Annotated in this window: 113 protein-coding genes and 2 tRNA genes (1 of these 115 only partly in view); 55 read left to right on the forward strand and 60 right to left on the reverse strand. The window is 59.0% G+C overall.

The window, feature by feature from the left end:
• Both HNQ50_RS21925 and HNQ50_RS10000 read left to right on the forward strand, forming a co-directional pair.
• Nucleotides 1–275, forward strand: a 275-nt coding sequence (locus HNQ50_RS21925) for a hypothetical protein (protein ID WP_221303128.1), incomplete at its 5' end; no start/stop codon positions are given.
• A gap of 88 nt (nt 276–363) precedes the next feature.
• Entirely contained in the window at nt 364–1335 is a 972-nt protein-coding gene (locus tag HNQ50_RS10000; RefSeq protein ID WP_184100195.1) for a LysR substrate-binding domain-containing protein, read from the forward strand.
• On the opposite strand, the gene uraD is transcribed toward HNQ50_RS10000, so the two are convergent.
• Nucleotides 1332–1856: a 2-oxo-4-hydroxy-4-carboxy-5-ureidoimidazoline decarboxylase gene (uraD, locus tag HNQ50_RS10005; protein ID WP_184100198.1), complete on the reverse strand. Its 525-nt coding sequence runs from the start codon at nt 1854–1856 to the stop codon at nt 1332–1334. The two genes, HNQ50_RS10000 and uraD, sit on opposite strands and share 4 nt — an antisense overlap.
• A 213-nt stretch (nt 1857–2069) precedes the next feature.
• Here uraD and uraH point away from each other — a divergent pair, with 213 nt between their 5' ends.
• On the forward strand, nt 2070–2423 hold the full coding sequence (gene uraH, locus HNQ50_RS10010; protein WP_184100208.1) for a hydroxyisourate hydrolase: 354 nt from the start codon (nt 2070–2072) through the stop codon (nt 2421–2423).
• 6 nt (nt 2424–2429) lie between these two features.
• On the forward strand, nt 2430–3617 hold the full coding sequence (locus HNQ50_RS10015; protein ID WP_184100210.1) for a urate hydroxylase PuuD: 1188 nt from the start codon (nt 2430–2432) through the stop codon (nt 3615–3617).
• 19 nt (nt 3618–3636) lie between these two features.
• Here the strand turns inward: HNQ50_RS10015 and HNQ50_RS10020 are convergent, their stop codons facing one another.
• Nucleotides 3637–4023 (reverse strand): MAPEG family protein, encoded by a 387-nt coding sequence (locus HNQ50_RS10020; RefSeq protein WP_184100212.1) that lies wholly within the window; start codon nt 4021–4023, stop codon nt 3637–3639.
• A 159-nt stretch (nt 4024–4182) separates the two neighbouring features.
• On the opposite strand from HNQ50_RS10020, the gene HNQ50_RS10025 reads away from it, so the two are divergent.
• A complete protein-coding gene (locus HNQ50_RS10025; protein WP_184100214.1) occupies nt 4183–4683 on the forward strand; it encodes a GFA family protein in 501 nt (166 codons plus the stop codon).
• Nucleotides 4684–4705: 22 nt separating this feature from the next.
• Here the strand turns inward: HNQ50_RS10025 and guaD are convergent, their stop codons facing one another.
• From guaD to xdhA, 7 genes are read right to left on the reverse strand one after another with little or no spacing between them, the layout of a single operon-like run.
• Nucleotides 4706–6025, reverse strand: coding sequence for a guanine deaminase (gene guaD, locus HNQ50_RS10030; protein ID WP_184100216.1), 1320 nt, complete (start codon nt 6023–6025; stop codon nt 4706–4708).
• A 57-nt stretch (nt 6026–6082) separates the two neighbouring features.
• A complete protein-coding gene (locus HNQ50_RS10035) occupies nt 6083–7009 on the reverse strand; it encodes an ABC transporter permease (protein WP_184100218.1) in 927 nt (308 codons plus the stop codon).
• Nucleotides 7006–8079, reverse strand: a complete 1074-nt coding sequence (locus HNQ50_RS10040; protein ID WP_184100220.1) for an ABC transporter permease — start codon at nt 8077–8079, stop codon at nt 7006–7008. The genes HNQ50_RS10035 and HNQ50_RS10040 overlap by 4 nt, the downstream gene beginning before the upstream one ends.
• Entirely contained in the window at nt 8066–9604 is a 1539-nt protein-coding gene (locus tag HNQ50_RS10045) for an ABC transporter ATP-binding protein (RefSeq protein ID WP_184100222.1), read from the reverse strand. Before HNQ50_RS10045 ends, HNQ50_RS10040 begins: the two co-directional genes overlap by 14 nt.
• Complete coding sequence (gene xdhC / locus HNQ50_RS10050; protein WP_184100224.1) at nt 9604–10635, reverse strand: xanthine dehydrogenase accessory protein XdhC; 1032 nt, start codon at nt 10633–10635, stop codon at nt 9604–9606. The genes HNQ50_RS10045 and xdhC overlap by 1 nt, the downstream gene beginning before the upstream one ends.
• Nucleotides 10632–12971: a xanthine dehydrogenase molybdopterin binding subunit gene (xdhB, locus tag HNQ50_RS10055; protein WP_184100226.1), complete on the reverse strand. Its 2340-nt coding sequence runs from the start codon at nt 12969–12971 to the stop codon at nt 10632–10634. The genes xdhC and xdhB overlap by 4 nt, the downstream gene beginning before the upstream one ends.
• Nucleotides 12968–14431 (reverse strand): xanthine dehydrogenase small subunit, encoded by a 1464-nt coding sequence (gene xdhA / locus HNQ50_RS10060; RefSeq protein WP_184100228.1) that lies wholly within the window; start codon nt 14429–14431, stop codon nt 12968–12970. The genes xdhB and xdhA overlap by 4 nt, the downstream gene beginning before the upstream one ends.
• 818 nt (nt 14432–15249) lie before the next feature.
• On the opposite strand from xdhA, the gene HNQ50_RS10065 reads away from it, so the two are divergent.
• The 5 genes from HNQ50_RS10065 to HNQ50_RS10085 all read left to right on the forward strand — a co-directional run bounded on the left by HNQ50_RS10065 (nt 15250) and on the right by HNQ50_RS10085 (nt 20881).
• Nucleotides 15250–16326, forward strand: a complete 1077-nt coding sequence (locus HNQ50_RS10065; protein WP_221303129.1) for a BMP family ABC transporter substrate-binding protein — start codon at nt 15250–15252, stop codon at nt 16324–16326.
• Nucleotides 16327–16509: 183 nt separating this feature from the next.
• Complete coding sequence (locus HNQ50_RS10070) at nt 16510–17685, forward strand: GGDEF domain-containing protein (RefSeq protein ID WP_184100232.1); 1176 nt, start codon at nt 16510–16512, stop codon at nt 17683–17685.
• Between the two features lie 48 nt (nt 17686–17733).
• On the forward strand, nt 17734–18438 hold the full coding sequence (gene hutC, locus HNQ50_RS10075; RefSeq protein ID WP_184100234.1) for a histidine utilization transcriptional repressor HutC: 705 nt from the start codon (nt 17734–17736) through the stop codon (nt 18436–18438).
• Nucleotides 18439–18531: 93 nt separating this feature from the next.
• Entirely contained in the window at nt 18532–20535 is a 2004-nt protein-coding gene (locus HNQ50_RS10080; RefSeq protein ID WP_184100236.1) for a UvrD-helicase domain-containing protein, read from the forward strand.
• A 139-nt stretch (nt 20536–20674) separates the two neighbouring features.
• Entirely contained in the window at nt 20675–20881 is a 207-nt protein-coding gene (locus HNQ50_RS10085; protein ID WP_184100238.1) for a hypothetical protein, read from the forward strand.
• A gap of 61 nt (nt 20882–20942) precedes the next feature.
• Here the strand turns inward: HNQ50_RS10085 and rlmD are convergent, their stop codons facing one another.
• The 3 genes from rlmD to HNQ50_RS10100 form a co-directional block, all read right to left on the reverse strand.
• Nucleotides 20943–22244 (reverse strand): 23S rRNA (uracil(1939)-C(5))-methyltransferase RlmD, encoded by a 1302-nt coding sequence (gene rlmD, locus HNQ50_RS10090; RefSeq protein ID WP_184100247.1) that lies wholly within the window; start codon nt 22242–22244, stop codon nt 20943–20945.
• A gap of 150 nt (nt 22245–22394) precedes the next feature.
• Nucleotides 22395–22874: an LEA/WHy family protein gene (locus tag HNQ50_RS10095; protein ID WP_184100249.1), complete on the reverse strand. Its 480-nt coding sequence runs from the start codon at nt 22872–22874 to the stop codon at nt 22395–22397.
• Nucleotides 22875–22878: 4 nt separating this feature from the next.
• Nucleotides 22879–23286, reverse strand: a complete 408-nt coding sequence (locus HNQ50_RS10100) for an acyl-CoA thioesterase (protein ID WP_184100251.1) — start codon at nt 23284–23286, stop codon at nt 22879–22881.
• Nucleotides 23287–23485: 199 nt separating this feature from the next.
• On the opposite strand from HNQ50_RS10100, the gene HNQ50_RS10105 reads away from it, so the two are divergent.
• From HNQ50_RS10105 to HNQ50_RS10125, 5 genes are all read left to right on the forward strand, one after another.
• On the forward strand, nt 23486–25729 hold the full coding sequence (locus tag HNQ50_RS10105) for an AsmA family protein (protein WP_184100253.1): 2244 nt from the start codon (nt 23486–23488) through the stop codon (nt 25727–25729).
• Between the two features lie 8 nt (nt 25730–25737).
• Nucleotides 25738–26775 (forward strand): A/G-specific adenine glycosylase, encoded by a 1038-nt coding sequence (mutY, locus tag HNQ50_RS10110; RefSeq protein ID WP_184100255.1) that lies wholly within the window; start codon nt 25738–25740, stop codon nt 26773–26775.
• Between the two features lie 185 nt (nt 26776–26960).
• Nucleotides 26961–27617, forward strand: a complete 657-nt coding sequence (locus HNQ50_RS10115) for an FAD-dependent oxidoreductase (RefSeq protein ID WP_184100257.1) — start codon at nt 26961–26963, stop codon at nt 27615–27617.
• A gap of 137 nt (nt 27618–27754) precedes the next feature.
• Entirely contained in the window at nt 27755–28984 is a 1230-nt protein-coding gene (gene argJ, locus HNQ50_RS10120) for a bifunctional glutamate N-acetyltransferase/amino-acid acetyltransferase ArgJ (RefSeq protein WP_184100260.1), read from the forward strand.
• Nucleotides 28985–29190: 206 nt separating this feature from the next.
• The gene (locus tag HNQ50_RS10125; RefSeq protein ID WP_184100262.1) at nt 29191–30804 is read left to right on the forward strand and encodes an arylsulfatase; all 1614 of its coding nucleotides are present in this window, start codon (nt 29191–29193) and stop codon (nt 30802–30804) included.
• A 1-nt stretch (nt 30805) separates the two neighbouring features.
• Here the strand turns inward: HNQ50_RS10125 and dapA are convergent, their stop codons facing one another.
• Both dapA and HNQ50_RS22335 read right to left on the reverse strand, forming a co-directional pair.
• Entirely contained in the window at nt 30806–31750 is a 945-nt protein-coding gene (gene dapA / locus HNQ50_RS10130; RefSeq protein ID WP_246428673.1) for a 4-hydroxy-tetrahydrodipicolinate synthase, read from the reverse strand.
• A 131-nt stretch (nt 31751–31881) separates the two neighbouring features.
• Complete coding sequence (locus HNQ50_RS22335) at nt 31882–32004, reverse strand: hypothetical protein (protein ID WP_281386177.1); 123 nt, start codon at nt 32002–32004, stop codon at nt 31882–31884.
• A 308-nt stretch (nt 32005–32312) separates the two neighbouring features.
• On the opposite strand from HNQ50_RS22335, the gene HNQ50_RS10135 reads away from it, so the two are divergent.
• Nucleotides 32313–33179 carry an ATP-binding protein gene (locus HNQ50_RS10135; RefSeq protein WP_184100264.1) on the forward strand — a complete coding sequence of 289 codons (867 nt, stop codon included), beginning with the start codon at nt 32313–32315 and terminating at the stop codon, nt 33177–33179.
• A 19-nt stretch (nt 33180–33198) separates the two neighbouring features.
• Here the strand turns inward: HNQ50_RS10135 and HNQ50_RS10140 are convergent, their stop codons facing one another.
• The gene (locus HNQ50_RS10140) at nt 33199–33642 is read right to left on the reverse strand and encodes a hypothetical protein (RefSeq protein WP_184100266.1); all 444 of its coding nucleotides are present in this window, start codon (nt 33640–33642) and stop codon (nt 33199–33201) included.
• Between the two features lie 114 nt (nt 33643–33756).
• On the opposite strand from HNQ50_RS10140, the gene HNQ50_RS10145 reads away from it, so the two are divergent.
• The 5 genes from HNQ50_RS10145 to HNQ50_RS10165 all read left to right on the forward strand — a co-directional run bounded on the left by HNQ50_RS10145 (nt 33757) and on the right by HNQ50_RS10165 (nt 37290).
• Complete coding sequence (locus tag HNQ50_RS10145; RefSeq protein ID WP_184100268.1) at nt 33757–34707, forward strand: Nudix family hydrolase; 951 nt, start codon at nt 33757–33759, stop codon at nt 34705–34707.
• Nucleotides 34704–35132: a hypothetical protein gene (locus HNQ50_RS10150; protein WP_184100270.1), complete on the forward strand. Its 429-nt coding sequence runs from the start codon at nt 34704–34706 to the stop codon at nt 35130–35132. The genes HNQ50_RS10145 and HNQ50_RS10150 overlap by 4 nt, the downstream gene beginning before the upstream one ends.
• A gap of 53 nt (nt 35133–35185) precedes the next feature.
• The gene (locus HNQ50_RS10155) at nt 35186–35656 is read left to right on the forward strand and encodes a DUF4124 domain-containing protein (protein WP_184100272.1); all 471 of its coding nucleotides are present in this window, start codon (nt 35186–35188) and stop codon (nt 35654–35656) included.
• Between the two features lie 81 nt (nt 35657–35737).
• Nucleotides 35738–36508, forward strand: coding sequence for an exodeoxyribonuclease III (xth, locus tag HNQ50_RS10160; protein WP_184100274.1), 771 nt, complete (start codon nt 35738–35740; stop codon nt 36506–36508).
• A gap of 110 nt (nt 36509–36618) precedes the next feature.
• Nucleotides 36619–37290, forward strand: coding sequence for a Crp/Fnr family transcriptional regulator (locus tag HNQ50_RS10165; RefSeq protein WP_184100276.1), 672 nt, complete (start codon nt 36619–36621; stop codon nt 37288–37290).
• A 74-nt stretch (nt 37291–37364) separates the two neighbouring features.
• On the opposite strand, the gene HNQ50_RS10170 is transcribed toward HNQ50_RS10165, so the two are convergent.
• The 3 genes from HNQ50_RS10170 to coaD form a co-directional block, all read right to left on the reverse strand.
• On the reverse strand, nt 37365–37973 hold the full coding sequence (locus HNQ50_RS10170; RefSeq protein ID WP_308419152.1) for a lytic transglycosylase domain-containing protein: 609 nt from the start codon (nt 37971–37973) through the stop codon (nt 37365–37367).
• 112 nt (nt 37974–38085) lie between these two features.
• Nucleotides 38086–39021, reverse strand: coding sequence for a class I SAM-dependent methyltransferase (locus HNQ50_RS10175; RefSeq protein WP_184100278.1), 936 nt, complete (start codon nt 39019–39021; stop codon nt 38086–38088).
• A 128-nt stretch (nt 39022–39149) separates the two neighbouring features.
• Complete coding sequence (gene coaD / locus HNQ50_RS10180; protein ID WP_184100280.1) at nt 39150–39647, reverse strand: pantetheine-phosphate adenylyltransferase; 498 nt, start codon at nt 39645–39647, stop codon at nt 39150–39152.
• 128 nt (nt 39648–39775) lie between these two features.
• On the opposite strand from coaD, the gene HNQ50_RS10185 reads away from it, so the two are divergent.
• Entirely contained in the window at nt 39776–40900 is a 1125-nt protein-coding gene (locus HNQ50_RS10185; RefSeq protein WP_184100282.1) for an ABC transporter substrate-binding protein, read from the forward strand.
• 182 nt (nt 40901–41082) lie between these two features.
• Complete coding sequence (locus HNQ50_RS10190; protein WP_184100284.1) at nt 41083–41502, forward strand: hypothetical protein; 420 nt, start codon at nt 41083–41085, stop codon at nt 41500–41502.
• An 83-nt stretch (nt 41503–41585) separates the two neighbouring features.
• Here the strand turns inward: HNQ50_RS10190 and HNQ50_RS10195 are convergent, their stop codons facing one another.
• Both HNQ50_RS10195 and gltB read right to left on the reverse strand, forming a co-directional pair.
• Nucleotides 41586–43052, reverse strand: coding sequence for a glutamate synthase subunit beta (locus HNQ50_RS10195; RefSeq protein ID WP_184100286.1), 1467 nt, complete (start codon nt 43050–43052; stop codon nt 41586–41588).
• Nucleotides 43052–47692, reverse strand: coding sequence for a glutamate synthase large subunit (gltB, locus tag HNQ50_RS10200; RefSeq protein ID WP_184100288.1), 4641 nt, complete (start codon nt 47690–47692; stop codon nt 43052–43054). The genes HNQ50_RS10195 and gltB overlap by 1 nt, the downstream gene beginning before the upstream one ends.
• Before the next feature lie 521 nt (nt 47693–48213).
• Here gltB and HNQ50_RS10205 point away from each other — a divergent pair.
• Both HNQ50_RS10205 and feoB read left to right on the forward strand, forming a co-directional pair.
• Nucleotides 48214–48456: a FeoA family protein gene (locus HNQ50_RS10205; protein WP_184100290.1), complete on the forward strand. Its 243-nt coding sequence runs from the start codon at nt 48214–48216 to the stop codon at nt 48454–48456.
• A gap of 2 nt (nt 48457–48458) precedes the next feature.
• Nucleotides 48459–50225 carry a ferrous iron transport protein B gene (feoB, locus tag HNQ50_RS10210; RefSeq protein WP_184100292.1) on the forward strand — a complete coding sequence of 589 codons (1767 nt, stop codon included), beginning with the start codon at nt 48459–48461 and terminating at the stop codon, nt 50223–50225.
• Nucleotides 50226–50364: 139 nt separating this feature from the next.
• On the opposite strand, the gene HNQ50_RS10215 is transcribed toward feoB, so the two are convergent.
• Nucleotides 50365–50790: a hypothetical protein gene (locus HNQ50_RS10215; protein ID WP_184100294.1), complete on the reverse strand. Its 426-nt coding sequence runs from the start codon at nt 50788–50790 to the stop codon at nt 50365–50367.
• A gap of 52 nt (nt 50791–50842) precedes the next feature.
• On the reverse strand, nt 50843–51868 hold the full coding sequence (gene gntR, locus HNQ50_RS10220) for an HTH-type transcriptional regulator GntR (protein ID WP_184100296.1): 1026 nt from the start codon (nt 51866–51868) through the stop codon (nt 50843–50845).
• A 245-nt stretch (nt 51869–52113) separates the two neighbouring features.
• Here gntR and HNQ50_RS10225 point away from each other — a divergent pair, with 245 nt between their 5' ends.
• From HNQ50_RS10225 to prfA, 4 genes are all read left to right on the forward strand, one after another.
• Nucleotides 52114–53355, forward strand: coding sequence for an ABC transporter substrate-binding protein (locus HNQ50_RS10225; protein WP_184100298.1), 1242 nt, complete (start codon nt 52114–52116; stop codon nt 53353–53355).
• Between the two features lie 776 nt (nt 53356–54131).
• Complete coding sequence (hemA, locus tag HNQ50_RS10230) at nt 54132–55385, forward strand: glutamyl-tRNA reductase (RefSeq protein ID WP_184100300.1); 1254 nt, start codon at nt 54132–54134, stop codon at nt 55383–55385.
• A gap of 3 nt (nt 55386–55388) precedes the next feature.
• The gene (locus HNQ50_RS10235) at nt 55389–55862 is read left to right on the forward strand and encodes a GNAT family N-acetyltransferase (protein ID WP_246428674.1); all 474 of its coding nucleotides are present in this window, start codon (nt 55389–55391) and stop codon (nt 55860–55862) included.
• A complete protein-coding gene (gene prfA, locus HNQ50_RS10240) occupies nt 55859–56935 on the forward strand; it encodes a peptide chain release factor 1 (protein ID WP_184100302.1) in 1077 nt (358 codons plus the stop codon). Before HNQ50_RS10235 ends, prfA begins: the two co-directional genes overlap by 4 nt.
• 68 nt (nt 56936–57003) lie before the next feature.
• Here prfA and HNQ50_RS10245 read toward each other — a convergent pair whose 3' ends face one another.
• Nucleotides 57004–57462, reverse strand: a complete 459-nt coding sequence (locus tag HNQ50_RS10245) for a GntR family transcriptional regulator (RefSeq protein WP_184100304.1) — start codon at nt 57460–57462, stop codon at nt 57004–57006.
• 269 nt (nt 57463–57731) lie between these two features.
• On the opposite strand from HNQ50_RS10245, the gene HNQ50_RS10250 reads away from it, so the two are divergent.
• The 5 genes from HNQ50_RS10250 to HNQ50_RS10270 all read left to right on the forward strand — a co-directional run bounded on the left by HNQ50_RS10250 (nt 57732) and on the right by HNQ50_RS10270 (nt 62535).
• Nucleotides 57732–59588: a ribonuclease catalytic domain-containing protein gene (locus HNQ50_RS10250; RefSeq protein ID WP_184100306.1), complete on the forward strand. Its 1857-nt coding sequence runs from the start codon at nt 57732–57734 to the stop codon at nt 59586–59588.
• Nucleotides 59589–59718: 130 nt separating this feature from the next.
• Nucleotides 59719–60276, forward strand: coding sequence for a hypothetical protein (locus tag HNQ50_RS10255; RefSeq protein ID WP_184100309.1), 558 nt, complete (start codon nt 59719–59721; stop codon nt 60274–60276).
• A 104-nt stretch (nt 60277–60380) separates the two neighbouring features.
• Nucleotides 60381–60758, forward strand: coding sequence for an aspartate 1-decarboxylase (gene panD, locus HNQ50_RS10260; protein ID WP_184100318.1), 378 nt, complete (start codon nt 60381–60383; stop codon nt 60756–60758).
• 108 nt (nt 60759–60866) lie between these two features.
• Complete coding sequence (gene hemF, locus HNQ50_RS10265) at nt 60867–61766, forward strand: oxygen-dependent coproporphyrinogen oxidase (protein WP_184100320.1); 900 nt, start codon at nt 60867–60869, stop codon at nt 61764–61766.
• Between the two features lie 490 nt (nt 61767–62256).
• On the forward strand, nt 62257–62535 hold the full coding sequence (locus HNQ50_RS10270) for a hypothetical protein (RefSeq protein ID WP_184100322.1): 279 nt from the start codon (nt 62257–62259) through the stop codon (nt 62533–62535).
• Nucleotides 62536–62843: 308 nt separating this feature from the next.
• On the opposite strand, the gene purD is transcribed toward HNQ50_RS10270, so the two are convergent.
• The 5 genes from purD to dusB all read right to left on the reverse strand — a co-directional run bounded on the left by purD (nt 62844) and on the right by dusB (nt 68220).
• Entirely contained in the window at nt 62844–64118 is a 1275-nt protein-coding gene (gene purD / locus HNQ50_RS10275) for a phosphoribosylamine--glycine ligase (RefSeq protein WP_184100324.1), read from the reverse strand.
• A gap of 13 nt (nt 64119–64131) precedes the next feature.
• A complete protein-coding gene (locus HNQ50_RS10280) occupies nt 64132–64692 on the reverse strand; it encodes a hypothetical protein (protein ID WP_184100326.1) in 561 nt (186 codons plus the stop codon).
• 358 nt (nt 64693–65050) lie between these two features.
• Nucleotides 65051–66613 (reverse strand): bifunctional phosphoribosylaminoimidazolecarboxamide formyltransferase/IMP cyclohydrolase, encoded by a 1563-nt coding sequence (purH, locus tag HNQ50_RS10285; RefSeq protein WP_184100328.1) that lies wholly within the window; start codon nt 66611–66613, stop codon nt 65051–65053.
• 228 nt (nt 66614–66841) lie between these two features.
• Nucleotides 66842–67105: a DNA-binding transcriptional regulator Fis gene (gene fis, locus HNQ50_RS10290; protein ID WP_184100330.1), complete on the reverse strand. Its 264-nt coding sequence runs from the start codon at nt 67103–67105 to the stop codon at nt 66842–66844.
• 77 nt (nt 67106–67182) lie between these two features.
• Complete coding sequence (dusB, locus tag HNQ50_RS10295) at nt 67183–68220, reverse strand: tRNA dihydrouridine synthase DusB (RefSeq protein WP_184100332.1); 1038 nt, start codon at nt 68218–68220, stop codon at nt 67183–67185.
• Nucleotides 68221–68537: 317 nt separating this feature from the next.
• Here dusB and HNQ50_RS10300 point away from each other — a divergent pair, with 317 nt between their 5' ends.
• The 8 genes from HNQ50_RS10300 to HNQ50_RS10335 all read left to right on the forward strand — a co-directional run bounded on the left by HNQ50_RS10300 (nt 68538) and on the right by HNQ50_RS10335 (nt 77274).
• On the forward strand, nt 68538–69731 hold the full coding sequence (locus HNQ50_RS10300) for a hypothetical protein (protein WP_184100334.1): 1194 nt from the start codon (nt 68538–68540) through the stop codon (nt 69729–69731).
• A 310-nt stretch (nt 69732–70041) separates the two neighbouring features.
• Nucleotides 70042–71103: a histidinol-phosphate transaminase gene (hisC, locus tag HNQ50_RS10305; RefSeq protein WP_184100336.1), complete on the forward strand. Its 1062-nt coding sequence runs from the start codon at nt 70042–70044 to the stop codon at nt 71101–71103.
• Between the two features lie 191 nt (nt 71104–71294).
• Nucleotides 71295–71864, forward strand: a complete 570-nt coding sequence (locus tag HNQ50_RS10310; protein ID WP_184100338.1) for a LemA family protein — start codon at nt 71295–71297, stop codon at nt 71862–71864.
• A gap of 30 nt (nt 71865–71894) precedes the next feature.
• Nucleotides 71895–72872 carry a hypothetical protein gene (locus tag HNQ50_RS10315; RefSeq protein WP_184100340.1) on the forward strand — a complete coding sequence of 326 codons (978 nt, stop codon included), beginning with the start codon at nt 71895–71897 and terminating at the stop codon, nt 72870–72872.
• 68 nt (nt 72873–72940) lie between these two features.
• Complete coding sequence (locus HNQ50_RS10320; RefSeq protein WP_184100342.1) at nt 72941–74539, forward strand: NAD+ synthase; 1599 nt, start codon at nt 72941–72943, stop codon at nt 74537–74539.
• Between the two features lie 71 nt (nt 74540–74610).
• Nucleotides 74611–75141 carry an RBBP9/YdeN family alpha/beta hydrolase gene (locus HNQ50_RS10325; protein WP_184100344.1) on the forward strand — a complete coding sequence of 177 codons (531 nt, stop codon included), beginning with the start codon at nt 74611–74613 and terminating at the stop codon, nt 75139–75141.
• Between the two features lie 186 nt (nt 75142–75327).
• Complete coding sequence (locus tag HNQ50_RS10330; protein WP_184100346.1) at nt 75328–76500, forward strand: outer membrane protein assembly factor BamB family protein; 1173 nt, start codon at nt 75328–75330, stop codon at nt 76498–76500.
• Between the two features lie 129 nt (nt 76501–76629).
• Nucleotides 76630–77274 carry a LysE family translocator gene (locus tag HNQ50_RS10335; protein ID WP_184100348.1) on the forward strand — a complete coding sequence of 215 codons (645 nt, stop codon included), beginning with the start codon at nt 76630–76632 and terminating at the stop codon, nt 77272–77274.
• A gap of 147 nt (nt 77275–77421) precedes the next feature.
• On the opposite strand, the gene HNQ50_RS10340 is transcribed toward HNQ50_RS10335, so the two are convergent.
• Together HNQ50_RS10340 and HNQ50_RS10345 are read right to left on the reverse strand one after the other, a co-directional pair.
• Complete coding sequence (locus HNQ50_RS10340) at nt 77422–78960, reverse strand: MFS transporter (RefSeq protein WP_308419153.1); 1539 nt, start codon at nt 78958–78960, stop codon at nt 77422–77424.
• A complete protein-coding gene (locus tag HNQ50_RS10345; protein ID WP_184100350.1) occupies nt 78957–79448 on the reverse strand; it encodes a MarR family winged helix-turn-helix transcriptional regulator in 492 nt (163 codons plus the stop codon). Before HNQ50_RS10345 ends, HNQ50_RS10340 begins: the two co-directional genes overlap by 4 nt.
• Nucleotides 79449–79676: 228 nt before the next feature.
• On the opposite strand from HNQ50_RS10345, the gene HNQ50_RS10350 reads away from it, so the two are divergent.
• Complete coding sequence (locus HNQ50_RS10350; RefSeq protein WP_184100352.1) at nt 79677–81461, forward strand: GGDEF domain-containing protein; 1785 nt, start codon at nt 79677–79679, stop codon at nt 81459–81461.
• Nucleotides 81462–81898: 437 nt separating this feature from the next.
• Here HNQ50_RS10350 and HNQ50_RS10355 read toward each other — a convergent pair whose 3' ends face one another.
• Both HNQ50_RS10355 and HNQ50_RS10360 read right to left on the reverse strand, forming a co-directional pair.
• Nucleotides 81899–83023 carry a KPHS_23130 family T6SS system protein gene (locus tag HNQ50_RS10355; protein WP_184100354.1) on the reverse strand — a complete coding sequence of 375 codons (1125 nt, stop codon included), beginning with the start codon at nt 83021–83023 and terminating at the stop codon, nt 81899–81901.
• A 370-nt stretch (nt 83024–83393) separates the two neighbouring features.
• A complete protein-coding gene (locus HNQ50_RS10360) occupies nt 83394–84668 on the reverse strand; it encodes an O-acetylhomoserine aminocarboxypropyltransferase/cysteine synthase family protein (RefSeq protein WP_184100356.1) in 1275 nt (424 codons plus the stop codon).
• 184 nt (nt 84669–84852) lie between these two features.
• On the opposite strand from HNQ50_RS10360, the gene mutL reads away from it, so the two are divergent.
• The 5 genes from mutL to HNQ50_RS10385 are packed head-to-tail and all read left to right on the forward strand — an operon-like array spanning nt 84853 to nt 89412.
• Complete coding sequence (mutL, locus tag HNQ50_RS10365) at nt 84853–86748, forward strand: DNA mismatch repair endonuclease MutL (RefSeq protein ID WP_184100358.1); 1896 nt, start codon at nt 84853–84855, stop codon at nt 86746–86748.
• A gap of 11 nt (nt 86749–86759) precedes the next feature.
• Nucleotides 86760–87533: a hypothetical protein gene (locus HNQ50_RS10370; protein WP_184100360.1), complete on the forward strand. Its 774-nt coding sequence runs from the start codon at nt 86760–86762 to the stop codon at nt 87531–87533.
• Nucleotides 87530–88492 (forward strand): tRNA (adenosine(37)-N6)-dimethylallyltransferase MiaA, encoded by a 963-nt coding sequence (miaA, locus tag HNQ50_RS10375; RefSeq protein WP_184100362.1) that lies wholly within the window; start codon nt 87530–87532, stop codon nt 88490–88492. The genes HNQ50_RS10370 and miaA overlap by 4 nt, the downstream gene beginning before the upstream one ends.
• Complete coding sequence (locus tag HNQ50_RS10380; protein WP_184100364.1) at nt 88489–88935, forward strand: GNAT family N-acetyltransferase; 447 nt, start codon at nt 88489–88491, stop codon at nt 88933–88935. The genes miaA and HNQ50_RS10380 overlap by 4 nt, the downstream gene beginning before the upstream one ends.
• Before the next feature lie 6 nt (nt 88936–88941).
• A complete protein-coding gene (locus HNQ50_RS10385; protein ID WP_184100366.1) occupies nt 88942–89412 on the forward strand; it encodes an NUDIX hydrolase in 471 nt (156 codons plus the stop codon).
• Nucleotides 89413–89483: 71 nt separating this feature from the next.
• On the opposite strand, the gene HNQ50_RS10390 is transcribed toward HNQ50_RS10385, so the two are convergent.
• From HNQ50_RS10390 to HNQ50_RS10400, 3 genes are all read right to left on the reverse strand, one after another.
• A complete protein-coding gene (locus HNQ50_RS10390) occupies nt 89484–89984 on the reverse strand; it encodes an SRPBCC family protein (RefSeq protein ID WP_184100368.1) in 501 nt (166 codons plus the stop codon).
• Complete coding sequence (locus HNQ50_RS10395) at nt 89962–90318, reverse strand: ArsR/SmtB family transcription factor (protein ID WP_184100370.1); 357 nt, start codon at nt 90316–90318, stop codon at nt 89962–89964. Before HNQ50_RS10395 ends, HNQ50_RS10390 begins: the two co-directional genes overlap by 23 nt.
• Nucleotides 90319–90475: 157 nt before the next feature.
• Nucleotides 90476–91723, reverse strand: a complete 1248-nt coding sequence (locus HNQ50_RS10400; RefSeq protein ID WP_308419154.1) for a 6-phosphofructokinase — start codon at nt 91721–91723, stop codon at nt 90476–90478.
• Nucleotides 91724–92154: 431 nt separating this feature from the next.
• Here HNQ50_RS10400 and HNQ50_RS10405 point away from each other — a divergent pair, with 431 nt between their 5' ends.
• From HNQ50_RS10405 to HNQ50_RS10420, 4 genes are all read left to right on the forward strand, one after another.
• Entirely contained in the window at nt 92155–93582 is a 1428-nt protein-coding gene (locus HNQ50_RS10405; protein ID WP_184100375.1) for a circularly permuted type 2 ATP-grasp protein, read from the forward strand.
• A gap of 15 nt (nt 93583–93597) precedes the next feature.
• Nucleotides 93598–94530, forward strand: coding sequence for an alpha-E domain-containing protein (locus HNQ50_RS10410; protein WP_221303130.1), 933 nt, complete (start codon nt 93598–93600; stop codon nt 94528–94530).
• A 3-nt stretch (nt 94531–94533) separates the two neighbouring features.
• Complete coding sequence (locus tag HNQ50_RS10415; RefSeq protein WP_184100377.1) at nt 94534–95388, forward strand: transglutaminase family protein; 855 nt, start codon at nt 94534–94536, stop codon at nt 95386–95388.
• A 93-nt stretch (nt 95389–95481) separates the two neighbouring features.
• Nucleotides 95482–96228, forward strand: a complete 747-nt coding sequence (locus tag HNQ50_RS10420; RefSeq protein WP_184100379.1) for a proteasome-type protease — start codon at nt 95482–95484, stop codon at nt 96226–96228.
• Nucleotides 96229–96526: 298 nt separating this feature from the next.
• Here HNQ50_RS10420 and HNQ50_RS10425 read toward each other — a convergent pair whose 3' ends face one another.
• Nucleotides 96527–97300 (reverse strand): alpha/beta hydrolase, encoded by a 774-nt coding sequence (locus HNQ50_RS10425; protein ID WP_184100381.1) that lies wholly within the window; start codon nt 97298–97300, stop codon nt 96527–96529.
• Between the two features lie 139 nt (nt 97301–97439).
• Between HNQ50_RS10425 and prmB the strand changes: the two genes are divergently transcribed.
• On the forward strand, nt 97440–98348 hold the full coding sequence (prmB, locus tag HNQ50_RS10430) for a 50S ribosomal protein L3 N(5)-glutamine methyltransferase (RefSeq protein ID WP_184100383.1): 909 nt from the start codon (nt 97440–97442) through the stop codon (nt 98346–98348).
• Here prmB and HNQ50_RS10435 read toward each other — a convergent pair.
• The 4 genes from HNQ50_RS10435 to HNQ50_RS10450 all read right to left on the reverse strand — a co-directional run bounded on the left by HNQ50_RS10435 (nt 98342) and on the right by HNQ50_RS10450 (nt 102674).
• Nucleotides 98342–99148 (reverse strand): class II glutamine amidotransferase, encoded by an 807-nt coding sequence (locus HNQ50_RS10435; RefSeq protein ID WP_184100385.1) that lies wholly within the window; start codon nt 99146–99148, stop codon nt 98342–98344. The two genes, prmB and HNQ50_RS10435, sit on opposite strands and share 7 nt — an antisense overlap.
• Before the next feature lie 188 nt (nt 99149–99336).
• A complete protein-coding gene (gene fabI / locus HNQ50_RS10440; protein ID WP_184100387.1) occupies nt 99337–100119 on the reverse strand; it encodes an enoyl-ACP reductase FabI in 783 nt (260 codons plus the stop codon).
• Nucleotides 100120–100221: 102 nt separating this feature from the next.
• Nucleotides 100222–101235: a CAF17-like 4Fe-4S cluster assembly/insertion protein YgfZ gene (gene ygfZ / locus HNQ50_RS10445; protein WP_184100389.1), complete on the reverse strand. Its 1014-nt coding sequence runs from the start codon at nt 101233–101235 to the stop codon at nt 100222–100224.
• Nucleotides 101236–101360: 125 nt separating this feature from the next.
• Nucleotides 101361–102674, reverse strand: a complete 1314-nt coding sequence (locus HNQ50_RS10450; RefSeq protein ID WP_184100391.1) for an AsmA family protein — start codon at nt 102672–102674, stop codon at nt 101361–101363.
• A gap of 74 nt (nt 102675–102748) precedes the next feature.
• Between HNQ50_RS10450 and HNQ50_RS10455 the strand changes: the two genes are divergently transcribed.
• Together HNQ50_RS10455 and HNQ50_RS10460 are read left to right on the forward strand one after the other, a co-directional pair.
• Nucleotides 102749–102824: transfer RNA gene (locus tag HNQ50_RS10455), tRNA-Asn, on the forward strand.
• A gap of 391 nt (nt 102825–103215) precedes the next feature.
• Nucleotides 103216–103291 (forward strand) — tRNA-Asn (locus tag HNQ50_RS10460).
• 218 nt (nt 103292–103509) lie between these two features.
• Here the strand turns inward: HNQ50_RS10460 and rplQ are convergent.
• From rplQ to rplP, 20 genes are all read right to left on the reverse strand, one after another.
• Nucleotides 103510–103896: a 50S ribosomal protein L17 gene (gene rplQ, locus HNQ50_RS10465; protein WP_184100393.1), complete on the reverse strand. Its 387-nt coding sequence runs from the start codon at nt 103894–103896 to the stop codon at nt 103510–103512.
• A gap of 25 nt (nt 103897–103921) precedes the next feature.
• Nucleotides 103922–104905: a DNA-directed RNA polymerase subunit alpha gene (locus tag HNQ50_RS10470; RefSeq protein WP_184100395.1), complete on the reverse strand. Its 984-nt coding sequence runs from the start codon at nt 104903–104905 to the stop codon at nt 103922–103924.
• Nucleotides 104906–104941: 36 nt separating this feature from the next.
• The gene (gene rpsD, locus HNQ50_RS10475; RefSeq protein WP_184100405.1) at nt 104942–105562 is read right to left on the reverse strand and encodes a 30S ribosomal protein S4; all 621 of its coding nucleotides are present in this window, start codon (nt 105560–105562) and stop codon (nt 104942–104944) included.
• 15 nt (nt 105563–105577) lie between these two features.
• On the reverse strand, nt 105578–105970 hold the full coding sequence (rpsK, locus tag HNQ50_RS10480) for a 30S ribosomal protein S11 (protein ID WP_053939957.1): 393 nt from the start codon (nt 105968–105970) through the stop codon (nt 105578–105580).
• A gap of 23 nt (nt 105971–105993) precedes the next feature.
• Nucleotides 105994–106356 carry a 30S ribosomal protein S13 gene (rpsM, locus tag HNQ50_RS10485; RefSeq protein WP_184100408.1) on the reverse strand — a complete coding sequence of 121 codons (363 nt, stop codon included), beginning with the start codon at nt 106354–106356 and terminating at the stop codon, nt 105994–105996.
• A 59-nt stretch (nt 106357–106415) separates the two neighbouring features.
• Nucleotides 106416–106529, reverse strand: a complete 114-nt coding sequence (gene rpmJ / locus HNQ50_RS10490; RefSeq protein WP_018748524.1) for a 50S ribosomal protein L36 — start codon at nt 106527–106529, stop codon at nt 106416–106418.
• A gap of 279 nt (nt 106530–106808) precedes the next feature.
• Nucleotides 106809–108113, reverse strand: a complete 1305-nt coding sequence (gene secY, locus HNQ50_RS10495; protein WP_184100410.1) for a preprotein translocase subunit SecY — start codon at nt 108111–108113, stop codon at nt 106809–106811.
• An 18-nt stretch (nt 108114–108131) separates the two neighbouring features.
• Complete coding sequence (gene rplO / locus HNQ50_RS10500) at nt 108132–108566, reverse strand: 50S ribosomal protein L15 (protein ID WP_184101297.1); 435 nt, start codon at nt 108564–108566, stop codon at nt 108132–108134.
• A gap of 12 nt (nt 108567–108578) precedes the next feature.
• Entirely contained in the window at nt 108579–108764 is a 186-nt protein-coding gene (gene rpmD / locus HNQ50_RS10505; protein ID WP_184100412.1) for a 50S ribosomal protein L30, read from the reverse strand.
• Nucleotides 108761–109276, reverse strand: coding sequence for a 30S ribosomal protein S5 (gene rpsE / locus HNQ50_RS10510; protein ID WP_184100414.1), 516 nt, complete (start codon nt 109274–109276; stop codon nt 108761–108763). The genes rpmD and rpsE overlap by 4 nt, the downstream gene beginning before the upstream one ends.
• 19 nt (nt 109277–109295) lie before the next feature.
• Nucleotides 109296–109649: a 50S ribosomal protein L18 gene (gene rplR, locus HNQ50_RS10515; RefSeq protein ID WP_184100416.1), complete on the reverse strand. Its 354-nt coding sequence runs from the start codon at nt 109647–109649 to the stop codon at nt 109296–109298.
• A gap of 13 nt (nt 109650–109662) precedes the next feature.
• A complete protein-coding gene (gene rplF, locus HNQ50_RS10520; protein WP_184100418.1) occupies nt 109663–110196 on the reverse strand; it encodes a 50S ribosomal protein L6 in 534 nt (177 codons plus the stop codon).
• Between the two features lie 12 nt (nt 110197–110208).
• Complete coding sequence (gene rpsH, locus HNQ50_RS10525; protein ID WP_184100420.1) at nt 110209–110601, reverse strand: 30S ribosomal protein S8; 393 nt, start codon at nt 110599–110601, stop codon at nt 110209–110211.
• Nucleotides 110602–110620: 19 nt separating this feature from the next.
• Nucleotides 110621–110926, reverse strand: a complete 306-nt coding sequence (gene rpsN, locus HNQ50_RS10530) for a 30S ribosomal protein S14 (RefSeq protein ID WP_184100428.1) — start codon at nt 110924–110926, stop codon at nt 110621–110623.
• 10 nt (nt 110927–110936) lie between these two features.
• Nucleotides 110937–111476, reverse strand: a complete 540-nt coding sequence (rplE, locus tag HNQ50_RS10535; RefSeq protein WP_184100430.1) for a 50S ribosomal protein L5 — start codon at nt 111474–111476, stop codon at nt 110937–110939.
• Nucleotides 111477–111487: 11 nt separating this feature from the next.
• A complete protein-coding gene (gene rplX / locus HNQ50_RS10540; protein WP_184100432.1) occupies nt 111488–111808 on the reverse strand; it encodes a 50S ribosomal protein L24 in 321 nt (106 codons plus the stop codon).
• Nucleotides 111809–111819: 11 nt separating this feature from the next.
• Nucleotides 111820–112188 (reverse strand): 50S ribosomal protein L14, encoded by a 369-nt coding sequence (rplN, locus tag HNQ50_RS10545; protein WP_184100434.1) that lies wholly within the window; start codon nt 112186–112188, stop codon nt 111820–111822.
• A gap of 236 nt (nt 112189–112424) precedes the next feature.
• Nucleotides 112425–112688 carry a 30S ribosomal protein S17 gene (gene rpsQ / locus HNQ50_RS10550; protein ID WP_184100436.1) on the reverse strand — a complete coding sequence of 88 codons (264 nt, stop codon included), beginning with the start codon at nt 112686–112688 and terminating at the stop codon, nt 112425–112427.
• 1 nt (nt 112689) lies between these two features.
• The gene (gene rpmC, locus HNQ50_RS10555; RefSeq protein ID WP_184101299.1) at nt 112690–112878 is read right to left on the reverse strand and encodes a 50S ribosomal protein L29; all 189 of its coding nucleotides are present in this window, start codon (nt 112876–112878) and stop codon (nt 112690–112692) included.
• Nucleotides 112878–113238: the 3' portion of a 50S ribosomal protein L16 gene (gene rplP / locus HNQ50_RS10560; protein WP_184100438.1), read on the reverse strand. 56 nt of this gene lie beyond the right edge of the window; only the last 361 of its 417 coding nucleotides appear in the window; its start codon lies beyond the right edge, outside the window — the gene reads right to left on this strand; the stop codon is at nt 112878–112880. Before rplP ends, rpmC begins: the two co-directional genes overlap by 1 nt.

Below are 113238 nucleotides of genomic sequence, written 5' to 3' on the forward strand. Positions count from 1 at the left end.
TAAACTCTTTCGTTTTCGCCGTTTCGCTGTTGTGTCTGCAGCGGAGAAACCGAACTATACGGACCATCCCCGGACCCGTCAACACCTTCCTGCAATATTTCCTGCTGTATCGCAACAAACCCCTGTTTCCAAAGCAATCTTTTGTGACAAAAAGGTTTCGCAGCCGGTTTGAGCCGCATTTCTTCCCACTTTTATCTGGTTTTCTGCACCAACGCGGCTCCTTTGCACTGCTTTGGCCCGGTCTTGCACATTCCTGGCGCTATATATCTATATGAACCTGGGAAACCAGCCGGCTCCGGGTCCAATGATCGGCTGGAACGGCGTTTGCTTTTATGGAGTCATCCAACGGGCAAGGAGTCAGTCATGGCCGGGCAATCTTCGTGGGAATCCATTGATGTGCATTTGCTGCGCGTGCTGCATGCGCTGTTGACCGAGTGCAGTGTGTCTAACGCAGCACGCCGGCTTAATCAGTCTCAGCCGGCGGTGAGTACTGCGTTGCGGCGCTTGCGGGACATGCTGGGCGATCAGTTGCTGGTCCGCAGCCGCAATGGCATGACGCCGACCGAGCGCGGTATGGCTTTGCTGGAGCCGGTGAAGATCGCTCTGCAGCAGATCGAGACGATTGCCATGCAACAGGTGAACTTCGAGCCTGGCTTGTCCCGTCGCATCTTTAATATTGCAACGCCGGATTATCTGAACGCTGCATTGATTGGGCAGATCGTGGCCCGCTTGCGCAAGCTGGCGCCGCAGTCGCAGGTGGCGTTTCATTCACTGGGGCAGGATTACGATTATGTACGGGCTCTGGAGAACGGTGATCTGGATGCGGTGATTGGTAACTGGCCACAACCGCCCGAGCATCTGCGCATGCTGCCTTTGTTTGAAGACGAGGTCGTTTGTCTAATGCGGGAGGGCCACCCACTGGCCGGCCGCAAACTCAGCATTGCTGAATATGTAGAAGCCGAGCATCTGGTGCCGAACCCCTATGCGGTGGGCCAGCGGGGGGTGATTGATTTACATCTGGCGCGTGAGCGGCTCAAGCGCAATGTAGTGGCCTACGTGCCCTACTTTAATCTGGTGCCTTATCTATTACTGCAGACCGAGATGATTTTCTCTGGCCCGCGCATGTTTGCCGAGTATTTCTGTGAGCACATGCCGTTGGCGATGTCGCAAGCGCCGATCGAATTTCCGCGCATGCAGTTCTATATGTTGTGGCATGACCGCAGCCACCACGGCGATGAGTGTCGCTGGTTCCGTGAGCAGGTGGTCACGGTGGCGCGCAGCTATGGCGTAACCATGCATGAAGCGCGGGCGCGGCAACTGGCGGCAGCGGCTTAGTCTGGCGGCATCAACTTACGGGTCAGCCGCAGCGCGGCAATGCGATCGATCTGCTCCAGCGCTTCGGCCTTTTCCGCCGGCAAGTCCTGCGTCATGCGTTGTTCCATACGGGCAATGATGGCGGCGCGGTCCAGCCCGTGTACCGCAATGACAAACGGAAAACCGAATTTGTGCTGCCAGGCGCTGTTGAGGCGCTGGATTTGCGCGAATTCTTGCGGCGAACATTGATCCAGCCCGGCACCATGCTGTTCCGAAGTGGAGTGCGCCGTGAGCTCACCGCGCACAGCCGCGCGACCGGCCAGTTCCGGGTGGGCACGGATCAGCGCCAGTTGTTGTGCAGGCGTGGCGCTGCGCATGGTGTGACTGAGCGCGGCCAGCAAGTCATCGATACTGGCAAAGGGACGGGCAGCCCATGCGCCTTGCGCCACCCACGGCGAGTGCTCATACAAGTCTCCCAGCGCAGCGACAAAGTCTGGCTGTGACAGGCCGGACAAGCCGGCAAGCGTGTAGACGATGGGCATCGGAGCTCCGGTTCAATAACAAGGTCTTGTCTAAACTGTAAAAGATGCCTGGCCGCATCAACAAGGCGAGCGCTTTTATAGAGTACTTGCGGCCCTGCATATGACCTTGTGGCTATCTGGCGGGTGGCATAGTCGTTATGCGCCGCCCTCTGTCTCGCACCTGGCAGCGCCGCTTCTATAATCGAGATATCCCCCTCGCACCCTGGCAGGCCTATGGGCAAGCTTTCTGTTCATGTTCTGGATACCGCGCATGGCCGGCCTGCGGGTGGTATGCGTTTGCGTTTGTTGCGCATGACGCCCGGCGGTGCGCAAAGTGCCTTTGAAGGCCACACCAATGCGGATGGCCGGCTGGATCAGCCCTTGCTCAGTGGCGATCTTTTCACGGCTGGCGTGTATGAGCTGCAGTTTGACGTCGCCGCCTACTTCAGACAGCAGCATATTGTGCTGCCAGACCCGCCTTTTCTGGATGTGGTCATCCTGCGCTTTGGCATTGCCAATCCAGACGAGGGCTATCACGTGCCGTTGCTGGTCTCGCCGTGGAGTTACTCCACTTACCGCGGGAGCTAGGCACAGATGGATTCCGGCTACCTGATTGAGTGCGCCTCACTGCTGCTGCGCTGGATGCACGTCATCTTTGCCATTGCCTGGGTTGGGTCTTCTTTTTATTTTATCTGGCTGGATAACAGTCTGAAGCCCCCGGTTGACGCGGCCTTGATCGAAAAAGGCGTGGGCGGCGAGTTGTGGGCCGTGCATGGTGGCGGTTTCTACAATCCGCAAAAGTATCTGTTGGCCCCGCCCACACTGCCCCATGAGCTGCACTGGTTCAAATGGGAGTCTTATTCGACGTGGCTTTCCGGCTTTTTCTTGATGGGCGCGCTGTACTACTCCCAGGCTGGCGTTTATATGATCGATGCCGGCAGTGCGATCCAGCAACCGGGCGTGGCCGTCATGACTGGGATCGCCACGCTGGTCATTGGCTGGCTGGTGTATGACGGCTTATGCCGCTTGTTGTTCAACCACAGCCAGTTGCTGTTTGGGGCGATCTATTACGGATTTGTGGTGATGGTGGGGTTTGTGCTGTGCCATTTGCTCTCTGGCCGCGCGGCGTTTTTGCACGTCGGGGCCATGATTGCCACGACCATGAGCGCCAATGTGTTTTTCTGGATTATTCCCGGACAGAAGAAAATGGTGGCCGCCCTGCGCACCGGGCAAACGCCGGAGCCGATTCATGGCAAGCGTGGCAAACAGCGCAGCGCGCACAACAATTATCTGGTGCTGCCGGTTATCTTTTGCATGCTGAGCAACCACTACCCGTTTATCTATAGCGGCCCACAAGCAGCGCTGACCCTGGCGACACTGTTGCTGGCTGCTGCACTCACCCGCCATTTTTTCAACCTGCGCCACAAAGGTATATATAAGTGGCAATACCCGGCTGCCGGGCTGGCCTTGCTGGTGACCGTCCTGGTTACCCATGCCCCGCAAGCCCAGCCGGTGGTGAGCGCGCCGCGTTTGACTACCCTGGCCGATATCCGCCCGATCATTGATACACGCTGCCTTGCGTGTCATTCAGAAAAACCAACCAAAATGCCGACCGCTCCCAACGGCATCAAGTTTGATCAGGACGACGCCGTGCGCCTCAACGCACCAAAAATTTATCAGCAGGTCGTACAACTCAAGGCCATGCCCTTGGGCAATCTGACCGGCATGACCGAGGCCGAGCGCGGTCAGATCAGCCAGTGGTTCAAGGATGGCGCCAAATAAACGCAGCGCTCGGCGGAGCTCAGAACAGGGCGATCAGCACCATTAAAAGCCCGATCATCGACACCACCCACACCAGCGAGCGCACCCAGCGCACACCAAACGCATACAGTGGCAGATAGGCCACACGGGCCCAGAAATACAAAGCACACCCCAGCGCGGTCTGGGTGGACTCCCGCGCCAGCACATGGGCCAGCAAGACTGCCGCCGCAAAGAAAGGCCAGGTTTCCATATAATTGCGCTGCGCCCGCGCCAGCCGGCCAGCCAGCCCCTGTTGGGGCTGTCCTTCATCGCGCGGGCCGGCCGTCCAGGCGGGCCCTTTGGTTTGCGAAATCACCAGCGCGTAGGCCATGACATACACCAGCCCCAGCACAATGCTCCAGACCAGCCAGTGCAACTCCAGATTCATTTGCATTCCTTTTGTTGGATCTTTTGTAGATAAACAGCCGTCAGATCAATCTGCCAGACCGATGGGCACTGCGCCTGACCATGGCGCGGCAACCCAGGCGCCATACTGTAGCCAGGTGGCCCTGGCCACCTCCGGTAAAGGATAGAAAAGGACATCGTCATGTTGCTAGAAGGTTCCTGCCAATGCGGCGCAGTGAGTTTCAGCGTCGAGTGCCCTCACCCGCTGCCCTATCAGCGCTGTTATTGCAGTATTTGCCGCAAAACCCAGGGCGGTGGCGGCTATGCCATTAACCTGGGAGCGCTGGCCGATACGCTCAAGGTCAGCGGGCGCGAACATATCCGCATGTACCACGCGAAAGTCCGCAATCCCGAAGACGCCCGCGCGCACATCAGTAGCGCAGAACGGCATTTTTGCGGCGAGTGCGGCACGGCGCTCTGGGTTTACGATGCCGAATGGCCTGATTTGATCCACCCGTTTGCTTCCGCCATGGATACACCGTTGCCGCAAACACCGGAAACCGTGCATATGATGCTGGAATTCAAGCCGGACTGGGTGGTGGTGGATTTTCAGCCGCAAGATCAGCGCTATATGCGCTATTCCCGCGAATCCATTGCCGAATTTCATGAGCGCGTGGGTGGCGTGTCACCCCCTGCAGACTAGCGCTCACATCCTGCGGGGCCGTTTACAGGACCCGCTGCCCCATGATGTAGGTCGCGGCAACACAGCGTTCATCTCCCAGGGTGGTCAGTGCAAACAGACGCTCGGCCAGCGTCCGTGTGCGTGCCATGCGAAACCCCAGTTCTGGCGTGGCGTCCAGCTTGAGGACGATGAAGTCCCCTTCCCGCCCTGGCGCAAAATTGCCGATGAACTCATCCAGATAAAGCGCCCGCGCGCCGCCCAGCGTGGCCAGATACCAGCCGCGCAAAGGGGACAACGGCTGATGCCGTGCTTGCGAGACTTTGTAGGCCTCCGCCAGGGTGCGGATCATGTTCAGCGACGTGCCACCGCCGACATCGGTCGCCAGGCCAACCCGCACTCCTGCCGCCGTCGTGCCGTGGTAATCGAACAAACCGCTGCCCAGAAACAGATTGGAAGTGGGGCAAAAAGCGGCAGCGGTCCCGCTGGCAGCCATGGCAGCTTGCTCCCGCGCGGTCAGGTGGATGCAATGGCCATAAATGGTCCGCGGGCCGGTCAAGCCAAAGTGTTCGTATACGCCCAGATAATCTTGCTGTTGCGGGAACAGTTCCGCCACCCAGGCGACTTCTTTGTCGTTCTCTGCCAGGTGTGATTGCACATGCAGGTCTGGTCTTGAACGATACAACTCACCCGCAATGGTCAATTGTTCTGGCGTGGATGTCGGCGCGAAGCGCGGCGTGATCGTGTAACGCAAGCGCCCTTTGCCGTGCCAGCGGCTGATCAGGTCTGCGCTTTGCTGGCCGGACTGTTCGGCAGTGTCCCGAACTTCTGGCGGGCAGTATCTGTCCATCATGGCTTTGCCGCAGAGCATGCGCAGGCCACGGCGATCGGCTTCTGCCATGAAGGCATCGACCGATTGGGGGTGCACGCTGCCGAACACCGACGCGGTGGTGGTGCCATGCGCCAGCAGGCGATCGATCACAAACTTTGCGGTGACCCGTGCCACGTCCGGATCGGCAAAAGCAGCTTCTGCGGGAAAGGTATAGTCGTTGAGCCAGTCCAGCAGGCGGCAACCAAACGAGCCAATCATGCCGGCCTGGACGTAATGCATATGCGTGTCGATAAGGCCCGGCAGGATCAGGTAACCGCTGTGGTCGGCCCACTGGGCGACGTCCCGCACACTGGCCGGAATATCACCCAGTTGTTGCCAACTGCCGGTGGCTTGCACCCTGCCATCGGCCAGCCACAGATATCCATCTTCCAGGTACTGGAAGGATTCGGCATCCGCATATTGGGCAGGGTCTTGCAGAAAATGCAGGATGCTGCCGCGGATGATGAAGTGGGATGGGGCGTCAGAGGATTTCATGTGGGTATTTTAGATGGGAATGATGGCAGGTGGTTTGCACCTTTGCGCAGGGCCGGTTTAATCCGGCAAAAACCCTTTCCCCAATGATGCCGGCAAATTCAGTTGCAACAAGCGCTTGTCCCGCGAAATCACTACCAGCACCACCACGGTCGCCAGGTAAGGCAAGGCCGCCAACAACTGCACCGGCACTGTCCATCCCAGCGTCTGGGCGTGAAATTGCAAAATGGTGACGCCGCCAAACAGAAATGCACCAATCAACAAGCGACCTGGTTTCCAGCTGGCAAACACCACCAGCGCAATGGCAATCCAGCCGCGGCCCGCGGTCATGTTCTGCGCCCACAAAGGGGTGTAAACCGTCGAGAGATACGCACCACCCAGCCCGGCCATGGCCCCGCCGAACATCACCGCGCCATAACGGATCAACAGCACCGGATAACCAATGGCATGGGCACTCTCGGGTGATTCCCCCACGGCGCGCAAAATCAGGCCGGTGCGGGTACGGGCCAGCACCCACCACACTGCGCCAAACAGCAGCAAGGCGGCATAGACCACCGGGGCTTGCCGGAACAAGACAGGGCCAGCACCGGGCAGGGCAGAAAGCCATGGCACCGCCCAAGGCTGCATGCCCGGCAGGCTGTCACTGACATAGCCCTGCCCCACAAATGCGGAAAAACCCACACCAAAAATCGTCAGCGCCAGACCACAGGCAGGCTGGTTGGCCGCCAGCGACAATGCCGGCACCGCAAACAACAAAGACGCCAGGGCGCCTGCCACCGCGCCCGCGCCCAGGCCGGCCCACGCCCCCAGGCCGCTATCAACCGCGCAGGCAAAGCCGGCAATGGCCCCGATCAGCATCATGCCTTCCACGCCCAGGTTCAGTACGCCGGTGCGCTCAGCCACCAGCTCACCCAGACCGGCCAGCATGAGCGGGGTGGCCGCGCCGATGGCTGCCGCAAAGACCGGGATCAACTGCGCAACAGTCATGCGAACCTCGTGGCCGGTTTCCGGCGGCGAAAACGGTTATTGATAAAGGCATCGGCGGCCAGCAGAAAAAACAGCAACATGCCCTGAAACAGGCCGGTCATGGCGGCGGGTAATTGCAAAGATACCTGCGCCGCCTCGCCGCCCAGATAGATCAGCGCCATCAACAAGCCTGACAACACCATACCCAGCGGGTGCAAGCGCCCCAGCCAGGCCACGATGATGGCGGAGAACCCGTAGCCCGGAGAGATATTCAGATTCAGTTGCCCGACCGGCCCGGCTACCTCGCCCACGCCTGCCAGCCCGGCGGTCAGCCCGGACAGACACAGGCCCAGCCAGATCGCCTTTTTTTGCGAGAACCCGGCGTAGCGTGCGGCGGCCGGCGCCTGGCCAGCCACCTCTATCTGGTAGGCGAGGAAGCTTTTGCTGATCAGCAACTGAAACAGCGCCACCACGGCCAGCGTGATAAAGAGGGAGGCGTTGACCCGGCTCCCGGCCAGCAGCACCGGAAAACTTGCCGCATCCCCAAACATGATCGATTGCGGGAAATTCTGGCCGGCCGGATCACGCCATGGGCCGTTGACCAGCCACGCCAGCAGGAGCGACGCAATATAGGTCAGCATCAGCGTGGTCAGCGTTTCTTCGGCATTGAATTGCGTCTTGAGCCAAGCCGCCAGCGCGCCCCATAACGCGCCGCCAATGGCGCCCGCCAGCACCATGACCGGCAAGATCCAGGCGGCTGAACTGCCATCGGTCATGATCGCCACGCCACCGCCAAAGATGGCCCCAACGATCAACTGGCCTTCTGCGCCAATGTTGTACACCCGCGCCCGGAAACCCACCGCCAGCCCCTGCGCAATCAGGATCTGCGGCGACGCTTTGACCAGCAATTCACTCCAGCCGTAACCCGTGGTCAGCGGCTGGATAAAGAACATATAGAGCGCATGAAACGGATTTTTATGGAGCGCCGTAAACAGCAAGGCCCCGCTGATCAAGGTCAGGCCGATGGCATACACAGGCGCCAGCCAGCGCATCTTGCGCGAAGGCTGGGGGCGCGGCTCAAGCAAATGCATGGGCGCTATCCTCTGCTGCGGGTTGGGGCGATGCGCCAAGCCCGGACATCTGCAGGCCAATGGTTTGCGCGCTGGTCTGCGTCTTGATCAAGGCCGGCGATAGCCGCCCCTGTGCCAGCACGGCAATGCGGTCACAGATTTCAAACAGTTCATCGAGTTCTTCCGACACCACCAGGACCGCCACGCCCTGGCGGGACAGATCAATCAAGGTTTGGCGCAAGAACGCCGCTGCGCCCACATCCACGCCCCAGGTGGGTTGCGCCACCATCATCACGCGCGGGTTTTGCATGATCTCCCGTCCAACGATGAATTTCTGCAGATTGCCACCCGAGAGCGAGCGCGCTGCCGCTTGCGGACCAGGGCAGCGCACGTCAAAACGTTCAATGCAACGCAGGGCAAAGTCGCGCGCTTTGGCAAAGTTGAGCAAACCATGGCGTTTGAAGGATTGCCGGTGCGCGGTCAGCACGGCGTTTTGCGTCAGCGACATGGCCGGCACGGCACCCCGGCCCAGCCGTTCTTCCGGCACAAAACACACACCGGCATCCCGCCGCTGGCCTGCCTGCCAGTGGCCAATGGGCTGGTTTTCCAGCTTGATCATAGGGGCTGCCACCGGGTTTTCTCCGGAGAGCGCGGCCAACAGTTCTGCCTGACCATTCCCGGAAATACCGGCAATGCCAACGATTTCTCCGGCATGCACCTGCAGGTCGATCTGCGCCAGCGCCGTACCAAACGGGTCATCCGTGCTGGCACTCAACTGTTCCAGCGCCAGCACCACACGTTGCTCCCCGGTATAAGGCGGCATCACGCATACGGGCAACTCGCGGCCGATCATCATGCGCGCCAGGCTGGACGGTGTTTCCTCACGCGGTGTGGCGATGCCCGTCACCTTGCCGCCGCGCATCACCGTCGCGGCATCGCACAGGGTCTGGATTTCATGCAGCTTGTGGCTGATGTAGAGGATCGATACCCCCTCTGCCGCCAGCCGTTTCAGGGTCTCAAACAGTTTCAGTACGGCCTGCGGGGTGAGCACGGAGGTAGGCTCATCCAGAATCAGCAATTGCGGGTTCTGTAACAGGCAGCGCACGATCTCTACCCGCTGGCGCTCCCCCACCGACAAACCATGCACTCGCCGCTGCGGATCAATCGGCAGGCCATAGCGTTCCGAGACTTCCCGCACGCGGGCCGAGAGTGTAGCCAGATCAAATTTCTCTTCCAGCACCAGCGCAATGTTCTCTGCCACCGTCAGTGTTTCAAACAGCGAGAAATGCTGGAACACCATGCCGATACCCAGCCGGCGCGCGGCATGCGGGCTGTCGATATGCACCTGCTTGCCGTTCCATAACATCTGGCCTTCATCGGGCTGTACGGCGCCGTAGATGATCTTCATCAAAGTGCTTTTACCTGCACCGTTTTCGCCGAGCACGGCGTGGATTTCTCCGGGTGCCACCGTCAGGTCCACGCCATCATTGGCAATGACGCCGGGGTAACGCTTGGTGATGCCGGACAACTGCAAACGTTCGGCCATCAAACTTGCTCCGAAGAACGGTTGGGGGGCAGGTCTGCCAGGGTGTGATCGTTAGAGGAATGCGCCAGCCGCCGGCCCAGCACCTGCTGGCGTTCCCGCACTTGCAACAGTTGCGCGGCCACGGCAATGGCAATGGCGGCAGGTTCTTTGGCGGTAATGCCCGGCACGCCAATCGGGCAGATCAACTCTTTAAAGCGGGTAACCGGCACGCCCCGATCCCGCAAGCGGTGTTCAAAGGTGGCACGTTTGCTGTGCGAGCCAATCATGCCGAAATAATCAAAATCATCCCGCTTGAACACGGCCTGGCAGAGTTCGAAATCCAGCGCGTGATTGTGCGTCATCAGCAAAAAACAACTGCCTGGCGCGGCGGCGGCAATTTCAGACTCCGGCGCGTCGGTGGCGATGCATTGCACGTTATCCGGCCAGGCGTCCATATCGCCGAACAGGTCTTCGCGCTCATCCACCCAGACCAGTTTGACCCCCAGCGGCGCCAGCACGTGGACCAGCGCGGCACCGACATGGCCGGCACCGAACAACACCACGGTGAACGGGTGCGGGAGCCAGGTTTGGGTCAGCGTCCATGTTTTCAGATCACCATCCAGTTGTGTACTGGCCGCCTGGTCGGTGGCTGGCGTGGTGTGCCAGGTTGAGCCATGACCCGCACTGGTCAACTGCCGGCGTACCAGATGGCCTTCCCGCAGCGCCAGCGCCCGCTGTTGCCAGGCAGCGGCATCACTGACGCGTTCAAGCACCAGCCAGACTACGCCGCCACAACACTGGCCCAGTTTGGCGCCCAGATTGAAACGCAGCAGAGCCTGCGGCGGGCCACCGGCCAGCAGCACGCGTGCCATGGTGATGGCTTCCCATTCCAGATGCCCGCCACCAATGGTATCGAGGGTATCTGTGGCGCTGACCAGCATGACCGTACCGGCATCGCGCGGGGTGGAGCCGTCAGCCCGCGCCACGGTCACCAGCACCTGATCGGCCCCGAGTGCCAGGCGTTGCGCCAGTTGCTGCATCCAGTGGCTCATGCGCGCTCCTGCCCGGCGGCGATAGCGCGCAAGATGGCTTCCGGCGTGGCCGGTGCGGTCAGCGGTGGCCGGCTGTTGGGCCCACAGGCCGCAGCCACGGCATCACGCACGGCAAAGAATACCGACAGCGCCAGCATCAGCGGTGGCTCGCCCACGGCTTTGGAGCGGTAGATGGACTCTTCGAGATTCTCGCCCTCAAACAGCGCCACGTTGAAGATGTCCGGCACATCAAAACCCGTCGGGATCTTGTAGGTGGAGGGCGCGTGCGTGTTCAGGCGGCCACGATGCGCACCGTGTTGCTGCCAGCACAGTTCTTCTGAGGTCAGCCAGCCCATGCCCTGGATAAACCCGCCTTCAATCTGGCCGGTATCCAGCGCCGGGTTAATGGAGCGGCCGACGTCATGCAATATGTCTGCACGCAGCAGTTTCATTTCGCCGGTCAGCGTATCAATGGCGACTTCGCTCACCGCCGCACCGTAGGCAAAGTAAAAGAACGGGCGGCCAGTGCGGGTGGCCGGGTCCCAATGGATTTTGGGCGTGCGGTAGTAACCATCGCTCCATAACTGCACGCGTGCGGCATAGGCCCGGCGGGTGAGATCGGCAAAGTCTTCAGAAAAATCCGGCGCGTAAACACGGCCATCGGCAAAGATCACGTCGTCGGGCTGGCAGTGGGCAATCTGTGCCGCCAGTTCTGCCAGCCGGCCGCGCACGGTCATGGCAGCGGCATGCACCGCCTGGCCGTTAATATCAGCACCACTGGAGGCCGCCGTGGCCGAGGTATTGGGCACGCGGGAGGTATCGGTAGAGGTAAAGCGGATGTCGGTCACCGGCAGGCCAAACACCTCCGCCACAATCTGGCGGATTTTGGTGTACAAGCCCTGGCCCATTTCCGTGCCGCCGTGGGTCACCAGCACCGTGCCATCGGCGTAGACCATGACCACCGCGCCCGCCTGATTGAACAAGGTGGCATTGAACGAGATACCAAACTTCACCGGCGTGAGTGCCAGCCCCCGCTTGATCACGGCATTGTTGGCGTTGAAGGTGGCGATCGCCTTACGGCGTGCGTGATAAGCGGAGGACTCGACCAGTTGTTCCAACAGTTGCGGCAGGATGTTGTCTTCCACCTGCATGCCGTAATGCGTCACGCCACGCGCGCCGGCGCCGTACAAGTTACGCAGGCGCACGCTGAGCGGGTCCAGCCCCAGATGGCGCGCGACCTCATCCATGATGCTTTCAATCATGAACATGCCTTGCGGCCCGCCAAAACCCCTGAACGCGGTGGCCGAAACCGTGTTGGTCTTGCAACGCAAACTGCGGATTGCCACCGCATCCAGGTAGTAAGCGTTATCCAGATGGCACAAGGCACGGTCATTAACCGGGCCGGACAAGTCGGCAGAGAAGCCGCAATTGGACGCCAGTTCAAGCTTCAAGCCATGCAGCAAGCCGGTGTCATCAAATCCCGCCTCCCAATGGCATTGAAACGGGTGGCGTTTGCCGGTGGCGGTCATGTCGTCATCCCGATCCAGCCGCAACTTGACCGGGTGCCCCGTCTGCCAGGCCAGCAATGCGGCCAGACAGGCCCACTGACCGGATTGGGATTCTTTGCCGCCAAAACCGCCGCCCAGACGGCGGCATTCCACACTGACCTGATGGGAACGCCAGCCCAGCGCCTGCGCCACCAGATGCTGCATTTCAGTGGGGTGTTGCGTGGAGCAGTACACGTGCATGCTGTCATCCGGCCGGGGGACGGCAAATGCCACCTGCCCTTCCAGGTAAAAGTGTTCCTGGCCCCCCACTTTGGCAAAACCACTGAGCCGCCGGGGCGCGCTGGCCAATGCTGCCACCGCATCACCCCGCTTCATGTCCGCCGGCGGCAATACCCAGGATTGCGCGGCAATGGCTTCATCCATTTCCAGAATGGCCGGCAGGGATTCGTATTCAATCTTTGCCAGGCGTGCCGCGCGGCGGGCGGCGTCATGGCTGCGTGCGGCCACGGCGAACAGGGGCTGACCGTAAAACTGGATATCGTGATCCGCCAGGATGGGCTCGTCATGGATCACCACGCCGCAGTTGTTGGCGCCCGGGATATCACTGGCCATGATCACGGCGATCACACCGGGATAGGCGCGCACGGCATCCAGCTCCATCCGCACCACGCGGCCGTGGGCAATGCTCGCCAGGCCCAGCGCGCCGTGCAAAGTGCCGGTGAGCTCCGGCAAGTCGTCCGTATACGCCGCCGTGCCGGTCACGTGCAAGGTGGCGCTTTCATGTGGCAAGGCTTTACCCACGCTGTGCTGCGTGCCCAGTTGCGGGCCAGGATCGCGCTGGATATTCATGCGCTAACCTCATGAATCTGCCCGATACGGGTCAAGCCGGTGCCCGTACCGGTTTCCAGCCAGAATCGCTGCAGGAGATTGGCGGCCACCGTCATGCGGTAGTCCGCACTGGCACGCAAGTCAGAGAGCGGCTGGTAGTCTTCGGTCAACGCGTCTGCCGCAGCGCGGGCGGTTTGCGCGGTCCAGCGCTGGCCAATCAGGGCCATTTCGGCATTGGGCGCGCGTTTGGGTGTGGCCGCCATCCCGCCAAAGGCAATGCGCGCGTCGCGGATGACGCCGTCCCGATCCACGTGCAGCATGAATGCACCGCACACCGCCGAGATGTCCTGCTCGTAGCGGCGAGAAACTTTCCACGTGCGGAACAAGCGTCCCTGCGCCGGCGGCTCCGGCACACAGATTTTTTCCAGAATCTCGCCAGGTTCCAGCGCATTCTGCTGATAGCCCAGATAGAACGCTTCCAGCGGCAACTCACGCCGATAGTCCCCACCCCACAAAACCAGCCGCGCACCCAGCACCATCAACGCCGGCATGCTGTCGCCAATGGGAGAACCATTGACGATATTGCCGCCCAGCGTACTGGCATTGCGTACCGGCACGGACGCAAACCGGCGGGCCAGTTCCAGCCATTGCGGGTCTTGCTGGATCAGCGCCGCAAACGCATCCGCCAGCGCCACCCCGGCCCCGATCTCCAGGCCGTTTTCCGCCGTCTCAATCCGTTTGAGTTCAGCGATCTGTCCCAGATAGATCACATCGCCCAACTCACGCAATTGCTTGGTGACCCACAAACCCACATCGGTGGACCCCGCCAGCAGGCGCGCATCCGGGTGCTCTGCCCGGATCAGCAATAGTTCGCTTAAACGGCGCGGGGCAAAAAAGTGATGCCCGTGCGCCTGATAATGTAACGGCGGCAACAGTGCCAGTCTGGTGAGCGCCGCCAGTACCGGTGCACCATCGAGCACCTTGCGCGGGAGTTCATACGCCATTTTGGCGGCATCCAGAATGGGCCGATAGCCGGTGCAACGGCATAAATTGCCGGAGATCGCATCCGTCACCGCCTCCCGCCCGGGACAAGTCGACGCGGTCTGGTACATGGCCCACAAGCTCATCACAAACCCCGGCGTACAGAACCCGCACTGCGATCCGTGGCACTCCACCATGGCTTGCTGTACCGGATGCATATGGGCCGGCGTGCCCACGTCTTCTACCGTGAACAGCGCCTTGCCATCCAGCGTGGGCAGGAACTGGATACAACTGTTCACCGCCCGCAAGCGCAACTCGCCATCCACCTGTTCGCCCAGCACCACGGTGCACGCGCCGCAATCTCCTTCCGCGCACCCTTCCTTGCTGCCAGTGCAGTGCCTGTCCTCCCGCAGATGCTGCAGCACCGTGCGCGTGGGCGGCACGTGATCCACCTTGTGAATCTGGCCGCGATACCAGAACTGGATGGGACGTGTACTCATGGCAAACAAGCCTGCCTGTCATTGGGACTGGATGATTTCAATCTAACACTTCACAACGCAATGACCGCCCTGGCACGGCGTATAACCGTTATTCGGTTATGGGGATGTATGGCGGCGTTATGGCCAGGACAGCAGCAGCGCGACCGAAAGGCCTCCGCCGGTGGCCAGGCTGGATTCCGGCTCAAGGCCGGAATGACGAGTTAGCGGGATGTGTTGGGGTTGGTGTTGGTGTTGTAGTTGTTTTTGACCTTCTCCCCCATTAAAGCCCAGCGCCGAGGGCGTGGAGGGAGACCTCAGGCTCCCGACCAACCGAGGGAAGCCCGGAGGGCCGCCCGGCTGGGGTCGCCTTTCTTTGCCTACTTTCTTTGGGGCCGCCGAGGTGGCGAAGCAAAGAAAGTAGGGTGCTCCGGCCACCGCCGGTATGTAAAACACCGCGCCGCAAGGCGCTAACATGCAGCCATCACAAAGGTGGATTGTCGCTACCGCTCCGAATCCACCCTACATGTTCACTCGCCATCTGAACAAAAACCCAACAACAAAATGAACCAGGTCCGCCACCCCGGATTCCCGGCCTGACAGCCTCCATCCGGGCTACATAGTGGGTTTCTTGCCAATAAAGGTCCCCTGCAGCGACCCCACTGGATTCCCGCCTTCGCGGGGCCCCGCCGAGGGGAATGACGAGTCAGAGGAGCCTGGCCGACACGCATCCCAGTCAACTCACATACCCCTCATAACGCCCGCCCCATAGGTGCCACCGCAGCAGATTGCTACATTGCATGCGATACCCATCCCTACAATCAAGGCGAGGAGATTCAACCATGTGGTCACGATCAAGCATGCTGGCAGGCTGTGCCGCGTTGGCACTGGTGCTGGCTGCCAGCGCAGAAGCAGCCGATCCGGTCAAGGTCGGGTTTGTGTATATCGGCCCTACCGGGGACCACGGCTGGACCTACTCACACGACCAGGGCCGCAAGGCGCTGGAAGCCAAATACGGCGCGGACGTCAAAACCACCTTTGTGGAAAACGTGCCGGAAACAGCAGATTCAGAGCGCGTGTTCCGTGATCTGGCGCAGCAAGGCTACAAGGTCATCTACGGCACCTCGTTCGGGTATATGAACCAGATGGCCAAGGTGGCCAAATCCTTCCCCGATACCATTTTCATGCATGCCACCGGTTACAAGACCAGCAAGAACATGGGCGTGTACGACATCCGCACGTATGAAGGCGCGTACATGCTGGGTGTCGTGGCCGGCAAGATGAGCAAGAGCGGCAAACTGGGCGTGGTGGGGTCGATCCCCATTCCGGAAGTCATCCGCAATATCAACGCCTTTACCATTGGCGCGCGCAGTGTGAACCCCACCGCCAGCACCCGCGTGATCTGGGTGAATAGCTGGTTTGATCCGGGCAAGGAACGGGAAGCCGCGCTGGCATTGGTTGACCAGGGTGCGGATGTACTGATGCAGAATACCGACTCCCCTGCCGTGGTACAGGCGGCCCAGGAAAAAGGCGTCTACGCTTTTGGTTGGGACTCTGACATGACCAAATTTGGCGGCAAAGCGCATCTGGCCGCGTCAGAACTCAACTGGGGGGTGATCTATGACAAAACCCAGGACGAGGTCAAAGCCGGCAGCTGGAAAAGTGGCAATATCTGGTGGGGCGTGAAAGAAGGCGCCATCAACATTGCCGATTTTGGTCCGTCTGTACCGGCTGACGTGAAGAAACTGGCGGAAGATCGGCGCGATGCCATCAAGGCCGGCAAGCTGCATCCATTTGCCGGGCCGCTCAAGGATCAATCCGGCAAGGTGTTTGTGGCGGCTGGTAAAACATATGCCGATGCTGATCTTAAACAGATGAGTTTTTATGTAGATGGCGTAACCGGCAGCGTGCCCAAATAAAGTCCCGCCTGCGTGGTGTACCAATAAAAAACGGGCCGGCTGGCCCGTTTTTTATTGGTACACCGAGTGACAAACCAATTTTTGCACACGCGTCAATCCGCCTTTGCCACAATGACGTAAGCATAATCATTCCATAAAATACATATCGATCAATCAGGCCGGCAGCCGCCCCCGGAACAAAGCATGACGAGCCCCGCCTTTCTTCTCCTTGTTACGGCACTGCTCAACTTCATGATGTTGCTGGTGCTGGCATCACTGCGTCGCAGCGGCCTGCCTGGCGTGCGCGAATGGCTGTGGGCCAATGTGCTGGAACTGCTGGCGCTGGCTTGCTACCTCACCACGCCGCTCAATGTGCCGGTGATTCCCATCCTGGTGGGCAATGGCCTGCTGGGTGCCGCAATTTGCATGTTCTATGCCGGTTGCCGGCGTTTTTCCCAATTAAGCGTACCCGTTCGCCCACTGGTGATCAGCCTTGTCTTGTTTCTGGCGGTACTGGCTGGCCTGCGCTTTTATGTAGACCAGTTTGCCATGCGGGTGGTGGTGACCTCGATCTATCACGGCGGTTTTCACGGCTTGATTGGCTACACCATTTTGCGCAATCACCCGCAAACCCGCTCCACCTATGGCCACGATTTCACCACCGGTTTTGCTTTTTTGCTCACGGCCGGGTATCTGGTCCGCGGGGTGCTGTACGTGCTGCATCCGGAAATAAAATTCTGGTACACCGATTACTCCACACTCAACCTGGTCTTTCTGACCCTGGGGGCAGTGGTGATTCCCGGCCTGACCATGGGCGCTGTGGTGATGGCTCACGACGCCATTCTGACGGCGTCGGAAGAAGTCGCCAGCCGGGACTTCCTGACCAATGCGCTCTCCCGCAAAGCGTTTATCGAATACGCCACGCGGCAGATGAATACCGCCGTGCGCACGGGCAGGCCGCTCTCCTTGCTGCTGCTGGATATTGATCATTTCAAATCAATCAATGACCGTTACGGTCACGCAGTCGGCGATGAAGTTCTGCGCGACTTCACCCTCATCATGCACAACGCCCTGCGAGCGGCAGATTGTCTGGGCCGGCTGGGTGGCGAGGAGTTTGGCCTGTTGTTGTACGGCGCCAGTCAGGCCGAAGCGCGGGCAATTTCCGAACGCCTGCGTGCGCTGGTTGAAGCCAACACCATCCGCATTGGCGACGGGCTGACCTCTTACACCATGAGCGGCGGCCTGGCGCACTGGTCCCCCGAAGAGAGTCTGCAAGAACTCACCCTGCGCGCCGACAACGCCCTGTATGAGGCCAAGGGTGCAGGCCGCAATCGTATCGTCGTCTCGCAGTTCACCACGCCGACCTCGCCACCGCAGTAATACGCCCTCGCGTGCTATATTGCGGCGTCCCCGCGCTTTGAGCCCGCCATGCCCGTCCTCCGCCCCGCGCCCGCCTACGCCCGCATCAAGGATTATGTGCGCCGGCAGATTGAATCTGGTGCGTGGCCGGCGGGCAGTGTGATCCCGTCCGAGCATGATCTCGTCAAACAGTTTGGCGTCTCGCGCATGACCGTTCACCGCGCCTTGCGTGAGTTAACCGCGGACCAGTTGCTGCATCGGGTGCAGGGCGCCGGCACCTTTGTAAACGCCCGCAAATACCAGTCCACGCTGATCGAAATCCGCAGCATTGCCCACGAAATCGAAAGCCGCGGGCATGTCCACACCAGCCAGGTGCTGGTCCTGGAGCGCACCACAGACGCCGCAGCGCTGGCCACGCTGGGCCTGAAAGCCACCGATTACGCCTATCACTCCTGCATTGTGCATGCGGAAAACGGCGAACCTATCCAGGTAGAGGACCGCTACGTGAATCCGCACCTGTATCCGCGTTACCTGGAACAGGATTTCGAACGCCTCACCCCGAGCGATTACATGACGCAGGAAGCACCGTTGCAGCGTGCAGAGTACGTCATCACCGCCCGCCTGCCAGAGGCCGATATCCGCCAGCATTTGCGGATGTCGCCGGGCGATCCGTGCCTGGTTTTGCAGCGCCGGACCTGGGCACATGAACAAGTGGCCACAGAGGTTACCTTGTGGCACCCCGGGGTGCGCTTCCAGTTCTCTGGCGCGTTTTGAAGCCGCGCACCATTTGCCAGATCGCCGCGACGCTCTGGGGTAACCCCGGTAAAATGGCGCGCTTGTCCCCCCTGCCTCTGATTGCCTGGACCCATGAATCTTGATCACCTGAACCCCCCGCAACGCGCGGCTGTAAAGTACCTGGACGGCCCCTGCCTTGTGCTGGCGGGCGCGGGATCGGGCAAGACGCGGGTGATCACACAGAAAATTGCCTATCTCATCACCGCAGCGCAGATGGACGCGCGCAATATCGCCGCCATCACCTTTACCAACAAAGCCGCGCGGGAAATGAACGAGCGGGTGGGTACGTTATTACCGCCAGACAAACTGCGCGGGCTGACGGTCAGCACGTTTCACTCGCTGGGCATGCGCATCCTGCGTGAAGAAGCGCGCCATCTGGGCTACAAGCCGCAGTTCTCCATCCTGGATAGTGGCGATCAGTGGAAGATCATCTCTGACATTCTCACCACCACTGACAAGCAGCTGATCCGCAGCACGATCTCGCGCATTTCCATGCTCAAGTCAGACCGGGTCTCACCAGATAAAGCCATGCTGAGCGCAGATTCTGAGGGCGAATTGCATCTGGCCAAACTCTACCGCCAGTACCAGGACACGCTGCAAGCCTACCAGGCGGTGGACTTTGACGATTTGATCCGCCTGCCGGTGGACTTGTTTGCCCAATTTGAAGAGGTGCGCGCCAAGTGGCAACAGCGCCTGCGTTATCTGCTGATTGATGAATATCAGGACACCAATAACACGCAGTACGAGTTGCTCAAGCAACTGACCGGGAGCTCTGGCAAGTTCACGGCGGTGGGTGACGATGACCAGTCTATTTACGCCTGGCGCGGGGCCAACGTGGAAAACCTGGCGCTGCTGAAAACCGACTTTCCCAGCCTGGAAATCATCAAGCTGGAACAGAACTACCGCTCTGTGGCGCGCATTCTGAAATGCGCCAACGCCGTGATCAGCAACAACCCCAAACTGTTTGAAAAGACCTTGTGGTCTGATCTGGGCATTGGTGATCCGATCCAGGTAATTGAAGCCAAGAGCGAAGAAGCCGAGGCCGAAATGGTGGCCATGAACATGCTCAACCACAAGTTTCTGAACAACACCAAATTCAGCGATTACGCCGTGCTGTACCGGGGCAACCACCAGGCACGGATTATCGAAACCCAATTGCGTGAGCACCGTATTCCCTATGTCATGGCGGGTGGGCAGTCGTTTTTTGACCGTGCCGAAATCAAGGACGTGCTGTCTTATCTGCGGCTGATTGCCAATGAAGACGATGATCCGGCCTTCATCCGTGCCATTACCACGCCCAAGCGCGGCGTTGGCAATGTGACGCTTGAACGCCTGGGCGCTTACGCCAACCAGCGCCAGATTTCGCTATTTACCGCCGCGTTTGAAGAAGGTTTTATCCACCAGGTACAGCCTCAACAATACGAAGCGCTGCACACCTTCTGTGAATTCATCAACCGCATGCAACCGCGCGCGCAGCGCGAAGATGCCGGTTCGGTGCTGGTTGATCTGTTGCAGGCCATTGATTACGAAACCTGGCTGTACGACAGCGACGATCCCAAGCCCGCCGAAGCCAAGTGGAAGAACGTGCAGGACTTTGTTGGCTGGGTCAAAAAGCACGGCGAAGAAAAGGGCAAGAACCTGATTGAGGTTACCCAGACCATCGCCCTGATTACCATGCTCGAAGGCCGGGACGAAGAAGAAGTGGATGCCGTACGCATGTCCACCCTGCATGCGTCCAAAGGCCTGGAATATCCGCACGTGTTCTTGATTGGCTGCGAGGAAGACATCCTGCCGCACGCCAACTCCATCGAAAGCGGCATGGTGGAAGAAGAACGCCGGCTGATGTACGTGGGCATCACCCGCGCGCAGCGCTCGCTGACCATCAGCTATTGCGGCAAACGCCGCCGTGCGGGCGAGTGGCAAATTGTGGAACCGTCCCGCTTCTTGCGGGAACTACCGCCGGATGAAATCCGCGTGATTGGTCGCCTTGCGCCGGACAAAGGACAAAACCAGGTCACCAAAACCGAAGGCCGTGCCACGCTGGCCGGTTTGATGAACAAGCTGGGCAGCATGTAAAACGCCTGGCAAATGTGCAAGAATATCGCAACAGCATAAGTATTAATGTCGATACAAAGCTGTCAATACGCTACTGAGCTGTTACATTAAAAGCATCAGTGCTGCCTATTTCCAAAGAAAGCCGCCAGCGGACTCGCCCATGAACTCTATTGTTTCCAGCGCCCTTGTCGCCTATGCGCCCAGTCTTGTGACCAGCGTCGGCTCGCTGCCCGTGCGCGCGGTGGCAGAGACGGTGGGTGCCGCCGCGTCGGTGGTCGGGACGGCGGTTTCTGCGATTGGTAGTGGTGTCTCTGCTGTGGGCAGCGGCATCAGCACCATCGGACGGGCGATAGATACGTATGTATGAGCGTTCAGGCGCCCTAATAAAAAAACCGGCCTGAGCCGGTTTTTTTATTAGCGGTGCGCGATCAATCCTTCTCAAACAACGCCATCGATTCTACATGCCCGGTGTGCGGGAACATGTTCACCACGCCCGCGGACCTGAGCTTGTAGCCCTTCACATTCACCAGCACGTTGGCATCGCGCGCCAGGGTGGAGGGGCTACAGGATACGTACACAATGCGCTTGGGGCCGTGTTCGGCGCTGATGGATTTGACCAGTTCCATCGCGCCGTCACGTGGCGGGTCGATCAGCATCTTGTCGAAGTGGCCTAGTTTATCCAGCCACTCTTCGGTCATTTCAAACAGGTTGGCCACCTTGAAATCGGTCAGGTGTTCCAGCTGGTTGAAACGCGCGCCTTCAAAGGCACGGTCAACCAGTTGCTGCAGGCCTTCCATGCCCAGCACTTTGGCGCCACGGCGGGCGATGGGCAGCGTGAAATTGCCCAGCCCACAGAACATATCGGCAATGACTTCACCCGGTTGCGGGTCCAGCAGACGCATGGCGCGGTCAACCATCACACGGTTTACGGCGTGATTCACCTGGGTGAATTCGGTGGGCTTGAACGGCATGGTGATGCCGTATTCAGGCAATTCATACGTCAGCGCCGGCGCGTCTTTGGGGTAGAGCGGGTAGGCGGTATCCGGGCCTTTGGGTTGCAGCCAGATCTGGACATTCCACTGATCGGCATAGGCTTTGAAGTGCGCTTCATCGGCCTCGGTGATGGCGTCCATATTGCGGAACACCAGCACGGTGACGTGCTCGCCAGCGGCGATTTCGATCTGCGGCATGCGGTTGTAAATAGAAAGCTTGCCGACCAGTTCACGCATCGGCACCAGTTGGTCCGAGAGGAACTTGGGCAGCACATGACATTCAGTCATGTCCGCAATGAAGGACGACCGCTTTTCATGAAAACCGACCAGCACACCGCCCTTTTTGGCGACGTCACGCACGGAGAGCCGCGCGCGGTGGCGGTAGCCCCATTGCGGGCCGTAAATGGCCGGCAGCAGGGTTTCCGGCTTCACCGTGCCGATGCGTTCCAGATTATCTTCCAGCACGCGTTGTTTGGCGGCCACCTGGGCGGTGAACTCCATATGCTGCAAGGAGCAGCCACCGCAAACCCCAAAATGCGGGCATTTGGGCTTGGTCCGCATAAAGCTTTCGGTGTGAATTTGCATGGCCTGCGCATTCTCGAAATTGGGCTTTTTGCGGTAGGTATTGTAGGTAACGGTTTCGAACGGCAGTGCGCCGTCGACAAAAATGGTTTTGCCCTCAACGCGGGCAACGCCGTGACCTTCGTGGTCCAGTGATTCAATCCGGGCTTGCGGCATGGGGTATCCAGGAACTGCCTGACAAAACAGTCGATTATACCGCAGCGCACGCCTTGTCTTTACACAAGACCGCATTTACGCCCAATAAAAAAACCGGAGCACAGGTCTCCGGTTTTTTTATTGGGTGCGGGTTGCGGGCCGGGCCTGAGCTCAGAAACGCAGGTTTTTGGGCAACCAGTCATCCCGCGGGGGCATGTCGCCAGATTTACTGAAGGCAATGCCATCTGGTTTAACCGGCAGATAAATCCGCCCGGTCAGTTTGTAGGTGGGGGCTTCATCGCTCTTGAGCGCGCGCAATTGCTTGACCAGTTGGGCAATATTGCTGACCACCTCGATATGCAGCGTAACTTCACCCAGTGCCGGAATCGTCATTTGCTCGTTAGAGACGCCCTGCGCCATCTCGATGCCGTTAACCGACAAACGCGCATCCAGACCCGACACAGCGACAGAGATATTGTTGGGGTTTTGCACAGTCAGCGCCAATACAAAGCGCTGTTGAAAGAACGTCGCGTCCTTGAGCGTGAAGCCGGCCAGCGAAATACGCGGCTTTTCCCAGCTCATGGGCAAACCACTGCAGCCGGCCAGCATCAACATGGCCAGTGCCAGCACGATCCCGATTACGCGGCGCATGGCGTTATTCCCCTGCCAGCAACTGGAAGCGTTCGGCAATGTCGCCCTGCATGGGCAACGCACCTTGCACGTCGGCGTGGATCACCGCGACGGTGACATCGGCTTCGGCTACCACCTTGCCGTTGTCGGCCCGCACAATACGCTGCTCCACAATGACATGGCGCTCGCCCATGGCGCCGGAGCGGGTTTCCACCACCAACAGGTCACCCATGGTGGCAGGCCGCTTGTAGCGGATATCAATGCGGCTGACGACCAGTGCATACTGACGTTGCATAAACCATTCCAGATCGCCGTGAGACTCCATCATGCCCCAGCGGGCTTCTTCCAGAAACTCAAGGTAGCGCGCGTTGTTCACGTGGCCATACAGGTCAAGGTGATACCCGCGAACCTTGATTTCGGTACGAAACGGCATTGCAACTCCAGACAAAATTGTTATTTGAGCGAGTTATGTGAACGTCAGCACAGCGGAACCCATCCATAGAGCACGTGCTCTTTGCTTAATCCCGCCCCCTTAGGGATAATCCCAAGACCATCGGCAACTCATACTTACACAAAAACCAGCATCGCTCCAGATGGACCTGCGCCACTCCCTCCCTTTCCGGCTAGTCTTATTGTTGATTGTGGCTCTGATCGCCACGGTCGGCATTGTGCCGTGGTTTCTCCAGGCAGACTTCGCCCAGGCCGCGCTGGCCACGCAGATGTCGCATGACAATCAGCGTGCGCTCAGCGTGCAGGGACGCACGCGTCTTGTGATCTTGCCCCGCCCGGCGCTGTTGCTGGACAAGGTCACGCTCAGCGAGCCCAATCATCCCGAACGCATTTTTGCCCAGGCTGACCATGTGCGGGTGGAATTCTCGGTATGGCCACTGCTACGCTCCCGTTCAGTGGTGGTCCACCGGCTGGACCTGGATCACCCGCAAGTGCATATCGAGCGCCAGCCCGACGGTACCTACAACTTTGACGACCTGCTGCAAAAGCGGGAAGCCGGTGCGCGCATCAACTTTGATATTGACCGGGTCGCGTTCAACGATGGTGACCTGGTTTATCGCGACAATGGTCTGAATGAGTACTTCCGCCTGGCGCGCCTGCAATGGAATATGGACAAGCTGGGTGACCCCAAAAACGGCGAACTGGCGCTAGAGGGCGAATTACAGGTGGGCCCGCCCGCTGCTGTGCAATGGCGCGGACGCGTCAAGGGGGGGGCCGCCATGCGCTACCACGCGCAAGAACGGCGCTTGCTGGTGGCCGATCTCAAGCTCAATCTGGCACAGCAGGGTGACAGCTCCCCCGCACTGAAAGTATCTGATGCCGAAGTCAGCGTGACCGGTAACCTGGTGTACGGCTGGCAACCGTTGCGACTGAATGGCGGTGATCTGCACGTGTCTGCGTCTGGCAAACGGGCGGACCAACACTGGACGGGCGAACTGGATCTGCCGGAAATCGGCGTGGCCCGCAATGTGCTGTCGCTGGATAAACTCAAACTCCAGGTGGACATGAAAAGCCCCGGCAACAGGCTGTCTGCCAGCATGAAAGTGCCGCGACTGGCAGGCGTTCAGGGCGGTTTGCTGCGCGCAGATAACGCCAGCATTGATGTGTCGCTCGATAGCCCGGGCCAGAAATTCTCGGCGCAGTTTGTCAGCCCACTGGAAATGCAGGGCGGTACGCGTTTTTCCCTGCCTGCCTACAAACTCACTGGCACGTATAGCAATACTGCGCTGCCGCGCGGTGAAATCGGGCTGGAGCTCACCGGCAACAGCACGCTGGATTTGCGTTCTGAGTTCCTGCACCTGGCCAGCAACGGTCAACTGGATCACGAACCGGTGTCGATGAGCCTGGGTGTGAACGATTTTGTGCAGCCGGAATACCAGTTTGACTTCAATATCAGCCGGCTTGACCTGACGCCGTATCTGCCGGTGGTGAGCGAAGGCGCACGCCAGGTCGACCAGAGCAAGGACATTGACTTCACCTGGTTGCGCCACGCCCGCGCACAAGGGCAAGTACGCATTGGTGAACTGGTGGTGAAAAACCTGCATGTCGATGACATTGCCATGAACTTCACCGCGCGCGATCGCAAACTGACCATGGACCCGCTGGAGGCCACACTCTACGAAGGTCAGCTCAAGGGCAGCATGCAGATCGACACCACCGGTGATATGCCGGTTTTCCGGGCCCGTCAGCGGCTGACGGATACCAATATCAATACCTTGCTGGTCGACGTGCTGGATACCAGCCGCTTTGAAGGGCGCGGTCAGGTCGATCTGGATATCTCTGCCACTGGCACCTCGCTGGAAGACTTGCGCCGCACCACCAACGGCAGCGCGCATCTGCAATTGAAAGAAGGGGCGATTCGCGGCATCGACGTGGAAGCCCTGTTGCGCAATACCAGCAAACAACTGGCCCTGCTGGGCAGCGAAGTCACCCAGCCATCCGACCAGGATGCACGCACCCGCTTCACCCAGTTGCAAGCCAGCCTGCAGATCAAGGACGGTGTGGCGCGTAACAATGATCTTGCGGTCGGCACCGGCGTGGTCAAGCTCACCGGCGGCGGCGCCATTAACCTGGGCCAGGGTTATATCGATTATCAGATGCTGGCATCAACCAGTTCCCGCCTGCCGGAGCTGGCCAGTCTGGCTGGTCTGACCCTGCCGATCACGCTATCGGGCCCACTGGCATCGCCGGACTATCACGTGGACTATGCCAGCGTGAAAGAACAGTTCATTGCCCGGCAAAAAGCCGCCGCAGAAAAAGCGGCAGCAGCCAAGGCCGCAGCCGCCAAAGCCGCGCAAAAACAGAACAAGAGCAAAGCCGCCTCTGCGCCCACGCCAGCCAAACCCACGCCCCCCAAAAAGAAGTAAACACCACCGTGACCGCTCCGTTTGCCGAACGCCTGCTTGCCTGGCACGCCAGCCATGGTCGTCATGATCTGCCTTGGCAAGTCAGCGACCCCTATCGGGTCTGGCTGTCAGAGATCATGTTGCAGCAAACGCAGGTCACTACGGTCATCCCCTATTACGCACGGTTCCTGGCCCGTTGCCCCACAGTGGCCGATCTGGCTGCTGCGCCGCACGACGACGTGATGGCTTTGTGGGCCGGTCTGGGTTACTACACCCGCGCCCGCAATCTGCATGCGGCCGCCAAAAAAGTGATGAGCGAGTTTGGCGGCGTATTTCCACAAACGCCGGACGAAATTGCCACCCTGCCCGGCGTGGGGCGCTCTACCGCGGCGGCTATCGCCGCATTCAGTTTCAACACGCGCGCAGCCATTCTGGATGGCAACGTCAAACGCGTGCTGGCCCGCTGGGCCGGCATCGACGGCAATATCGCCAGCAAGGCCATCGAGAACCGCATGTGGGATCTGGCGCAATCCTTGTTGCCTGCCAGTGCAGACATACCCGCCTACACCCAGGCCATCATGGACCTGGGCGCAACGGTCTGCATGCCCAAAAAGCCCGCCTGTCTGACCTGCCCGATGATGGACGACTGCGTGGCGCGGCGGGAAGGCCGGCAACTGGAACTGCCCGCGCCCAAGCCAAAGAAAAAAATCCCGGAACGCCAGACCGTCATGCTGATGGTGCAGGACGGTGAGCGCATCTTGCTGGAGCAACGCCCGCCCACCGGCATCTGGGGTGGCTTGTGGGCACTGCCAGAGACGTCTTCCACGCTGGAAGCCGAAGCCGATTTTGCCGCCCGCTTTGGCCTTGCCATTGCACTGGAACCCGCGCTGCCAGAGCTGGTCCACGTTTTCACGCATTTCCGGCTGACCATTACCCCGCAACCGGCACGGGTGATCGGCGCGGGTAGCCTGAGATCGGATCAAACCCGCTGGTTTACCCGCCAGGAAGCACTCGCAGCCGGCATCCCGACCCCCTTGCGCAAGCTCTTGTTGCTACCGTCTGTATAAGCAATTTCCAATTTGCTTAATAAAGCCGATAAACTTACAAGTTAAGCTGACGAAGCGCAGTGCCACGGTATGCAATAGCCGTTATGCTGCGCTCCAGACTGAACGGTCGTGTGAAATACCACGCCCCTCAACCCCAAAGAAATCTCAATTGCAACAATGATGTAGAAGTCCCTCAAGGATGGGATATGCGTGAACAAGCCTGGGATATCGTGATCGTTGGCAGTGGCCTTGCCGGGCTTTCCCGCGCGTGGGTTGCCCACCAGCGAGGCCTGAGCGTGGCGCTGCTGGAAAGCGGCGCTGATGATCGCGCGCCGGCAGAAGCCGGGCTCATCCTGCAACACGGACTGCCACCACAATTGTTGCCGCTGGATCGCCCCGCCCGCGAACGCTGGCAACGGGTACCCGGTGCCCTGCATGAAGCGGCCAGCGTCTCCTTGCTGCAGCGTGACGAACTGGAAGCGCGCGTACTGCGTGATTGCCTGTCTGGCGTTGCGCGTCTGGCCAGCAGCCCGTTGCCTGGTTTTCCGCCCGCCAGCGATGCAGAACAAATTGATCTGGGCGCGGCACTGCGTACCCTCAAATGCTGGTTGTCCCAGCGCATTGATTACTTCCCTGATCGCACCATTCTGGCGGTCGAAAAAAGCTGCGTTTATACCCTTAATGGCATCATGCGGGCCGACCGCGTGGTGGTCACCGCCGATGCGTGCTCCCACTGGTTACCGCATTCCTGGGCCGCCAGCACAGAGTCCACCAGCAACACCCCGGTAGAAATCATCGACCTTGAGCGCACCATGGCCTCCATCATGCATGCCGCTACACCTGGCCTTGCTGCCCAGCACTGAGCGCCGACGCCCCCCGTTTTGAGAATGCCCGGTTCCGCCGGGCATTTTTGCGTGTGCAGAGTGATGCCGATTGTCACGTGAATCCGGTATGCTTGCGGGTTCTTGTTGATCATCATTTTTCTCAAAGGATAAGCGCCATGCCGGTCAATCTGCCTGCACTCGATCCGTCCAGCCTGCACCCCGTTGCCGGGGTTGAACTGGGTATTGCTTCTGCTGGTGTCAAAACACCGGGCCGCAAGGACGTATTGGTGATGCGATTGGCCCAGGGTAGCCGCGCCGCCGGCGTATTCACGCTGAACAAGTTTTGCGCCGCGCCCGTGCGCCTGTGCCGCGAACATCTGGCTGCGGGTGGCGATATCCGTGCGCTGGTGGTCAACACCGGCAACGCCAATGCCGGCACCGGCGTGAGCGGTCTGGAGCGCGCCAGGGCGGTTTGCGTAGCCCTGGCCGGGCAGATGGATATTGCACCGGAGCAAGTGCTGCCGTTCTCCACCGGCGTGATTCTGGAGCCGCTGCCACACGAGAAGATCATTGGCGCCCTGCCCGCTGCGCAGGCTGATCTGGCCCCGGCCAACTGGGCACAAGCGGCACAAGCCATCATGACCACTGACGTCGCGCCCAAGGCGGCGAGCCGCCAGGTGCAGATTGGCGGTAAAACCGTCACGGTGACCGGCATCAGCAAGGGCGCCGGCATGATCCACCCCAATATGGCGACCATGCTGGGCTATGTGGCGACGGACGCTGCCGTGTCGCAAGCACTGCTGCAAAAGCTGGTGTCTTTTACCGCAGACCGCTCGTTCAACAGCATTACTGTCGATGGCGACACCTCGACCAACGACAGTTACATCCTGATCGCCACCGGCAAGGCCGGCACGGCAGAAATCACCGATGAAGCCAGCGCCGAATTCGCCACCCTGCGTGACGCCGTGCTGGATGTCGCGCAAACGCTGGCCAAAGCCATCATCCGCGACGGTGAAGGCGCGACCAAATTCATGACCATTAACGTGGAAGGCGGCACCTCACGCGAGGAATGTAAAGCCGTCGGCTACGCCATTGGCCGCTCGCCCTTGATCAAAACCGCCTTCTTTGCCAGCGACCCCAACCTGGGCCGTATTCTGTGCGCGATTGGCTACTCGGCCGTGCCGGATCTGGATGTAGACAAGCTGGAAGTCTGGCTGGGCGATGTGCTGGTTGCCAAAGAGGGTGGCCGCGCCGCCAGCTATACCGAAGAACAAGGCCAGCGCGTGATGAAAGAAGCCGAGATCACCATCACCGTGAAGCTGGGCCGTGGCGAGGAAAATGCCACCATCTGGACCTGCGACTTCAGTTACGACTATGTGAAGATCAACGCGGATTACCGCAGCTAAGATGGATTGGCACGTTCTGATCCTGAAACGGCCCGGCATTGTCCGGGCCGTTTTGTTATATGCATGGACTTGTGCTGCCGTGCCGATTGTTTTTATATCAACAAATATTATATTGAAATTAGTTTAAATTTCTATTTGTTATATTTATCCTGCTGGCAGGCGCGCGATTTGTGATACGCGGCCCCATCTCTTGCCACGGATAAATCATGACTGCGCAACCCAACTTTCTGGTCATTCTTGCCGACGACCTGGGCTTTTCCGATATCGGTGCGTTTGGCAGTGAAATCTCGACGCCACACCTGGATGAACTGGCCTACGCCGGCTTGCGGTTTACCGACTTTCATACTGCCTCTGCCTGCTCGCCGACCCGCGCCATGTTGCTGTCCGGGACGGATCACCATCTGGCGGGCCTGGGCACCTTTGCCGAAATCCTCACCCCCGCCCACGCAGGCAAACCCGGCTATGAGGGCTATCTGAATGACCAGGTGGCGGCGCTGCCGGAAATCCTGCAAGACGCCGGCTACTACACCATCATGTCCGGCAAATGGCATCTGGGCCTGACGCCAGAACGCAGCCCGCATGCGCGTGGCTTTGACCGCTCGTTTGCCTTGCTGCCCGGGGCCGCCAATCACTATGGCTTTGAGGCGGATATCGCCCCGGATCAGGTACCGCGCTTGCTGAAAGGGACGCGTGGCCTGTACGCCGAAGATGGCGAATATGTGAAGGAACTGCCGGATGACTATTACTCCAGCGACTACTTCACCGATCGTCTGCTGGGTTATCTGGCGGAGGCACCGGCGGGCAAACCCTTCTTTGCCTATCTGCCCTTTTCTGCGCCGCACTGGCCGTTACAAGCACCGGATGAATTAATCGCCAGATACGCGCATCGGTATCACGCCGGGCCGGATGCCCTGCGGCTGGAACGACTGGCGCGCCTGAAAGACTTGGGCTTGATTGACGCGGATGTAGAGGCCCATCCAGTCATCGCCACCAATACCGAGTGGTCTGCACTCAGTGACGAACAGAAAGCCTTTTCTGCCCGCACCATGGCCGTCTATGCCGCCATGGTCGAACGGATGGACTGGAATATCGGCCGGGTGATCGAGCAACTGAAAACCAGCGGCCAGTTTGATAACACCGTGATCCTGTTCCTGTCCGACAATGGCGCAGAAGGCGCCCTGCTGGAGGCGCTACCGGCATTTGGCCCCAACCTGCAGCAAGTCATCGACACCCATTACGACAACAGTCTGGCCAACCTGGGGCGTGGCAATTCGTATGTCTGGTACGGGCCGCGCTGGGCGCAAGCCGGCACGGCCCCCGCCCGGCTGTACAAGGCCTTCACCACCGAAGGCGGCATACGCGTGCCCGCGCTGCTGCATTACGGCAAGCTCGCCCGCCAGCGGGCCATCAGCCGTGACTTTGCCACGGTGATGGATATCGCCCCTACCCTGCTGGAGCTGGCTGGAATCACCCACCCCGCGCCACGTTTTCGCGCACGGGAGGTCTTGCCGGTACGGGGCCGCTCGCTGTTGCCCTGGTTGCACGCCACCACCGACCGCACGCATCCGCAAGATCATGTCACCGGCTGGGAGTTGTTCGGGCGCAAGGCCATCCGCCAGGGCGACTGGAAAGCCGTGTTCATTCCGGAACCGGCCGGCCCGTCCCGCTGGCAGTTGTATGACCTCTCACAAGACCCCGGTGAAATCCACGATCAGGCCGAGGCCCGGCCGGACATTCTCACCGGATTGCTCGGTGCCTGGCAGCAATACGTGCGCGAAACCGGCGTGCTGGAAGATATCCCGGCACCCGCGTTGCTCTAGCTCACAAGCCCAGAATGGCCGGCAGGCTTGTCTCAAGCTGCCGGTACAACTGCGCAGACACGGGAGTCATGGGCAAGCGCAACTCATTGCGCAGCACGCCCATGATTTCCAGCGCGGCCTTGAGCGGGCCAGGGTTGGGTTCGCTGAACAAGAGCTTGATCAGTGGCGAGAGTGCGCTGGCCAGTTGCCGTGCTGCCGGCAAATCCCCCGCCGCCACATACGCCAGCATGCGGCGGTACAGGTCTGGCCGGATATGCGCCGCTGCGGCAATGCCGCCGTGACCGCCAAGGCATGCCGTAATGAACAGCAGATGGTCCTCGCCACTCAACACCCGGAGCGGTGTTTCTTCAATCAACGCCGTCAGTTGCGCCAGATTGCCGCCGCCGCTTTCCTTGATCGCCACAAATTGCGGATTGGCCGCCAGCGCCTTGACGGTCTCGACCTCCATATTGACGCCGGTCCGGTACGGAATGTTGTAGAGCACAATCGGCAGGCTGGTCGTTGCCGCCAGCGCCTCATAGTGCTGGCGGATACCCGCCTGGGATGGCCGCACGTACAGCGGCGGGCTGATCAAGAGCCCGCTGGCCCCGTTGGCCTCGATGCGCTCGATCCAGCGGCACATACTGTAGGTATCCGCACCACTGGCCCCCATGATCACCGGCACATGGCCGGCCAGCGCCCGCACAATACGCAGTTGGGTGAGTTGTTCGGATTCGCTTTGGGTCGCGGCCTCACCGGTGGTGCCACACACCACAAAGCCATCCACACCCTGACGCAACAGCATCTGGACCAGCTTTTCCAGCGCCGGGACATCCAGCGCGCCATCACGGAACGGTGTCACCAACGGCACCCAGATACCGGTGAACACCCGACGCGGGTCGACACGGCGGGGTTGCGCTTCGGTTTGCGGGGAAGGTGGAGCGATTACGGTAGATACAGTCATCATTGCCTCTCTGGGTTCAAACACGGTGTGCAAAGCGGGTCCCTGGAGGCGGTCCCGGCGGTCTGCAAATCAGTGTTTCAGGCAAGTTGATGCTGGCAGTCCCGTCGGTAGCGCCCGACGGGACAGACGGCCCGTCAGCGGCGCATCTGTTTTTTGGATTTATTGGAGACCACGGCAAACGCGGCAGCCACGCGTGCATCTGCCTCAGCATAGCGCTGACTGGCAAATGAAAGGTGGACCAACCCGATTGCGTTCACGGCAGTCTCCGAAAAAATTTATGACGATCAAATGTAGCGGACGATGCGGACCGGTGTAAAGTACTTGTTCCGCAAGCCCCCGGATCGCCCCACACGGGCATCATTCATCCCAGGCGTGTATCCACCGCCTGACTTGCGCCGGTTGCAGCCCACCTGTTGCAGCTTGCGCGCACGATTTCTGCTGCAAGAACAGCCCCTTGCGCAAATGATTCCATTTGAAATAATGGTTGGGGTCGAACCGCCCGGTACGAGCGTGTACGCTATTGCCCAGCCGGATTTTCCATTGTCCTTTGTCAAGAGCACCCCACATGGCCCACCCACTGGACCCGCATTTCGAAAAACTCACGCACCAGCTTGAAACACTGATCAACCGGCTTGAAGCCGCCTTGCCGCCCGCCCCGCCGACCACAGACTGGTCTGCCGTGGCGTACCGCTGGCGCGTACAAAATGGTCATCGCTACCTGCAAGCCATCAAGCATGTGCATAAGGTCAGCCTGGATGATCTGCAGAACATTGACCTGCAAAAGCAGCGCCTGGTTGAAAATACGCGCCAGTTTGTGGCCGGCAAGCTGGCCAACAATGTTTTGCTGACCGGTTCACGCGGCTGCGGCAAGTCTTCCCTCGTCAAAGCGGCGTGGAATGAGTTTCGGGATACCGGTTTACGGCTGATTGAGGTCGACAAGGCCCATCTGACCGATCTGCCCGATATCGTTGCGCTGATTGCAGACCGCGCTGAAAACTACCTGGTGTTCTGCGACGATCTGTCGTTTGAAGAAGGCGACTATGGTTATCAAGCACTCAAGACCGCGCTGGATGGTTCCATCGCCGCGCCCAGTGCCAACGTCCTGATCTACGCAACCTCCAACCGCCGCCACCTGGTGCCGGAATACTTCAGCGAAAATGAACAGACCCGCCACGTGGGGGATGAAATCCACTTTGCCGAAGCCATTGAAGAAAAAATCGCCCTGTCAGAGCGTTTTGGTCTGTGGCTGTCGTTCTACGGTTTCAGCCAGGAGGAATACCTGAACGCCGCCCGACACTGGCTGGCGCAGTTTGGTCAAACCGAATGGACCGACGCCGTGGAGCATGATGCCCTGAACTGGGCACTGGGTCGGGGCGCACGCAGTGGCCGGATCGCCTGGCAATTTGCGCGGGACTGGGCCGGTAGCCACTAAGCGGCCCCAGCGGCCAACGCTACAGGGCAGGCAGCAGCAGCGGTTCTACAAAACGGACTGTCTCACCCATGCAGGGTGTGAACAACTTGTAGAACTGCTGCAGTGTCGTCTCCGACATCAGCCTGGGCGGCACATGGATGAGGTGCCGCGCGGCATCCTCCATAGAATCTTCTGCCAGTGGTCGCACCTTGCCGGTCACAAAAAAGGCCGGCCGGCCACTTTGGCGCAAGCCTTCCACCAGCTCTTGCAAGGCCACCGGTGCCGCATTGCGCAACAGATACCAGCCATCTTCCTGCACAATCAGCACCTGCACGGACAAACCCCAGGCATGTTCACCCACCACGCGCTCTGGCGCGGCAGCGACAATGCTGCACACGGTGCCCGGAGAGCGGGCCAGTGTACTGATCAAACGCCAGCTTTGAGCCACGGTAACGGGCTGGATTTCAGTGATTTGCTGTGACACGATGAGCGCCGGTTCTGTACGGTTGGGCCAATACTTACTAATGGCAAAAGCAAAGATGATCTTAGATGTTTTATTCGGGCTTGCCTACATGCACGTCGTCAGCGGGGTCTCATCATGAGCAATCCCGTACGTATTGTAGATGTGGCAGTGGGCATTCTGGTGAAACCGGACGGCCAGTTCTTGTTGGGCAGCCGTCCGGCGGGTAAACCGTTTGCCGGGTTCTGGGAGTTTCCTGGCGGCAAGCTGGAAGCCGGCGAAACCGCTCTTGCCGCACTGGCGCGCGAGCTATTTGAAGAAATGGGCATTACGGTCACGGCAGCGCATCCCTGGCTGACCCAGACCTTCACTTATCCGCATGCCACAGTGCGGCTGCATTTCTTTTGCGTCACCGCGTGGCAAGGCGACATCCAGTCCCGTGAAGGCCAGCAATTTGCCTGGCAGGCCAATCGAGCACTGACCGTTTCGCCCATCCTGCCCGCCAACGGCCCCATCATGCGCGGCCTGCAATTACCGGCTACGCTGGCGCTTTCCGCGGTCGCGCTGCTGGGCCCTGAGACCTGGCTGGCGCGGCTTGAGCAGGCACTGGCAAACGGCTTGCGCTGGCTGATCCTGCGCGAGCCACAACTGGACGGCACCGCCTATGCAGCACTAGCGCGTGAGGTACTCCAGCGGGTGCGCGCCCACCATGCGCAGGTGTTCCTGCATGATCAGATCGACCTGGCCCGCGAACTGGGCGCAGATGGCGTTCATTTGTCTGCCCGCACCGCCGCCACGCTGAACGCGCGTCCGCGCGGGCTTGACTGGGTCGGGGCTTCGGTTCACAACGCCACTGAGCTGGCTCAGGCCCAGCGTATCGGCGTGGATTACGCCATCGCCGGGCACGTCAAGGAAACCACCAGCCATCCAGGGGCAGCACCGCTGGGTTGGACCAGCTTTGCCGCGTTAACCGGCCAGGGCTGGCCATTTCCGCTCTACGCGATCGGCGGGCTCAGCCCGGCTGACGTGGCGCAAGCGCAGACCCATGGTGCGCATGGCGTGGCCTTGCTCTCCGGAGCGTGGCAATGAACTGGCGCGGTCTCTTGAGCGGCAGCTTTGCCGTGCTGGCGACCGCGTTTTACGTGGCCTGGAATCAAGGCTGGTTGCCAACCCGGCCGGCTACTGCGCCAGTCCCGCTGGCCTGTGCAGATCTTGCCCTTGGCTGCAATTTCACGCTGGACGACCACGCTTATCGTATCCAGAGCGATCAGCCCATTACGCCGGCCCGCCCCTTTAGCTTGATGCTCTTTGGCACGCCACTGACCTCTGCCACGGCCAGTTGGCAAATGGCCGGTATGGATATGGGACCTAACCGTTTTCATTTTGCGCCGGGACCGGCCGGTCAATGGCAAACCCGCACTGCGTTGCCCTTTTGCACCCAGGCACGCAGCGACTGGTTACTGACACTAAACGTCAACAAAAACAAGGTGATATTCGCCATTCAGCGCCGCTGAATGCGTAGTTTTACCCCTGACCGATGCCGTCTGCATAAGGCATAATTGCGGCTATGAAAAACAGTATTTCCGCACTGGCTTTGGTCTGTTTCGCAGCAAGTTGTCTGGCCGCGCAAGCGGCAGCGGTTTACCAATGGCGTGATGACGCTGGCAATCTGCATTACAGTGACCGTCCCATCTTTCCGCAGAACACCCAGCGCGCCATCAAGGCCAATGTGACCGATGGTCGCAGCGCCAGCGCGGCGGCCGCGGCCAAATCGGGCATTCGGCTGTTTGTGGTGGATAACTGCCCGCCTTGCGTTTCCGCGCGGGAGTTACTGGACAGCAACAAAGTACCGTACGAGCTGCACTCCATTACCAATTCGCAGCAAGAAGTGCTGACCTTTTATAAAACCACCAACGATACCAACAGCCCGCTGCCGGTGCTGGCCGTGGGCACAGACGTCTATAAAGGGTGGGACCTGACACTCTGGCAAGCCGTTCTGGACAAGGCCGGTTATCATGTCGTACCGCCAGCGCACTGATTTGCCCGCTGACGCGCGCACCCTTCTGATTTCAACTAATGCGCCGTGATTACGGCGCTTTGTTTTTGTGGACCCCTGGCCATGCAATTTGTCACCTGGAATGTGAACAGCCTGAAAATCCGCCTGCCGCAGGTACTCGAATGGCTCGCCGCCAATCCTGGCATTACCGCGCTGGCCATCCAGGAAACCAAGCTGGAAGACAGCGCCTTCCCCCTGGCCGAAATTGAAGCCGCCGGTTTTCACGTGGTGTTTGCCGGCCAGAAAACCTATAACGGCGTCGCCATTATTGCGCGGGCACCGCTCACGGACGTCAGCGTCAATATTCCGGGCTTTGCCGATGAACAAAAGCGCGTGATTGCCGCCACGGTCAACGGCGTGCGCTTTATCTGTGCCTATATCCCCAACGGGCAGAGCCTGGACTCGGACAAGTACGTCTACAAGCTGTCCTGGCTCAAGGCGTTTACCGACTGGCTGCGTACTGAACTGGCCACGTATCCCAAACTCATCCTGGCGGGTGACTACAATATCGCGCCGGAAGACCGCGACGTGCACGACCCGGCCAAGTGGGAAGGCCAGGTGCTGGTGTCCGGCCCGGAGCGTTCCGCGTTCCGGCAGTTGCTGGCCCTGGGCCTGACCGACTCGTTCCGTCTGTTTGAGCAGCCGGAAAAATCCTTCAGCTGGTGGGATTACCGCATGTACGGCTTCAAGCGCAACGCCGGTTTGCGCATTGATCATCTGCTGGTCTCTCAACCCCTCAAAGATCTGGTGAGCGCCTGCGTCATTGACAAAGACCCGCGCCGGGTAGAGCGCCCGTCTGATCACACGCCGGTGATCGTCACCGTGGCCGATTAAGTCACACCCTGGCCGTCAATAATGACAATGGCACGACACCCAAGATGAGCGACAGCAGCGCGGTGTTGGTGCACAATGAGCGCGTTCCAACAAAACCCGCCTGAATTCATATGGATAAAGCAAAACTCCTGTCCGGCAGCAGCCTGTTTTGCGAGCTGACGCCCGAAGAGCTGGAAGGCCTGGCGCAGCATGCGGAATTGCGCACCATCCGCGCCAAGCAAACCGTGATTTCGCAAGGTACGACCGGCGATGAAATGTATGCCGTGCTGCACGGCCGTCTCAAGGTTGTGCGCAGCACAGACGACGGCCGTGAGGCGACACTGAGCCTGCTGGAAGCCGGTGAAGTGTTTGGTGAACTGGCCATGCTGGATGGCGGTTTGCGCTCGGCCGGTGTTGAGTCACTGGAACCGTGCGAACTGCTGGTGTTGCGCCGCGAATCGGTGATGGAATACCTGGAGTCCCATCCCAAGGTCATGCGCCAGCTGATTGCCGCGTTGTGCCAGCGCCTGCGCTCTGCCGATGATTTGTTGCAAGACACCCTGTTCCTGAACCTGCCGCAACGTTTGGGCAAAATGCTGCGCCAGTTGGGCGAGCAGCATGGCGACCAGACCGATCGTGGGGTGCTGATTGATCTGAAACTCACCCAGCAGGAAATCGCCAATCTGGTCGGTTCCAGCCGGGAGTCGGTCAACAAGCAACTGAACGTATGGGTAGACGATGGCCTGGTTGATCTTTCTGGCGGCTATCTGCGTTTGCTCAAGCCCGATGAGTTGCCGCACTAAGTGCACGGTCATGCAGTAACCAACAAAAAACCCGGTCATCGCCGGGTTTTTTGTTGGCTGGAAAACCAGACACGCTATTTGCTGGCGATATTGCCGCCAATGTCTTTCCAGGCAAACAGGTTCTTCCAGGAGCCATACACCATATTGGGATATTCCGGCCGGCCCAGGCTGCCGTTGTATCGGCCCAGTGCGCGGAACAGATCGCCGTTCTCTACATCCAGGTAATACCGCAAGATGGTGCAGCCGTAGCGCAGGTTGGTGTTCATATCAAACAGATTCTGGTCTGCCGAACCAATCTGGCGCACCCAGAACGGCATCACCTGCATCAGGCCGCGTGCACCCACGCTGGAGAGGGCATAGCGGTTAAAACCGCTTTCCACATTGATCAGACCCAACACCATTTGCGGGTCCAGCCCGGCGCGGGTGGCTTCATACTGCACGGCGGTCAACAGCTTGCGGCGCATGAATTCGTCCGGCACCTTCTTGACCAGCCGGGCCGACATTTCATTGAGCCAGGCATCACCCTCGGCCTTGCTATCGAACACCAGACGCGGCTGGATACCATCACCGACCGAGCGCGCCATGGCCGATTGTACGGACGTAGACAACGCTTCTTCCTTCTGGGCTCCCGCAAGGGCCAGACCGGAAACAGCTAAGAGGCAGATAAATAACGCTTTTTTCACGGCAACACATCAACACGGCACAATGGCGCGACTGTAAGCCGAGCCGGCATCAGGGTCAATGCCATATGGCTCACCAGTCACACCGCTGACCCTGTTCAAACGCCTTTTTGGGTTATTTCTGAAAACGGAAGCACTGGTGAATGCGCTTGTTGCGGAAGTCTTCCGGCACCGATTGCTCGCTGATATCCTGGCACAACGGCTTGAGCGCATCGTCCATCTTGAAGGTGCGCAAGTTGTTGGAAAAATACAGCACACCACCGGGGTGCAGCATATCCAGACAGCTTTCCACCATCCAGCGATGATCGCGCTGCACATCCAGCACGCCCTGCATTTTCTTGGAATTGGAAAATGACGGTGGGTCCAGAATGATCAGATCGTATTTCCAGCCACCATCCAGGGTTTCTTCCAGGTACTGCAACACGTCCCCGCGTACGCGGCGGTGCTGCGGGCCTTCAAAACCGTTGAGTGCCATATTGCGACCGGTCCAGTCCAGATAGGTATTGGACAGATCCACCGATGTGGTGGCCTTGGCGCCGCCGGCAGCGGCGTACACGCTGAACGAGCCGGTATAACAGAAGAGATTAAGTACACGCTTGCCGGCAGCTTCTTCGCGCACGCGCTGGCGGGTGTTGCGGTGATCCAGAAAAAGGCCCGTATCCAGGTAAGCATCCAGGTTCACCAGAAACTTGAGGCCGCGCTCGGACACTACAAACTGCTCGCCTTCGGCTTCATTTTTCTCGTATTGGGTCACGCCCCGCTGACGCGCACGTGTCTTGATGGCGACCAGATCTTCATCAATCCCCAAGGCGTCCGCCGTGGCGTACCAGATATCCGACAACCACTCTTCATGCGCGCCTTCGGTCTGCACCCAGCCGGTATCGTATTCCTGCAACTGCACATGGCCGTCATACCAGTCCACGATGACCGGAAACTCCGGTACGTCGCGGTCATAAAGACGAAAGCAAGTAAGGTCTTCGCGCCGCGCCCATTTAGAGAGGCGCTTGAAATTCTTGGCGAGCCGATTGCTGTAACTGGCGATATCAGGCATCTAACACACTATCCATTAGTCATGCCGCCGATCGGGCTGCATGTTCTTTGACACAAAAAATTAACCGGCAGCCGGGAGTGTTTTCCCTGTAACCGCCGGTCGGTTGTTGCTGTCTGACAACAGCCTGGCTAGCGCTGCCGACCTGACAAGGCCAGCAAGCGTTTGAACACCGGTTCGGGCACATATTGCCCCACCACGTCTTCCCAGCCAGCCGGCCCGACAAGACCTTTGACCATGGTCGAGCTGACCTCCGCAATCTCACGCGGGGGCATCAGGAAAATGGTGTCGATATGCGGCGCCAGATCGGCGTTGACGTAGCGCATTTTGCGCTCAAACTCATAATCGGCGGCCTCACGGATGCCACGGATGATGTAGTCCGCATTCAGGTCACGCGCGTAATCGACCAGGAAGCGGTTCTCGAAACACTCCACCCGCAGATTGGGTAAATGCTGGGTAGCCTCACGCAACATGGCCAGTCTTTCGTCCACGCTGAAGGTGTACCGTTTGTCAGGATTCTCACCGATAGCGACTACCATCTCGTCAAACAGACGGACGCCATGTTCAATCATCCAGAGGTGACCGTTAGTCACCGGATCGAAGCTACCGGCATAAACACCACGCCGCATGTCATTTCCTTTCCAGACGCGAGTCGCCACTATAACATCACCCAATGTTAAACCAGGATGACTTGAAGAAATCGGGTCCACGGTTTTACACGAAGTCCACAAAAAACAAGACGAGTTGGGGGAGATCCATGATTCTGCGCAATGTCCTGCTCACGCTGGCATTGATGACTACGGCTACCTCACAGGCCGACATCAATATCGGTGAGTCTGTTCCCACATCCGGGCTGGCCGGTGACACCGGCAAGGCCCTGGCTCTGGGTGCATCTATCTACTTTGGTCGCGTTAATGCCCAGGGCGGCATCAACGGCGAACCGATCAACCTGATCACCCGCGACGACGGCTACGACGCTACCCGCACCCTGGCCAACACGCACGACCTGATTGAAAAAGAAAACGCAGTTGCCCTGATTGGTTACTACGGCACCACGCCAATGCAAGAACTGATCAAGGCCAAACTCCTCGATAACGCCGGTATTGCGCTGGTTGGCGCATATTCTGGCGCCGACAGCATCCGCACGCCTGGCAGCCCGTTCTTCTTCCAGACTCGCGCCAGTTATACGGACGAGATCGAACGCATTGTGTCTTTGCTCAATGACCACCTTGGCGTGACCCGCATTGCGGTTGTGGCGCAAAAGGATGGCTTTGGCGAGGCCGGCTACACCGCGCTCAAGAACGAACTGGCCAAACGCAAGCTGACGCTGGCCGGCGAAGCCTGGTACGACAAGACCTCGGGCGACACCAACAGCGCCGCGCAGGCGCTGGCCAAAATCAATCCGGAAGCGATCGTGATGGTGGCGATCTCCAAGCCGGCGGCCACGTTTACCAAGCAATACAAGGCGCTGGGCGGCACGTCGCAGCTGTATGGGCTGTCACCCATCCAGTATGATGAAGTCACCAAAGCCGTTGGGGTGGGTACCGCGCATGGCATTGGCTTGTCGCAGGTGTTTCCGGCGCCAACCAATGCGCAGCTCAAGCTGATCCGGGATTTCCAGAAAGATGCCGAACCCTTCCTGAAAACCGGTGATTACCCGAGCTACGCCTTGCTGGAAGGATATATCTCGGCGCGCCTGTTGACCGAGGCCATCAAGCGTGCCGGTAAAAACCCGACCCGCGCCAGCGTGTACACCGCGCTGTCGAACATGCGCAAGTTTGATCTGGGTGGATTCACCGTCGACTTCACCGACAAGCGTCGACTGGGTTCCAACTTTGTCGAGCTGACCATGATCTCGCCAACGGGGACGCTGACACGCTGATCTGCCAGCAGGAGCAAGCTGTACCAAAAACCGGCCCAAGGGCCGGTTTTTTTCATATTTTGCCGGCATCTTCCTACAACAGCTTGCGGCAAAGACGATGCAACCTCAGCCGGGTTCTTTGCGTCCAATGAACAGGGTCATTGGCCCTTCATAGCGAAAAAACGCGACAAGGAGAACACACCATGACACGCATCCAGTCCCTTCTGGCGCTGTGCGCCCTGCCCTTGGCCATTTACACCGGCCAGGCGCTTGCCGAAGACATGGCGCAAGCGCTGCAACCGCAACAAACCGAAAACGGCGGCAGCTTTATCACGGGCGGCGTGGGCGATGAAGAAATGGCCCAGCTCAAATCGACCCGCGCCGACTACAACCTGCATGTCCTGTTTACCGGCAAGAGCGGCGAGTTCCAGTCTGGCGTGAAGGTGCAGATCGCCAACACCAAGGGCGATGTGGTGCTCGATACCACGACCACCGGCCCGTATCTGTACGCCAAACTGCCGGCGGGCAAATACAAGATCAACGCCACGCTGGATGACCGCACGCAAAGCCGCAGTGTACAACTGGCCGGCCGTAGCGGCGGTGATACGCATATTGTGTTTTGAACTGCTGAATTGCTTCCGTTGCGTACATCCATAAAAAAAGCCTCCACACGTGGAGGCTTTTTCATACGGCATAGCCTGGCTGCTTAACGCGGCAGCAACGTAGAACTCATCAGGAATGCATCGACTTCACGCGCAGCCTGGCGACCTTCGCGGATCGCCCAGACCACCAGCGATTGACCACGACGCACGTCACCCGCGGCGAAGACTTTCTCGACGTTGGTGGCGTAGCAGCCAGCGCCGTCCGTGGTGGCTTTGGCGTTGCCGCGACCATCACGCTCGACCCCGAAGCCTTCCAGAATGCTGGCGATCGGGTTGGTAAAGCCCATGGCCAGGAATACGAGATCAGCTTTGATCGTAAATTCGCTGCCCGGCACTTCTACCGGCTTGCCGGCTTGCCATTCCAGACGCACGCACTTGATAGCGGTCAGCTTACCGTTTTCGCCAATGAACTCTTTGGTCATCACGGAGAAGTCACGTTCCACGCCTTCGTCATGGCTAGACGACGTGCGCAGTTTCACCGGCCAGTACGGCCAGGTGATGGACTTGTTCTCTTGCTCCGGCGGCATCGGCATCACTTCCAGCTGCGTCACGGCGACAGCGCCATGACGGTTGGAGGTGCCCACACAGTCAGAACCGGTATCGCCACCACCAATCACCACCACATGCTTGCCAGTGGCGCTGATCGGGTTCGGGGCGTCGCCCGCAACGGTCTTGTTCTGCGGAATCAAGAACTCCAGCGCGTAATGCACGCCCGCCAGTTCACGACCCGGTACCGGCAGATCACGCGGTACTTCAGAGCCACCAGTCAGGATCACGGCATCGAACTCGGCCTTGAGCTGGTCCGGGCTGATCACGGTGGTGGCATCGTTGACGATACCGGCCGGCAGTTTGCCGTCCACCGCCACCAGCGTGCGGGTGCGGAACACCACGCCTTCGGCTTCCATTTGCGTCATGCGACGATCAATGACGCTCTTTTCCAGCTTGAAGTCTGGAATGCCATAACGCAGCAAGCCACCGACGCGGTCGTTCTTTTCGAACACGGTCACGCTGTGACCGGCGCGTGCCAGTTGCTGGGCGGCGGCCATACCGGCCGGGCCGGAACCGACGATGGCAACGGTCTTGCCGGTTTTCACCGGGGCGATCTGTGGCGCGATCCAGTTGTTTTCCCAGCCCTTGTCGACGATGTAACGCTCAATGGACTTAATGCCCACCGGGTCAGCATTGATGCCAAGGGTACAGGCGGCTTCACACGGTGCCGGACAGATGCGGCCGGTGAACTCCGGGAAGTTGTTGGTCGAGTGCAGTACGCTCAGCGCTTCTTGCCAGTTGCCGCGGTAAACCAGATCGTTCCAGTCCGGAATGATGTTGTTCACCGGGCAGCCGTTGTTGCAGAACGGAATGCCACAATCCATGCAACGCGCGCCTTGCGTTTTGGCGGCGTCATCCGCCAGACGCAGCACAAATTCTTTGTAGTGCGTGACACGTTCGGCAACCGGCGCGTAGCTCTCGGATACGCGCTCAAACTCGAGAAAACCTGTCGGCTTACCCATTATGCGATCTCCTTTTGCGGGGCGCTGGCGGTAGCGGCCATGTCTTTCAGGGCACGGCGGTATTCGTTCGGGAACACTTTGACAAAGCGGGCACGGGCGGCCGGCCAGTCGGCCAGAATCGCCTTGGCGCGCGGACTGCCGGTCGCGGCCAGGTGTTGTTCCACCAGGGCCTTGAGCAGGGCTTCGTCCGCTTGACCACGGTGCTTGGGCTCATCGCCTTGCTCCGCTGCTGGCAGGACAGCTTCCAGCGCCACTTGCGCCATATTGCAGTGATCCGCGAAATCGCCATCCACGTCGTAGACGTAGGCAATACCACCAGACATCCCCGCCGCAAAGTTGCGGCCAGTCTTGCCCAGCACCACAACCGTACCGCCGGTCATGTATTCACAACCGTGATCGCCGGTGCCTTCCACTACGGCGGTCGCGCCGGAGTTACGCACGGCAAAACGCTCGCCACCGACACCGGCCAGGAAGGCTTCGCCTTCGGTCGCGCCGTACAGCACGGTGTTGCCGCAGATGATGTTGTCTGCGGTGTAACCGGCAAAGTTGGCGTTCGGACGAATGATGATGCGGCCGCCAGACAAACCCTTGCCCACGTAGTCGTTACCTTCGCCCACCAGGTCAAACGTCACACCCTTGGCGAGGAACGCGGCAAAGCTCTGACCAGCGGTGCCGTTCAGGGTGACGTGGATGGTGTCGTCCGGCAGACCCTTGTGGCCATAACGGGCCGCCACCGCGCCAGAGAGCATCGAACCGGCAGTGCGGTTGATGTTCTTGATGCTGGTGGTGATGCTAACCTTCTCGCCTTTTTCCAGCGCCGGAGCGGCTTGCGCCAGCAACTGGTTGTCCAGCGCCTTTTCCAGAGCGTGGTCCTGGTTTTCCACGTGCAGACGGGCCACGGAAGCGGGCACATCCGGCTGATGGAATACGCGGCTGAAGTCCAGACCTTGAGCCTTCCAGTGTTCGATACCGGCGCGCTTGTCCAGGAGGTCAGCACGGCCGACCAGCTCGTCAAACTTGCGTACACCCAGCTTGGCCATGATTTCACGCACTTCTTCCGCAACGAAGAAGAAGTAGTTCACCACGTGTTCCGGCTGGCCGGAGAAGCGCTTGCGCAGTTCCGGATCTTGCGTCGCCACGCCCACCGGGCAGGTGTTCAGGTGGCACTTGCGCATCATGATGCAGCCTTCGACGACCAGCGGCGCGGTGGCAAAGCCGAATTCATCCGCCCCCAGGAGCGCGCCGATCACGACGTCACGACCGGTCTTCATCTGACCATCCACCTGCACGCGGACACGGCCGCGCAACTGGTTCAGCACCAGCGTCTGCTGGGTTTCAGCCAGACCCAGTTCCCACGAGGTGCCGGCATGCTTGATGGAAGACAACGGCGATGCGCCGGTACCACCGTCATGACCTGCCACCACAATGTGGTCAGCCTTGGCCTTGGCCACACCGGCCGCCACAGTGCCGATACCCACCTCGGATACCAGCTTGACGGAGATGGAAGCCTTGCGGTTCACGTTCTTCAGATCGTGGATCAGCTGCGCCAGATCTTCAATCGAATAGATGTCGTGGTGCGGCGGCGGCGAGATCAGACCCACGCCCGGTACCGAGTGACGCAGGAAGCCGATGTATTCGGAGACCTTGTGACCCGGCAACTGGCCGCCTTCACCTGGCTTGGCGCCTTGTGCCATCTTGATCTGGATCTGGTCCGCGTTGACCAGATATTCAGTCGTCACACCAAAACGGCCGGACGCAACCTGCTTGATGGCCGAACGCAGGCTGTCACCTTCCTTGAAGGTGTAGTCACGCTCGATACGGCCCTTGCCGATCACTTCAGACAACTTTTCACCCGCCTTGAGCGGAATGAAACGACGTGCATCTTCACCGCCTTCACCCGTGTTCGACTTGCCGCCGATCCGGTTCATGGCGATAGCCAGCGTGGTGTGCGCTTCGGTCGAGATCGAACCGAGCGACATCGCGCCAGTGGCAAAGCGCTTGACGATGTCCTTGGCTGGCTCGACTTCATCCAGCGGCACGGCATCGCCAATTGCGCTGAATTCAAACAAGCCACGCAGGGCCAGGTGACGCTTGGTCTGATCGTTGATCAGCGCTGCGTATTCCTTGTATGTATCGGTCTTGCCGGTACGGGTGGCGTGTTGCAGCTTGGCGATCGAATCCGGCGTCCATAGGTGTTCTTCACCGCGAATACGGAAAGCGTAATCACCGCCGGCATCCAGCGCGTTAGCCAGCACCGGGTCAGCCGAGAACGCAGCCTGATGCAGCTTGAAGGCTTCTTCAGCGACTTCAAACAGACCCAGACCTTCGATGTTGGACGGGGTGCCGGTGAAGTACTTGTTCACCAGCGACTTCTTCAGGCCAACCGCTTCAAAGATTTGTGCGCCGGTATAGGACATGTAGGTGGAAATGCCCATCTTGGACATCACCTTCATCAGGCCCTTGCCGATCGCCTTGATGTAATGCTTCTGGTACTTGGCAGCGGTTTCTGCGTCGCCACCGGCCATATCGGCCAGGGTAGCCATCGCCAGGTACGGGTGAACGGCTTCTGCGCCGAACCCGCCCAGCAAGGCAAAGTGGTGGGTTTCGCGCGCAGAACCGGTTTCAACCACCAGACCAGTGCTGGTACGCAGACCTTCATTCACCAGATGCAGGTGAATGCTGGAGGTCGCCAGCAGCGCCGGGATCGCGACATTGTTGCGATCCATCTTGCGGTCAGACACGATCAGGATGTTGGCACCGCTCTTGACGGCATCTTCAGCTTCAGCAGCCAGCGACGCGAGGCGAGCCTCGATACCTGCCGGGCCCCATGCCGCCGGATAACAGATATCCAGTTCGTGCGAGCGGAACTTGCCACCGGTGTACTTGCCGATGTGGCGGATCTTCTCGATATCGCCAGCCGACAGCACCGGCTGGGAGACTTCCAGACGGATCGGCGGGTTGATGTCGGACGGGTCCAGCAGATTGGGCTTGGGACCAATGAACGACACCAGCGACATCACCAGATCTTCACGGATCGGGTCAATCGGCGGGTTGGTGACCTGCGCAAACAGTTGCTTGAAATAGGCGTAGAGCGGCTTGGCCTTGTTCGACAACACGGTCAGCGCGGCATCGTTACCCATCGAGCCGGTGCCTTCTTCGCCCAGCTTGGCCATCGGCTCCAGAATGAACTTGATGTCTTCCTGGGTGTAACCAAAAGCTTGCTGGCAATCGAGCACGGTGGAACAGGGCGCGCCCGGCAGTTCGGTGGCGTCTTGCACTTCATCGAGCTTGATGCGGATCTTGCCAATCCATTCCTTGTACGGACGGGCATTGGCCAGCGACGACTTGATCTCGGTGTCATCAATAATGCGGCCTTGTTCCAGATCGATCAGGAACATCTTGCCCGGTTGCAGGCGCCACTTCTTGTTGATGCGGCTGTCTTCGATCGGCAGTACGCCGGATTCAGACGCCATGACGACCAGATCGTCATTGGTGACCAGATAACGGGCCGGACGCAGACCGTTACGGTCCAGCGTGGCGCCAATCTGGCGGCCGTCGGTAAACGCCACGGCAGCGGGGCCGTCCCACGGCTCCATCATCGCGGCATGGTATTCGTAGAAGGCGCGACGGTTGTCGTCCATCAGCGTGTGTTTTTCCCACGCTTCCGGGATCATCATCATCATGGCCTGGGCCAGCGTGTAGCCGCCCATGACCAAGAGCTCCAGCGCGTTATCAAACGAGGCGGAGTCAGACTGGCCCGGATAAATCAGCGGCCAGACCTTTTCCAGGCTCTTGCCCAGCACCGGCGAGCTGATGGCTTTTTCACGCGCGGTAATCCAGTTCACGTTGCCGCGCACGGTGTTGATTTCACCGTTGTGGGCAATCATGCGGAACGGGTGTGCCAGATCCCAGGTCGGGAAGGTGTTGGTGGAGAAGCGCTGGTGTACGAGGGCCAGTGCAGAGACGCAACGGGCATCGGCCAGATCGTGGTAGTACTCACCCACTTGATCAGCCAGCAACAGGCCCTTGTAGTTCACGGTACGGGCCGAGAACGACGGGACATAGAATTCATGACCGTGAGTCAGCTTCAGCCGGCGGATCGCGTGGCTGGCCGACTTGCGGATAATGTAGAGCTTGCGTTCCAGCGCATCGGTCACCAGCACGTCCGGGCCGCGGCCAACGAAAATCTGGCGGATCACCGGCTCTTTGGCGCGTACGGTCGGGGACATCGGCATGACGCGGTCGACTGGCACATCACGCCAGCCCAGCACCACCTGGCCTTCCACACGGACGGCACGCTCGATTTCTTCCTGACAGGCTTCGCGTGATGCGGCTTCCTGCGGCAGGAACACCATACCCACGCCGTACTCACCGTATGGCGGCAGGGTCACGCCCTGGCGGGACATTTCTTCGCGATAAAGTGCATCCGGAATCTGGATCAGAATACCGGCGCCGTCGCCCTGGAGCGGGTCAGCGCCAACGGCGCCACGGTGATCCAGATTTTTCAGGATCAACAACCCTTGCTCGACGATCGAATGAGACTTCTGGCCCTTCATGTGGGCGACGAAACCAACGCCACAGGCGTCGTGTTCGTGTGCGGGATCGTACAACCCCTGCTGCTGGGGCATCACGTGATCCATCACGGTCTTTCCTTCTGGCTAAGCGCACCCGATCCCGGTTCATCTCTCTCGGCGGGCGACGCACAGGTCAAAAAAGGCCGACATTGCGTCAGCCTGGTTCCGATAGTTCGATAATCATCTACAGGGGTCGAGCGGCTAGTCCGGATCTCACGGAGCTGGCGTCGACGAGGCTGGCGGGGTAGCCAGCTCACGGTGCGCGAGCGCGTTGGTATAACGCAGCGCACAAAATGGCAATTATATTGCCAGAAATTCTGCCCTGATCAGAGGCATTTTTTCGAAAAAATGACAGAAAACGGTGCAAACCCGGCACGTTTGTCGGGAAACCGTTGTATGTTTGTCAACATGTTCCGACTACATAATTCGATGTAGGCGCGGTGTCAGTCACAAATCAGCAAACTACATCTGTTATGCGCTTGTGATTTTTACCCCTGCAACGAAGTGCTTGATGGGTATCAATACACAGAAATCATGCAGTCATCATGCTCCAATAATGAGAATGATTCTTGAGAGCGAGATGCCCCATGTGTCCCCTGTTCGAGCTGTCGCTGCAAACGCCCGCCCGCGTATTAAAACTACATACTCCTGCCGACCTCACCCAGCGCCTGTGTGCACTCGGTTTACGCCCGGGGCGGGAGGTCACGGTGTTGCGGCGGGGTTGGCTGGGCGGTCCGCTGCAACTACGCATAGGCAGCACTGAACTGATGTTGCGGCGTGAACATGCTCGCGCCATTGTTGTAGAAACCCTGCCCGTTCAGGAGGGTTGATCATGCACCGCATCGCGCTGGTGGGGATGCCCAATACAGGTAAATCCACGCTGTTTAACCGCATAACCGGCGGCAACGCCCGTGTTGCCAACTGGCCCGGGCTGACGGTCGAACTGGCCTCTCACCGCATTTTGCTGGGCGCCAGAATGGTGCAGATGGTCGATCTGCCCGGCATTTACGATCTATCTGGTGGCGCTGAAGACGAACAGATTGCCCAATCCTTCCTGGCCAGCACCCCGCTGACGGGCGTGATTGTCTTGCTCAATGCGACGCAACTTGATCGGCAGCTGGGCCTGGCACTGCAACTCAAAGCACTGGGCGCACCGATGATTGTGGCGCTGAATATGGCTGATGAAGCACGCAGCGCGGGCATCACCATCGATACGGCGGCGCTGGGTCAACAACTGGGCTGCCCGGTCTTGCTGATCTCGGCCAAGCGCGGCGATGGCATGGCAGAACTGAAACAGGCGCTTGGCCAATTGCCCGGCCAGGAAGTACAACTGGACTTCTCGCACCTTGCGCCGGCAGCCACATTTCATGACGAAGAAGCGCGACTGCATCACACGCATGTGAGCCGCCCGCCCACCATGCCCGCCAGCATCACCACCAGAATCGACCGCTGGATTTTGCATCCGGCGCTGGGCCTGCCGCTGTTTGTGCTGACCATGTTCTTGCTGTTCCAGCTCACCTTTGCCATCGGCACACCGTTGCAGGATGCCCTGGGTAGCGGACTGGACTGGATCAAATCCACCTGGCTGGAACCCTCGCTGGCTGGTGCGCCAGAGATTGTGCGTGGCGCCTTGCTGGATGGTCTGTATGACGGCGTCGGGACGGTGCTGACCTTTGCCCCGTTGATCTTCCTGTTCTTCTCTTTGATGGCAGTCATAGAAGACTCGGGCTACTTTGCCCGCGCCGCCTTCATGATGGATGGTTTGATGGCACGCCTTGGCCTGGATGGCCGTGGCTTTGTCATGTTGATGATGGGCTTTGGCTGCAACGTACCAGCACTGATGGGTACGCGGGTCATTCGTGATCCCAAAGCCCGCCGGCTGACCATGCTGACCATCCCGTTTGCGCTGTGCTCGGCCCGCCTGCAGATTTTCCTGTTCCTGTGCTCCGCCCTCTTCACGCCGGCTCAGGCGCCGTGGGTACTGCTGGGCTTGTATCTGGCCAGCATAGTCATCGCCCTTGGCACGGCCTGGCTGCTACGCCGCCGCTTTACTTCGTCCGAACCCTTTGCGCTGGAACTGCCCCCGTTCCGTTTACCCCTGTTCCGACAAATCCGTCTGCGTGGTTGGGGCGAAACCCGCTCGTTTCTGCGCATGGCGTCGACCATGATTGTCACCGGTGTGCTACTGGTCTGGTTCCTCACGCACTACCCGAACGAGCATCACAGCTATGCGGCCATGGTGGCGCAAGTGCTGGAGCCCGTGCTGACGCCAATCGGCATTCACTCCGAGATGTCGATTGCGTTGATCTTTGGTTTCGTCGCCAAAGAAGTGGTGCTGGGCGCCCTCTCCGTCATCACGGGCATGCAAGGCAACGCACTGTCTGCCCACCTGGCCAGCAGCATGGACCCGGTTTCGGCCATTTCTTTCATGCTATTCACCCTGATCTACGTGCCATGCGTGGCGACGATGGCGACCATGCATAAAGAATCGAAAAGCGTGTGGTTTACGGCGGGGTCTGTCGTGTGGTCGCTGGGCCTGGCGTGGGTGCTGTGTTTTGTGTTTTACCAAGGCACACGGCTGGTTAGCGGCTGGTTCTGACCAGCCCTGCCCGTAGCCCGGATGAAGGCCCACCGGGCCAGGAATCCGGGGTGGCGATGCGGGCGCAGGGTGGATTCGGAGCGTAGCGACAATCCACCACAAAGCGGGCGGATTGCTCCGCGACTCCTCCTTGCCCAGCCTAATCCGCGTCCCAGTCCCCAGGGCCGGGCAGTTTGTCCCACATCTGCAAGCGTTTGGTGTCAGCCAGCCGCATGGTGGGCTGGCTGAGTAGCCATTGCTCCAGCGCCATACGCCGGTAGGTCAGCTCTTCAATACTTATCGCAGCCAGGGCCCGCAGCAAGGCGGCATGCTCCAGCAGTATTTCACCCTCAAAAATGGATGCGGTGGCCAGATAAAGCTTGTCTTCAATCGCCACCACCCAGTACACGCTGTCGGTGTCCTCGACCAGTGCCAGCGTGCCACGCGGCATGGCGGCCAGTTCTGTCGCCACCAGTTGCCCCACCAGCTGCAGCCATTGCCAGGCGCTTTCGGTAGGGGTGTCGACGCCATACGGCGGAATGTCGGTATCAACTGGAAGCGTGCTGAATGGGGAGGAGGAAGGCATGGCAATCAAACAGTGGTTTCAGGGCGGATAAAAACAGGCGTGGCAAGCCGGTTCAACTGCTACCGCGCAGTTGCAATTCAAAACCCAGATCAAGCTGACGCTGTGCCGGTGCCGCGTGACCTTCCATCAAACTCAAGAGCAGTGTCGCCGCTTCAAAGCCGACGCGAAAGCGCGGGGTGCGCACGCTGGTTAGCGTCGGCATGGCCCAGGCCGCGCCTTCCAGGTCGTTAAACCCGGCCACGGCCAGTTGCTCTGGCACGTTGATACCGGTGCGATGACACCCCGTGAGCACGCCCAGCGCCAGATCGTCGTTACAACAAAACACGGCGTCGCAATCCGGATGCTCACGCCGCAACACCTCCAGCATTTCCACCCCCATGCCAATGCGGGACGGGCGCGGGTTGAGGTATTCCAGATCCGGCGAATAACAACCGGCCGCGTGTAGCGCTTTGCGGTAGCCATCCAGACGTTGCATTACCCGGGGGTCCAGCCGCGCGCCAAAGAAAGCAATGCGCCGATAACCTTGCGCCAGCAAATGATGGGTGATTTGCCGTCCGGCCTCTTCTTGCGAAAACCCGACGCACAAACACTCATTGCTGGGATCGAGTTCCATCATGTGCACTGCCGGAATACCCAGTTTTGCCAGGCGCTGGCGCATTTCCGGGCGCTGGCGTGTGCCGGTCAACAACACGCCATCCGGCGCATGTGACAGATATGCCCGCAACAGACGTTCTTCTTTCTCATCGTCATACGCGGTATTGCCGATAAGAATCTGATAACCCTTGGCATCAAGCACTTCATTGATACCGGCCAGCGTATCGATAAATACCGTATTGGAGAGCGACGGAATCAGCACCGCCACGGTGTGCGAGCGCGAGGACACCAGCGTGCGGGCGGAGCGATTGGGTACGTAGCCCAGTTCATCCACCGCGGCCAGGATTTGGGTGCGCAGTTTTTCCGACACCAGGTCGGGCGAATTGAGTGCGCGCGAAACCGTGATCGCACTGACCCCGACCTTGCCCGCTACATCGTGCAGGGTGGCAGCGCGAGACGCATTCTGGTTGGCTTTACGCGGCATGAGGGTTTGGTTTGCTCACGGTAACAAAATCGAAACGGAAGTCAGGATACCGGATTTTCCTGACACACCGGGCGCCCCGACAGATCACCAGGGTATTCATTTATTGTTAGTTGCTCTACTGTTAACGTTAACATTGCCATCAATGTAGTCGACAAAATCCGACAACATTTCAGCGCCAATGACACGCACACGACCAGCGGACTGCGCACTCTCGCCTTGCAGGCAAATGAATATGGAGATCGATCATGCTACGACTGACCCTGTGCGCCACGGCGCTGCTCGGGCTGACTGCCACCGCACACGCGGCTGAAGTAGAAGTGCTGCATTACTGGACCAGCGGCGGCGAAGCCAAGGCGGCCGGCGAACTCAAAACCATGCTGGAAGCCAAGGGCGACAAGTGGAAAGACTTCGCCGTGGCGGGTGGTGCCGGTGAAAACGCCATGACCGCACTCAAGACCCGCGTGGTCTCTGGCAACCCACCCGCCGCCGCCCAACTGAAAGGCCCGGCCATTCAGGAATGGGGCAATCAGGGTGTGTTGGTCTCGATTGATGACGTCGCCAAAGCAGAGGGCTGGGACAAACTGCTGCCCCCCGTGGTCGCCAACGTCATGAAGTACAAAGGTCAGTACGTCGCCGCGCCGGTGAACGTGCATCGCGTGAACTGGCTGTGGATCAACGCCGATCTCCTGAAAAAAGCCAACGCCAAAGCCCCGACCACCTGGGATGAGTTCTTCAAGACCGCCGATGCCATGCAAAAGGCCGGCATCCTGCCCGTTGCCATTGGCGGCCAGTCCTGGCAAGAAGCAGAACTGCTGGAAAGCGTGGCACTGGGCGTAGGCGGTGCCAACTTCTACAAGAAAGCATTCGTCCAGCTTGATCAGACTGCGCTCAAAAGCCCGACCATGATCAAGGTGCTGGAAACCTACAAACGCATCAAACCGTATACCGACAAGGCTGCCAACGGCCGTGACTGGAACCTGGCTACGGCCATGGTGATCAACGGCAAGGCCGGCATGCAGTTTATGGGCGATTGGGCCAAGGGTGAGTTTGCGGTTGCCGGCAAGCAGGCTGGCAAAGACTTTCTGTGTGTCGCCGCACCAGGTAGCGCGGACGCATATACCTTCAACGTTGACTCTTTTGCCTTCTTCAAGCTGAAAGACAAAGACGCCGAGAAAGGCCAGCGGGACCTGGCACAATTGCTGATGAGTACCCAGTTCCAGGAAGTGTTCAACCTGTACAAGGGTTCGATTCCAGCGCGCCAGGGTATGGATCTCTCCAAGTTTGACGACTGCGCCAAAAAGTCTTCCGCCGATTTCAAAAATGCCGCCGCCAAAGGCACGCTGGTACCGTCCTGGGCGCATGACATGGCTATTCCGCCCGCAGCCGAAGGCGCCATTTATGACGTCGCCGCGCAGTTCTGGAACGACGACGGCATGACCGCCCAGACCGCAGCGCAGAAAATTGCGGCTGCGGCGCGCGCACAGTAAACAACGTTCTTCTCTCCGAAGGCGACGCAGCCTCCATCGCTCTTTATGGCGGGTGGGGGCTGTGTTTTTTGGGGGTGTTTGCGGTTTACGCCTATGTGGCTCTTGCCAGCAAAGGCCACCTGCGGTGGCCTGACTGGATTCCGGCTCAAGGCCGGAATGACGAAGTGGTGGGCAGGGTGGACTATACTTGCGGCCAGACGGTTTGCTGGGTCTGGCTCGCTTTGGCTTTTGATGTTGATGTTGATGTTGATGTTGATGTTGATTTTCCTCCCCTCCGGCAGCGCCGAGCATCGCAGCGGGGTCCGGGGTTTCGGCGAGGGGTGTCTGAGCCCAAAGGGCGAGTTCCTGCCCCTTGGGGGTACCCCCACAAAGTCGATCATCCCATCGGATGACAGTGGCAGCGGGGCTGGAGCCAGCCGGACTTTGCGAGAAGCGCAGGGAACCCGCAGGGCGCTGTCGTAGGGGTCGCCTTTCTTTGGTTACTTTCTTTGGGGCCGCCGGTATCAAAAATGCATTTAAAAGCCCGCGCCGCAAGGCGCTAACAATCCCGCAACAATATTAACCAGACCAGCCACCCCGGATTCACGGCCTACAGGCCTCCATCCGGGCTACAAAATCATCCGGCCCAGCAAAGGGCTTCCCAAACCACAACACCCCGCGCACCAGATGCCCCCCAACAACACCAACCCCTTGATCCCGCAGCCATTCGGCATTCCTCTCAGGCAAGCTGACAACAATCACGGTATAATCGACTGTTTTGAATTTCCCCCGCAGCGATGAACCTGCTCGTACTCGGCGTCAATCACGAAACCGCTCCGTTATCGGTGCGGGAGCGGCTTGCGTTTTCGCCGACCGAACTGCAGACATTGTTGCCTGGTCTGGTGGCGCAACCTGGCGTTACCGAAGCGGCCATCATCTCCACCTGTAATCGCACAGAACTCTATTGCAACGCCCGTGATCCGCATGCGTTGCTGGAGTGGTATGCCGCCAGCCGTGGTCGCAAGGCAGAAGACCTTAACCATTATTTGTACGTCCATGCCGGGCCGGATGCCGCCAAGCACACCTTCCGCGTCGCCGCCGGGCTTGATTCCATGGTGCTGGGCGAGACCCAGATTCTGGGCCAGCTGAAAGATGCCGAGCGCCAGGCGCGTGAATCGGGCAGCCTGGGCGTGTTGCTCAATGGTTTGTTCCAGCGCGCCTTCCAGGTAGCCAAAGACGTGCGCACGCAAACGCGCATTGGTTCGGCGTCGGTCTCTATGGCGGCGGCCGGTGTCAAACTGGCCGAGCGCATTTTCCCGTCCGTGTCCGAATGCAATGTGCTGTTTGTGGGCGCGGGCGAAATGATTGAACTGTGCGCCACGTACTTCTGTGCGGAAAAACCCAAAAAGATGGCGGTGGCCAACCGCACGCTGGCGCGCGGCGAATTGCTGGCGCAACAGCATGGCGGCGAAGCCATCTTGCTGACCGACATTGCCGACCGTTTGCATGAGTTCGATATTGTAGTCAGCTCCACCGCCTCGCCCTTGCCGGTGATTGGCAAAGGCATGATCGAGCGTGCGCTCAAGCAGCGCAAACGCCGCCCCATTTTCATTGTCGATCTGGCCGTCCCGCGTGATGTCGAACCAGAAGCCGCAGAATTGGCTGACGTCTATCTCTACACCGTGGATGATCTGTCAGAAGTTGTGCGCCAGGGTGTGAGTGCCCGCCAGGGAGAAGTGGTGGCCGCAGAAGCGCTGATCTCTGATCATGTCAGCGAATTCAATCACTGGCTGGCCAGCCGGGAACTCGTCCCGACCATCCGCGACCTGCGTGATCATGCCGACCGTGCGGCACGCGCTGAACTCGCCAAAGCCAAAAAGCGTCTGGCGGCCGGAGACGATCCGGCAGAAGTACTGGAAAAGCTCACTCTTCAGCTTTCCGCCAAGTTTCTGCATGCCCCGCTGGCGTCGCTCAATGCCGCAGACGGTGACGATCAGACCGCACTCGTGACCGCCGCACGCCGCCTCTTCCGCCTCCACGACGAGGAATAGCTGATGTCCCTGTTCCAGACCGCCCGCTGGTCACGCCAGCTTGATATGGGCGCGTTTGAGGTCGACACCGACCCTGCGCGCCTGCCCATCGATACCGCCTATGACTTTATCGGCCGCCGCTCTTATTGGGGCAAAGGCATGCCGGAGGCGGTGTTTCGTCGCTCGGTGGCCGGTGCCTTGTGTTTTGGCGTCTATCACGGCGCAGCGCTGGTGGGCTTTGCCCGGGTGATTACGGATGGCGCCACCATTGCCTATCTGGGCGATGTCTTTATCGACGAAGCCTATCGCGGGCGGGGTTTGTCCAAATGGTTGCTGGAATGCATCCACAGCCATCCGGACCTGACCGGCCTGCGTCGCTGGATGCTTTTCACCGCCGACGCGCATGGGCTGTACAAACAATTCGGCTGGACCGAAGCCGCGCGTCCCGAACGCTATATGGAACGCCTTAACCAGGACGTCTACGTACAACAACAATGAAACCATCGATTCTGGCCCGTCTGGCCCAACTTGCCGATCGCCTTGAAGAAGTGAGCGCCCTGCTCGCCTCTGAAGGCGCTACCAACGATATGAACCAGTATCGCAAGCTCACCCGTGAGCACGCCGAACTGGAACCCGTGGTGGCGCTGTACAAGGATTATCGGCAGGCCGAGGCCGACATCGCCACCGCGCAAGAAATGCTATCCGACCCGGACATGAAAGAACTGGCCGAGGAAGAACTGGCCGACGGCAAGGCGCGCATTGAGGCGCTGGAACTGGACTTGCAAAAAGCGTTGCTGCCCAAAGACCCCAACGACGAGCGCAATATCTTCCTCGAAATCCGTGCCGGCACCGGTGGTGATGAATCCGCGCTATTTGCCGCCGACCTCTTTCGTATGTACAGCCGCTATGCCGAGCGTAACCGCTGGCAAGTGGAAATCATGTCGGCCAACGAATCCGATCTGGGCGGCTTCAAGGAAGTGATTGCCCGCATCGTCGGCTTTGGCGCGTATTCCCGGCTGAAATTTGAAAGCGGTGGTCACCGGGTACAGCGCGTGCCCGCCACTGAAACGCAGGGCCGGATCCACACCTCCGCCTGCACCGTCGCCGTCATGCCAGAAGCGGATGAAGCCGAAGAGATCAACATTAATCCGGCCGATCTGCGCATCGATACCTTCCGCGCCTCTGGCGCTGGCGGGCAGCACATCAACAAGACCGACTCTGCCGTGCGCGTCACGCACATTCCAAGCGGGATTGTGGTGGAGTGTCAGGACGATCGTAGCCAGCACAAGAACAAGGCCCGTGCCCTGGCCGTACTGGCGGCGCGCATCAAGGACGTACAAGACCGGGAGCGCCATGCCAAAGAAGCGGCGACCCGCAAGAGCCTGATTGGCAGTGGCGACCGCAGTGAGCGCATCCGCACTTACAACTATCCGCAAGGACGCATGACCGATCACCGCATCAACCTGACGCTGTACAAGCTGGACGCGATCATGGACGGTGATCTGGAAGAACTGACCCAGTCGCTGGTAAATGAACAGCAGGCCGAACTGCTGGCGCAACTGGGCGACTGACCTGACACAAAACAACAAAAAGCGGCCTTTCTGGCCGCTTTTTGTTGTCGGTCGCTCTCGCCATAAGGCTATTCAAACCAGTCCGGATAGCGCTCCGAAACCGCAATCAAGGTCAGGGTCAGTTCTTGCAAATGACTGTGAATGGCATTGACCGCAGCATCTTCATCATGCCGGGTCAATGCAGCATAAATCTGTTGATGCTGTGCCAGCAGGTCACCAAGCGGTGAGATCTGCCCCAGCGTGAGATATCGCACCCGATCCATATGCGCCTTCAGATTCTCAATGCTATCCCACGCGCTGGTGCAGTCGATGCTGCTGGCCAGTTGGGCATGAAAGGCATCGTCCAGAACCAGAAATCCGGCCATATCGGCCTGAGCGCAAGCCAGGGACTGCTGTTCAAGATTCTGCGCCAGTTGCATCAACGTAGCCTGATCCACAATTTGTGCGGCACGTCGTACCACCGCGGTTTCTATCGCTTCGCGGATAAAGCGCGCGTCCTGCACTTGCTTGATGGAGATTTTCTGCACGTTAGTGCCACGCTGCGGCAGCACTTTATCTTTGATCTGATCGGCGCGGCGTGTTTGTGGCTGATTGTGCGCGAACAGGTGCTGCCGGTGCCAGCCCTGCCCACCGCCGTATAGTACGAACGCGCCAGGGGCATTGCGACCAGCATTGCCCTTTCCAGTCTGCGCAAGCACTCCGACAGACAGGGCTAAACACATGATCAGACAGACAAACCCAGGCAAGCCGCATGCTGTTTTGGTATATAATCGCGTGCTTTCCAGAAAGGGTTGTTATGCACGTTTTTTATGAAGAGGACGGCGGCTTCAAAGTCGCGACGGTCAAAGAATCGCAACCCGCCAGCCTGATGGTTGAAGACGTGCGTGGCAAGCGCAGCAAGGTCAAGAACAGCAATGTGCTGCTCAAGTTTGAGCGGCCGGGCCTTGATGAAATCCTGTCGCAGGCTGAAGCGCTGGCCACCGAGATTGATCTGGACCTCTTGTGGGAAACGTGCGGCGAGCACGAATTTGGCTTTGAAGAACTGGCCGCTGAATACTTTGGCGCCAACCCCAATGCCGCCTCGCAGATTGCGGTGGTGCTGCGCCTGTCTGCCGCGCCCATGTATTTCTACAAAAAGGGCAAAGGCCGCTACAAGGCCGCCCCGGAAGAGAACCTGAAAGCCGCACTGGCCGGGCTGGAGCGCAAACAGCGCGAAGCCGAGCAAATGGCCGTCTGGCAGGCTGAACTGACTGCCGGCAAGCTGCCCGAAGCATTCGCCCCCATCCTCAACCGGCTGTTGCACCGCCCCGACAAGAACAGCATTGAATACAAGGCGTTGGCACAAGCTGCCGACGCTGCACATACCAATCCCACGCGCCTCTTGCAAAGCGTGGGCGCCATTCCGGATGTCGCGGATTATTTCCTCCAAGGCTTCTTGCTGGAAACCTTCCCCAAGGGCCGCGACGCCGTGGTCGAACAGACCATCACCCTGCCGGACAACCTGCCCGTCGCCAAGGTGCAAGCGTTCTCGATCGATGACGTGACCACCACTGAAATCGATGATGCCTTGAGCCTGGTGAAATTGCCCAACGGCAACTGGCAGGTGGGCATCCACATTGCTGCGCCGGCATTGGGGATTGAGCCAGGTACGGAACTGGACAAACTGGTATTTGACCGCCTTTCCACCGTGTATTTTCCGGGCGACAAGATCACCATGCTGCCGGATTCGGCGGTACAGGCCTTCACGCTGCTGGAAGGCGCCGCGCGCCCGGCTGTGTCGATGTATCTGGAAGTCTCGCCCGGCTTTGACATCCTTAACCACCGTAACGTCGTTGAGCTGGTGCCCATTGCCGCCAACCTGCGCCATGACCAGATCGAAGCCCTCTTCAACGAGTTGACCGCCGGCAAGGAAGACGGCCCGGATTTCCCGTGGAAATCCGAGCTGACCACCTTGTGGCGCTTTGCCGGCAACCTGGAAGGCCGCCGTGGCCGCGCGGACGACCCCAACGCGCCAGTGCGTATTGATTACAGCTTCTATGTCGACACGCTGGAAAACGGCGAGAAGCGCGTGCGCATTCTGCCGCGCAAACGCGGCTCTCCCATGGACAAGCTGGTCGCAGAAATGATGATTCTGGTGAACAGTCAGTGGGGCAAGGATTTGAAAGATGCCGAGGTCGCCGGCATCTATAGAGTGCAGAACAACGGACGCGTGCGCATGACCACGCAGCCGGGCCCGCATATTGGCCTGGGTGTGGAGTTCTACGCCTGGTCGTCTTCGCCGCTGCGCCGCGCGGTGGACTTTGTAAACCAGCAGCAGATCATTGCCATGGTGAGCGGGGTGAAACCACGCTTTCAGAAAAACGATGCCGAACTCTTTGGCGCGATTGGCGCGTTCGACACCGCTTACGCAGCGTACGCAGACTTCCAGGACAAGATGGAACGCTACTGGTGTCTGCGTTACATGGAACAGGAAAACATGCGCGAGTTCTCAGGTTCAGTGATCAAAGAGAACCTGGTGCGTGTGGATGGCATGCCGCTGGTAATGCGTGTGCCAGGATTGCCGGAATTACCGGCCGGTTCAACTGTCGTACTGCAACGGCTGAAAACGGACTGGCTGGAATTGAATCTCGATTGCCGACTGGCAACGATGTAAGGAGCACCCTGCAAAATCCCGCCAGCAGCGTTGCGCTCGCTTGCCGTACCAATCGTACTGTCAGCGCTCACGCGCCTTGCTGGCAGCATTTTGCCGGGCACTCGCCCTGTTGAATCAGGAACACATTTATATGCAGCAGAAACGCCCACTCAACTACTACCTGCCGATGCGCTTTGCCAATGGCGAGCAAATCCGTCAGTTCTCCAAGCCATGCGTGCGGTGTGGCCACATGCTGGGCGCCAAAGACATGCTGGGCATTGCACGCCTGCTCGATGACAGCCTTGCCATCGCGGCCAAAGCCCAATGCCCCAAGTGTGGCGAACAGTTTGGTGTGGCTTGCCGCGTGGACAATCACAAACGGGTGACCCGCGTGATCATGCCAGCACTGCTGTTTGGCTGGTTCCTGCGCAACCTGCCCGTGCAACCGCGCGAGCGCGAAGCGGAAATCGCCCGTGCGGCAGCCTTGCTGGCCCAGGCCAACGACCCGGTAGCCGCTGCCGCACCTGCACCAGCCACACCGCGTGAAGTGATCCGTGCGGACGAAAGTGTAGGCAGTTTCCAGGGCAAGGTCATCCCCGCCTGGGTCAAGGTAGACGGTCAGCAAATGGCGTTCGACCGGGTGCTCTTGAATGCCCGCCCTGGCCTTGGCGAATTCTTGCTGGATGAATGCCTGGTGTACCGCGCCTGATCAATGACAATGGCTTTAAACAGCCAGATCGTTGAAAGTGCCACTACAAATGAGATTTATGCGATTTATAATCGCCCCCTTACAAGTGATGTCGGAGCTTTACCATGAACCGCAGCATGCTCAAATCCAAGATCCATCGTGTCACGGCCACCCATGCCGAACTGCACTACGAAGGTTCTTGTGCCATCGATGAAGATCTCCTCGAGGCAGCGAACATCCGCGAATTTGAAGAAGTCACCATCTGGAACATCAACAACGGTGCACGCTTCTCCACCTACGCCATCAAGGGCGCACGTGGCTCTGGCATTATCTCGTTGAACGGCTCTGCCGCCCGCCAGGCGCAAGTGGGTGATCTGTTGATCATTGCCACCTTTGCCCAGTACAACGAGACCGAACTGGCCAGCCACCACCCGGCGCTGGTGTTCGTGGACGCGCAAAACAAGATCAAAGAGATCAAGCACGGCATTCCGACGCAGAACTAAGCCGGCTCACCGTGCCCGCAACCAGGCCCCGCTCATGCGGGGCTTTTGTTTTGCGCCAGAACCAGAATGAATGTCGTACCATTTGCCTCTTTGATCCGGAGTAACCCCATGTCCGCCTCCCAGGTGCGCGATTATTTATTGTCGCTGCAGCAAAACATTGTCGCTACGCTGGAAAACCTGGATGGGCACACCTTTCAGCACGACCAGTGGGAACGGGCAGAGGGTGGCGGCGGCATATCCCGGCTGGTCGAAGACGGCGGTTTGATTGAGCGCGGCGGAGTCAATTTCTCGCATGTCAAAGGCAAGACCTTGCCACCGTCCGCCACGGCGCACCGCCCAGAACTGGCCGGCCGCGCATGGGAAGCGATGGGCGTGTCACTGGTCATTCACCCCCGCAATCCCTACGTGCCGACCGTGCACATGAACGTGCGCATGTTCCGCGCCTACGCAGAAGGCCATGAAGACGTCGTGTGGTTTGGCGGCGGCATGGATCTGACGCCCTACTACGGCTTTGAAGAAGACGCCCACCACTTTCACACCACCTGCCGCGACGCCATCGCCCCGTTTGGCGAGCAGTACTACCCCAAGTACAAGGCGTGGTGCGATACGTATTTCTTCCTCAAGCACCGCAACGAACCCCGTGGTATTGGCGGCATTTTCTTTGATGACTTGTCCGAACTGGGCTTTGAAGGCGGATTTGCCTTTATCCGCGCAGTAGGGGACGCGTTCCTGCAAGCGTATGTCCCCATTGTCGAGCGCCGCCGCGAGTACCCGTTTGGCGAGCGTGAACGGGACTGGCAAGCCTACCGGCGCGGCCGCTATGTCGAGTTCAATCTGGTCTGGGATCGCGGCACGCTGTTTGGCTTGCAGTCCGGCGGGCGAACCGAATCCATTCTGATGTCGATGCCACCGATTGTGAAATGGCGGTATGACTGGCACCCGCCGCAGGGGTCGGCGGAAGCGCGGTTGTTGAGTGATTTTCTGGTGGGGAAAGACTGGATCGGGTGAGGGGGCCTTTGCCGGTTTACCGGCAAGAAACCAACTGCTTGTTAGCGCCTTCGGCGCGGGGTTGAAAGGCATTTGATACACGGGGTGCCGGGCCCACCCTACTTTCTTAGCTTCGCCACCTCGGCGGCCCCAAAGAAAGCATCCGTAGCCCGGATGGAGCCGGAGGCGGGAATCCGGGGTGGCGGACCTGATTAATATTGTTGTCGGGTGTTAGCGCCTTCGGCGCAGGTGTGAAAAGCATTTTGATACCGGCGGTGGCCGAAGCACGTCACTTTCTTTGGGGCTTGGCTTTGACGGGGGAAGAAAGTCAAAAGCAACTTCAACACCAACGGCAACGGCAACGGCAACGGCAACAGCCAATTCAACCCGCATTCCACTGACTCGTCATTCCGGTCCTCGGCGGCCCCCTTGCGCCGGAATCCAGCTGCGAAGCCTGCATACCCCTTGGGTGAATCCGGAATGGTGGTAATCGTCCACCGCAGGCAGCCCGTTGGGCTGCGGACTGGATTCCCGCTTCCGCGGGAATGACGAGGTGGTGGGCGAGGTAAAGCATTCTTGTGGGCAGATGGTTTGCGGGGTTGGGGTTGGGGTTGCTTTGGCTTTGCCTTTGGCTTTGCCTTTGGCTTTGCCTTTGGCTTTGCCTTTGGCTTTGGCTTTGGCTTTGGCTTTGCCTTTGGCTTTGGTTTTGGCTGTTGCCGTTGCCGTTGCCGTTGCCGTTGCCGTTGCTTTTGACCTGCCTCCCCTCCGGCAGCGCCGAGCATCGCAGTGAGGGCCGGGGTTTCGGCGTAAGGGTGTTTGAGGGCTTTAGCCCGAGTTCCCTGGAGCCAGCCGGCACTCACGAGAAGCACAGGGAACCCGCAGGGCGCTGTCGCAGGGGTCGCCTTTTCTTTGGTGCCTTTCTTTTGGCGACCCAAAAGAAAGGCACTTGCTGTCGGGCAACCCCCGACATCCAAAACACAGCGCCGTCAGGCGCTAACAGCGGTTTGGGTTTCACAATCACGCCTCCCCCAACCCCGCCCCCAAAAAAACAAAAAAGCCATCTCAACGACGGCTTTTTTGTTCACACCCCACCAACAATCACTTCCGGCTGATCGCGCGCCAGCCAATATCCGTCCGATGCTGCTCGCCATCAAAATGCACGCCAGACAGCAATTCATACGCCCGCTTCTGCGCCGCCTTGTAGGTCTCGCCAAAGGCGGTGACACACAACACGCGGCCGCCACTGGTGACCGGCTGACCAGCTTCATTGAGCCTGGTGCCGGCATGGAACACATGGCCGTCTTCCACATCCGGCGTGGCGCCAGAGATCACATCACCCACGCGCGGGGTTTCCGGGTAATTGGCCGCAGCCATCACCACCCCCAGCGCCACGCGGCGATCCCACTCGGCCTCAACCTTGTCGAGCGAGCCCTCTACGGCATGCTCAACCAGGCTCACAAGGTCGCTCTTCAAACGCAGCATGATGGGCTGGGTTTCCGGATCGCCCATGCGGCAGTTGAATTCCAGCGTCTTGATCTGGCCTTCCGGGCTGATCATCAGGCCGGCGTACAGAAAGCCGGTGTAAATGATGCCGTCACGCGCCATACCTTGTACGGTCGGCAGAATGACTTCACGCATGGCCCTGGCATGGATTTCCGGCGTGACCACCGGGGCCGGGCTGTAGGCGCCCATGCCGCCAGTATTGGGGCCTTCGTCATGGTCTTTCAGGCGCTTGTGATCCTGGCTGGATGCCAGCGCCAGCACGTTCTTGCCATCAACCATAACGATGAAGCTGGCTTCTTCGCCGGTCAGGAACTCTTCGATCACGACCCGGGCGCCTGCGTCGCCCAGCTTGTTGTCAGACAACATGCTGTCGACAGCGTCATGCGCTTCTTGCAAGGACATGGCCACCACCACGCCCTTGCCGGCCGCCAGGCCGTCGGCCTTGATGACAATGGGCGCGCCCTTGGCATCGATATAGGCGTGGGCCTTGGCGGCATCAGAGAAGGTCTCGTAATCGGCAGTCGGAATGCCGTGGCGCTTCATGAAGGCCTTGGCAAAATCCTTGGAGCTTTCCAGTTGCGCGGCCGCTTTGGTCGGACCAAAGATTTTCAGACCGGCCTTGCGAAATGCATCCACCACGCCCTTGGACAGCGGTGCTTCCGGGCCAACGACGGTCAGCTGGATCTGCTCACGCTGGGCAAACGCCACCAGCACGTCGATATCGGTGATCGGCACGTTGGTCAGATTGGGTTCCAGCGCGGTTCCCGCGTTGCCCGGCGCCACAAATACTTTGCCCACGCGGGGCGATTGCGACAATTTCCAGGCCAGCGCGTGTTCACGTCCGCCGTTGCCGATGACAAGCACATTCATGTGTATATCCTGATTATTCGAATTGGTAGCGGCTGAAGAAGAATGCCACGTCACCGTTATTCACGCCGCCAAGGCTGGGAATCCACGTCCCCATGATCGAAAACTGGCCATAGCGGATGGCCGCCACCGGCAAGACGATCGGGAACGGAATGCCGCCAAAAATATCCCGGCGTGAGGTCAGACCTGCGGTGTAACCCGCGCCCACCGACAAACCACCCAGCACCGGGTTGGTAAACCACAACCCGGCGTAACCCACCATCAACTCCGGATTTTTGTGGGAGTCGGAAAACGCCATACCCAGCACCAGGTCTTCGTTGCCATTTTCATCAATGACGTGCCGACCGTAACCACCACCCCAGCCCCATTTGTTCAATGCTTCGAGTTTTTCGTCGGTGTATTTGTGCGGGTCATGCCAGGTGTAGCCAGAAACATAAATATCTGACTTGCCGTTCTGATACACGTCGGAAACGTGCGCACAGGCCTGGTCTAGCCAGCTTCCCATGCCAGTGCAGTCAATGGCCGACGCCAACGGCGCAGCAAGGCTCAAGATCAAGGCAGCAAGTGTTTTTTTCATGAGAGACAGTATTTCTTTTGATGGTTTGAAGCAGTACGGATCAGGCTGACAGCAAGCCAGCCGGCACAATCCGTATATCCTGGTTGCGGCGCAGCATGAACGGCAATGCCCGCATTTTACAGAGTGTGGCGTACAAGCCAAGCTGCACGGTCAACTTCCAGCAGCCAGAAAATGCTGAAAAAACCGCAAGCTAGCCAGTTGGTCTGACGCCGCCACGATCAATAACGCAAAAGTACGAACCAGGTTGAACCGGTGGTCACGCCGCAGCAGTGTCGCCTGGCAGCATGACAACCAGATATGAAGCAGAATCGGGGGAGTGCACACCCCTCCCCCACAATCAGGGGTGGGGTGTTGATGCTTAATGGCGGAAGTGACGCACGCCAGTCAGAACCATGGCAATGCCATGTTCATCAGCGGCAGCAATGACTTCTTCATCACGGACGGAACCACCCGGCTGGATGATGGCGGACACGCCATTTTCAGCGATCACATCGACACCATCACGGAACGGGAAGAAGGCATCCGAAGCCGCCACGGAACCACGCAGTTCCAGACCGGCGCTGCGTGCCTTGATGGCAGCAATCTTGGTGGAATCCACACGGCTCATCTGGCCGGCGCCAATCCCCAGTGTCTGGCCATGACCGCAGAAGACAATGGCATTGGACTTCACAAACCTGGCGACACGCCAGGCAAACAGCATGTCTTTCAGTTGCGCTTCGGTCGGGGCCTTTTTGGTCACCACTTTCAGATCAGACAACATGAGCGCGTGAACATCCGGGGTTTGCACCAGCAAGCCGCCGCCAACACGCTTGACGTCAAACTTGTTTTCGCCACTTTCCAGCGGCACGGTCAGCACGCGCACGTTCGGCTTTTTGGCCAGCAGCGCCAGCGCTTCTGCACTGTAGCCCGGGGCGATCAGCACTTCCAGGAACTGGGCGGCTACGGCTTGTACGGTGTCGCCATCCACTTCACGGTTGAACGCAATGATGCCGCCAAAAGCGGAGGTCGTATCGGTGGCAAAGGCCAGCCGATAGGCGCTGAACGTATCCGCGCCGACAGCCACACCACACGGGTTGGCGTGCTTGACGATCACGCAGGCCGGCTCTTCAAACTGCTTGACGGCTTCCCACGCGGCATCGGAGTCCGCAATATTGTTGTAGGAAAGCTCCTTGCCCTGCAGTTGCGAGTAACGCGACAAGCTGCCGGCAGCCGGGTCCAGATCGCGGTAGAAGGCGGCGGACTGGTGCGGGTTTTCGCCGTAACGCATGTCCTGCACTTTCACAAATTGCAGGTTCAGGCGTTCCGGGTAGGCTTTCTTTTCACCGTCGGCGGTCAGCGCCGTCAGGTAGTTGGAGATCGCGCCATCGTAGGCGGCGGTGTGGCTGAAGGCTTTTTTGGCCAGGCCAACGCGGGTTGCCAGGGTCAGCGCGCCGTTGTTGCCCTTCATTTCTGCCACCAGCGGGGCGTAATCGGCCGCGTCGGTCACAATGGCCACGTGGGCGTGGTTCTTGGCGGCGGAACGCACCATGGCCGGACCACCAATATCGATATTCTCGATGGCATCTTCAAACGTGCAATCGGGCTTGGCGATGGTCGCTTCAAACGGGTACAGGTTCACACACACCAGATCGATATTGCCAATGCCGTGCTCGGCCATTTTGGCAACGTGGCTGTCCAGATCACGCCGGCCCAGAATGCCGCCGTGAATCTTGGGGTGCAGGGTCTTGACCCGACCATCCAGCATTTCAGGAAAACCCGTGTAATCGGCCACTTCAATGACCGGCACGTTGTGCTCTGCCAGGAGTTTGGCGGTGCCGCCGGTAGAGAGGATTTCTACGCCAAAGCCAGCCAGGGCTTGGGCAAATTCGAGTACACCGGTTTTGTCGGAAACGCTGATCAGCGCACGCTTGATGATGGTCATTGCTGTTTTTTCCTGATGCCCGTGGAGGTAAAGATCACAAAAAACTAACGAAACAAATCACAGTGGAGCCGCTGCCCCGTACTTCAGTGCGTAAGCCATTTACAAAACCCGGTGCAACGGTGCCCCCGATGGGGAAGAGGCACGCGAAACGCGCCCTTGTGGTACCGACCGCATTCTCTCAAACACGGCCAGTGCGCGTAACGCTGTCAGCAGGGTTTTGTGATTGGCTCACAGCATGTCGTACGTTTGCAGCTTTTTACGCAAGGTATTGCGGTTGATGCCCAGCACTTCTGCGGCGCGGGTCTGGTTACCGGCAACATGATCCAGGACCAGCTCCAGCAACGGTTTCTCAACCCGTGCCAGAACCATGTCATAGAGCGCGCACGGTGCTTCACCATCCAGATCCTCGAAATACCGAGCCAAAGAGGCGCGGATGGATTCGGCGATAGGATCTGCTTCCTGCGTAATGACGCAAGTGGCTGGCTGGTTCATGGTTACTTCCCTGAAACTGCCCCCAGGTCTTGCCTGCGGGCTTGTAGTGATAAATGCGGCGGCCTTGTGGCCTGCCGTCATGCTGCCTCGAGCGCGTTGTCCGCGCGCGGGGCAGTCTCCTCCATGTCGTAAATCAGCCGCTCGCCCAGCGTGGCCAGACTGTCGAAATACCCGCGCACAGCGGCATGCTGTCCAGCGGTGGAGTCCAGCTTGTACATGGCCTGGCGAAACGCGTTTCCATCCTTCAGGCCCCTGGTATACCAGGCGATATGCTTGCGGGCAATCCGGCAGCCGGAATACTCGCCATAAAACGTGTAAAGCTCGTCCAGGTGTTGCAACAACACCGCACGAATCTCGGTGACTTCGGGCGCGGGGAGCATCTCACCCGTCGCCAGGAAGTGGGCAATCTCCCGGAACAACCAGGGCCGACCCTGTGCCGCACGACCAATCATGATGGCGTCGGCCCCCGTCTCGGCCAGTACGGCTTTGGCTTTTTGCGGCGTATCAATGTCGCCATTGGCGATCACCGGAATCCGCAACATGGATTTGACTTCGCGGATCAGCCCGTAGCGCGCTGCCCCGTTGTACATGTCTTCCCGCGTGCGGCCATGCAGCGCCAGCGCGGCAATGCCGGCGGCCTGGGCGCGTTCGGCCACGCGCAGTACGTTCTCTTCCCCGTTACAGAACCCAAGGCGGGTCTTCAGTGTGACCGGGACATCGACCGCCGCAACCACGGCGTCGAGAATTTCGCCCACCAGGGCTTCATCTTTCAGCAACGCCGAGCCGGCCAGCTTGTTGCAGACCTTCTTGGCCGGGCAGCCCATGTTGATGTCGATGATCTGTGCGCCCAACTCCACATTAAGCCGGGCAGCCTGGGCCAGCATGGCCGGGTCTGATCCGGCAATCTGCACGGCAATCGGGCCGGGTTCACCGGCGTGATCCATGCGGCGGCGAGTCTTTTCGTTGTCCCACAACGCGTTGTTGGCCGTAATCATCTCGGACACGGCATAGCCTGCCCCGAAATGACGGCACAACTGGCGGAACGGTCTATCCGTTACACCCGCCATGGGCGCTACGAACAGATTGTTTTGTAAGGGAAAAGGGCCGATCTGCATGGCAACCGCTGTCGCAGAAAAGGCCGGAATTCTACCGCCTGCTTATTTTTTGGGCAACCGCAACGGCGTCAGCGGTGCATAAAAAGCTGCATGCCAGGCGGTCAACCCCAGTGCAGGCGCCGCTTTCCAGCGGGTTTGATCGAGCGCAAATTATGCCGTTTGGCAGAACCGGCTTTTTTCCGCTGCATCGCACACCCGCCAAAGACTTACAGCGATCAGCAGCCAGGCTTGTAACGTTTATTTACGCAAAGCGCGTCCGGGCAGTTCACAATCAGATCAATACGGTGCAACGAAACCCCATAACGAGTCGATAAAACATGAACACACGCCGCCCCGCCGCCCGCCATTCCCTGTATGCCTACGCCTGGGATCTGGCCGGCCGCGATACCCGTAGTACGGTTGATGAAATCCTGGACCTGGGCGTTGATGGCCTCAGCCTTGCCGCCAGCTACCACGCCGGCAAATTCCTGCGCCCGCGCGCCAGCGGCGCCGGCAAGGTGTATTTTCCGGAAGACGGTACGGTCTATTTCAACCCGGAACCCAGCCGTTACCGCGCCATCCAGCCCAAACCGCACTCTGACCCCGCCGTGCGCCAGGTGGCCTATGACCTGGCTCAGGACGGCCGGCTCAAGCTCTCTGCCTGGACCATCCTCTTCCACAACAGCCGCCTGGGCGAGGCCCGCCCGGAACTGGCCGTCAAGAACGCCTGGGGCGACGGCTACGTATACGCGCCCTGCCCCATGCAGCCGCAACTGATTGACTATGCCACCGACCTGGCCAGCGATCTGGCTGCCGCCTTGCCCTGGCAAAGCCTGACGCTGGAATCCCCGGGCTGGACCCCCTACGCGCACGGTTATCACCACGAATTTGCCCAGGTACGCAGCAATGTGTGGCTCGATACCATGCTGGGCCTGTGCTTTTGCGACGCCTGTAAAACCCGCGCCCGTGAAGATGGCATTGACGGCGCGGGCCTTGCGGCCCGCATCCGCGAACGGGTAGATGGCTACTTGAACGGGCCGGCCGATGCCAGCGACACCCAAGCCGCCGCGTGGCTGGCCGCCGATATTCTGGAAGACATTGAGCTGGCCGCATACCTGCGCATGCGCCAGCGTCATGTCACAAGCATTGTCAGCCGCATCCGCGCCGCCATCCCGACGGAAGTCGCCCTGTATGTGATCCCGACCGTACAACGCCCGACCGCGCAAACCTGGCTGGAAGGGACAGACCTTAAAGCCCTGGCCTTTGCCGCTGATGGCATTGAAGTCCCGTTCTACGAACCGGATGCCAACCGTGTGCTGGCCGATGCCCTGGATACCGTCCGCCGGGTCGGCGACGCCCGGCGCGTGCGCGGCATTCTACGGCCGGGCGTGCCTGACCTGGGCGATGGCGCACAAACTGGCACGGCACTGGCGGGTTTGCAGCGCATGGGGGTTGAACAGGTTGGGTTTTATAACTACGGGATGTTGCGGCAGGTGCATCTGGATGGGTTGCGGGGGGTGTTGAAGAAGTAAGGGGCTGCGGCCCTGTCCTCTGGTTGAGGCACGTCATCTCGGCGAAGGCCGGGGTCCGAGTGTTAGCACCTTTGGCGCAGGGTTTGAAAGGCATTAGATACCGGCCACCGCCGGTATCCAAAACACCCGCGCCAAAGGCGCTAACAGCGGTTCGTGTTTGAAACCAGCCAAGGTGGACTATCGCTACCGCTCCAAATCCACCCTCCCGCCAACCTCGCAACGGCACGAGCCGTCCCCACCCTACCGCAGGCCCTCCCCGCGCTTCATGATACGATGTGATCCCAATCAACCCGATCTCGTGAACAATGCCATGAGCCGTTTCTGGAGCCCCATCGTCCAAACGCTGACCCCGTATGTCCCGGGGGAACAGCCCAAGATTGCCAATCTGATCAAGCTCAATACCAATGAGAACCCGTTCGGCCCATCCCGGCATGTGCTCGACGCAATCGCCGCCGCCAGTGGCGATGCGCTGCGTCTGTACCCGGACCCGAACGCTGATCGTCTGAAAGAGACCATCGCCCGGTATCACGGTATTGCGCCCAATGAAGTGTTTGTTGGCAACGGTTCGGACGAAGTGCTGGCCCATACCTTCATGGCGCTGCTCAAGCATGACAAGCCGCTCTTGCATCCGGACATCAGCTATTCGTTCTATCCGGTGTACTGCGGGCTGTATGGCGTCACCAGCAAACAAGTGCCGCTGGATGAAAACATGCGCATCAATCTGGCCGATTACAACCAGGATTGCGGCGCCATCATCATCGCCAACCCCAACGCACCTACCGGCATTGCGCTGACCGCAGCAGAGATCGAAACGCTGTTGCAAGCGCATCCGGACCAGGTGGTGGTCATCGATGAAGCGTATATCGATTTTGGTGGGGAAACGGTGATTCCGCTGATCAAGCGCTACCCCAACCTGCTGGTGATCCAGACGTTGTCCAAGTCACGCTCGCTGGCCGGTTTGCGTATCGGTTTTGCCGTGGGGCATCCGGATCTGATTGAAGCGCTGGATCGGGTGAAGAACAGCTTTAACAGCTATCCGCTGGATCGGCTGGCCATTGCTGCCGGTGTCGCTGCGTATGAAGACGAAACGCATTTCCAGCGCACTACGCAAGCGGTGATGGAGACCCGCACCAACCTCGTGGCAGGCCTGACGCTGTTGGGGTTTGACGTGCTGCCCTCCGCGACCAACTTTGTCTTTGCCCGCCACCCGCGCCACGATGCGGCGAAACTGGCAGCGGACTTGCGTGCCAAGGCCATCCTGGTACGGCATTTCAAGCAGCCGCGCATTGATCAGTATCTGCGCATCAGCATTGGCACTGACGCCGAGTGCGAAGCGCTGGTCAACGCCCTGCAAGACCTGATCGCCGCTTGAGCCTGACCTGCCGCGCCCGGCCAGCTTGATGCTGCCGGGCGTTTTTCTGGCCATCGCCAATGCCATATGCATAAGCGCTGCGCCAGGCGACCAGACAGTCGTTCCAAATTGGCGACACCCATAGCGCCGCGCTTGCGACAGCCGCAGCCCGGCGTTAATGTGCCCCACAAAGAACGTACGGAAAAACCCTGATGCCGCTGCTGATTTTCTTCGCCCTGATCGCCGTTGTGCTGGTGTATTTCATCATGATCTACAACAACCTGGTCAGCCTGAAACACAATATCGGCCGGGCCTGGTCCAATATCGACGTGCTGCTTAAACAACGGCATGACGAACTGCCCAAGCTGGTGGAGACCTGCAAGCACTACATGCAGTTTGAAGCGGAAACGCTGGAAAAAATCATGCTGGCACGGGGCGGCGTGGCGCAAGCACGTGAATCACGTGACATCGTGGCGCTGGGGGCCGCAGAGCAGCAACTGCGTAGCCGTCTGGGCGCGTTGTATGCCACTGTGGAGGCCTACCCGGAATTGCGCGCCAATATGCAGTTCCAGCATCTGGTAGGCCGGATTACCCAACTGGAAAACGATATTGCTGACCGCCGCGAGTTCTACAACGACACGGTCAACATCAATAACGTGCGCATTGAGCAGTTTCCGGATGTGATTGTCGCCAACGCGTTCCACTTCAAGCCGGCCCAGTTGCTGGAATTCGACAGCCACGACAAGCAGGATGTGTCCGTCGGCACTTTGTTCCAGCGCTGATAAGCGCCTACTGATTCACGCACCGATTTCATGTTTGACCTTCCTCTGGACAGCCTCTGGCTGAAACGTCTGCGCCGCTGGCCGCTGGGTGGTTGCATGCTGGCCGCCCAGGCCGCGCTATTGCTCTACGGCGCAACCCATCTGCAACGCCCGCGCGACCTTCTGTTATTGCTGGTGCTTGCAGCGGCCATGTCCGGCTGGGCCTGGGTTCATCACCGCCGCCGTTACCTGTTGCTGCAAGGCACGCCGCTGGCGCGCATCGGCTCCGCACCGCAGGGCTATGTGCAGATTGCCGGCTGTGCCCAGTCTCTGGATGACGGCCCGCTGGTTTGTCCCGGCGTGGATATGCGTTGCGTCTGGTATGAGCTGGTCGTCGAAGAAATACCGGCCGGTGGGCGCCAGTACCAACACGTGCAGACACTACAAAGCGCTCACGGCTTTTTGTTGGCCGATGCCACTGGCCGCTGTCTGATCGACCCGGATAGCGCCGAAATCCGCACGACAGACACCGTGGTGGAGCGCAAGGATGACTACCGCTATACCGCGCGCCTGATCTGCGATGGCGATCCGATTTACGCTATTGGCGAATTTGTCTCGGTCCGTGAACAACCGGTCGACATGAAACTGGCGGTATCGCAAAAGCTGGCGGAATGGAAACAGGACCGGGCCGATCTGCTGCGTCGATTTGATACCGACCGCAATGGTGAGATCGACGAAAAGGAATGGAACGCCGCGCGCCAGGCTGCCGAGCGTGAAGTGGGTGACGAAACCGCCGAAGCGCAAATGCAAGCGCCGGCCAACGTCATGCGCGCCAGCCAGGATGGCCGCCCGTTTCTGGTCGCCACGGAAGACCCCGCTGCCGGCATAACGCGCAATCGACGCTGGGCCTGGCTACACCTGGCGTTGATGATCGGTACCTTGTCAGGCACGTTGAATCTGGCGCACCACCCGGAGCGTATCCCCCAACGCCACGCCAATAGCACCACAAGCAGTAACGCCACCCCCTGATACCCGCTTCGCCAGCGCGCCCGGCCAGCGTACAATCACGCTTTACGCCCACCGGACCTGACCCCCGCATGCGCATCGCTCTTGCCCAAATCAATGCTGTCGTTGGCGACCTGCCCGGCAATCTGGACCTGATCCTGGCCGCTGTGGCCGAGGCGCGCAAACAAGGCGCAGATCTCTTGCTGACGCCAGAACTGGCGCTCACCGGCTACCCGCCGGAAGACCTGTTGCTGCGCCCGTCTTTTCTGGATGAATGCCGCAAGGCTATTGGCCGGCTGATCGATGAGGTCGATGGCATTACCCTGGTGGTCGGTCACCCGCATGCCAGTGGTGAAGAGCGCTTTAACTGCGCCACCGTGATCCGCGACGGTCACCTGCTGGGCCGTTACGAAAAAATGCTGCTGCCCAATGACGAAGTGTTCGATGAGGTCCGTTACTTCACCCCCGGTGCGCAACCGTTGGTGTTTGAACAGAACGGCACGCAAATCGGCATTGTGATCTGCGAAGACGCCTGGGACGTCGACCCGGCCAGTGCCGCGCGCGAAGACGGCGCAGAACTGTTGCTGGTCCTGAACGCCTCCCCCTTTCACCTGAACAAACAGGCCACGCGCCTTGAAGTGCTGGGCCAGCGGGTGGAAGAAACGCAAATCCCCGTGGTCTACGTCAATATGGTCGGCGGCCAGGACGAACTGGTCTTCGACGGCCACTCTTTTGCGCTCAACCGCGAAGGCAAACTGGTGGCCCAGTTGCCGGCGTTTGAACCCGCCCTTCAGGTGATCGAGTTCAAACATGGCGATCTGCAACCCACTGCCGTAGTGCCCGCGCCGGCAGAAGAAGCCAGCGTCTGGGGCGCGCTGGTGACCGGTGTGCGCGATTACATTGGCAAGAATGGTTTCCCGGGCATTTTGCTGGGCCTGTCCGGCGGGATTGATTCTGCCGTGGTACTGGCGATTGCCTGCGATGCCCTTGGTGCGGACAAAGTGCATGCCGTGATGATGCCATCACGCTATACCGCAGATATCTCGGTCAATGACTCGCGCGAGATGATCCAGCGCCTGGGTTGCAAGTACTCCGAAATTGAAATCTGGCCGATGTACGAAGCCTTTATGGGCGGCCTTGCGCCCGAGTTTGCCGGACTCAAGGAAGACACCACTGAAGAAAACCTGCAAAGCCGCATCCGTGGCACGCTGTTGATGGCGCTCTCCAACAAGAGCGGGAAACTGGTGCTGACCACGGGCAACAAATCAGAAATGACGACGGGTTACGCCACCCTCTACGGCGATATGGCCGGTGGCTTTGCCGTGCTCAAAGACGTGGCCAAAACGCTGGTGTACCGCCTTGCCCGCTGGCGCAATACCGTGAGCGAAGTGATTCCGGAGCGCATCATCACCCGCCCGCCTTCGGCCGAACTGCGCCCGGATCAGAAAGATCAGGACAGCTTGCCGCCGTACGAGATTCTGGATGCCATTTTGCAGATGTACGTGGAAGACAACCTCTCCAAAGCCGACATCGTGGCACGCGGGTTTGAAACTGCGGATGTGGAGCGCGTGGTCAAACTCTTGAAGATCAACGAGTACAAGCGTCGCCAGGCCCCGGTCGGCCCACGCGTGACCAACCGTGCTTTTGGCAAGGATTGGCGCATGCCGATCACGCACCGGTTCACCCTGTAACAGCAAGATGCAAGACAAGGGGGCTCACGCCCCCTTTTTCATTGAATGACTGGACTGGAGATTCCACCGCAATGACCGCCCCCGTTCTGATTCTGCCCGGCTTGTACAACTCTGGCCCGCAGCATTGGCAAAGCCACTGGCAAGCCGCACATCCCGATTTCATCCGGGTTGAGCAACAAGACTGGGAAACCCCGCACTGCGCCGACTGGGTCGCCACGCTGGATCAAGCCATTGCCCAGTGCAACGAACCCCCGGTACTGGTCGGCCACAGCCTGGCCTGTACGCTCATTGGTAAATGGGCGGAACAACATCAACGCCCCATCAAAGGTGCACTTCTGGTCGGCCCCAGCGATATTGAAGCCCCCAGCTATCCCGCAGGCACCCACGGTTTCGGCACCATGGTGACCATGCGGCTACCCTTCCCCAGCATTGTGGTAGCCAGCAGCAATGATGAATACGTCACCCTGGCCCGCGCCCATGAATTTGCCGCCAACTGGGGTAGCGACATCGTGGAAGTCGGCCCACTCGGGCATATCAATAGCAGTAGCAACCTGGGCCTGTGGCCCGAAGGGTTTGCGCTGCTGGCAAAACTGCGCGGCTGATTTGCCAAAAGCCCAAGGCCGACCTCATTGGGGTACGTAGCCACACGTCTGGCCCAGGATTGTGTGCCATCAACAGTCAGAAATTCCAGGAGAATTCTTATTCTCCTGACCTCGCCCTAACCCAAGAATCGCGCAGTGCTGATTACGGCACTCAACGCACATTTTCCACGGGGAGCGAGATCAAAGATGAAATCTGCAATACGCCACACCTGGCTGGCATCGGCACTTGCCACAGCATTGATTTTTACTGCCTGTGGTGGTGGTGGTGACGCGCATGATGAAAAGAATCCGCGTCTCACGCCGACACTCATCCCCAAACCAGTCGACCCGGCACCGGAAAACCAGGCCAATATCGAACTGCGCGTTGCCTCTTCCACCAACTTCGATAACGCGTATGTCCCCATCGAGATCAATCCTGCCCTCATCACACCACTCTGGGAGTTGGATGCCGGTCCATGTTTCGCCATCGCCCTGTTTACTGCGGATAGGCTTACATGGGCTGAGAATAACTGTGGATGGGAATTGGACACACATATCCGCTCAGCAAACCTGGATACAGGCCAGACCACCTGGAGGTATAGTTTCGGCCCTGCCGAGGAAAACCGGGTCCGCAGTCTCGGCCTTAGTGGTGGCGACCTCAATGTGTGGAGTCCGGACCGAAATCTGGTGACGACGCTAGACCTGCAAACCGGCAAGCTGAAAGGAACCAGCACTGTAACCGCTCCGCCGGTGGCATCTGATGGCCGGTACGATTACTTCCTGGCCAGTGCGAACGGCAATGCAACGGCCATCAAGCTTTATGACAAAACAACATCGGAGCTTGTTTACACGCTTAATAACCCGGATGTACAGGCCTTCAATTCGTGCCGGGCTATAACGATTGTGCCGGGAGGGAACAATGATCTGCTGGCTTACTACAATTGCGACCGGGGCAGCATTGTCCAGCACTATGAACTAGCCAGCGGTGTGATGACCTGGCATCAAATTAGTGCCAGAACGGATTGGCGTACAGGCCGCAACTTTGGTCTCCCCGTCGTGGCTAATGGCGTAGTTTATCTACTTGTTACCGAGAGCAATGAACTGCTGGCGCTGGATCAGAAAGACGGCAGCCTGCTATGGCAATGGAAACCTGACGAGCCCAATGCCATGGTAAATTCGGACATGGTTGTGACGAAGAACCTTGCAATTGTTGGAGGACCAGATGAGCACACTTCTGCCATTGATCTATCCACGCACCAGTCAGTCATGTCATTGCCTGGACAGGGTGCCCTGCATATTTCTGCTACTGGCAAACTGTATATCCTGGATCGGTTTGCATATAACGACGGAATTCTCCTGCGCGCCTTCAATCTGAACTAGCCCAGTACAAGAGCTACAACTGAGGCTAGCTTCGGCTTCATATCGGAGCTCATTGCACCAAAGCGCAAAGATCACTGGCAAAATCCGGGCATGGCGGTAAACTCCTGACTCTTTCGCAGGAAAGAAACCATGTCCGGCATTCACAGCCTCACGCTGTTCGTTCTCTCTGGCCTTCTGCTCAATATCGCCCCTGGCCCCGACTCCTTCTACATCGTCACCCGCAGCGTTACCCAAGGCTTCAAAGCCGGCTCTGCCGCTGCTTTAGGCATTGGCGCGGGCACGATGGTCCACATTCTTGCCGCCGCGTTTGGGCTGTCTGCAATCCTGGCGACTTCCGCCACCGCATTCACCGTGGTCAAACTGATGGGTGCGGCGTATCTGTTGTACATGGGCTTTGGCATGCTGCGATCCCGCGCCAGCAAGGAAACCGCCGAAAAAACCGGTACGCCCGCCATAGCGCCTGCGCCGCTTTGGGCTATTTTCCGGCAGGGGTTCTGGACCAATGTGCTTAACCCGAAAGTAGCACTATTCTTTCTGGCCTTTGTGCCGCAGTTCATCAATACCGATGCGCCACACACTGCGCTGTCCTTCATCCTGTTGGGTTTGATCTTCAACTTCAACGGCATGCTGTGGTGCCATTTTCTGGCGTTGACTGCGCACCAGGCGGCACGACGGTTACGCGGAGCCGGGCGGTTAACGGTCTGGTTGAACCGGGTGATGGGGAGTGTGTTTGTGTATCTGGGGGTGAAGTTGGCGTTGGTGCAGCAGCGGTGAGCAGCGGCCTTTGCCGGCAAGTGCCATGGTGTAGCCCGGATGGAGCGAAAGCAAAAATCCGGGGTGACGGAGCTGGTTAATATTGGGGTGGGGTGTTAGCGCCTTCGGCACGGTTTGAAAAGCATTTTGATACTCAACGCCCCGCCCCTACTGCAATTTCCGCTGCGCAAAAATAATCCCCGCCGAAACCACCGCCAGCAGCGCCAGCACGCGGTAAAGATCATTGCAGGCGATCAGCAAAACCTGGTGGTCCACCACGCCCGCCACTTGCGCCAGGGCCGCGCGAGTGGCTTCGTCCGCCGGCATGCCTTCATGCATGAACACCGCCTTGAGCGTGGCGATCATGTGGTTGAATGCCGGGTTGAATTCGTTGGCAAAGCCGGAGTAATAGTCATACACCGCCGCTTGCCGGTTCTGCATCATGATGGCCGCCACCGCCTGCGCCAAAGAACCAGACCATTGCCGCAGCAAATTCTTGTTGCGATACCCATGGGCAAATTGCTCGGCTTTCAGCTCCCGGTACGTGAGGCCAGCCACCGGAATCACCAGCAATACGCCAAACAAACCTTTGGCGATCAGTGGCAGGAAGAAAGCCGATAACGGCATACCCGGCGGCATGAAAGAGAACGCCAGGCTGCATGCGGCCAGCGCAAAAACACCTGTCAGCATCAAGGGTTTTTTCTGTTTGAAGCGGGATGCCCAGCGCAGATAGGCCAGGATCACCAGAAAACTCACCACCGAGGCAAAGGTATTGAGCCAGCCAGCCGTTTCCACCGGAACGCCTTGCGCGCGCTCGGCGTAGATCGGGAACAGGTAATTGCTGAAATTGGCCAGAAAATAATGAATGAAGTACAGCCCAAGTCCCGTGAGATAAACCTGGTTATTGAGACCACGCAGCACAAACACGGGAGAGGGATGGCGGTATTGGTGCCAGGTAAACCAGGATAATGTGGCAACGCCAAGCAAGACAAACAAGGCAAAGTGCAGCGGGTAGGCAAAGAAGTCAAAGCGCGCTTCGGATAGCGCCAGTTGCAGGCTGATCACGCCGACACCAAACGCAATCAGCGGCAACGGCGTAAATTCACCGCCGTGCTGCTGCTTGGGCACCACCACTGGCAGCCAGAGCCAGCACCCCAGAGAGGCCACTGCCGCCAGCGGCACCACGCCCCAGAACACCCAGCGCCAACTGTAGTTTTCAATCCAGGTACCCGCCAATGCGGGCGCCAGGGCAGACACAGAAAAGATGGCGATCATGAAATAGCGGACCGCCGTGCCGCGCTCTTTGGGACTGAACATCAAGTTGATCAGGATACGGCTACTGGTAAACAGCGCCCCGCCCCCAAGGCCCTGAATACCACGGCACAGGATCAACTGATCCGGCGTATTGCAAAACCCGCTGGCCAATGCACCCAGCGCAAACAAGGCCAGCGCGGCGCCCAGAAAATTGCGGTAGCCCAACCGGTGCGCCAGCCAGGCCTGTTTCATGATCACCAGCATGCTGGCGCAGGCATAGGCGGCGACGGCCAGCACAAACTCTTGCGGGCCCGCGTCGACGCCTCCCTGGATATGACTGCTGCTGAAAACAAACAGGCTGTTTTCAAAGAACTCGACTGCGGTGGTCAACCCCAACAGCGCCATGACCCAGCGCTTGTCCCGGGGCGCGCAGTACGGCGCCAGGCGTTTCACGCGCTTTGTTTCTCCAGCCCCTCATGAAAGTGCGTCAGCTCCGCGGCAACCTGATCCTGGCATTCAGTATCAAAGACCGACCAGGCGCGGTGGTACACGGCATGCACCAGCGGCACGGCCCGTTTGAGTTGCGCCTTGCCATCGATGGTGAGTGTCAGCATCATGCGGCGACGGTCGTCTTTATCCAGCGTGCGGGTGACCCAGCCAGCGGTTTCCAGGCTATCCATCAGCCGGGTAACCTGGGTACGGGTCATGTCCAGCAACTTGCTGACTTCCGAAGGGTTTGTGGGTGGAGTGTTTTCGTCGGCCAGTAACATGGCCATGGCAAGGTATTGCGGCATATTCATGCCACAGGGCTCCAGTGCCTCGTTAATGCGTTGTTCCAGCAAGGCTGCGGCGCGAAACAACGTGCGCGACAGGAGTATTTCTTTTTGCGGTGCTGCGTCAAAAGACTGGCAAAACCTGGCGATACGCGCTTGGTAGCTCATGAGAAATCCCCCTGAATCATTATTTCTTATGTAATAATTACAAATGTAATACAAACAGTATTGTTTGTAAACATCAAGTTTAGAGAAGTCGCCTAAACACGACGCAACCAGATGCAAGGGTGTTGCTAAAGTGTCAGCATTCACCCGTGTACAAGCCGCTACACACTTGTCATGGATTCGTAATCGGGCTGTGTCAGCCTTGCCGGGATGAATACCCGAGCAGCCTTTATGACCCCCCTTTTGAATCTGGACAATCTTCGACGCGATCTGGAAGAAATCATCCGGGAAAAGCGCCTGTCGGCATTGTTCCAACCGATTGCCTCACTCCATGACGGAGAAGCATTCGGGTACGAGGGGCTGATCCGCGGGCCGTCCACCAGCTTTCTGCATTCCCCGATCAACCTGTTCCGGTGTGCGGAGCAGGTTGGCATTCTGCCCTTGCTGGATTTCGCCTGCCGCCGCGCGATTATTGAATCGTTTGTGGCGCAGAACTTGCCAGGGCGGCTTTTTCTGAATGTGAGTCCGGCCTGTCTGTCCCACCCGGATTTTCACCCCGGAGCCACGCTGGATATCCTGCGTGAAACTGGCCTGGCGCCGCAGCGTGTGGTCATCGAGCTGACCGAAACCCAGCCCACGCACGACTACGAACTCCTCAAGGAAGCCTTGCTGCATTACCGCGAGATGGGCTTCCGGATTGCGCTGGATGATCTGGGCGAGGGGTTTTCTTCCCTGCGCTTGTGGTCTGAGCTCAAGCCAGACTTTGTGAAGATCGACAAATACTTTGTGCAGGGTCTGGCGGCCGACGCGCAAAAGCGTCAGTTTGTGCGTTCGATCCAGCACATTGCGCTGAACATTGGCACCCGCGTCGTCGCTGAAGGCATCGAAACCCCGCAAGAATTGCAAGTAGTACAGCGGATCGGGATCGCCTTTGCCCAGGGTTATCACATTGGCAAACCGCTGGCCCACCCGCCGCGCCACATTGCGCTGGATCTGGCCGAGACCCCCAGCCCGGCGCTGCCCGGCCAGGGGCATCGCAATGCGGGTGGCTTGCTGGTGTCCGTCGATACCGTACCGCCGTCAGAAACCAGTGAAACCGTGTTTGCCCGGTTTACCGAAGCGCCACAGTTGTACGCCATCCCCGTGGTGGAAAACCAGCGCCCACTGGGCCTGTTGAAGCGTCATGAAGTGCTGGAATTTTTCTCCCGCCCGTTCTCGCACGAACTGCATGGCGGCCGGGAGTGCAAACACCTGATGGACCGCGCGCCGCTGATCGTCGAGCAATCGATGAGCCTGCAAGAGCTCTCGCAAATGGTCACCACGGCCGAGCGCCGTTACCTGGCCGATGGCTTCATCATTACCCAGAACGGCCACTATCAAGGCATGGGCACCGGGCACGATCTGGTCCGCGCCATTACCGAACTGCAAATCCGCGCCGCACGTTATGCCAACCCGCTGACCCTGCTGCCCGGCAACGTCCCCATTCAGGAAAAGCTGGAAACCCTGCTGGATGAATCGCGTCCGTTCACCATGGCGTATTTCGACCTGGATTACTTCAAGCCCTACAACGATGTGTACGGCTACGTGCGCGGCGACGACATGATCCGCCTGACTGGCGAATTACTGATGCGCGCTGCCGATCCGCAGACCGACTTTGTCGGCCATATTGGTGGCGATGACTTTGTGGTGATTTTCCGTTCCGGCGACTGGCACGAGCGCTGCGAAGCCTTGCTGGAAGAGTTTGCCCAACGCGTCAGCAGTTTCTTCTACGCCGAACACCTGGCCGCAGGTTTTTACGAGGCGCCGGATCGTCGAGGCGTGGCGCAACAACAACCGCTGGTGACCTTGTCGGCCGGGGTGGTGGAAGTGGAACCGGGCCAGTTTGAGAACCATCACCAGATTGCCGCTGCGGCCACCCATGCCAAGAGCATGGCCAAGCAATCGGTGGGATGCTCGTTGTTTATTGAGCGACGGCGGCAACCGCCGGAGCCGTTGCCGGCACCCATTGCAGCGTGATGGGTTTTGGGGGTGATGCAAAAAGCGCCAGCATCCGTAGCCCGGATGGGGCGAAGCGGGAATCCGGGGTGGCGATAGGGAGCAGCACAGTCACCCCGGATTCCCGGCCTGTGGCCTTCATCCGGGCTACCGGGTGGCTGGGGTACACGTAGGGGGGATTCGGCGCGAAGCGGCAATCCACCATGGCTGCGGTGGATTGCTACGCGAATCCACCCTACAGCCACCGGATTAACCTGCCCCCGTAGCCCGGATGAAGCCGAAGGCGGGAATCCGGGAGGATATTGTCGGAAAAGAACCCTGATCTGGCCTGCGTCACCACCCCGGATTCCCGCTTGCGCTTCATCCGGGCTACGGTGGTTCTCGGCAGAGAACGGGGCCAGACGGCGGCAGCCGCCGGAGCCGTTGCCGGCGCCTATTGCAGCGTGAACCCGGCGGGATTAAAACGGAGCCACCACGGCCAGCGTAATTTGCCCATCCGTTTCAGGTGAAACCAGTTGCGGCTCGCCTGAAACGCCCACGTGTTCTGTCGCCAATGCCACTGTGAGCCATTCACCAGCGGTGCTCATGTTTCCCAGGGCCCAATCCAGATCGTGTAGCCCAAGTAATCCGGGCGTGGTTTTAACCCCGATCGGAAACGGCGCGCACGCGCTCAAGAGCGCACGCTGCGCAGCGGACTGTGCCCCACCGGTTAACCACTGATGCAGGATGGTCTCACCGGTTAGCCCGCTCCAGCACAAAGCGTGACGCAAACCATGCTCCAGCCGGTCTGGCATGCGGCGTTCTGGCCGGTGTAACGCGGCAACAGGCCGCAAACCAGATTGCCGCACGATACCCGTGCCCGCCAGCAGCAGCACGGTTGCCGCTTCTGCAGTACCGCTGGCAGGGAGTTGTTCCTGCAAGGCGGCCAGTTTCACCACCACCAGTAATATCAGCGGTGCCTGATCAGGGTGCTCACCGGATTCCAGCCAGCCCTCTGCCGCCGCCAACGCAGGCAAATCGGCCTGAATGGTGGGCGCCGGTGCCCTGGTGCTACCCACCTCCTGCTGCCAGGCACTCTGCCAGCAGGTGCGTATCTCTGCCTCAGCGACCTGGGTCTCTATATGCAAGCGCACTTGCAGCGGCGCGCCGGCCGGCAATGCCAGCAAAGCGGGTTTGACCTTTTTAAGCAGCCGGCCCAACACCCACTCCAGCACGGCCAATTGCCGCACGGCATCCGCCCCGTCTGGCCGCTGCCACGCATGGCCCGGCGCCTCAAGCCAGCGGGCTTGCACCGTTTGGGCATCCCCGCTGCGCCGTTTGCGGGGAAGCAGTTGCGTGACACGCTCTGCAATGCTGGTACTACTGATCTGCTGCTGCAATGTATCTACCACCCAGGCAGACCCCAGGATGGCCAGCGGCACCCCGGCTTCATGGATTGTGGTGTTTATTTCTATCTTGCGTTGCAGGTTGGCATCTTCCACGTCAACCTGCTGCGCTTGCAAGTGGCCTTCCCGGCCTGTGGCCTTCATCCGGGCTACCGGGTGGCTGGGGTAAACATAGGGGGATTCGGTGCGAAGCGGCAATCCACCGTGGCTGCGGTGGATTGCTACGCGAATCCACCCTACAGCCACCGGATTAACCTGCCCCCGTAGCCCGGATGAAGCCGAAGGCGGGAATCCGGGGTGGGTACTGTCGGAAAAGAACCCTGATCTGGCTTGCGTCGCCACCCCGGATTCCCGCTTGCGCTTCATCCGGGCTACGGTGGTTCTCGGCAGAGAACGGGGCTGCCCCGGCCCCCGCTGGATTCCGGCTCAAGGCCGGAATGACGCGTTGGTCAATTAGAATGGGCCTTGCTGTCCCTGCCCTGCTGGCGGCCCCTTGCTCTAATGCCTGTATAAAACAAACACGCCAGCGATCATCGCTGGCGTGTTTGTTTTTACCGCTGTCCCTGGTTCAAGCAGCCTTGTCCAGCGCCTGCTGCAAATCAGCAATGATGTCGTCGATATGCTCAATCCCGATCGACAAGCGCACCGTATCTTCCGTCACGCCCGCTTTGGCCAGTTCTTCCGGTGAGAGTTGGCGGTGGGTGGTGCTGGCCGGATGGCAAGCAAGGCTCTTGGCGTCGCCAATGTTCACCAGCCGCGTGATCAGTTGCAGCGCGTCCTGGAAGCGGGCACCCGCAGCCCGGCCGCCCTTCACGCCAAAGGTCAGCAGACCGGATGCCTTGCCGCCAAAGTATTTTTGTACCAGTGCATGAGACGGATGTTCCGGCAAGCCGGCGTAATTCACCCATTCCACCGCGCGGTGGGTTTTCAGGAACTGCGCCGCTTTGAGCGCGTTTTCTGAGTGGCGATCCAGCCGCAAACCCAGCGTTTCCAGGCCCTGCAAGATGAGGAAGGCGTTGAAGGGGGAGATCGCCGCGCCCATATTGCGCAGCGGCACGGTACGGGCCCGGCCAATGTAGGCGGCCTCGCCCAGCGCCTCGGTGTAGACCACACCGTGGTAGCTGACTTCCGGCTCGTTCAGGCGCTTGAAGCGCGTCTTGTGTTTGGCCCAGGGGAACTTGCCCGAGTCCACAATAGCCCCGCCAATGCTGGTGCCATGACCACCAATATATTTGGTCAGCGAATGCACCACGATATCCGCGCCGTGTTCAAACGGCCGCGTCAGGTACGGCGTCGGCACCGTGTTGTCCACAATCAAGGGCACGCCGCCCTGGTGCGCCACGTCTGCAAAAGCGGCGAAATCCACCACGTTGCCCAGCGGGTTGCCAATGGATTCGACAAATACCGCCTTGGTGCGACTATCAATCAGTTTGGCGGCCGATTGCGGGTCTTTGGCATCGGCAAAGCGCACTTCAATGCCATATTGCGGCAGCGTGTGCGCAAACAGGTTGTAAGTGCCACCGTACAGCGTGCTGGTGGCGATGATGTTGTCACCCGCCTCGGCAATGGTCAGGATGGAATACGTGATGGCGGCCTGGCCGGATGCCAGCGCCAGCGCCCCGATCCCGCCCTCCAGCGCGGCCAGACGTTTTTCCAGCACATCAGTGGTCGGGTTCATGATGCGGGTGTAGATGTTGCCGGCCACCTTCAGGTCAAACAGGTCCGCACCGTGCTGGGTGTCGTCAAACGAGTAGCTGGTGGTCTGGTAGATGGGCACCGCTACTGCGCGGGTGGTGGGGTCGCCATCAAAACCGGCGTGGATGGCCAGGGTATCGAACTTCATCGCTACGACTCCTCGTGATGACTGGGTTTGGGGAAAACAGCAGATTGCGCCAGTGGCGATCTGTTTTCAATATTCCAGTGAAGAATTAGTTTTCACATCAATATAACCAATATCTAATTACGCCAAACCCAGGCCACCGGGTTGCCGCTGGTATAATCCGGTCTTTGCCCCGCCCTGGCCCGCCATGCCCCGCATCCAGCTTTTGTCCGACCAACTGGTTAACCAGATCGCCGCTGGTGAAGTGGTCGAGCGCCCTGCCTCTGCCTTGAAAGAATTGCTGGAAAACAGTCTGGATGCCGGTGCCGAGAATATTGGTGTAGAACTGGCCGCTGGCGGCACCAAGCTGATCAAAGTGATTGATGACGGCATCGGGATCGAGCGTGAAGATCTGGCGCTGGCGCTGCATCGCCACGCCACCAGCAAGATCCGGGACTTTGATGACTTGCAGAAAGTGGCCACGCTGGGTTTTCGTGGCGAAGGTCTGGCATCGATTGCCTCGGTGTCGCGCATGACGCTGACCAGCCGTTTCAATGGCGCGGCGCACGCCTGGCGCATAGAGTCCGACCACGGCCGGCTGCACGATGCCGAGCCTGCTGCCCTGGCCGTGGGCACCACCATTGAAGTGCATGACCTGTATTACCAGACACCGGCCCGCCGCAAGTTTTTGAAGTCAGACGGCACCGAGTTTGCCCATTGCGAAGACATGGTCAAGCGCCTGGCGCTGGCCAATCCGGACAAACAATTCACGCTGATTCACAACAACCGCGCCAGCCTGCGAGTGATGCGCGGCGATGTACTCAAGCGTTGTGCGGCCTTGCTGGGCGATGAGTTTGCGCAATCGGCCGTACAGGTGGAAGAACGCGCCGGGCCGCTGCGTCTGTGGGGGCTGGCGGGCAGCCCGACCCTCTCCAAAGGCTCGCGCGATGCACAGTATTTCTTTGTGAATGGCCGTTTTGTGCGCGACAAGGTCATTGCCCACGCCTTGCGTGAAGCCTATCGCGATGTGTTGCACCATGATCGTCACGCCGCTTATTGCCTGTTCCTGGAGCTGGACCCGGAAGGCGTGGATGTGAACGTGCATCCGACCAAGATCGAAGTACGTTTTCGCGAGTCACAAGCCATTTACGGTTTCATGCTGCGCAGCCTGACCAAGGCGCTGGCCGGAACCAAAGCAGGCACAGCGCCCGCCGGTGTTGATCCCGAAACCGGTGAAATCCTCACCCCGCAACCCGCAGCGCCAGCCGCTGCACCCGCCTACAACCAGCCCGTGTGGCGGCAACAGCCGATGAATATCCCGGTGGTACAAGAGCCCATGGCCGTGTACGACCGCATGTTTGGCGATCTGAAACGCGACCCGACCGCGCCACAGCCGGCATGGCAACCCGCTGCGGCAGATGCGGCTGACACCACCACCCTGGCCAGTCCACCCGCCTGGACACCGCGTCCGGCCCTCTCCACGCCCCGCCAGACCATGCCGGCGGAGAATGAAGACGGCATCCCGCCGCTGGGTTTTGCCGTGGCACAGATTCACGGCGTGTACATCCTGGCGCAGGCGGCAGAGGGTTTGATTGTGGTCGACATGCACGCCGCACATGAACGCGTGGTGTATGAAAAGCTCAAGAACGCGCTGGATCTGGACCAGATGCCCAGCCAGCCGCTGTTGATCCCGCATCTGTTTGGCGCAGACCGGTTTGAAGTCGCCGCAGTGGAAGACCACCGCGATGCGCTGGCGCAACTGGGGTTTGATATCTCGGTCGCCTCGCCCACCCAACTGGCTATCCGGGGCATCCCGATGTTGTTGAAGGATGCCGATGCCGTGGAACTGGCACGCTCGGTACTCAAGGATGTACGTGAAGTCGGCGCCAGCCAGATGCTGACCGGCCGCCGTAACGAATTGCTGGCCACCATGGCTTGCCACGGTGCGGTGCGGGCCAATCGCAGCCTGACCATCCCGGAAATGAATGCGCTGCTGCGCGAAATGGAAGCCACCGAACGCTCCGGCCAGTGTAACCACGGCCGGCCAACCTGGTTCCGCCTGACCATGCATGATCTGGACAAAATGTTCATGCGCGGTCAGTGAGCGGAACCCCCATGAATTCAGTATTGATTGCCAAACTCTTCGCCGGCCCCGCCGTCATTGCACTGGCCAGTCTGGCCGGCAAACGCTGGGGCCCGACCATTGCCGGCGTGATTGGCGGTTTGCCGCTGATTGCGGCCTGCGTCATGACGACCTTATGGCTGGCCTACGGGCAGGACTACACCATGGCAACAGCGTACAGCGCGCCATCCGGCTTGTGGGCCAATGCGCTCTACATGATTGCGCTGGGCTGGAGCAGTCGCCGCTTTGGCTGGGCCGGCATGCTGGCTTGTGGCTGGGTCGTGTATCTGGCCGCAGCGTGGGCACTGGCTGCCAGCGGTCTCGCCCAGCAGGACTGGGTGCGCTGGGGGGCCATCCCGGCGCTGTGGATTGCCATCTACCTCCTGCCACGGATGACCGAGGCGCCAGTCTCCCGTCCCTTGCCGCACAGCGAACTCCTTGCGCGCATGGCCGTGGCGCTGGCCCTGGTCGCCACGTTGACGACGCTCTCCCGGCAACTGGGCACGTCGCTCACCGGCGTGCTATCCGGTGGCCCGGTCGCCGCAACCGTCATCCCCGCCTTCACCCGCGCGCACGGTGACAGCAATGGCGTGGTCTACCAGGTCCGTGGTTTTCTGATCGGGCTGATTGGCTTTGCCTTGAGCTTTTTATTGCTGGTGCCGCTGACCGCAACGATGGGCGCGTGGGCCGCATTGCCCTCTGCCGTCGTTGCCATGGTCACCAGCCTGGCGCTGAACTGGTATTCCCGCCGCCGGAGCCGTACATGAACACGCCTTTGCCTCCCGCTATTTTCCTGATGGGCCCGACCGCCAGCGGCAAAACCGCCAGCGCCATCGGGCTGATTGAATCGGGCTTGCCGGTAGAGTTGATCTCGGTCGATTCCGCGCTGGTGTTCAAGGATATGGACATCGGCACCGCCAAGCCCACGGCGGACGAACTGGCCCGCGCACCGCATCAGCTGATCGACGTCATTACGCCAGAGCAAGCCTACTCTGCCGCGCAATTTCGCACCGATGCCCTGGCCTTGATGCAGGACATCACCGCGCGCGGCAAAGTGCCCGTGCTGGTGGGCGGCACCATGTTGTACTTCAACACGCTGCAGCACGGTATCCACGATCTGCCACAAGCCAACCCGGCACTGCGGGCAGAATTGCACGCGGAAGCCGCCCAACTGGGCTGGCCGGCCATGCACGAAAAACTGGCAAGGCTAGACCCGCCCACCGCCGCAAGGCTGGAACCGGGAGACTCGCAACGCATTGAGCGCGCCCTGGAAATCTGCATCTTGTCTGGCCGCCCCATGTCAGACCTGCTGGCGGAGCCCGCTGCCGGCCCGGTGCCGTATAACTTGCTTAAACTGGCACTGCTGCCAGATGACCGCGCGGTGTTGCACGAACGCATTGCCATCCGCTTTGACCAGATGCTGCAAGGTGGGCTGATAGAAGAAGTACGCCAGTTGCGCCAGCAATACGCACTGACGCCAGAGCTGCCTTCCATGCGTTGTGTGGGATATCGCCAGACCTGGGATTATCTGGATGGGCTGATTGACCTGCCCACGCTGCGGGAAAAAGGCCTGGCCGCAACCCGTCAGTTGGCGAAACGGCAGTTGACCTGGCTGCGCGGCATGGACGATGTCACCCCGCTCAATTGTCTGAACCCGGACTTGCCCGGCGCAGTACGCACTACGGTCAGCGACTTTCTGCAAACCCCCGGTAAAGCCCACGTATGAGCGGGCTGCCTGTACGCATTCGCCCGGCCGTACCCACCGACGCCGCAGCCATCAGCGCCTTGTTGCCACAATTGGGGTATGAACTCGCACCCGAGCGGCTTGCCGACAAGCTAAGCCGCTTTGCCGCATCCACCAACGATGGCGTGCTGATTGCAGAACGCAATGGTGAACTCCTTGGTTTGATCAGCATGCACGCCCTGGAGTTTTTCCACGCCGATGGCAATCTGGGCCGCATTACCGCACTGGTGGTGGCCGAGTCTGGTCGGGGCCAGGGCATCGGCACGGCGCTGATCCACGCTGCCGAAAGCTGGTTTCTGGCCCGCGGCGTAACCCATGCCGAGGTCACCAGCAGCGAACACCGCACGGCGGCACGCCAGTTTTATGAGTCCTGTGGCTATGCGGTGATCAAGCAGCGCTTTGTCAAAAATCTCAAGCCAGAGTAAGCCGCCGTGCCACGTCGACTCCCCTTTTCGGCCCATGTTTTCCTGTACCGCCAAAGACCGGAACAAGCACGCGAATATGTGTTGTTCCTGCGCCATCCGCGCCCGGAATTAACGCTGCCCGCCTTCTGGCAAGGTGTATCCGGTGCGCTGGAATCGGGAGAGAGTTTCGCAGCCGCCGCGCGACGCGAAGTGCAAGAAGAAACCGGATTGATTCTGGAACACGTCTCTGATGTCGGCTTTGCCCAGTATTACCCGATTCGGGAGGCCTGGCGTGACGCCTACGGGCCCACGCCAACGCAGGTGCAGGAGCAGGTGTTCTGCGCCCGGATTGCGCCAGATGCCCAACCGGTGCTTTCTGGCGAACACCAGCATTACCAATGGCTCACGCTGGATGAAGCGTTACCCTTGCTGGATTTTTGCGATAACCGCGCTTGTTTAATGGCTGCCGCCACGTGGCTTGACCAGCAAGTGACTTGAGCATGCCCCAACGCAAACGGCGCACCAGGCGCCGTTTCTTGTTGCATCCTTTCACACAATCCATATTCCTCTCAGGCTTTCAAGGCATCCACCGCCCGGGCCAGATTGTCGAACACGGCGGCCCAGCCCTTTTCGTGGTCGGCGCACATGCTCTCGCTTGGCATGCCGTTATGGCGGAAGGTCAGCAGCGTTTGTTTTTCGCCATGCGGGGTAAATTGCACGGTCACCTGCATGTCAATCGGCATATCCATGCCTTTCTCCCACTCAAAACTGAATACCAGTTTTTCGTTGGGAACGATCTCCCGGTAGACGCAGCGGATGATCATGTCGTCCCCGCTGCGCGGCGACTTGAAGGCCACCCGGAACAGCCCGCCCACGCGGAAATCAAAATCCAGGATGGTGGAATCCCCCGGGCCGCCGTTCTCACCGGTTGGCGTCCACCAGCGCGCCACATGGGCGCGGTCTTGCCACAGGCTGAACACACGGGCCGGCGGGGCATTCAGGATGCGGTTCATCACCAGTTCATGTGCGCTGGCTGACAACGGTGCTTCAAGTTCCACTTTCGCGTTCATGGTCTTGCTCCTTGCGTTGCAGTTCATCGAGGTACGCCGCCATCTGGTCAAGGTTGTCTTCCCAGAACTTGCGGTATTGCTCCAGCCAGCCCGTTGCTTCACGCAACGGTTCCGGCGCCAGCCGGCGCGGCCGGTATTGCGCCGTGCGGCCTTGTACAACAAGGCCTGCCCGTTCCAGCACCTTCAGATGCTTGGAGACGCTGGGCAACGCCATGTCAAACGGTTCGGCCAGTTCATTCACACTCGCCTCACCCTGCGCCAGCCGGGCCAGAATAGCGCGGCGGGTGGGGTCTGCCAGTGCGCCAAATACGGCACTGAGTGCATCTTGTTCCATCTTTTATTTAGCCAATTGGTTATTTATCCAAAAGGCTAATTAAATGGCGATGGCAAGTCAAGACACAGACCGATAACCGGTTGGTTTGCAATTGGGGGCAAGATGAATGGCCAAAAAAAAAGCGCCCGGACCGGGCGCTTTTTCTGGAGGGGCGATGTCAGAGGATTTCAAACAGCGGTAGTTTTCGCTCCATCACCGGGAAATGCCAGACCGGGTAATCCGGCAGCCCATGATCAAACGGGGGTGGCGTTTCCCCCAGGATCAGCGGCGCAAAGTAAGCGCGGCCGGTAATCGACAGATGCATGCAATCGTCCCGCAGGTAGCTCTCGGGGAGCGGCTTTTCCTTGTTGGCCACGTCTTTGAGTGATACCGGTGCAATATGCCAACGGTACGGCTGGTCGGCCTCCCGCACGATGGCCGGCATAACGCTGCGCTGACCGTGGATCGCAAAGTCCACGGCCGCTTCGCCCACGGCAATGGCCTGTTCCAGATCATTGGCAGAGGCCAGATGGCGTGCGGCGCGTTGCATGTAGTCGGCCACCGCCCAATGACACTTATGGCTCAGTTCTGCGCGGATGATATTGGCCAGCAGCGGCGCCACGCCGCCCAGTTGCGTATGACCAAACGCATCAGTACCGGCGGATTCAGAGAGACGATGACCGCCGGCATCCCGGATGCCCTCTGCCGCGACCACCACGCAATAGCCGACATTGGCGACCGTTTGTTTGACCGCGCGCAAAAAGCGCTGCGCATCAAACGGGACTTCAGGCAGCAGAATCAGATGCGGCGGCTCGGCGGGCGTGCGGCTGGCCAGGCCCGATGCCGCAGCCAGCCAGCCAGTATGGCGACCCATGACTTCCAGAATGAACACCTTGGTGGAAGAAGAAGACATGGACGCCAGGTCCAGCCCGCATTCCCGCGTGGTGGTGGCAATGTACTTGGCCACCGAACCAAACCCTGGCGAGGTATCGGTATGCGGCAGGTCGTTATCAATGGTTTTGGGGATGTGGATGGCGGTCAGGTCCACGCCCTGGTATTGCGCGTATTCCGCCACTTTCAGGCAGGTATCGGCCGAGTCACCGCCACCGTTGTAGAAGAAATAACCAATGTCGTAGGCCGCAAACAACTCAAACAGCCGCTTGAGTTCGCTGCCGTGCTTGAGTTTGTGCCGGCAAGAACCAAATGCCCCGCCCGGCGTGTGGCGCAAGGCGGCCAGTTGGCTTTCTGCCACGGTACTGATGTCGATCAGCGACTCGGTCAGCGCGCCCAGAATGCCGTTTTGCGCGACGTACAGCGTGCCGATTTTATCCGGGTGCCGCCGTGCAGCGGAAATGACGCCCCACGCAGAAGCATTGATAACAGGGGTTACACCGCCCGATTGGGCATATAACGCATTTCTGGGCACGGTCGCGCTCCTTGTGGGGTTGCTGGCGTTTGAATAACAAAGGGAATGGTTCAGAAAAAGTGACCTGCGCAGGCGGCCTTTTCTCAACCATCTCGATGCCATTCTTGCGCGACGCAGCATTGAACCGCATCGGGACTTTCGCCACGTGGGAGAACCCTGATACCAGCGTTTGGCCAATGCTGACAGCGTCAATGGGCGATGCGGTCTAACCTGAAGGCGCGGTGCAGTTGCGTGCCCACTGCGGTGCAGCCTGATGGCACCCGCCCCACAGCGGTGCAGTGGCGCGCACAAAACCCGTGTTTTGCGGTGCAAACAGCGGCTTGCCGGCTGGCACAAGGTTTGCAAGAACGACAGCAGCAGCAAGCGCTGCCTCTGCCAGGCGCGGCCACGTCGGCGCGCATCGTCTCGTACCCATCATGGAAGTGCGAACCATGCACCAGATCGATTTGCCAGCCCAAACCGGATTTGACGAAATGCTGGATCGGGATCATTCAATCCGGTCGCACTACAAACCTTTTTTTGACTGGCTCAACGCGCAAACCCCCGCCATGCTGGCCAAGCGCCGCCAGGAAGCCGAGTTATTGTTTCATCGTGTCGGCATCACATTTTCAGTTCATGGTGATGAAAGCGGCAACGAACGGCTGATTCCGTTTGATACCATTCCGCGCATTATTCCTGCCGCAGAATGGCAACACCTGGAGGCAGGCCTCAAGCAACGCGTCGCGGCGCTCAACGCCTTTTTGCACGACATCTACCACCACCAGCACATTCTGAAAGCCGGCAAGATCCCGGCAGAGCAAGTGCTGGTGAATGCGCAATATCGCTCCGCCATGTGCGGCATGGACTTGCCGCACAACTTGTACGCCCATATCGCCGGCATCGACATCATCCGGCACGGCGACGGCAACTACTACGTGCTGGAAGACAATCTGCGCGTGCCCTCCGGCGTGTCTTACATGCTGGAAAACCGCAAAATGATGATGCGGCTCTTTCCGGAATTGTTTGAGAAACACGCGGTGGCACCGGTTGAGCATTACCCCTCGTTGCTGTTATCCACCCTGCGCCAGAGCAGTTACGCCGATAACCCGACCGTCGTGGTGATGACGCCTGGCCACTTCAATAGCGCGTATTTCGAGCATGCGTTCCTCGCCCAGCAAATGGGGGTGGAACTGGTTGAAGGGCGTGATCTGTTTGTCAAAGACCTCAAGGTGTACATGCGCACCACGGCGGGCCCCAAGCAGGTGGATGTGATCTACCGCCGGCTGGACGATCTGTTTATCGATCCGCTGGTGTTTCATCCGGACTCCTCGCTGGGTGTACCCGGGCTGATTGCGGCGTATCGGGCCGGCAACGTGGTGCTGGCCAATGCCATCGGCACGGGCGTGGCGGATGACAAATCCATCTACCCGTATGTGCCGGACATGATCCGGTTTTATCTGGATGAAGAACCGCTGCTGCTGAACGTGCCCACCTGGCAGTGCCGCAACCCGTCTGAGCTGAGCCACGTGCTGGCCAACCTGGATGAGCTGGTGGTCAAGGAAGTCCACGGCGCGGGTGGCTACGGCATGTTGATTGGCCCCAAGGCCACACGGGCAGAGATCGACCATTTCCGCGATCTGCTAAAAGCCAATCCGGCCAATTACATTGCGCAGCCCACGCTCTCGCTCAGCACCTGCCCGACATTTGTGGAAGAAGGCATTGCGCCGCGCCACATTGATCTGCGGCCCTTTGTGTTGTCCGGCAATACGGTGCGGATTGTGCCGGGCGGGCTGGCGCGGGTGGCGTTGCAAAAGGGCTCGCTGGTGGTGAATTCGTCGCAAGGCGGGGGGACGAAAGATGCCTGGATTCTGGAAGCGTAAAAGGGGGACACCAACATGATGCTCAGCCGCACTGCCGATCACCTTTACTGGATGTCCCGCTACCTGGAGCGCGCCGAGAACCTGGCGCGGCTGCTGGATGTGAGTTTCAGCCTCTCTCTGTTGCCGCAATCGCAAGGGGCCCGCGCGGAAATGCGCGCCCCGCTGGTGATTACCGAAACACTGGAGCGCTTTTCTGCGCGTTACCCCAAGCTGACCGCTGAGGCGCTGCTGCAATTCATGGCGCTGGATCGGGACAACCCGGCCAGTATTCTGAGTTGCATTCGCCACGCGCGGGAAAACGCCCACGCCGTGCGCGGCAAGATCACAGTGGAGATGTGGGAGAACATCAACGCCACGTGGCTGGAAGCCAAGACCTTCGAGGCCAATGGCATCGCCAATGTCGGGGACTTTTTTGACTGGGTGAAGGCCCGCTCGCATGTGTTTCGCGGCATTGCCTACGGCACCATTTTGCGCGGGGATGCGTATAGCTTTATCCGGCTCGGTACGTTTATTGAGCGCGCCGATAACACCGCCCGCCTGCTGGATGTCAAAGCCAGCCTGATTGGCGAGGCCAACAACCCGCAAGACGCCCAGGATTACTACGCCTGGAGCTCGCTCTTGCGCGCGCTGTCGGCCTATGAGGCGTATGTAGAGATGTATCGCGAAGGCGTCGAGATGCGCTCTGTGACCGAATTGCTGGTGCTGTCACCGCGTCTACCGCGTTCTTTGTGCGCGTGCCTTGATGCGATCTGCAAGATTGTGGCGCAGATTGAGGGCGACAACGGTCGGCTGGTACAGCGTGAAGCCCATCTTTTGTTGAACGATCTGCGCTTTACCCAGGTCGATGAAATACTGGAGCACGGTTTGCACAACTACCTGAGCGAGTGTCTGGCGGAGATCAACGCGCTGGGCAATACCATTGATGAAGCCTACCTGCGGGTGGCCTGACGCATGCATCTGGAAATCCATCACGAAACCACTTACCGCTACGACACGCCGCTTTCACACAGCGTGCAGTTGCTGCGGCTAACGCCACGACGGGACCCGGACCAGACCACGTTGCACTGGCACCTGGAGATTCCCGGCCGGACGGACCTGACCATCGATGCCTACGGCAACGAGCAGCATGTGCTCACGCTGGATCAACCGGTGGATGAAATCCGCATTGTGGCGCAAGGCGTGGTGGAAACACGTGCGCCGACCCCTCAGCGCGAGGCTATTCCGGCGCTGGTATTCCGCCAGCCCACCGTGCTGACCACGGCAGATGAAGCCATCAAAACCTTTGCCCGCAACTATCAGCGGCTGGTGGAAAAACACGGCCGCCAGGGGTTGATGGACCTGATGGCCGATTTACTGGACCGCATGCCCTATACGCCGGGCCAGACCAATGCCGGAACCACCGCGCCGGAATCCTTTGCCCAGGGCTTGGGGGTCTGCCAGGATCATGCGCATGTGTTCATTGCCATTTGCCGCCACCTGGGCCTGCCCGCGCGCTATATCAGTGGCTATCTGTACACCGAAAATGACCATCACGTTGCCAGTCACGCTTGGGTAGAAACGCAAACCGAAGGGGCCTGGCATGCGTTTGACGTGAGCAACGCCTGCATTCCGGATGAGCGCTATGTGCGGCTGGCCATCGGGCTGGATTATCTGGATGCCTGCCCGGTGCGCGGGCTGCGGCGCGGCGGCGGCGCAGAAACCATGGTCAGCCACGCGCGGGTGCGCTCCATTTTGCATTTCCAGCCTCACCAGCCATTGCAGCCGCAGCAACAGCAACAGCAACAGCAACAGCAACAGCAACAGTAATAAGATGGCATCGCTGCAACACGCGGTCTGCTTTCGCAGCGGCGCACCCGCAGCGCAGTAGAATAAAACGATCCGAATGAACCGAGTTGCTCGATGACTTACTGTGTTGCCATGCGCCTGAAAGACGGGCTGCTATTTGCCTCAGACTCCCGCACCAACGCCGGGGTCGATCACATTGCCACGTTCCGCAAAATGCATGTGTTCGAGGTACCGGGCGAGCGTTCCATCGTGATTCTCACCGCCGGCAACCTGGCAACCACGCAAAGCGTCATCAGCTTGCTGCAAGCCCGCACCCAGCAGGAACTGCATCATTTACTGAATGTGAACTCTCTGTATGAGGCGGCGATTCTGGTCGGAGAAACCGCACGCGAAGTAGTCCGCCGCGACAGCCCCGGCTCTGGTGATGTGAGCATGTCGCAAGGTGTGGATTTCGGCGGATCGTTTATTGTCGGCGGCCAGATTCGCGGTGAAGTGCCCAGGCTCTTCAATGTTTACCCGCAATGCAATTTCATTGAGGCCTCAGAGGACACGCCCTATTTCCAGATTGGCGAATCCAAATACGGCAAGCCGATCCTGGATCGGGTCATCCAGTTTGATACGCCGCTGGAACAGGCGCTCAAATGCATGCTGATCTCGTTTGATTCCACCATCCGCAGCAATCTGTCTGTCGGCCTGCCGATTGACGTGCTGCGTTACAAAACCGACGCGTTCGCCAAAGCCAGGCCCTACCGCATTGAGGAAAACAACGCGTGGTTCAACCGCACCCGCAAAGCCTGGAGCAGCGGTTTGCGCAAGGTGTTCGGACAGATTCCGGAAGCGGACTGGTTTGACCAATTGTGAGGTGTGCGGTGTGCGGTGTGCGGTGTGCGGTGTGCGGTGTGCGGTGTGCGGTGTGCGGTGTGCGGTGTGCAGAGTGTAAATGCCGGTCTGCCGGTTGCAACCGCCGTGTTCGGTACACCACAACATCGTCATTCCGGCCTTGAGCCGGAATCCAGGTGTAAACGTGTGTGCCGAAGGCACTAAATGTGGTTTACCACTGAAAGCCCACCTGCGGCGGGCATAGTGGATTCCGGCGCAAGGGGGCCGCCGAGGGCCGGAATGACGAGTGTGGGCGGTTCGGGGGATCAAAGCCCGTGCTTCACACTGTGCCTGTGACGTTCCGATGCACATCTCTCGCCCCCAGCACCCATTCCGCCACCGTCTGCGCCATTTCACGCCGGTGCGCACCAGAACACAGGCCGTGATCCGCCTCGGGCATCAGCACAAAGCGCCCGTGCGCAGCCAGGGCCGCCTGTTGCCCCACCTCTGGCTTGACCACCACATCCTTGCCGCCATGAATGACCAGCACCGGCGTTTGTGCGTGCGTCAGCGTGGCATTAAGCTTGAATGCCAGCGCTTCAGCGACCAGCGCCTGGCTGATTTCCAGACCAACAAAGTCTGCACTGCCGTTCTCCAGCCGGGGCGAATTGGCCATGACTTGCTGCAGATACTCGCCCAGCGTGCCCGCAGGCGCTAACAACACCGCACTGGCCAGATCACTACGCCGCGCGATCACACTGGCGGTAGCCAGCGCGCCCATGCTGTAGCCAAGGATATGCCAGCGCAAACCGGGGTATCGCTGCATGAGTTCGTCGAGCAAGGTATTGGTCTGCATGATCTGATCGGCAATGGACAGATCCGCAAAGTGGCCGGTACTTTCGCCACAGCCGGCAAAATCAAACCGGAATACGGTCAGCCCCTGCGCCGCCAGCGCTCGTCCCAACGTCACAAACAGATAGGCAAATTCGATCCGCGACCCGGTGAAACCATGCAGCAACAAGATGGCGTCACCGCTGGCTGCGTCATCCGGCAGGTGGGCAGAGCCCGTCAACGTCTGCCGGCGGTAATTCACGTTCAAGGCAATCTCGGCCATCGCCGCTCCTGATGATGTAAGGGCCCATGCCACAGGACATTACGCCAGGATGCGCTCCGGGTGGTTTGCCGGCATTGTGCAATCGGCCCCCTTGACGAGCCTGCTACACTAGAGGCATTCCGCTTATCGAGTTCCCCCTATGTACGAGATTGCCCGCTCCCAGCTTGTTACCGTGCGTGATTGCCTGCGCTTTGCCGTGTCGCGCTTCAAGGATGCCAACCTGTTCTACGGCCACGGCACCGACAATGCCTACGACGAAGCCGCGTGGCTGATTCTGTCCATGCTGGGGCTGCCGCTGGACCGCCTGGAACCCTTTCTGGATGCCCGCCTCCTGCCGGAAGAACTGGAAAAAGTGGTTGAGGCAATCCGTCAGCGCGCCGAGGAACATATCCCCACGGCCTATCTGACGCATGAAGCGTGGCTGGGCGAGTACAAGTTTTATGTGGATCAGCGCACGATCGTGCCGCGTTCGTTTATTGCCGAAATTCTGCGGGATGGCGGGCTGGAGCCGTGGATCGAACACGCCGAACTGGTCCACCGTGCGCTGGATCTGTGTACCGGCTCAGGTTGCCTGGCCATTTTGCTGGCCGATCATTTTCCGGATGCCGAGGTCGACGCGATTGACCTCTCGCCCGATGCGCTGGATGTGGCAGAAATCAATGTCGCCAACTACAACATGGGCGAGCGCATTCATCTGATCGACTCTGACCTCTTTACCGAGGTGGAAGGCGAAACCTACGATTTGATCGTGTCCAATCCACCGTATGTGGACGCGCCATCGATGGAAGAGTTGCCGGCGGAATATCGCCACGAGCCAGAAATGGCACTGGGCAGCGGTGATGACGGGCTGGATATCACACGCAAGATCATCGAATCGGCCACGACGTACCTGAACGAGATGGGCGTACTGATGGTGGAAATCGGCCACAACCGCGAGGTGCTGGAAGCGGCCTATCCCAATTTGCCCTTTGTCTGGATGGACACCAGCAGCGGCGATGGCTTTGTGTTCTTGCTGACGCGTGAGACGCTGGTGGAAGCCGGTTACTGAGCGGCGCCGGCGATAGCCACTTCTTCAGTCACGGGCAGCCGATGCGGTTGCCCGTCAATAAACATCAAGAGTTCACCCGCCCCCATCCGCACCCAGCATTCGTTATCCGTGAGGGGCTGGGTGGCAATGACGGCGACCATGTCTTTCGCCCCGGTATAGCGGGCAAAGTCGACCGAGACATCGGTATCTGACAGATGCGCCGTGGCAAATGGCGCGCAGCGCACAATGTAGTGCAGGTCTGTGGCGCACCGGGCAAACAGTGCCGTGCCATCAGACATCAGAAAATTGAATGTGCCCTGGCTGGCCAGCCGGTCTGCCAGTTCGGCCAGTGCGGCATGCAACACCGGCAACGGTGGCTTGTCGACAAAGCGCAGCGCCAGTTCATTCATGATCCAGCAAAAAGCATATTCGCTATCGGTTGTCCCTACCGGGCGAAAACGCGAACTACCCAGCGCCGGCAGATCAGTCAGATTGCCATTGTGGGCAAACAGCCAGTAACGCCCCCAGAGCTCGCGCTTGAACGGGTGAGTATTAGCCAGCGACACCACGCCTTGTGTGGCCTTGCGGATATGCGCCACCACGTTGGTGCTTTTGATGGGGTAGCGGTAGACCAGCTCAGCCAGCGGCGACAGCGCCGAGGGCTGGTGGTCGAGGAACATGCGGCAGCCGTCGTCTTCGAAGAACGCAATCCCCCAGCCATCCGAGTGGTGATCGGTCACCCCTCCGCGCTGGCGGAATCCTTCAAACGAAAACACGATATCGGTAGGCACATTGCAGTTCATGCCCAATAGCTGGCACATAGCGTCACTTCTCTGAACAACTCAAGCAGTATTCATTATGCGTTTGTCACCGACACAGTGGAACCCTGTTTCGCGACCGAATGTACACACGTGCGGCAAAGGTGACTTGAGCGGCAGGCAACAATCCAGTTGCTGCCCAACAAAAAGCCCGGTCAGACCGGGCTTTTTGCGCGTGGCACGGGGAACGGTTAATCGCCCAGTGCGCCTGCGCCGATGCTAAAGCCACAATCGACGTACAGGATTTCGCCCGTCATGCCGGACGACAGATCCGACATCAGGAACGCTGCAACGTTACCGACTTCCAGCTGCGTCACATTACGCTTGAGCGGCGTGGCATCGGCCGCGCGCTTGAGCAAGGTACCGAAATCCTTGATGCCTGCGGCAGCCAGCGTCTTGATCGGGCCGGCAGAGATACCGTTCACGCGGATACCACGTTCACCCATGGCCGCAGCCATATAACGCACGTTGGCTTCCAGCGATGCTTTGGCCAGACCCATTACGTTGTAATTGGGGATCGCACGCTCAGCGCCCAGGTAAGACAGCGTGATCAACGCGGCATTGTCTGCCAGCAACGGACGCGCTGCTTTGGCCATGGCGGCAAAGCTGTAGGAGCTGATGTCATGCGCAATCTTGAAGTTGTCACGCGTGACGGCATCCAGATAGTTACCCTTGAGCGCTTCGCGCGGGGCAAAACCAATGGAGTGAACCAAGCCATCAAGCTTGTCCCAATGCTTGCCCAACTCTACAAACAGCGCTTCGATTTGCTCGTCGCTCGCCACATCACAGGGCAGCACCAGCGTGGAATCAAAATCTGCAGCCAGATCGACCACACGCTGCTTCAATTCTTCACTGACGTAGGTAAATGCCAGTTCTGCGCCTTCACGCTTGGCAGCTTCTGCGATGCCATATGCAATCGAGCGATCAGACAGCAACCCGCTGATCAGGATTTTTTTGCCGGCCAGAAAACCCATTCTTTAAACCCTTGTCATTTCATTCAGTCGCGCGATTATAGACGAAACCGCGCCGCCCGTGCTTTTCAGGCGACAAGGGCACAACGCCAGGCCACAGGCGGGTTATTCCACGGCGTAGGGCAAATCCAGCACTTGCGCTTGCGGACCAGCCGCATCACCCAAATGCAGGCCGTGTTCAAGTGAACTCATCTGCACCACCACCAGCGCTTCACTAGTGCCCTTGCCGGCTGGCGCGGCCAGCATGATTTTGCCTGATGCCTGTCCGTTCATTTCCGGGCTGAACACGTCCTGGCCCGCGGTAGCCTCGCCTTCAACACGCACCCGGTACATGCGGCGCTTGAGCTTACCCAGGTATTGCGTGCGGGCCACGATTTCCTGCCCGGGGTAGCAGCCTTTGTTGAAGCTCACAGCGCCAATCAGCTCCATATTCGCCATTTGCGGCACGAACTCGTCCTGGGTTGTGCCGGTAATCCACGGCGTGCCGGCACGGACTTCCGAGAGCCGCCAGACAGGCTCGCCTACCGGCGTTGCGCCAGCCTGACGCAGCGCCTGCCACACAGCCGGTGCGGCATCAACCGCAACAGCCAGTTCATAACGGCCATCGGGCAACGCCAGCGCGACCCCTTGCGGCCAGGCGTAATGGGCAAAATCACCAGCAGGCACGTCACCCGCGACGGCCTTGACGACCGCAGCCGCGTTCACGCCGGCGACGCCAATCAATGCAACTTCATCGGATGCATCATCCGCCTTGGTCTTGCTGCGCATGACGAACATGACCAGGCGCTTCTGGATCACCGCTTGCAGATCGCGGGAGATCTGCAACAGATAGTCATCACCCATACGGAAGATCAGGAAACTGGCCAGCATGCGGCCTTTGGGCGTGGAGTAGCTGGAATATTGCGCCAGCCCGCTCTCCAGTTGGCGCACATCGCTGGACAACTGCCCTTGCAGGAAGGCACCGGTCTCCTCGCCGCGAAAACGGATCAAGCCAAACTGGCTGAGCGGGGATATCACCGCACCAGCCACCAGTGCTTCGGTCTCGTCAGACTGACCGGAAAAAGAACGAACTACGCCGTTTTCAACTTCGGCATCCGGCAGCGCGTCAACCCAGCTCATGCTTGTCACTCTCTCAAAATTTAAATTCAGCCAGAACTCAGCCCGAACCAACAAAATGGGGGTAGTCCGCCAGAATTACAACCGCATTCCGACGGGCCACCCCCAATTTGCATCCATCAAAACGGCTATTGTGCGGGCTGAGCCTGCGGTTCGGCAGCGTGCTGATCATTCTGCTGCACCTGTGCTGCTGCATCCAGCGGATCATCGTGCCCCGCACGGTGGGCACCGGACGAACTGAACGCCGGGGTATCCAGCAAACCACCCACGCGCACTGTGCTGACCGCCAGAATACCGCCGCTGGCCAGCCGGGACTGCGCCTGCCCCTGCAGCTTGCCGCCCTTGGCAACATGCAGCTGACCCGTTGCAGTGAACTTGCCACTATCGAGCTTCACGTCGGTGATATCAACGTGATCCGCCTGCACAGCCACTTTCGCAGTCAGATTATCGAACGCGGTGCGGCCGCCCCGGGCGTATACCACCGGGGCACTCGATTTGAGCGGTGCCACCAGATCAAAGTTATGCAAGTAACCATCCCGCGCATGGATATCCGCAAGCACTGCCGGCTTCTCAAACAGATGCGTCCAGCTATCGGACTCGTAAGTAAAGGTCGCATCACCCTCCAGGCGACCTGCCAGGTGTGTCACCGGGCTGAACACCATCGAGAGAGGCTCTGCCTGCAAACTACTGCCGTGCAACGCACCAGAGAGCTTCCAGCCATTGGTCCAGTCCAGCTGGGCCGTGCCGGTGACCACCCCACTGTACAACTCACCCTGGATCTGACTGATCTGCAGACCGCTCTGACTAATCACACCTTTCAGTTGCAGCGCGTCGAATACCACGGGGTACCCCAGCGGCACTGTCCAGTGACGGGCGTTGAAGTTGGCGGCAAAGTCCGTGCCTTGAGGCTGGATATCCAGGGTAGATTGACCCGACGCATCGCTGACCGACAAGCTGGCGACATTGCCGCCGCTGTCAAAGCGCAATATGCCGTCAACCGGGCCCAGCTCGTTGGTATCCAGCATGATGCTGGCGCGCTGCAGCTGCAGATCATCAATGCGGGACAAGGTATCCCCGGCCCGCGGGCGCATCCGGTCAGCCAGTTTGGCGGCATATGCGGGGCTGAACCTTGCGCCTTCGGCACTCACATCACGAACTGCACTACCCCAATGCGTCAGGTTGTAAAACGAAAGCGGCAAGCGGATGAACTCGATATGGCCAATCGTTGGATCGTTATCCAGCGTCACGTCCTGAAGCACCAGCGCCGGACGCGGTGAATACTCAAAGCGCAGTAACCGTACCTGCACCGGGCCGTGCATAACCCGCTGCAACTTGGCGGTGACATCGTTCAAAAACATGTTCAGCGGCAGAATCACCGGCAAAGCGACGACAATCGCAATTAAAATAACCAGCGAAATCAATAATGTTTTTATTTTTTGCATGCGTTCCTCACAATTTTCTTTATATACGTATTGACAGTCTGGGGAATCGTATCTAAGATACGCAACTCACCGATTCCCCGATAGCTCAGTCGGTAGAGCAACGGACTGTTAATCCGTGTGTCCCTGGTTCGAGCCCAGGTCGGGGAGCCAGATCCCAAACGCCATGATCCGCAAGGATCGTGGCGTTTTTCGTTGTATTCTGCATTTGTGTCTTGGCCAGCGCGTACTCGGGTACATCTACAGAGACTTCCTCGTTATGGTTCGGCCGCAGGATACCGCGTCACCCCGCCAGCAGCCATCACGCAAAGGCAGGCGGCGCCAGCCCTCCGCCAATTGGCATCCCGGAGCAACAGCGTTGGCAACACCCTGGTCAATTGCCGCCAACACGACCACAGCGACGTCGAATTCAGATTATATTTCAACATCGAATTTTTCAGACCATTTCAATAAGAAAAGCACTTAAATAGGCAATTCAAAAACCATTTCAAGTTACAGTTGTAAGACGGCAAATCTTTAGCTAGAATACGCCCCTCTTACCAATTCCCCGATAGCTCAGTTGGTAGAGCAACGGACTGTTAATCCGTGTGTCCCTGGTTCGAGCCCAGGTCGGGGAGCCAAATTCCAGACGCCATGATCCACAAGGGTCGTGGCGTTTTTCATTTCTGCGCCCCCGGCACCAACCGTACACTCTAAATACCTGCGGCCACGCAGGCAGACCAGGCGGCATCAAGCACCACGTCCCGCCGAAATCCCCTCAAATTCCACCACAGAAACGCAAGGCAAAATAAAAGGCCAGCCCGAAGGCTGGCCTTTCAAGAAACCGGCAATCTTTCGATTATTCGGCTTCGACTACTTCTGCATCTTCAGGACGGTCCACCAGTTCAACCAGTGCCATCGGGGCATTGTCGCCCTGACGGAAACCATACTTCAGAATACGCAGGTAACCACCGTTACGGGCAGCGTAGCGCGGGCCGAGAACGTCGAACAGCTTCACCACGATCTCGCGGTCGCGAGTGCGGTTGAAAGCCAGACGGCGGTTAGCCAGGCTCGGTGCCTTACCCAGGGTGATCAGCGGCTCGGCAACGCGACGCAGCTCTTTCGCCTTGGGCAGGGTGGTCTTGATAACTTCATGACGCAGCAGCGCATTCGCCAGGTTGCGCAAAAGCGCCTGACGGTGAGCCGACGTGCGGTTCAGTTTACGATTGGCAAGACGGTGACGCATTTGTCAATTCCTTTCCGTTGGCCGCTCAGGGCTTTTCCAAGCCGACTGGAGGCCAGTTTTCGAGGCGCATACCCAGGCTCAAGCCCTTGGACGCCAGCACTTCCTTGATTTCGTTCAAGGACTTGCGACCAAGATTCGGCGCCTTCAACAATTCTGTCTCAGTACGCTGGATCAGGTCCCCGATGTAATAAATATTCTCAGCTTTCAGGCAGTTCGCCGAACGCACGGTCAGTTCCAGATCGTCCACCGGACGCAGCAGAATCGGATCGATCTGCGGCGCAGCCGGCTTCTCTTCTTCAACCGGGGTGCCTTCCAGATCCGCAAATACGGAGAGCTGGTCAACCAGAATACGCGCGGCCTGACGGACTGCGTCTTCCGGTGTCAGAACACCATTGGTTTCGATGTCGAGAATCAGGCGATCCAGGTCAGTACGCTGTTCAACCCGCGCACTTTCCACCGCGTAACTCACCCGACGAATCGGGCTGAACGAAGCATCAAGCTGGATAGTACCGATAGTACGGTTGTCATCACGACCCAGACGCGCCGGGGCGGGCTGATAACCACGGCCCTTTTCCACCTTGATTTCCATGTTCAGCTTGCCGCCAGCCGAGAGATGCGCAATCACGTGACCGGGATTAACCACTTCCACGTCATGCGGCACCTGAATATCGGCAGCAGTAACCAGACCTTCGCCGTCTTTGGACAGCGTGAGCGTCACGGCTTCACGACCGTGCAACTTCAACACCACGCCCTTCAGATTCAGAAGGATATCGACCACGTCTTCCTGCACGCCATCCAGCGCGGAGTATTCATGGACGATACCTTCAATCTTGACTTCGGTCGGGGCGTAGCCCGGCATCGAAGACAGCAGGATGCGGCGCAGGGCGTTACCGAGCGTATGGCCATAACCGCGCTCGAACGGCTCCATGACCACGCGCGCCTGCGCGCTGGATTGGGCCTGCACGTCGATGATGCGCGGCTTGAGCAACTCATTAGCGAGGTTTTGCATATATCAGTATCCCTTAGCCTTTTCCGGTGCTGGTTATCACTTGGAGTAGTATTCGACGACCAGCGATTCATTGATATCGCTGGACAGGTCGGAACGCTCCGGCATGCTCTTGAAGACACCTTCCATCTTCTTCGAGTCAACCTGCACCCAACCCGGGAAACCGATGCCTTCCGCCAGCGCCAGTGCTTCTTGCACACGCGCTTGCTTCTTGGCCTTTTCGCGAACGCTGACAGCGTCGCCGGCTTTCACCTGGTAAGACGGGATATTGACAACTTCGCCGTTCACCACGATTGCTTTGTGAGAGACGAGCTGACGGGCTTCCGCGCGGGTCGAGGCGTAACCCATGCGATAAACCACGTTGTCCAGACGCGTTTCAAGGATCTGCAGCAGGTTTTCGCCTGTGGAGCCCTTCTTGCGGCTGGCTTGTTCAAAATAACGACGGAACTGACGTTCCAGCACGCCATAGATACGACGAATCTTTTGCTTCTCGCGCAGGTGAACACCGTAGTCCGACAGACGAGGTGTCTTCGCGCCGTGCTGGCCTGGGGCTTGTTCCAGCTTGCACTTGCTATCGAGCGAGCGACGAGCGCTCTTCAGAAAAAGATCCGTACCTTCACGGCGTGCGAGTTTGCACTTGGGTCCGATATAACGAGCCATGATTTACTCCGGGAATTAGATACGACGCTTCTTGGGCGGACGGCAGCCGTTGTGCGGCACTGGTGTCACATCCGAGATGCTGGTGATCTTGAAACCCAGGGCATTGAGTGCGCGGACAGCGGACTCGCGACCCGGACCCGGACCCTTGATACGAACTTCAAGGTTCTTTACACCATATTCCTGGGCAACTTTACCAGCGTGCTCCGCAGCAACCTGTGCTGCAAAGGGTGTACTTTTCCGAGAGCCTTTAAAACCAGCACCGCCCGAGGTAGCCCAGGAGAGAGCATTCCCTTGGCGATCAGTGATGGTCACGATCGTGTTGTTGAAGGACGCATGAACATGCGCAATACCTTCAGACACGCTCTTTTTGACTTTCTTCCGTACACGCACTGTGTTTGCTTTAGCCATTACAAAATCCTTTAGTTACCAGCTTACTTCTTGCCGGCAATAGCCTTGCGCGGACCCTTGCGAGTACGTGCGTTGGTACGCGTGCGTTGGCCACGAACCGGAAGGCCCTTGCGGTGACGCAGACCACGATAGCAGCCAAGGTCCATCAGACGCTTGATGCTCATGGTTACTTCACGGCGCAGATCGCCCTCGACGGTGTACTTGCCTACTTCGTCGCGCAGTTTATCAAGTTCAGCTTCACTGAGATCTTTCACCTTCTTCGTCGGATCGATCGCAACTGCCGTGCATACAGAATATGCGCGGGTGCGGCCAATGCCGTAAATCGCTTGAAGGCCGATCACAGTATGCTGATGGTTAGGGATGTTAACCCCAGCAATACGGGCCATACTTCTTACCCCAGGTTAAAAAGTTGCAGATTATAACGCGAAAAGCCGATTGCCTCAAATCAGCCTTGGCGTTGCTTGTGCCGCGGGTCAGTGCAAATCACGCGCACAACACGGTTGCGGCGGATGATTTTGCAATTGCGGCAGATTTTCTTGACCGATGCTTGAACTCTCATGGTCTGTCCTTTTCTTCAAAATGAAATTCCGGACCGCTTTTGATCCGGAATACGATGCAGTCCCTGTCAAGGAGGACGGATTATAGCCGTCATTCGGGTCAGTCAGGAAGCAAACTGTTTGTTAAAAACAAACCATCGTTCCCTCAAACTTTATTGACAAAAGACCTGCATGTCCTTGTCGGGATAACTCATCAAGCCGCCTCGCGGCATTCAAGCAACCCATCCAGCAGCACCGGAGCGTACCTTGCAGCACGCCCCGGAACCGGTCTTTCTTCAAACTCAGCCCTTGAAGTTAGCCTTCTTGAGCAAGCTTTCGTACTGGTGCGACATCACGTAGGACTGCATTTGAGCCATGAAGTCCATGGTCACCACCACCAGAATCAGCAACGAAGTACCACCAAAATAGAACGGTACGTTCCACTTCAGGATCAGGAACTCCGGAATCAGACAGATAAAGGTGATGTACAACGCACCGATCAGAGTCAGTTTCAGAATCAGCTTTTCGATATAGCGTGCGGTATGCTCGCCCGGACGATAGCCAGGAATCATTGCCCCACTCTTCTTCAGGTTATCCGCGGTTTCCTTGGGATTGAAAACCAGCGCCGTGTAGAAGTAGCAGAAGAAAATGATCGCGGCAGCGTACAGGATCACGTACAGCGGCTGACCTGGATGGAGCATGTCGCCAAACGACTTGAGCCACGAAAACCGTTCACCATTACCACTCCACGACAGAACCGTGGCGGGAAACAGAATGATCGACGAAGCAAAAATCGGCGGGATGACCCCAGCCATGTTGATCTTGAGCGGCAGATGCGTGCTTTGGGCCTGCATGATGCGATTGCCAACCTGACGCTTTGCGTAGTTGACCGGCACCTTGCGTTGACCACGCTCGACAAACACCACTGCTGCAGTCAGCAGCACAACACCAACAAACAGGCCCAGCACCAAAAGAATGGGCAGGGAACCCTGATTAGCCAGCGCCAGCGTCTTGCCGATCGCAGCCGGTACGCCAGAAGCAATACCTGCACAGATCAGAATCGAAATACCGTTGCCAATACCACGCTCAGTAATCTGTTCGCCCAGCCACATCAGGAACATCGTCCCGGTCACCAAGGTAATGATGGTGAGCGGAATAAACTGAACCGAGGGCAGAACAACCAGATTCGGTTGCTTCAACAGCAAAGAAGCAATACCGAAGCTCTGGAAAGTGGCAAGCAGTACCGTCGCATAACGCGTGTATTGCGTAATCTTGCGACGGCCTGCCTCACCTTCTTTCTTGAGCTGCTTGAGCTGAGGCAACACCTCTGCGGCCAACTGCAAAATGATGGACGCAGAGATGTAAGGCATGATCCCGATGGCGAAAACGGTAAAGCGCGACAACGCGCCACCCGAGAACATGTTGAACATGTTCAGCAGGCCCGTTTGCGACGACTCAAACAACCGGGCCAGCTCGACCGGATTGATCCCGGGCACGGGGATATGCGCACCAACACGGTACACAAGCAACGCGCCCAGCATGAACCAGATCCGTTTCTTCAGATCTGCAAACTTGTTTGCAGAACCAGCCAGAGCGGGATTCGCCACGTTTTAGCCTCTCAGCAATTACTCAGCGATGCTGCCGCCAGCTGCTTCAATCGCAGCGCGGGCACCCTTGGTAGCAGCGATGCCTTTCAGCGTCACAGCCTTCTCGATCTTGCCAGACAGCACGACCTTGGCACGCAGGGTCAGGTTGTTCACCAGACCAGCTTGCTTGAGGACGAGCATATCAACTTCAGCAACCGGCAGAGCCTGCAGGTCGGAGAGATTGATTTCTGCATTGCGACCCTTGGCCAGCGAGACGAAGCCACGCTTGGGCAGGCGGCGTTGCAGCGGCATTTGACCGCCTTCAAAGCCAACCTTGTGGAAGCCACCAGCACGGGACTTCTGACCCTTGTGACCACGACCAGCAGTCTTACCCAGACCGGAGCCGATACCACGACCAACGCGACGCTTTGCGTGCTTGGCGCCGACACCCGGAGTAAGGGTGTTCAGTTCCATAGTGTTAGCCATTTAGCCCTCCACTTTCAGCAGGTAGCTGATCTTGTTGATCATGCCCCGGTTTTCCGGGGTGTCGATCACTTCAGAGCTGCTGTTGAGTCTGCGCAGACCCAGACCACGGGCGCATGCCTTGTGGCTTTCCAGGCGGCCGATCAGGCTCTTCACCAGCGTTACTTTTACTTTCTTGACGTCACTCATTCCGCCACCCCAAGAATCTCTTCAACGGTCTTGCCGCGCTTGGCAGCAATATCCGAAGCGGTGTGCAGCTTGGACAGGCCATCCAGCGTTGCGCGAACCAGGTTGTACGGGTTCGTGGAACCGTGGCACTTCGCAGTGATGTTATGAACACCCATCACTTCGAACACAGCGCGCATCGGGCCACCAGCAATAATGCCGGTACCTTCGGATGCAGGCTGCATGTACACGGTAGTCGCACCATGCTTGCCAATCACTGCGTGCGGAACGGTACCGTTCTTCAGCGGCGCCTTGAACATCTTGCGGCGTGCTTCGTCCAGACCCTTTTGCACAGCGACCGGCACTTCTTTGGACTTACCCTTGCCCATGCCGACGCCACCATCGCCATCACCAACCACGGTCAGTGCGGCGAAACCGAGAATACGACCACCCTTCACAACCTTGGTTACGCGGTTAACCGCAACCATTTTCTCGCGAAGGCCGTCCGAGCGATCTTCCGATTCGTTTCTAGCCATTTGATAACTCCGAACTCAATTAGAAGACCAGACCGGCTTCGCGGGCAGCATCTGCCAGCGCTTTCACGCGGCCGTGGTATTTGAAACCGGAACGGTCAAATGCCACGTTTTCGATACCTGCAGCCTTGGCTTTTTCTGCGATGCGCTTGCCGATAACTACAGCTGCGTCAACGCTGGCGCCGTTTTTGATGTCGCCGCGACCTTCCTTTTCCAGGGAGGAAGCGGAAACCAGCACCTTGCCACCGGTTTCATCAATGATCTGGGCGTAGATGTGGCTGTTGGTACGGTGTACCGACAGGCGCACAGCCTTGAGCTCAGCAATCTTTGCACGGGTTTTACGTGCGCGGCGAACTCGAGTTTCTTTCTTGTCCATGATTCAGCCTCAATTACTTCTTCTTGGTTTCTTTCAGCGTTACAACTTCATCCGAGTAACGCACGCCCTTGCCCTTATAGGGTTCCGGAGCGCGGTAAGCGCGGATTTCAGCAGCAACCTGACCAAGAGCTTGCTTGTCGGCGCCCTTAAGGACGATTTCGGTCTGTGTCGGGGTTTCCACCTTCACACCAGCCGGCATCTTGTGCGCGACCGGGTGAGAGAAGCCCAGCGTCAGATTCAGCAAATCGCCTTGAGCCTGAGCACGGTAGCCCACGCCCACCAGGGTGAGCTTGCGCTCAAAACCCTTGGAAACGCCAACAACCATGTTGTTTACCAGCGCGCGGATGGTACCGGACATTGCACGAGCTTCTTTGCTTTCGCCATTGGCGGCAAAGACCACGTTGTTGTCTTCGACCTTGACCGACACATTGCCAGTCAGCGGCTGAACCAGGGTGCCGTTAGGACCCTTGATTGCGATCTCGTTGGCAGTGAGCTTGACTTCAACGCCCGACGGGATAGCGACCGGATTTTTTGCTACGCGAGACATGAATTCACCTCATCAAGCAACGAAGCACAGAAGCTCGCCACCAACACCGTTGGCACGCGCTTTGCGATCGGTCATCACACCCTTGGACGTGGAAACAATCGCCACGCCAAGACCATTCATTACTTGCGGAATACTGTCGGAACCTTTGTATACGCGCAGACCAGGCTTCGAAACGCGTTCGATGCGTTCGATAACCGGGCGACCGGCGTAGTACTTCAGTTCAATCGTCAGTTCACGCTTGACGTCGCCAGCGACGTTGAACGATTCAACGTAACCTTCGTCTTTCAGAACCTGAGCGATAGCCACCTTCAGCTTCGAAGAGGGCATAGTCACCGAGACCTTGTCCGCACGCTGAGCGTTACGGATGCGGGTCAGCATATCGGCGATAGGATCATGCATTGCCATATTTCTTCTCCTGTCCCGATTACCAGCTTGCCTTGGTCATGCCGGGGATTTCACCCTTCATGGCCAATTCACGCAGTTTGTTACGAGCCAGACCGAACTTGCGGAAAGTACCGCGAGGACGACCGGTCAGGGCGCAACGGTTACGCACGCGGGACGGGCTGGCGTTGCGGGGCAGTTGCTGGAACTTCAGACGCGCAGCAAAGCGGTCTTCTTCGGACGCGTTGACGTCGTTGATGATCGTCAGCAGCTGGGCACGCTTGGCTGCGAACTTAGCGACGGTAGCGCGGCGCTTTTCCTCACGATTGATCAATGAGAGTTTTGCCATTATGTTCGCCTCAATTCTTGAACGGGAACTTGAAGGCGGCCAGCAGCGCGCGCGCTTCATCGTCGGTCTTCGCAGTCGTGGTGATGGTAATGTTCATACCACGCAGAGCGTCGATCTTGTCGTACTCGATTTCCGGGAAAATGATCTGTTCCTTGACGCCCATGTTGTAGTTACCACGGCCATCAAAGGACTTGCCATTCACGCCACGGAAGTCGCGAACGCGCGGAAGCGCAACCGACACCAGACGATCCAGGAATTCGTACATACGTTCACGGCGCAGGGTTACCTTGCAACCGATCGGGTAGCCATCACGGATCTTGAAGCCAGCGATGGACTTCTTGGCTTTGGTCACGACGGCCTTTTGACCGGTAATCGCTTCCATATCGCCAACAGCGTGTTCCATCACTTTCTTGTCAGCAACCGCTTCGCCAACACCCATGTTGACGGTGATCTTTTCGATCCGCGGCACTTCCATGACAGACTTGTAACCGAACTGTTCTACCAGTTGCGGCACAACCTTTTCATTATAAAAATCTTGCAGACGGGGCATTGTCTATCTCCTTAAGCGCCAACAACTTCGCCGTTGGACTTGAAGAAGCGAACCTTCTTGCCGTCTTCGAGCACCTTGAAGCCAACGCGATCTGCCTTACCGGTAGTTGCGTTGAAAATGGCGACGTTGGACACATGAATAGAAGCGTTCATTTCGACAATCCCGCCTTGCTGACCGCGCATCGGGTTCGGCTTCTGGTGTTTCTTCACCACGGCCACACCTTCAACAACAATACGGTCTTCATTCGGGATCACACGCAGCACGGTACCGCGCTTGCCCTTGTCCTTACCGGTAATGACGATGACTTCGTCACCTTTGCGAATCTTGTTCATGCAGCTTCTCCTTACAGCACTTCGGGCGCGAGCGACACGATCTTCATGAAGCGCTCGGTACGCAGTTCACGCGTAACCGGCCCGAAGATACGGGTGCCGATCGGTTCCAGCTTGGCGTTAAGGAGGACAGCGGCATTGCCGTCGAACTTGATGAGCGAGCCATCAGCACGACGAACACCCTTGGCAGTACGAACTACCACGGCGTTGTAAACATCGCCCTTCTTGACGCGACCACGCGGTGCAGCATCTTTAATGCTGACCTTGATGATGTCGCCAACGGATGCATAGCGGCGCTTGGAGCCGCCCAACACCTTGATGCACATTACGGAGCGCGCACCAGTGTTGTCTGCAACCTCCAGCATGGATTGCATTTGAATCATTGGAAAAAAACCTCCAACTTAACCCGCGACACCTCGACAAGTCGAAGCAAGCGCTCGACATGTGCCGAGCAAATCGCGGCCAGTTTTGGACCCCGTCCGGGGAAAACGATGCAGAAAAATCGGGCGAAACCCTTTTCTTTTGCAACATGGAAAAACGGGCATTGTACACAAGGTACAATGCCCGCGCAACCATTTGAGGTGATTAAGTTTTCCGCCTGAACGGAAAACCTGTCACATCAAACGATACGTGCTTTTTCAAGCAGCGTGGTAACCACCCAAGCCTTGGTCTTGGAAAGAGGACGACCCTCTTCGATCATGACCAGATCACCTTCGTGGTACTGATTGGTTTCGTCGTGTGCGTGGTACTTCTTGGAGCGACGTACAACCTTGCCATAGAGCGGGTGCTTCACCAGATGCTCAACCAGCACGGTCACAGTCTTGTCCATCTTGTCGCTCACAACACGACCAGTCAGCGTGCGCTTCAATTTCGCTTCGGACATGTTATGCCGCCTTTTGTGCCAGGATGGTACGAACGCGCGCAATATCCTTGCGCACACGATTGATCTCGCTGGTCTTGGCGAGTTGGCCCGTGGCGTGCTGCATGCGCAGACTGAATTGCGCCTTCAGCAACGCAGTCAGTTCACTCTTCAGCTCGCCTTCGGATTTTTGACGAAGTTCAGCAGATTTCATCATTGCCCCACTTGACGAGAGACGAAGGACACTGCGAACGGCAGCTTGGCCGAAGCCAGGCGGAATGCTTCGCGAGCGATTTCCTCAGCGACGCCATCCAGTTCGTAGAGCACCTTGCCAGGTTGAATTTCAGCGACCCAATATTCCGGGCTACCCTTACCGTTACCCATACGCACTTCAGCAGGCTTGGTCGAAATGGGTTTGTCCGGGAACACACGGATCCACACACGACCGCCACGCTTGATGTAGCGGGTAATGGCACGACGGGCGGACTCGATCTGACGTGCAGTCAGACGGCCACGACCCATCGCCTTCAGGCCGAAGGTACCAAATGCAACGCTGTTACCGCGGGTAGCGATA

It is taken from the genome of Silvimonas terrae (genome assembly GCF_014202765.1).
GTDB lineage: Bacteria > Pseudomonadota > Gammaproteobacteria > Burkholderiales > Chitinibacteraceae > Silvimonas > Silvimonas terrae.

Coding starts and splice junctions, on each gene's coding strand:
- rpsE (WP_184100414.1), bottom strand. CDS start 109,276: ATGGCTAGAAACGAATCGGAAGATCGCTCGGACGGCCTTCGCGAGAAA.
- dusB (WP_184100332.1), bottom strand. CDS start 68,220: ATGCAGATCGGCCCTTTTCCCTTACAAAACAATCTGTTCGTAGCGCCC.
- rpmD (WP_184100412.1), bottom strand. CDS start 108,764: ATGAGTGACGTCAAGAAAGTAAAAGTAACGCTGGTGAAGAGCCTGATC.
- HNQ50_RS10065 (WP_221303129.1), top strand. CDS start 15,250: ATGTGGTCACGATCAAGCATGCTGGCAGGCTGTGCCGCGTTGGCACTG.
- HNQ50_RS10255 (WP_184100309.1), top strand. CDS start 59,719: ATGCAGCAGAAACGCCCACTCAACTACTACCTGCCGATGCGCTTTGCC.
- xdhC (WP_184100224.1), bottom strand. CDS start 10,635: ATGAGCCACTGGATGCAGCAACTGGCGCAACGCCTGGCACTCGGGGCC.
- HNQ50_RS10360 (WP_184100356.1), bottom strand. CDS start 84,668: ATGAAGTTCGATACCCTGGCCATCCACGCCGGTTTTGATGGCGACCCC.
- HNQ50_RS10250 (WP_184100306.1), top strand. CDS start 57,732: ATGCACGTTTTTTATGAAGAGGACGGCGGCTTCAAAGTCGCGACGGTC.
- ygfZ (WP_184100389.1), bottom strand. CDS start 101,235: ATGAGCTGGGTTGACGCGCTGCCGGATGCCGAAGTTGAAAACGGCGTA.
- HNQ50_RS10395 (WP_184100370.1), bottom strand. CDS start 90,318: ATGGAACAAGATGCACTCAGTGCCGTATTTGGCGCACTGGCAGACCCC.
- rplF (WP_184100418.1), bottom strand. CDS start 110,196: ATGTCTCGCGTAGCAAAAAATCCGGTCGCTATCCCGTCGGGCGTTGAA.
- HNQ50_RS10330 (WP_184100346.1), top strand. CDS start 75,328: ATGAAATCTGCAATACGCCACACCTGGCTGGCATCGGCACTTGCCACA.
- HNQ50_RS10205 (WP_184100290.1), top strand. CDS start 48,214: ATGTGTCCCCTGTTCGAGCTGTCGCTGCAAACGCCCGCCCGCGTATTA.
- HNQ50_RS10415 (WP_184100377.1), top strand. CDS start 94,534: ATGCATCTGGAAATCCATCACGAAACCACTTACCGCTACGACACGCCG.
- HNQ50_RS10150 (WP_184100270.1), top strand. CDS start 34,704: ATGAACTGGCGCGGTCTCTTGAGCGGCAGCTTTGCCGTGCTGGCGACC.
- purD (WP_184100324.1), bottom strand. CDS start 64,118: ATGAATGTGCTTGTCATCGGCAACGGCGGACGTGAACACGCGCTGGCC.
- rpsM (WP_184100408.1), bottom strand. CDS start 106,356: ATGGCCCGTATTGCTGGGGTTAACATCCCTAACCATCAGCATACTGTG.
- xdhB (WP_184100226.1), bottom strand. CDS start 12,971: ATGAATATCCAGCGCGATCCTGGCCCGCAACTGGGCACGCAGCACAGC.
- HNQ50_RS10310 (WP_184100338.1), top strand. CDS start 71,295: ATGCCGCTGCTGATTTTCTTCGCCCTGATCGCCGTTGTGCTGGTGTAT.
- rpsQ (WP_184100436.1), bottom strand. CDS start 112,688: ATGTCCGAAGCGAAATTGAAGCGCACGCTGACTGGTCGTGTTGTGAGC.
- hutC (WP_184100234.1), top strand. CDS start 17,734: ATGCCCGTCCTCCGCCCCGCGCCCGCCTACGCCCGCATCAAGGATTAT.
- rpmJ (WP_018748524.1), bottom strand. CDS start 106,529: ATGAGAGTTCAAGCATCGGTCAAGAAAATCTGCCGCAATTGCAAAATC.
- uraD (WP_184100198.1), bottom strand. CDS start 1,856: ATGCCCATCGTCTACACGCTTGCCGGCTTGTCCGGCCTGTCACAGCCA.
- HNQ50_RS10125 (WP_184100262.1), top strand. CDS start 29,191: ATGACTGCGCAACCCAACTTTCTGGTCATTCTTGCCGACGACCTGGGC.
- rplE (WP_184100430.1), bottom strand. CDS start 111,476: ATGCCCCGTCTGCAAGATTTTTATAATGAAAAGGTTGTGCCGCAACTG.
- HNQ50_RS10025 (WP_184100214.1), top strand. CDS start 4,183: ATGTTGCTAGAAGGTTCCTGCCAATGCGGCGCAGTGAGTTTCAGCGTC.
- rplN (WP_184100434.1), bottom strand. CDS start 112,188: ATGATTCAAATGCAATCCATGCTGGAGGTTGCAGACAACACTGGTGCG.
- HNQ50_RS10345 (WP_184100350.1), bottom strand. CDS start 79,448: ATGAGCTACCAAGCGCGTATCGCCAGGTTTTGCCAGTCTTTTGACGCA.
- HNQ50_RS10085 (WP_184100238.1), top strand. CDS start 20,675: ATGAACTCTATTGTTTCCAGCGCCCTTGTCGCCTATGCGCCCAGTCTT.
- HNQ50_RS10235 (WP_246428674.1), top strand. CDS start 55,389: ATGTCCCTGTTCCAGACCGCCCGCTGGTCACGCCAGCTTGATATGGGC.
- gltB (WP_184100288.1), bottom strand. CDS start 47,692: ATGGATCACGTGATGCCCCAGCAGCAGGGGTTGTACGATCCCGCACAC.
- HNQ50_RS10100 (WP_184100251.1), bottom strand. CDS start 23,286: ATGCCGTTTCGTACCGAAATCAAGGTTCGCGGGTATCACCTTGACCTG.
- HNQ50_RS10135 (WP_184100264.1), top strand. CDS start 32,313: ATGGCCCACCCACTGGACCCGCATTTCGAAAAACTCACGCACCAGCTT.
- HNQ50_RS10380 (WP_184100364.1), top strand. CDS start 88,489: ATGAGCGGGCTGCCTGTACGCATTCGCCCGGCCGTACCCACCGACGCC.
- prmB (WP_184100383.1), top strand. CDS start 97,440: ATGTACGAGATTGCCCGCTCCCAGCTTGTTACCGTGCGTGATTGCCTG.
- rplQ (WP_184100393.1), bottom strand. CDS start 103,896: ATGCGTCACCGTCTTGCCAATCGTAAACTGAACCGCACGTCGGCTCAC.
- HNQ50_RS10335 (WP_184100348.1), top strand. CDS start 76,630: ATGTCCGGCATTCACAGCCTCACGCTGTTCGTTCTCTCTGGCCTTCTG.
- feoB (WP_184100292.1), top strand. CDS start 48,459: ATGCACCGCATCGCGCTGGTGGGGATGCCCAATACAGGTAAATCCACG.
- rplR (WP_184100416.1), bottom strand. CDS start 109,649: ATGGACAAGAAAGAAACTCGAGTTCGCCGCGCACGTAAAACCCGTGCA.
- xdhA (WP_184100228.1), bottom strand. CDS start 14,431: ATGAGTACACGTCCCATCCAGTTCTGGTATCGCGGCCAGATTCACAAG.
- rpsK (WP_053939957.1), bottom strand. CDS start 105,970: ATGGCTAAAGCAAACACAGTGCGTGTACGGAAGAAAGTCAAAAAGAGC.
- HNQ50_RS10035 (WP_184100218.1), bottom strand. CDS start 7,009: ATGACTGTTGCGCAGTTGATCCCGGTCTTTGCGGCAGCCATCGGCGCG.
- HNQ50_RS10325 (WP_184100344.1), top strand. CDS start 74,611: ATGACCGCCCCCGTTCTGATTCTGCCCGGCTTGTACAACTCTGGCCCG.
- HNQ50_RS10320 (WP_184100342.1), top strand. CDS start 72,941: ATGCGCATCGCTCTTGCCCAAATCAATGCTGTCGTTGGCGACCTGCCC.
- HNQ50_RS10470 (WP_184100395.1), bottom strand. CDS start 104,905: ATGCAAAACCTCGCTAATGAGTTGCTCAAGCCGCGCATCATCGACGTG.
- argJ (WP_184100260.1), top strand. CDS start 27,755: ATGCCGGTCAATCTGCCTGCACTCGATCCGTCCAGCCTGCACCCCGTT.
- hemF (WP_184100320.1), top strand. CDS start 60,867: ATGTCCGCCTCCCAGGTGCGCGATTATTTATTGTCGCTGCAGCAAAAC.
- xth (WP_184100274.1), top strand. CDS start 35,738: ATGCAATTTGTCACCTGGAATGTGAACAGCCTGAAAATCCGCCTGCCG.
- purH (WP_184100328.1), bottom strand. CDS start 66,613: ATGACCATCATCAAGCGTGCGCTGATCAGCGTTTCCGACAAAACCGGT.
- HNQ50_RS10225 (WP_184100298.1), top strand. CDS start 52,114: ATGCTACGACTGACCCTGTGCGCCACGGCGCTGCTCGGGCTGACTGCC.
- rpmC (WP_184101299.1), bottom strand. CDS start 112,878: ATGAAATCTGCTGAACTTCGTCAAAAATCCGAAGGCGAGCTGAAGAGT.
- hemA (WP_184100300.1), top strand. CDS start 54,132: ATGAACCTGCTCGTACTCGGCGTCAATCACGAAACCGCTCCGTTATCG.
- HNQ50_RS10370 (WP_184100360.1), top strand. CDS start 86,760: ATGAATTCAGTATTGATTGCCAAACTCTTCGCCGGCCCCGCCGTCATT.
- HNQ50_RS10070 (WP_184100232.1), top strand. CDS start 16,510: ATGACGAGCCCCGCCTTTCTTCTCCTTGTTACGGCACTGCTCAACTTC.
- HNQ50_RS10165 (WP_184100276.1), top strand. CDS start 36,619: ATGGATAAAGCAAAACTCCTGTCCGGCAGCAGCCTGTTTTGCGAGCTG.
- HNQ50_RS10435 (WP_184100385.1), bottom strand. CDS start 99,148: ATGTGCCAGCTATTGGGCATGAACTGCAATGTGCCTACCGATATCGTG.
- HNQ50_RS10350 (WP_184100352.1), top strand. CDS start 79,677: ATGACCCCCCTTTTGAATCTGGACAATCTTCGACGCGATCTGGAAGAA.
- uraH (WP_184100208.1), top strand. CDS start 2,070: ATGGGCAAGCTTTCTGTTCATGTTCTGGATACCGCGCATGGCCGGCCT.
- HNQ50_RS10280 (WP_184100326.1), bottom strand. CDS start 64,692: ATGAAAAAAACACTTGCTGCCTTGATCTTGAGCCTTGCTGCGCCGTTG.
- HNQ50_RS10215 (WP_184100294.1), bottom strand. CDS start 50,790: ATGCCTTCCTCCTCCCCATTCAGCACGCTTCCAGTTGATACCGACATT.
- rlmD (WP_184100247.1), bottom strand. CDS start 22,244: ATGCCGCAAGCCCGGATTGAATCACTGGACCACGAAGGTCACGGCGTT.
- rpsD (WP_184100405.1), bottom strand. CDS start 105,562: ATGGCTCGTTATATCGGACCCAAGTGCAAACTCGCACGCCGTGAAGGT.
- HNQ50_RS10420 (WP_184100379.1), top strand. CDS start 95,482: ATGACTTACTGTGTTGCCATGCGCCTGAAAGACGGGCTGCTATTTGCC.
- fis (WP_184100330.1), bottom strand. CDS start 67,105: ATGAACCAGCCAGCCACTTGCGTCATTACGCAGGAAGCAGATCCTATC.
- rpsN (WP_184100428.1), bottom strand. CDS start 110,926: ATGGCAAAACTCTCATTGATCAATCGTGAGGAAAAGCGCCGCGCTACC.
- rplX (WP_184100432.1), bottom strand. CDS start 111,808: ATGAACAAGATTCGCAAAGGTGACGAAGTCATCGTCATTACCGGTAAG.
- HNQ50_RS10155 (WP_184100272.1), top strand. CDS start 35,186: ATGAAAAACAGTATTTCCGCACTGGCTTTGGTCTGTTTCGCAGCAAGT.
- HNQ50_RS10115 (WP_184100257.1), top strand. CDS start 26,961: ATGCGTGAACAAGCCTGGGATATCGTGATCGTTGGCAGTGGCCTTGCC.
- HNQ50_RS10405 (WP_184100375.1), top strand. CDS start 92,155: ATGCACCAGATCGATTTGCCAGCCCAAACCGGATTTGACGAAATGCTG.
- dapA (WP_246428673.1), bottom strand. CDS start 31,750: ATGATGACTGTATCTACCGTAATCGCTCCACCTTCCCCGCAAACCGAA.
- panD (WP_184100318.1), top strand. CDS start 60,381: ATGAACCGCAGCATGCTCAAATCCAAGATCCATCGTGTCACGGCCACC.
- HNQ50_RS10185 (WP_184100282.1), top strand. CDS start 39,776: ATGATTCTGCGCAATGTCCTGCTCACGCTGGCATTGATGACTACGGCT.
- HNQ50_RS10425 (WP_184100381.1), bottom strand. CDS start 97,300: ATGGCCGAGATTGCCTTGAACGTGAATTACCGCCGGCAGACGTTGACG.
- HNQ50_RS10450 (WP_184100391.1), bottom strand. CDS start 102,674: ATGCAAAAAATAAAAACATTATTGATTTCGCTGGTTATTTTAATTGCG.
- fabI (WP_184100387.1), bottom strand. CDS start 100,119: ATGGGTTTTCTGGCCGGCAAAAAAATCCTGATCAGCGGGTTGCTGTCT.
- HNQ50_RS10040 (WP_184100220.1), bottom strand. CDS start 8,079: ATGCATTTGCTTGAGCCGCGCCCCCAGCCTTCGCGCAAGATGCGCTGG.
- HNQ50_RS10300 (WP_184100334.1), top strand. CDS start 68,538: ATGAACACACGCCGCCCCGCCGCCCGCCATTCCCTGTATGCCTACGCC.
- HNQ50_RS10195 (WP_184100286.1), bottom strand. CDS start 43,052: ATGGGTAAGCCGACAGGTTTTCTCGAGTTTGAGCGCGTATCCGAGAGC.
- HNQ50_RS10190 (WP_184100284.1), top strand. CDS start 41,083: ATGACACGCATCCAGTCCCTTCTGGCGCTGTGCGCCCTGCCCTTGGCC.
- rplO (WP_184101297.1), bottom strand. CDS start 108,566: ATGGAACTGAACACCCTTACTCCGGGTGTCGGCGCCAAGCACGCAAAG.
- hisC (WP_184100336.1), top strand. CDS start 70,042: ATGAGCCGTTTCTGGAGCCCCATCGTCCAAACGCTGACCCCGTATGTC.
- mutL (WP_184100358.1), top strand. CDS start 84,853: ATGCCCCGCATCCAGCTTTTGTCCGACCAACTGGTTAACCAGATCGCC.
- coaD (WP_184100280.1), bottom strand. CDS start 39,647: ATGCGGCGTGGTGTTTATGCCGGTAGCTTCGATCCGGTGACTAACGGT.
- HNQ50_RS10095 (WP_184100249.1), bottom strand. CDS start 22,874: ATGCGCCGCGTAATCGGGATCGTGCTGGCACTGGCCATGTTGATGCTG.
- miaA (WP_184100362.1), top strand. CDS start 87,530: ATGAACACGCCTTTGCCTCCCGCTATTTTCCTGATGGGCCCGACCGCC.
- HNQ50_RS10045 (WP_184100222.1), bottom strand. CDS start 9,604: ATGGCCGAACGTTTGCAGTTGTCCGGCATCACCAAGCGTTACCCCGGC.
- HNQ50_RS10080 (WP_184100236.1), top strand. CDS start 18,532: ATGAATCTTGATCACCTGAACCCCCCGCAACGCGCGGCTGTAAAGTAC.
- prfA (WP_184100302.1), top strand. CDS start 55,859: ATGAAACCATCGATTCTGGCCCGTCTGGCCCAACTTGCCGATCGCCTT.
- HNQ50_RS10145 (WP_184100268.1), top strand. CDS start 33,757: ATGAGCAATCCCGTACGTATTGTAGATGTGGCAGTGGGCATTCTGGTG.
- HNQ50_RS10020 (WP_184100212.1), bottom strand. CDS start 4,023: ATGAATCTGGAGTTGCACTGGCTGGTCTGGAGCATTGTGCTGGGGCTG.
- HNQ50_RS10015 (WP_184100210.1), top strand. CDS start 2,430: ATGGATTCCGGCTACCTGATTGAGTGCGCCTCACTGCTGCTGCGCTGG.
- HNQ50_RS10000 (WP_184100195.1), top strand. CDS start 364: ATGGCCGGGCAATCTTCGTGGGAATCCATTGATGTGCATTTGCTGCGC.
- HNQ50_RS10175 (WP_184100278.1), bottom strand. CDS start 39,021: ATGCCTGATATCGCCAGTTACAGCAATCGGCTCGCCAAGAATTTCAAG.
- rpsH (WP_184100420.1), bottom strand. CDS start 110,601: ATGGCAATGCATGATCCTATCGCCGATATGCTGACCCGCATCCGTAAC.
- HNQ50_RS10410 (WP_221303130.1), top strand. CDS start 93,598: ATGATGCTCAGCCGCACTGCCGATCACCTTTACTGGATGTCCCGCTAC.
- gntR (WP_184100296.1), bottom strand. CDS start 51,868: ATGCCGCGTAAAGCCAACCAGAATGCGTCTCGCGCTGCCACCCTGCAC.
- guaD (WP_184100216.1), bottom strand. CDS start 6,025: ATGAAATCCTCTGACGCCCCATCCCACTTCATCATCCGCGGCAGCATC.
- HNQ50_RS10390 (WP_184100368.1), bottom strand. CDS start 89,984: ATGAACGCGAAAGTGGAACTTGAAGCACCGTTGTCAGCCAGCGCACAT.
- HNQ50_RS10315 (WP_184100340.1), top strand. CDS start 71,895: ATGTTTGACCTTCCTCTGGACAGCCTCTGGCTGAAACGTCTGCGCCGC.